This window comes from Bacillus mexicanus, assembly GCF_050445615.1.
Lineage (GTDB): Bacteria > Bacillota > Bacilli > Bacillales > Bacillaceae > Bacillus > Bacillus mexicanus.
Genome location: NZ_JBCEYV010000001.1, coordinates 1,038,089 through 1,153,431, shown reverse-complemented (window position 1 = coordinate 1,153,431; position 115,343 = coordinate 1,038,089). Strand labels below are relative to the sequence as shown.

General features: G+C 43.5%; 117 protein-coding genes, 1 riboswitch and 1 other annotated feature (2 of these 119 running past the window's edge). Of the genes, 114 read left to right on the top strand and 3 right to left on the bottom strand.

Annotated elements, in window-relative coordinates; all coding sequences use genetic code 11:
• The 40 genes from murB to sirC all read left to right on the top strand — a co-directional run.
• Window positions 1-510, top strand: the 3' portion of a protein-coding gene (gene murB, locus AAGG74_RS06080) for a UDP-N-acetylmuramate dehydrogenase (protein WP_429674799.1). 402 nt of this gene lie to the left of the window's left edge; the window shows 510 of its 912 coding nt (coding positions 403-912); the start codon falls outside the window, past its left edge; the stop codon is at window positions 508-510.
• A 130-nt stretch (window positions 511-640) separates the two neighbouring features.
• The gene (locus AAGG74_RS06075) at window positions 641-1,432 is read left to right on the top strand and encodes a cell division protein FtsQ/DivIB (RefSeq protein ID WP_162101505.1); all 792 of its coding nucleotides are present in this window, start codon (window positions 641-643) and stop codon (window positions 1,430-1,432) included.
• Window positions 1,429-2,124: a DUF881 domain-containing protein gene (locus tag AAGG74_RS06070; protein ID WP_162101506.1), complete on the top strand. Its 696-nt coding sequence runs from the start codon at window positions 1,429-1,431 to the stop codon at window positions 2,122-2,124. Before AAGG74_RS06075 ends, AAGG74_RS06070 begins: the two co-directional genes overlap by 4 nt.
• A gap of 22 nt (window positions 2,125-2,146) precedes the next feature.
• A complete protein-coding gene (locus tag AAGG74_RS06065) occupies window positions 2,147-2,854 on the top strand; it encodes a DUF881 domain-containing protein (protein ID WP_429674798.1) in 708 nt (235 codons plus the stop codon).
• Between the two features lie 18 nt (window positions 2,855-2,872).
• A complete protein-coding gene (locus AAGG74_RS06060; RefSeq protein WP_162101508.1) occupies window positions 2,873-3,238 on the top strand; it encodes a small basic family protein in 366 nt (121 codons plus the stop codon).
• Between the two features lie 174 nt (window positions 3,239-3,412).
• Window positions 3,413-4,735, top strand: a complete 1,323-nt coding sequence (ftsA, locus tag AAGG74_RS06055; protein ID WP_429674797.1) for a cell division protein FtsA — start codon at window positions 3,413-3,415, stop codon at window positions 4,733-4,735.
• A gap of 35 nt (window positions 4,736-4,770) precedes the next feature.
• Window positions 4,771-5,919 carry a cell division protein FtsZ gene (ftsZ, locus tag AAGG74_RS06050; RefSeq protein ID WP_162101510.1) on the top strand — a complete coding sequence of 383 codons (1,149 nt, stop codon included), beginning with the start codon at window positions 4,771-4,773 and terminating at the stop codon, window positions 5,917-5,919.
• Between the two features lie 299 nt (window positions 5,920-6,218).
• Window positions 6,219-10,526: a S8 family serine peptidase gene (locus tag AAGG74_RS06045; RefSeq protein WP_429674796.1), complete on the top strand. Its 4,308-nt coding sequence runs from the start codon at window positions 6,219-6,221 to the stop codon at window positions 10,524-10,526.
• Between the two features lie 192 nt (window positions 10,527-10,718).
• Entirely contained in the window at window positions 10,719-11,648 is a 930-nt protein-coding gene (gene spoIIGA / locus AAGG74_RS06040; protein WP_162101792.1) for a sigma-E processing peptidase SpoIIGA, read from the top strand.
• Between the two features lie 62 nt (window positions 11,649-11,710).
• On the top strand, window positions 11,711-12,430 hold the full coding sequence (gene sigE / locus AAGG74_RS06035; RefSeq protein ID WP_024121327.1) for an RNA polymerase sporulation sigma factor SigE: 720 nt from the start codon (window positions 11,711-11,713) through the stop codon (window positions 12,428-12,430).
• A gap of 140 nt (window positions 12,431-12,570) precedes the next feature.
• On the top strand, window positions 12,571-13,353 hold the full coding sequence (gene sigG, locus AAGG74_RS06030; protein ID WP_003221449.1) for an RNA polymerase sporulation sigma factor SigG: 783 nt from the start codon (window positions 12,571-12,573) through the stop codon (window positions 13,351-13,353).
• A 151-nt stretch (window positions 13,354-13,504) separates the two neighbouring features.
• Window positions 13,505-14,299, top strand: a complete 795-nt coding sequence (locus AAGG74_RS06025; protein ID WP_162101512.1) for an ABC transporter ATP-binding protein — start codon at window positions 13,505-13,507, stop codon at window positions 14,297-14,299.
• A gap of 404 nt (window positions 14,300-14,703) precedes the next feature.
• Window positions 14,704-14,949, top strand: a complete 246-nt coding sequence (locus AAGG74_RS06020; RefSeq protein ID WP_015252132.1) for a YlmC/YmxH family sporulation protein — start codon at window positions 14,704-14,706, stop codon at window positions 14,947-14,949.
• Window positions 14,950-15,110: 161 nt separating this feature from the next.
• Window positions 15,111-15,947 carry a peptidoglycan editing factor PgeF gene (pgeF, locus tag AAGG74_RS06015; protein WP_429674795.1) on the top strand — a complete coding sequence of 279 codons (837 nt, stop codon included), beginning with the start codon at window positions 15,111-15,113 and terminating at the stop codon, window positions 15,945-15,947.
• Window positions 15,948-15,952: 5 nt separating this feature from the next.
• On the top strand, window positions 15,953-16,645 hold the full coding sequence (locus tag AAGG74_RS06010; RefSeq protein WP_429674794.1) for a YggS family pyridoxal phosphate-dependent enzyme: 693 nt from the start codon (window positions 15,953-15,955) through the stop codon (window positions 16,643-16,645).
• Window positions 16,642-17,097 carry a cell division protein SepF gene (sepF, locus tag AAGG74_RS06005; RefSeq protein WP_225494075.1) on the top strand — a complete coding sequence of 152 codons (456 nt, stop codon included), beginning with the start codon at window positions 16,642-16,644 and terminating at the stop codon, window positions 17,095-17,097. Before AAGG74_RS06010 ends, sepF begins: the two co-directional genes overlap by 4 nt.
• Window positions 17,098-17,103: 6 nt before the next feature.
• The gene (locus tag AAGG74_RS06000) at window positions 17,104-17,376 is read left to right on the top strand and encodes a YggT family protein (protein ID WP_429674793.1); all 273 of its coding nucleotides are present in this window, start codon (window positions 17,104-17,106) and stop codon (window positions 17,374-17,376) included.
• A 61-nt stretch (window positions 17,377-17,437) separates the two neighbouring features.
• Window positions 17,438-18,211 carry a YlmH family RNA-binding protein gene (locus tag AAGG74_RS05995; protein WP_429674792.1) on the top strand — a complete coding sequence of 258 codons (774 nt, stop codon included), beginning with the start codon at window positions 17,438-17,440 and terminating at the stop codon, window positions 18,209-18,211.
• A 93-nt stretch (window positions 18,212-18,304) separates the two neighbouring features.
• Window positions 18,305-18,799, top strand: coding sequence for a septum site-determining protein DivIVA (divIVA, locus tag AAGG74_RS05990; RefSeq protein ID WP_162101518.1), 495 nt, complete (start codon window positions 18,305-18,307; stop codon window positions 18,797-18,799).
• A gap of 62 nt (window positions 18,800-18,861) precedes the next feature.
• Window positions 18,862-19,088 (top strand) — a binding site (T-box leader).
• 52 nt (window positions 19,089-19,140) lie between these two features.
• Window positions 19,141-21,906: an isoleucine--tRNA ligase gene (gene ileS / locus AAGG74_RS05985; protein WP_429674791.1), complete on the top strand. Its 2,766-nt coding sequence runs from the start codon at window positions 19,141-19,143 to the stop codon at window positions 21,904-21,906.
• A 142-nt stretch (window positions 21,907-22,048) separates the two neighbouring features.
• Window positions 22,049-22,423 (top strand): TraR/DksA family transcriptional regulator, encoded by a 375-nt coding sequence (locus AAGG74_RS05980; protein ID WP_162101520.1) that lies wholly within the window; start codon window positions 22,049-22,051, stop codon window positions 22,421-22,423.
• A 102-nt stretch (window positions 22,424-22,525) separates the two neighbouring features.
• Window positions 22,526-23,005: a signal peptidase II gene (lspA, locus tag AAGG74_RS05975; RefSeq protein ID WP_162101521.1), complete on the top strand. Its 480-nt coding sequence runs from the start codon at window positions 22,526-22,528 to the stop codon at window positions 23,003-23,005.
• Window positions 22,992-23,903: an RluA family pseudouridine synthase gene (locus tag AAGG74_RS05970; protein WP_429674790.1), complete on the top strand. Its 912-nt coding sequence runs from the start codon at window positions 22,992-22,994 to the stop codon at window positions 23,901-23,903. Before lspA ends, AAGG74_RS05970 begins: the two co-directional genes overlap by 14 nt.
• Window positions 23,904-24,086: 183 nt before the next feature.
• A complete protein-coding gene (gene pyrR, locus AAGG74_RS05965) occupies window positions 24,087-24,632 on the top strand; it encodes a bifunctional pyrimidine operon transcriptional regulator/uracil phosphoribosyltransferase (RefSeq protein ID WP_429674789.1) in 546 nt (181 codons plus the stop codon).
• 174 nt (window positions 24,633-24,806) lie between these two features.
• Entirely contained in the window at window positions 24,807-26,114 is a 1,308-nt protein-coding gene (gene pyrP, locus AAGG74_RS05960) for a uracil permease PyrP (RefSeq protein ID WP_429674788.1), read from the top strand.
• A gap of 144 nt (window positions 26,115-26,258) precedes the next feature.
• Window positions 26,259-27,173 (top strand): aspartate carbamoyltransferase catalytic subunit, encoded by a 915-nt coding sequence (locus tag AAGG74_RS05955; RefSeq protein WP_429674787.1) that lies wholly within the window; start codon window positions 26,259-26,261, stop codon window positions 27,171-27,173.
• The gene (locus AAGG74_RS05950; protein ID WP_429674786.1) at window positions 27,157-28,443 is read left to right on the top strand and encodes a dihydroorotase; all 1,287 of its coding nucleotides are present in this window, start codon (window positions 27,157-27,159) and stop codon (window positions 28,441-28,443) included. Before AAGG74_RS05955 ends, AAGG74_RS05950 begins: the two co-directional genes overlap by 17 nt.
• On the top strand, window positions 28,440-29,534 hold the full coding sequence (locus AAGG74_RS05945) for a carbamoyl phosphate synthase small subunit (RefSeq protein ID WP_429674785.1): 1,095 nt from the start codon (window positions 28,440-28,442) through the stop codon (window positions 29,532-29,534). The genes AAGG74_RS05950 and AAGG74_RS05945 overlap by 4 nt, the downstream gene beginning before the upstream one ends.
• Window positions 29,519-32,734: a carbamoyl-phosphate synthase (glutamine-hydrolyzing) large subunit gene (carB, locus tag AAGG74_RS05940; protein WP_429674784.1), complete on the top strand. Its 3,216-nt coding sequence runs from the start codon at window positions 29,519-29,521 to the stop codon at window positions 32,732-32,734. The genes AAGG74_RS05945 and carB overlap by 16 nt, the downstream gene beginning before the upstream one ends.
• Window positions 32,731-33,501: a dihydroorotate oxidase B electron transfer subunit gene (pyrK, locus tag AAGG74_RS05935; protein ID WP_429674783.1), complete on the top strand. Its 771-nt coding sequence runs from the start codon at window positions 32,731-32,733 to the stop codon at window positions 33,499-33,501. The genes carB and pyrK overlap by 4 nt, the downstream gene beginning before the upstream one ends.
• Window positions 33,501-34,436: a dihydroorotate dehydrogenase gene (locus tag AAGG74_RS05930; protein ID WP_429674782.1), complete on the top strand. Its 936-nt coding sequence runs from the start codon at window positions 33,501-33,503 to the stop codon at window positions 34,434-34,436. Before pyrK ends, AAGG74_RS05930 begins: the two co-directional genes overlap by 1 nt.
• Window positions 34,405-35,124: an orotidine-5'-phosphate decarboxylase gene (pyrF, locus tag AAGG74_RS05925; protein ID WP_429674781.1), complete on the top strand. Its 720-nt coding sequence runs from the start codon at window positions 34,405-34,407 to the stop codon at window positions 35,122-35,124. The genes AAGG74_RS05930 and pyrF overlap by 32 nt, the downstream gene beginning before the upstream one ends.
• A complete protein-coding gene (gene pyrE, locus AAGG74_RS05920; RefSeq protein ID WP_429674780.1) occupies window positions 35,121-35,753 on the top strand; it encodes an orotate phosphoribosyltransferase in 633 nt (210 codons plus the stop codon). Before pyrF ends, pyrE begins: the two co-directional genes overlap by 4 nt.
• Window positions 35,754-35,897: 144 nt before the next feature.
• Window positions 35,898-36,003: riboswitch (SAM riboswitch) on the top strand.
• Between the two features lie 163 nt (window positions 36,004-36,166).
• Window positions 36,167-36,868 (top strand): phosphoadenylyl-sulfate reductase, encoded by a 702-nt coding sequence (locus tag AAGG74_RS05915; RefSeq protein ID WP_162101533.1) that lies wholly within the window; start codon window positions 36,167-36,169, stop codon window positions 36,866-36,868.
• Window positions 36,869-36,879: 11 nt separating this feature from the next.
• A complete protein-coding gene (gene cysP / locus AAGG74_RS05910) occupies window positions 36,880-37,944 on the top strand; it encodes a sulfate permease (protein WP_162101534.1) in 1,065 nt (354 codons plus the stop codon).
• A 48-nt stretch (window positions 37,945-37,992) separates the two neighbouring features.
• Window positions 37,993-39,141 carry a sulfate adenylyltransferase gene (sat, locus tag AAGG74_RS05905; RefSeq protein ID WP_225494068.1) on the top strand — a complete coding sequence of 383 codons (1,149 nt, stop codon included), beginning with the start codon at window positions 37,993-37,995 and terminating at the stop codon, window positions 39,139-39,141.
• 12 nt (window positions 39,142-39,153) lie between these two features.
• The gene (cysC, locus tag AAGG74_RS05900; protein ID WP_162101536.1) at window positions 39,154-39,747 is read left to right on the top strand and encodes an adenylyl-sulfate kinase; all 594 of its coding nucleotides are present in this window, start codon (window positions 39,154-39,156) and stop codon (window positions 39,745-39,747) included.
• A gap of 98 nt (window positions 39,748-39,845) precedes the next feature.
• Window positions 39,846-40,619 (top strand): uroporphyrinogen-III C-methyltransferase, encoded by a 774-nt coding sequence (cobA, locus tag AAGG74_RS05895; protein ID WP_429674779.1) that lies wholly within the window; start codon window positions 39,846-39,848, stop codon window positions 40,617-40,619.
• A gap of 1 nt (window position 40,620) precedes the next feature.
• On the top strand, window positions 40,621-41,406 hold the full coding sequence (sirB, locus tag AAGG74_RS05890; RefSeq protein WP_429674778.1) for a sirohydrochlorin chelatase: 786 nt from the start codon (window positions 40,621-40,623) through the stop codon (window positions 41,404-41,406).
• Entirely contained in the window at window positions 41,387-41,875 is a 489-nt protein-coding gene (sirC, locus tag AAGG74_RS05885; RefSeq protein WP_429675241.1) for a precorrin-2 dehydrogenase, read from the top strand. The genes sirB and sirC overlap by 20 nt, the downstream gene beginning before the upstream one ends.
• A 38-nt stretch (window positions 41,876-41,913) precedes the next feature.
• On the opposite strand, the gene rqcH is transcribed toward sirC, so the two are convergent.
• Window positions 41,914-43,626 (bottom strand): tRNA modification protein RqcH, encoded by a 1,713-nt coding sequence (gene rqcH, locus AAGG74_RS05880; protein ID WP_429674777.1) that lies wholly within the window; start codon window positions 43,624-43,626, stop codon window positions 41,914-41,916.
• A gap of 121 nt (window positions 43,627-43,747) precedes the next feature.
• Here rqcH and AAGG74_RS05875 point away from each other — a divergent pair, with 121 nt between their 5' ends.
• From AAGG74_RS05875 to spoVM, 17 genes are all read left to right on the top strand, one after another.
• Window positions 43,748-46,420 carry a calcium-translocating P-type ATPase, SERCA-type gene (locus tag AAGG74_RS05875; RefSeq protein WP_429674776.1) on the top strand — a complete coding sequence of 891 codons (2,673 nt, stop codon included), beginning with the start codon at window positions 43,748-43,750 and terminating at the stop codon, window positions 46,418-46,420.
• A gap of 82 nt (window positions 46,421-46,502) precedes the next feature.
• Complete coding sequence (locus AAGG74_RS05870) at window positions 46,503-47,378, top strand: YicC/YloC family endoribonuclease (protein WP_429674775.1); 876 nt, start codon at window positions 46,503-46,505, stop codon at window positions 47,376-47,378.
• A 76-nt stretch (window positions 47,379-47,454) separates the two neighbouring features.
• On the top strand, window positions 47,455-47,724 hold the full coding sequence (gene remA, locus AAGG74_RS05865; RefSeq protein WP_003154355.1) for an extracellular matrix/biofilm regulator RemA: 270 nt from the start codon (window positions 47,455-47,457) through the stop codon (window positions 47,722-47,724).
• A gap of 7 nt (window positions 47,725-47,731) precedes the next feature.
• Window positions 47,732-48,346, top strand: coding sequence for a guanylate kinase (gene gmk, locus AAGG74_RS05860; protein ID WP_162101543.1), 615 nt, complete (start codon window positions 47,732-47,734; stop codon window positions 48,344-48,346).
• Window positions 48,347-48,349: 3 nt separating this feature from the next.
• Window positions 48,350-48,553, top strand: a complete 204-nt coding sequence (gene rpoZ, locus AAGG74_RS05855) for a DNA-directed RNA polymerase subunit omega (protein ID WP_162101544.1) — start codon at window positions 48,350-48,352, stop codon at window positions 48,551-48,553.
• Window positions 48,554-48,634: 81 nt separating this feature from the next.
• The gene (coaBC, locus tag AAGG74_RS05850) at window positions 48,635-49,855 is read left to right on the top strand and encodes a bifunctional phosphopantothenoylcysteine decarboxylase/phosphopantothenate--cysteine ligase CoaBC (RefSeq protein ID WP_429674774.1); all 1,221 of its coding nucleotides are present in this window, start codon (window positions 48,635-48,637) and stop codon (window positions 49,853-49,855) included.
• The gene (gene priA, locus AAGG74_RS05845; RefSeq protein ID WP_429674773.1) at window positions 49,852-52,269 is read left to right on the top strand and encodes a primosomal protein N'; all 2,418 of its coding nucleotides are present in this window, start codon (window positions 49,852-49,854) and stop codon (window positions 52,267-52,269) included. The genes coaBC and priA overlap by 4 nt, the downstream gene beginning before the upstream one ends.
• Window positions 52,270-52,295: 26 nt before the next feature.
• Window positions 52,296-52,778, top strand: a complete 483-nt coding sequence (gene def, locus AAGG74_RS05840; protein WP_225494064.1) for a peptide deformylase — start codon at window positions 52,296-52,298, stop codon at window positions 52,776-52,778.
• Window positions 52,779-52,782: 4 nt separating this feature from the next.
• Complete coding sequence (gene fmt / locus AAGG74_RS05835) at window positions 52,783-53,736, top strand: methionyl-tRNA formyltransferase (RefSeq protein WP_429674772.1); 954 nt, start codon at window positions 52,783-52,785, stop codon at window positions 53,734-53,736.
• Window positions 53,723-55,066: a 16S rRNA (cytosine(967)-C(5))-methyltransferase RsmB gene (gene rsmB / locus AAGG74_RS05830; protein ID WP_429674771.1), complete on the top strand. Its 1,344-nt coding sequence runs from the start codon at window positions 53,723-53,725 to the stop codon at window positions 55,064-55,066. The genes fmt and rsmB overlap by 14 nt, the downstream gene beginning before the upstream one ends.
• Before the next feature lie 2 nt (window positions 55,067-55,068).
• Window positions 55,069-56,160: a dual-specificity RNA methyltransferase RlmN gene (gene rlmN, locus AAGG74_RS05825; RefSeq protein WP_429674770.1), complete on the top strand. Its 1,092-nt coding sequence runs from the start codon at window positions 55,069-55,071 to the stop codon at window positions 56,158-56,160.
• A gap of 6 nt (window positions 56,161-56,166) precedes the next feature.
• The gene (locus AAGG74_RS05820; RefSeq protein WP_429674769.1) at window positions 56,167-56,931 is read left to right on the top strand and encodes a Stp1/IreP family PP2C-type Ser/Thr phosphatase; all 765 of its coding nucleotides are present in this window, start codon (window positions 56,167-56,169) and stop codon (window positions 56,929-56,931) included.
• Window positions 56,925-58,871: a Stk1 family PASTA domain-containing Ser/Thr kinase gene (gene pknB / locus AAGG74_RS05815; protein WP_162101552.1), complete on the top strand. Its 1,947-nt coding sequence runs from the start codon at window positions 56,925-56,927 to the stop codon at window positions 58,869-58,871. Before AAGG74_RS05820 ends, pknB begins: the two co-directional genes overlap by 7 nt.
• 14 nt (window positions 58,872-58,885) lie before the next feature.
• Complete coding sequence (gene rsgA / locus AAGG74_RS05810; protein ID WP_162101553.1) at window positions 58,886-59,782, top strand: ribosome small subunit-dependent GTPase A; 897 nt, start codon at window positions 58,886-58,888, stop codon at window positions 59,780-59,782.
• A gap of 4 nt (window positions 59,783-59,786) precedes the next feature.
• Window positions 59,787-60,440 carry a ribulose-phosphate 3-epimerase gene (rpe, locus tag AAGG74_RS05805; RefSeq protein ID WP_162101554.1) on the top strand — a complete coding sequence of 218 codons (654 nt, stop codon included), beginning with the start codon at window positions 59,787-59,789 and terminating at the stop codon, window positions 60,438-60,440.
• A 67-nt stretch (window positions 60,441-60,507) separates the two neighbouring features.
• Window positions 60,508-61,152 (top strand): thiamine diphosphokinase, encoded by a 645-nt coding sequence (locus AAGG74_RS05800; RefSeq protein WP_429674768.1) that lies wholly within the window; start codon window positions 60,508-60,510, stop codon window positions 61,150-61,152.
• 68 nt (window positions 61,153-61,220) lie between these two features.
• Window positions 61,221-61,301, top strand: a complete 81-nt coding sequence (gene spoVM / locus AAGG74_RS05795) for a stage V sporulation protein SpoVM (protein ID WP_003221545.1) — start codon at window positions 61,221-61,223, stop codon at window positions 61,299-61,301.
• Between the two features lie 72 nt (window positions 61,302-61,373).
• Here the strand turns inward: spoVM and rpmB are convergent, their stop codons facing one another.
• Window positions 61,374-61,562: a 50S ribosomal protein L28 gene (gene rpmB, locus AAGG74_RS05790; RefSeq protein ID WP_162101556.1), complete on the bottom strand. Its 189-nt coding sequence runs from the start codon at window positions 61,560-61,562 to the stop codon at window positions 61,374-61,376.
• Between the two features lie 279 nt (window positions 61,563-61,841).
• Here rpmB and AAGG74_RS05785 point away from each other — a divergent pair, with 279 nt between their 5' ends.
• The 13 genes from AAGG74_RS05785 (at window position 61,842) to ftsY (ending at window position 76,905) form a co-directional block, all read left to right on the top strand.
• Window positions 61,842-62,204 carry an Asp23/Gls24 family envelope stress response protein gene (locus tag AAGG74_RS05785; RefSeq protein WP_162101557.1) on the top strand — a complete coding sequence of 121 codons (363 nt, stop codon included), beginning with the start codon at window positions 61,842-61,844 and terminating at the stop codon, window positions 62,202-62,204.
• A 15-nt stretch (window positions 62,205-62,219) separates the two neighbouring features.
• On the top strand, window positions 62,220-63,881 hold the full coding sequence (locus AAGG74_RS05780) for a DAK2 domain-containing protein (RefSeq protein ID WP_429674767.1): 1,662 nt from the start codon (window positions 62,220-62,222) through the stop codon (window positions 63,879-63,881).
• 138 nt (window positions 63,882-64,019) lie between these two features.
• Entirely contained in the window at window positions 64,020-64,682 is a 663-nt protein-coding gene (gene sdaAB / locus AAGG74_RS05775; RefSeq protein ID WP_225494059.1) for an L-serine ammonia-lyase, iron-sulfur-dependent subunit beta, read from the top strand.
• Between the two features lie 23 nt (window positions 64,683-64,705).
• A complete protein-coding gene (sdaAA, locus tag AAGG74_RS05770) occupies window positions 64,706-65,608 on the top strand; it encodes an L-serine ammonia-lyase, iron-sulfur-dependent, subunit alpha (RefSeq protein WP_162101560.1) in 903 nt (300 codons plus the stop codon).
• Complete coding sequence (recG, locus tag AAGG74_RS05765) at window positions 65,586-67,634, top strand: ATP-dependent DNA helicase RecG (protein ID WP_162101561.1); 2,049 nt, start codon at window positions 65,586-65,588, stop codon at window positions 67,632-67,634. Before sdaAA ends, recG begins: the two co-directional genes overlap by 23 nt.
• 108 nt (window positions 67,635-67,742) lie before the next feature.
• Window positions 67,743-68,309 carry a transcription factor FapR gene (gene fapR / locus AAGG74_RS05760; RefSeq protein WP_162101562.1) on the top strand — a complete coding sequence of 189 codons (567 nt, stop codon included), beginning with the start codon at window positions 67,743-67,745 and terminating at the stop codon, window positions 68,307-68,309.
• A gap of 13 nt (window positions 68,310-68,322) precedes the next feature.
• Window positions 68,323-69,324 carry a phosphate acyltransferase PlsX gene (gene plsX / locus AAGG74_RS05755; RefSeq protein ID WP_429674766.1) on the top strand — a complete coding sequence of 334 codons (1,002 nt, stop codon included), beginning with the start codon at window positions 68,323-68,325 and terminating at the stop codon, window positions 69,322-69,324.
• 18 nt (window positions 69,325-69,342) lie between these two features.
• Window positions 69,343-70,296, top strand: a complete 954-nt coding sequence (gene fabD, locus AAGG74_RS05750; protein ID WP_429674765.1) for an ACP S-malonyltransferase — start codon at window positions 69,343-69,345, stop codon at window positions 70,294-70,296.
• A complete protein-coding gene (fabG, locus tag AAGG74_RS05745; protein ID WP_429674764.1) occupies window positions 70,289-71,029 on the top strand; it encodes a 3-oxoacyl-[acyl-carrier-protein] reductase in 741 nt (246 codons plus the stop codon). Before fabD ends, fabG begins: the two co-directional genes overlap by 8 nt.
• A gap of 83 nt (window positions 71,030-71,112) precedes the next feature.
• Window positions 71,113-71,346: an acyl carrier protein gene (acpP, locus tag AAGG74_RS05740; protein WP_003154310.1), complete on the top strand. Its 234-nt coding sequence runs from the start codon at window positions 71,113-71,115 to the stop codon at window positions 71,344-71,346.
• A gap of 139 nt (window positions 71,347-71,485) precedes the next feature.
• A complete protein-coding gene (gene rncS / locus AAGG74_RS05735) occupies window positions 71,486-72,250 on the top strand; it encodes a ribonuclease III (RefSeq protein WP_162101566.1) in 765 nt (254 codons plus the stop codon).
• An 85-nt stretch (window positions 72,251-72,335) separates the two neighbouring features.
• Window positions 72,336-75,896: a chromosome segregation protein SMC gene (gene smc / locus AAGG74_RS05730; RefSeq protein ID WP_429674763.1), complete on the top strand. Its 3,561-nt coding sequence runs from the start codon at window positions 72,336-72,338 to the stop codon at window positions 75,894-75,896.
• Window positions 75,897-75,915: 19 nt separating this feature from the next.
• Complete coding sequence (ftsY, locus tag AAGG74_RS05725; RefSeq protein ID WP_162101568.1) at window positions 75,916-76,905, top strand: signal recognition particle-docking protein FtsY; 990 nt, start codon at window positions 75,916-75,918, stop codon at window positions 76,903-76,905.
• Window positions 76,906-76,945: 40 nt separating this feature from the next.
• Here ftsY and AAGG74_RS05720 read toward each other — a convergent pair whose 3' ends face one another.
• Window positions 76,946-77,431 carry an Ig-like domain-containing protein gene (locus AAGG74_RS05720; RefSeq protein WP_162101569.1) on the bottom strand — a complete coding sequence of 162 codons (486 nt, stop codon included), beginning with the start codon at window positions 77,429-77,431 and terminating at the stop codon, window positions 76,946-76,948.
• A gap of 183 nt (window positions 77,432-77,614) precedes the next feature.
• On the opposite strand from AAGG74_RS05720, the gene AAGG74_RS05715 reads away from it, so the two are divergent.
• From AAGG74_RS05715 to flhA, 44 genes are all read left to right on the top strand, one after another.
• Window positions 77,615-77,947 carry a putative DNA-binding protein gene (locus tag AAGG74_RS05715; RefSeq protein ID WP_429674762.1) on the top strand — a complete coding sequence of 111 codons (333 nt, stop codon included), beginning with the start codon at window positions 77,615-77,617 and terminating at the stop codon, window positions 77,945-77,947.
• A 13-nt stretch (window positions 77,948-77,960) separates the two neighbouring features.
• A complete protein-coding gene (ffh, locus tag AAGG74_RS05710) occupies window positions 77,961-79,301 on the top strand; it encodes a signal recognition particle protein (protein WP_429674761.1) in 1,341 nt (446 codons plus the stop codon).
• Window positions 79,302-79,406: 105 nt separating this feature from the next.
• Window positions 79,407-79,679: a 30S ribosomal protein S16 gene (gene rpsP / locus AAGG74_RS05705; protein WP_024716077.1), complete on the top strand. Its 273-nt coding sequence runs from the start codon at window positions 79,407-79,409 to the stop codon at window positions 79,677-79,679.
• On the top strand, window positions 79,679-79,924 hold the full coding sequence (locus AAGG74_RS05700; RefSeq protein WP_225494054.1) for a KH domain-containing protein: 246 nt from the start codon (window positions 79,679-79,681) through the stop codon (window positions 79,922-79,924). The genes rpsP and AAGG74_RS05700 overlap by 1 nt, the downstream gene beginning before the upstream one ends.
• 119 nt (window positions 79,925-80,043) lie before the next feature.
• On the top strand, window positions 80,044-80,430 hold the full coding sequence (locus AAGG74_RS05695) for a YlqD family protein (protein WP_429674760.1): 387 nt from the start codon (window positions 80,044-80,046) through the stop codon (window positions 80,428-80,430).
• A gap of 4 nt (window positions 80,431-80,434) precedes the next feature.
• Window positions 80,435-80,959 carry a ribosome maturation factor RimM gene (rimM, locus tag AAGG74_RS05690; protein WP_162101574.1) on the top strand — a complete coding sequence of 175 codons (525 nt, stop codon included), beginning with the start codon at window positions 80,435-80,437 and terminating at the stop codon, window positions 80,957-80,959.
• The gene (gene trmD, locus AAGG74_RS05685) at window positions 80,956-81,687 is read left to right on the top strand and encodes a tRNA (guanosine(37)-N1)-methyltransferase TrmD (RefSeq protein ID WP_429674759.1); all 732 of its coding nucleotides are present in this window, start codon (window positions 80,956-80,958) and stop codon (window positions 81,685-81,687) included. Before rimM ends, trmD begins: the two co-directional genes overlap by 4 nt.
• A gap of 139 nt (window positions 81,688-81,826) precedes the next feature.
• Window positions 81,827-82,174, top strand: coding sequence for a 50S ribosomal protein L19 (gene rplS, locus AAGG74_RS05680; protein WP_148961839.1), 348 nt, complete (start codon window positions 81,827-81,829; stop codon window positions 82,172-82,174).
• A 141-nt stretch (window positions 82,175-82,315) separates the two neighbouring features.
• Window positions 82,316-83,164 (top strand): ribosome biogenesis GTPase YlqF, encoded by an 849-nt coding sequence (ylqF, locus tag AAGG74_RS05675; RefSeq protein WP_162101576.1) that lies wholly within the window; start codon window positions 82,316-82,318, stop codon window positions 83,162-83,164.
• A 71-nt stretch (window positions 83,165-83,235) separates the two neighbouring features.
• Entirely contained in the window at window positions 83,236-84,003 is a 768-nt protein-coding gene (gene rnhB / locus AAGG74_RS05670; RefSeq protein WP_429674758.1) for a ribonuclease HII, read from the top strand.
• A 29-nt stretch (window positions 84,004-84,032) separates the two neighbouring features.
• A complete protein-coding gene (locus tag AAGG74_RS05665) occupies window positions 84,033-85,763 on the top strand; it encodes a hypothetical protein (RefSeq protein WP_429674757.1) in 1,731 nt (576 codons plus the stop codon).
• Complete coding sequence (locus AAGG74_RS05660; RefSeq protein ID WP_162101579.1) at window positions 85,760-86,041, top strand: FlhB-like flagellar biosynthesis protein; 282 nt, start codon at window positions 85,760-85,762, stop codon at window positions 86,039-86,041. Before AAGG74_RS05665 ends, AAGG74_RS05660 begins: the two co-directional genes overlap by 4 nt.
• 174 nt (window positions 86,042-86,215) lie before the next feature.
• Window positions 86,216-87,373 (top strand): ADP-forming succinate--CoA ligase subunit beta, encoded by a 1,158-nt coding sequence (gene sucC, locus AAGG74_RS05655; protein ID WP_162101580.1) that lies wholly within the window; start codon window positions 86,216-86,218, stop codon window positions 87,371-87,373.
• A gap of 28 nt (window positions 87,374-87,401) precedes the next feature.
• Window positions 87,402-88,304 (top strand): succinate--CoA ligase subunit alpha, encoded by a 903-nt coding sequence (gene sucD / locus AAGG74_RS05650; protein ID WP_162101581.1) that lies wholly within the window; start codon window positions 87,402-87,404, stop codon window positions 88,302-88,304.
• 60 nt (window positions 88,305-88,364) lie between these two features.
• The gene (gene dprA, locus AAGG74_RS05645) at window positions 88,365-89,231 is read left to right on the top strand and encodes a DNA-processing protein DprA (RefSeq protein WP_162101582.1); all 867 of its coding nucleotides are present in this window, start codon (window positions 88,365-88,367) and stop codon (window positions 89,229-89,231) included.
• Window positions 89,232-89,444: 213 nt separating this feature from the next.
• A complete protein-coding gene (gene topA, locus AAGG74_RS05640; protein ID WP_429674756.1) occupies window positions 89,445-91,520 on the top strand; it encodes a type I DNA topoisomerase in 2,076 nt (691 codons plus the stop codon).
• Window positions 91,521-91,595: 75 nt separating this feature from the next.
• Window positions 91,596-92,903 carry an FADH(2)-oxidizing methylenetetrahydrofolate--tRNA-(uracil(54)-C(5))-methyltransferase TrmFO gene (gene trmFO, locus AAGG74_RS05635; RefSeq protein WP_162101584.1) on the top strand — a complete coding sequence of 436 codons (1,308 nt, stop codon included), beginning with the start codon at window positions 91,596-91,598 and terminating at the stop codon, window positions 92,901-92,903.
• Window positions 92,904-92,970: 67 nt separating this feature from the next.
• On the top strand, window positions 92,971-93,885 hold the full coding sequence (xerC, locus tag AAGG74_RS05630; RefSeq protein WP_429674755.1) for a tyrosine recombinase XerC: 915 nt from the start codon (window positions 92,971-92,973) through the stop codon (window positions 93,883-93,885).
• 12 nt (window positions 93,886-93,897) lie between these two features.
• Window positions 93,898-94,443, top strand: coding sequence for an ATP-dependent protease subunit ClpQ (gene clpQ / locus AAGG74_RS05625; protein ID WP_003238555.1), 546 nt, complete (start codon window positions 93,898-93,900; stop codon window positions 94,441-94,443).
• Between the two features lie 16 nt (window positions 94,444-94,459).
• Window positions 94,460-95,863, top strand: a complete 1,404-nt coding sequence (hslU, locus tag AAGG74_RS05620; RefSeq protein ID WP_162101586.1) for an ATP-dependent protease ATPase subunit HslU — start codon at window positions 94,460-94,462, stop codon at window positions 95,861-95,863.
• 39 nt (window positions 95,864-95,902) lie between these two features.
• Window positions 95,903-96,682 (top strand): GTP-sensing pleiotropic transcriptional regulator CodY, encoded by a 780-nt coding sequence (codY, locus tag AAGG74_RS05615; protein WP_162101587.1) that lies wholly within the window; start codon window positions 95,903-95,905, stop codon window positions 96,680-96,682.
• Between the two features lie 381 nt (window positions 96,683-97,063).
• On the top strand, window positions 97,064-97,453 hold the full coding sequence (gene flgB / locus AAGG74_RS05610) for a flagellar basal body rod protein FlgB (protein WP_429674753.1): 390 nt from the start codon (window positions 97,064-97,066) through the stop codon (window positions 97,451-97,453).
• Window positions 97,453-97,905, top strand: coding sequence for a flagellar basal body rod protein FlgC (gene flgC, locus AAGG74_RS05605; protein WP_162101589.1), 453 nt, complete (start codon window positions 97,453-97,455; stop codon window positions 97,903-97,905). Before flgB ends, flgC begins: the two co-directional genes overlap by 1 nt.
• Window positions 97,906-97,919: 14 nt before the next feature.
• On the top strand, window positions 97,920-98,237 hold the full coding sequence (fliE, locus tag AAGG74_RS05600; RefSeq protein WP_429674752.1) for a flagellar hook-basal body complex protein FliE: 318 nt from the start codon (window positions 97,920-97,922) through the stop codon (window positions 98,235-98,237).
• Window positions 98,238-98,282: 45 nt separating this feature from the next.
• Complete coding sequence (gene fliF / locus AAGG74_RS05595; RefSeq protein WP_162101591.1) at window positions 98,283-99,893, top strand: flagellar basal-body MS-ring/collar protein FliF; 1,611 nt, start codon at window positions 98,283-98,285, stop codon at window positions 99,891-99,893.
• Between the two features lie 12 nt (window positions 99,894-99,905).
• Window positions 99,906-100,922 carry a flagellar motor switch protein FliG gene (gene fliG / locus AAGG74_RS05590; protein WP_162101592.1) on the top strand — a complete coding sequence of 339 codons (1,017 nt, stop codon included), beginning with the start codon at window positions 99,906-99,908 and terminating at the stop codon, window positions 100,920-100,922.
• Window positions 100,915-101,667, top strand: coding sequence for a flagellar assembly protein FliH (gene fliH / locus AAGG74_RS05585; protein WP_429674751.1), 753 nt, complete (start codon window positions 100,915-100,917; stop codon window positions 101,665-101,667). The genes fliG and fliH overlap by 8 nt, the downstream gene beginning before the upstream one ends.
• Window positions 101,664-102,980 (top strand): flagellar protein export ATPase FliI, encoded by a 1,317-nt coding sequence (fliI, locus tag AAGG74_RS05580; RefSeq protein WP_225494050.1) that lies wholly within the window; start codon window positions 101,664-101,666, stop codon window positions 102,978-102,980. Before fliH ends, fliI begins: the two co-directional genes overlap by 4 nt.
• A gap of 2 nt (window positions 102,981-102,982) precedes the next feature.
• Window positions 102,983-103,426 (top strand): flagellar export protein FliJ, encoded by a 444-nt coding sequence (gene fliJ, locus AAGG74_RS05575; RefSeq protein WP_162101595.1) that lies wholly within the window; start codon window positions 102,983-102,985, stop codon window positions 103,424-103,426.
• An 11-nt stretch (window positions 103,427-103,437) separates the two neighbouring features.
• Complete coding sequence (locus AAGG74_RS05570; protein WP_429674750.1) at window positions 103,438-104,052, top strand: MotE family protein; 615 nt, start codon at window positions 103,438-103,440, stop codon at window positions 104,050-104,052.
• A 13-nt stretch (window positions 104,053-104,065) separates the two neighbouring features.
• Window positions 104,066-105,514, top strand: a complete 1,449-nt coding sequence (locus AAGG74_RS05565; RefSeq protein ID WP_429674748.1) for a flagellar hook-length control protein FliK — start codon at window positions 104,066-104,068, stop codon at window positions 105,512-105,514.
• Complete coding sequence (flgD, locus tag AAGG74_RS05560; protein WP_162101598.1) at window positions 105,511-105,933, top strand: flagellar hook assembly protein FlgD; 423 nt, start codon at window positions 105,511-105,513, stop codon at window positions 105,931-105,933. Before AAGG74_RS05565 ends, flgD begins: the two co-directional genes overlap by 4 nt.
• A gap of 21 nt (window positions 105,934-105,954) precedes the next feature.
• Window positions 105,955-106,749: a flagellar basal body rod protein FlgG gene (gene flgG, locus AAGG74_RS05555; RefSeq protein WP_162101599.1), complete on the top strand. Its 795-nt coding sequence runs from the start codon at window positions 105,955-105,957 to the stop codon at window positions 106,747-106,749.
• A gap of 39 nt (window positions 106,750-106,788) precedes the next feature.
• Window positions 106,789-107,004 carry a swarming motility protein SwrD gene (gene swrD / locus AAGG74_RS05550; RefSeq protein WP_162101600.1) on the top strand — a complete coding sequence of 72 codons (216 nt, stop codon included), beginning with the start codon at window positions 106,789-106,791 and terminating at the stop codon, window positions 107,002-107,004.
• Complete coding sequence (gene fliL / locus AAGG74_RS05545; protein WP_162101601.1) at window positions 107,001-107,423, top strand: flagellar basal body-associated protein FliL; 423 nt, start codon at window positions 107,001-107,003, stop codon at window positions 107,421-107,423. The genes swrD and fliL overlap by 4 nt, the downstream gene beginning before the upstream one ends.
• 33 nt (window positions 107,424-107,456) lie before the next feature.
• Window positions 107,457-108,455 (top strand): flagellar motor switch protein FliM, encoded by a 999-nt coding sequence (gene fliM, locus AAGG74_RS05540; protein ID WP_162101602.1) that lies wholly within the window; start codon window positions 107,457-107,459, stop codon window positions 108,453-108,455.
• On the top strand, window positions 108,445-109,590 hold the full coding sequence (fliY, locus tag AAGG74_RS05535; RefSeq protein WP_429674747.1) for a flagellar motor switch phosphatase FliY: 1,146 nt from the start codon (window positions 108,445-108,447) through the stop codon (window positions 109,588-109,590). Before fliM ends, fliY begins: the two co-directional genes overlap by 11 nt.
• Window positions 109,591-109,617: 27 nt before the next feature.
• A complete protein-coding gene (gene cheY, locus AAGG74_RS05530; RefSeq protein ID WP_014476812.1) occupies window positions 109,618-109,980 on the top strand; it encodes a chemotaxis protein CheY in 363 nt (120 codons plus the stop codon).
• Window positions 109,981-109,994: 14 nt separating this feature from the next.
• Window positions 109,995-110,654: a flagella biosynthesis regulatory protein FliZ gene (gene fliZ, locus AAGG74_RS05525; RefSeq protein WP_162101604.1), complete on the top strand. Its 660-nt coding sequence runs from the start codon at window positions 109,995-109,997 to the stop codon at window positions 110,652-110,654.
• On the top strand, window positions 110,647-111,312 hold the full coding sequence (fliP, locus tag AAGG74_RS05520) for a flagellar type III secretion system pore protein FliP (RefSeq protein ID WP_162101605.1): 666 nt from the start codon (window positions 110,647-110,649) through the stop codon (window positions 111,310-111,312). The genes fliZ and fliP overlap by 8 nt, the downstream gene beginning before the upstream one ends.
• Before the next feature lie 14 nt (window positions 111,313-111,326).
• Window positions 111,327-111,596 carry a flagellar biosynthesis protein FliQ gene (gene fliQ / locus AAGG74_RS05515; RefSeq protein ID WP_003220888.1) on the top strand — a complete coding sequence of 90 codons (270 nt, stop codon included), beginning with the start codon at window positions 111,327-111,329 and terminating at the stop codon, window positions 111,594-111,596.
• A 7-nt stretch (window positions 111,597-111,603) separates the two neighbouring features.
• The gene (fliR, locus tag AAGG74_RS05510; protein ID WP_162101606.1) at window positions 111,604-112,383 is read left to right on the top strand and encodes a flagellar biosynthetic protein FliR; all 780 of its coding nucleotides are present in this window, start codon (window positions 111,604-111,606) and stop codon (window positions 112,381-112,383) included.
• Window positions 112,383-113,465, top strand: coding sequence for a flagellar biosynthesis protein FlhB (gene flhB / locus AAGG74_RS05505; protein ID WP_429674746.1), 1,083 nt, complete (start codon window positions 112,383-112,385; stop codon window positions 113,463-113,465). Before fliR ends, flhB begins: the two co-directional genes overlap by 1 nt.
• Before the next feature lie 32 nt (window positions 113,466-113,497).
• A protein-coding gene (gene flhA, locus AAGG74_RS05500; RefSeq protein ID WP_162101608.1) for a flagellar biosynthesis protein FlhA crosses the window boundary here: on the top strand, window positions 113,498-115,343 show its 5' portion. The gene runs 188 nt beyond the window's last position; only the first 1,846 of its 2,034 coding nucleotides appear in the window; its start codon is at window positions 113,498-113,500; its stop codon lies off the right edge, out of view.

The window sequence follows — 115,343 nt, the reverse complement described above, 5'->3', positions numbered from 1 at the left end:
TATATGAATGCCGGCGCTCACGGCTCGGATATGAGCCAAATCCTCGTCAAAGCACACATTTTATTTGAAGACGGAACGATTGAGTGGCTGACAAATGAGCAGATGGATTTCAGCTACCGAACTTCTGTCCTGCAAAAGACACGCCCGGGTGTTTGCCTTGAAGCTGTTTTAAAGCTGGAGCAAAAGGACAAAGAATCAATTGTTCAGCAAATGCAAAGCAATAAAGATTACAGAAAAACGACACAGCCGTATTCAAGCCCTTGTGCGGGAAGCATATTCAGAAATCCGCTTCCGAATCATGCCGGAAACCTTGTTGAAAAAGCAGGCTTGAAAGGATATCAAATTGGCGGTGCAAAGATATCTGAGATGCACGGAAACTTTATCGTCAATGCGGGCGGAGCATCTGCAAAAGATGTGCTTGATCTCATTGACCATGTGAAAAAGACAATCCGTGAAAAATACGAGATTGATATGCACACAGAGGTTGAAATCATCGGTGAAAATCGCTGATTCAAGTTCTGACTGAAGCTGTTCATATGATATACTGTAAGCAAACGACAAACGGCATCTATAGTATGCCGTTTGTTTTGGAGTAGACAGACTATTAACAGCTGTTTCATTTGAATGAGGTGAACAGGCAATGAACCCGGGTCATGACCGAGAAAAAATCGTCAACATTGAAGAACGGATTCCTAAAATTAAAGAGCAGCGGAAACAGAAGGCAAACCGCCGTCTCATTTCATTTATTGTGCTCTTTTTTGTGATGGTGCTGATCATCGTATATTTGCAGATGCCAATCAGTAAAGTATCAACTATCACTGTGACAGGGAATGAGAATGTATCCAAAAAGGAAATTATCGACCTTTCGGATATTCGCAGCGGAGAATCTGAGTTTTGGAGTTTGGACAAGAAAAAAACCGGAAAGAAGATTCAGCAAAATAAATTAGTGAAAAAAGCGGAGATCAGCAAAGCGCTTCCAAATAAAATCAACATTTCGATCGAAGAATATAAAGCGATTGCTTATTTAGAAAAAAACGAAGTGTACTATGAAGTGCTTGAAAACGGTACAGTTTTACCAAACGAAGTAACGCCTGATGACGCCGGGCCGATTTTAGTAAATTGGACAAATGCGAAAAAACGGTCCCAAATGGCCAAGCAGCTCGATGCTTTGTCGAATTCTTTAAAACAGTCGATATCAGAAATTTATTATACGCCTGTAAAAATGGATGAAAACCGTATCAAATTGTATATGAACGACGGTTATGTTGTTACTGCGTCTATTAAAACCTTTGCAGACCGAATGAAAACGTATCCTTCTATCATTTCACAGCTTAGCAGCAATAAAAAAGGAATTATTCACTTAGAAGTCGCCACCTATTTTGAAGAGTTTGGAAAAAATAATAAAGCTGCTAAAAAGGAAGATGAAAATTGAAGGGGAAATCTGCAATTCTCCTTTCTTTCATTATGCTTATCGCAGGTTTTTTGATTTCATTTTCTTTTCAAGTGACAAAACAAAACAGCAAGAGCACTGCTGAAACGGAAGAGTGGAAAAAAGAATATGCGCTGAGAGACGAACTTCTGAAACAGGAGAAAGAAAATAAAAACCTTGAAGGAGAATTATCTCAAAAGCAAAACAAAGTCCGGCAGGCAGAAAATAAGCTGAAGAAAGAAAAGACGGAATACTATAACGTTCTTGAAGATACAGAAAAATACAGAATGTATATTGGGGAAGTCGGTGTACAGGGAGAGGGCATTGAGGTGACCTTAGAAGATGCGTCGTACATACCGGAAGGGGAGAATGTGAACAGCTACATCGTTCACGAAAGCCATATTTTCCAAGTGGTAAACGAACTGTATATTTCGGGTGCGGCGGCTGTCGCCGTTAACGGCCAGCGGTTGACACATGATTCCTATATCAAGTGCAACGGTCCTGTTGTAACAGTAGACGGCGTCCAGCATCCTGCCCCGTTTACGATATCAGCGATTGGAGATCCGGATGTCCTGCTGCCTTCGTTAAATTTAGCAGGAGGCCTGATCGATCAGCTGTTAATGGATCACATTGCTGTTACCGCAGAAAAAGAGAAAAACGTACAAATGAAACCGATTCTGAAAACGAAGGAATGAGTGAAAAAGCGGGTGAAACAGATTGAAAATAAAACGTTCCTTCATAAGCATCAGTGTGCTTATGGTCATCTTTGGCCTCATGATATCAGTTCAGTTTAACTCATTAAAGCATCCGCAAGTCCGAGATACAAGAGATATGTGGGAGATTAGAGAAGAACTGACAGCTGAGCAGAAAAAGCAGGGAAAACTGCTGGCTGAAATAAACAAATATGACAAACTGCTGAATAGCTACTCGCAATCGAAAGAAATGACAAAAGAAACCGCGCTCAATAATACCTTGCAAACCTTAAAAAAAACAGCTGGCATGACCGATATAACGGGTAGCGGAATTGTCATCACCATTTCCCCGCTTTTTTCTGAAAGCTTGACAGGAAAGCCGATCGAAAATCCGCCACCGGATTTGCTCAAGAAGCTGATCAATGAACTCAACTCCTTCGGTGCAGAACATATTTCGATTAATGAGCGAAGAGTTGTGAATCATACAGTCATAAGAGATATAAACGGCACAACGAAAATAGACGGATACGGCCTTGACGATGGTCCTTTAACAGTAAAAGTTCTTGCCGAAGATCCGGACATGCTGTACAGCAGAGTGAAGGGATCGGGTCTTGAGGACCTTTTTGCATCTGAGAATTTAGCACTAAAAGCCGGGAAATCTGAAAGCAAACTAACATTAAAAGCATACGACAGACCATTGGACATCCAACATCTGAAACTGCTTAAGGACTGAAAAGGGAGGAGAATTGTCATGTGGCTGCCCGTGCTGGGACTGGTGCTCGGAATAGCGATTGGACTGATGACAAACTTAACGATACCGAGTGAATACTCAAACTATTTATCGCTTGCCGTGCTAGCTGCACTTGATACATTAATTGGCGGAATCAGGGCGCACTTACAAGGTACATATGATGAAATGGTATTTGTTTCCGGTTTCTTTTTTAATATTATATTGGCAATAAGTTTAGCTTTTCTGGGAGTCCATCTTGGTGTAGACTTGTATTTAGCGGGTATTTTCGCATTTGGGGTCAGATTATTTCAGAATATTGCCGTTATCAGAAGAAATCTACTTACAAAATGGACTGTATCTAAAAAAAATAAAAAAAATGTGATATAAAAGAGGATATACATAGGATATAACGAATATTTTCAATAAACATAAAATGTGAAGAGCACATAAATGATATTTCGTTGTTATTTTTTGTTACACACTTGTAAAGCCACATTCATTGTATTGTTGTTCCGCAAATAATAGAATAGAAATGATTGAAATGTGAGGAGGTGCCATAGAATGAACAACAATGAACTTTACGTCAGTCTTGACATCGGTACGTCCAATACAAAAGTGATCGTCGGAGAAATGACAGATGATTCCCTTAATATTATCGGTGTGGGAAATGTTCCGTCTGAAGGTTTGAAAAAAGGCTCAATCGTTGATATAGATGAGACCGTTCATTCTATAAGAAAAGCGTTTGACCAAGCTGAAAGAATGGTAGGTTTTCCGCTTCGAAAAGCGATTGTCGGGGTTAATGGAAATTATATCAATATTCAAGATACAAATGGTGTTGTTGCAGTTTCCAGTGAAAATAAAGAAATTCAGGTTGAAGATGTGCGCCGTGTCATGGAGGCAGCACAGGTTGTTTCAATACCGCACGAACAGCTGATTGTGGACGTCATTCCGAAACAGTTTATCGTTGATGGAAGAGATGAAATCACCGATCCTAAAAAAATGCTGGGTGTGCGACTAGAAGTAGAAGGCACCTTAATCACCGGTTCAAAAACAATTTTACATAACTTACTCCGCTGTGTTGAAAGAGCCGGTATTGAAATAACTGATATTAGTCTTCAGCCGTTGGCAGCCGGTTCTGCTGCATTATCAAAGGACGAGAAAAACCTTGGTGTGGCCCTCATTGATATTGGGGGAGGGTCAACAACCATTGCCGTATTCCAGAACGGTCATCTCACTTCTACCCGTGTCATTCCTCTCGGAGGCGAAAATATCACCAAAGATATCTCCATCGGATTGAGAACGTCAACAGAAGAAGCAGAACGTGTGAAAAAGCAATTTGGACATGCCTACTATGACGAAGCCTCGGAAGATGAAGTATTTGAGGTAACCGTTATTGGCACTAATCAAAAACAAACATTTACACAGCAGGAAGCAGCGAATATCATTGAAGCAAGACTAGAAGAAATCCTTGAAATTGTTTCAGAAGAGATTAGCAGTATGGGAATTACCGATCTGCCGGGAGGCTTTGTGCTGACAGGGGGACAAGCAGCAATGCCGGGTGTCATGTCGCTGGCACAGGATGTTCTGCAAAACAATGTCAGAGTGGCCAGCCCGAATTACATCGGTGTAAGAGATCCTCAATATATGACGGGAGTGGGCTTGATCCAATTTGCCTGCCGAAATGCAAGAATCCAAGGCAGAAAAATAGGCTTTAAGATGCCTGAAGAAGCGATACAGGAAATTGCAGTCTCATCGTCAGAGGAACTAGAGCAGCATCATCACCAAAATGAGGCGCAGAAGCGGCCAAAAGGAAAACAAAAAACACAAGCCGAACATAATAAACAGAGCAAAGTGAAAAAACTATTAAGCATGTTTTGGGAATAGATAGTTAGTCATTCGGCAGATTAGGAGGATTTAGCATGTTGGAGTTCGAAACAAACGTAGACGGCTTAGCATCAATTAAAGTAATCGGAGTAGGAGGCGGCGGAAATAACGCCGTTAACCGAATGATTGAAAATGAAGTGCAAGGAGTAGAGTACATCGCGGTAAATACCGATGCTCAAGCTCTTAACCTGTCAAAAGCAGAAGTGAAAATGCAAATCGGCGCAAAGCTGACTAGAGGATTGGGAGCAGGTGCGAATCCGGAAGTCGGAAAAAAAGCCGCTGAAGAAAGCAAAGAGCAGATTGAAGAAGCGTTAAAAGGCGCTGACATGGTATTTGTGACAGCAGGCATGGGCGGCGGAACAGGAACAGGTGCCGCACCGGTTATTGCACAGATTGCGAAAGATTTAGGCGCATTAACAGTCGGAGTCGTCACAAGACCGTTTACATTTGAAGGACGGAAAAGACAGCTTCAGGCTGCAGGCGGAATCTCAGCAATGAAAGAAGCGGTGGATACACTGATCGTAATCCCGAACGACCGAATCCTTGAAATTGTTGATAAAAACACGCCAATGCTTGAAGCATTCCGTGAAGCGGATAATGTACTCCGCCAAGGTGTTCAAGGTATTTCAGACTTGATTGCTACACCTGGTCTTATCAACCTTGACTTTGCTGATGTGAAAACGATCATGTCAAACAAAGGATCTGCTTTGATGGGGATCGGTATTGCGACTGGTGAAAACCGCGCGGCAGAGGCAGCGAAAAAAGCAATCTCCAGCCCGCTTCTTGAAGCAGCTATTGACGGTGCGCAAGGCGTCCTTATGAATATCACTGGGGGAACAAACCTCAGCTTATATGAAGTTCAGGAAGCAGCAGACATTGTCGCTTCTGCGTCTGACCAAGACGTAAACATGATTTTCGGTTCTGTTATTAATGAAAATCTAAAAGACGAGATTGTGGTGACAGTGATTGCGACTGGTTTCATCGAACAAGAGAAGGACGTGACAAAACCTCAGCGTCCAAGCTTAAACCAAAGCAATAAAACACATAACCAAAGCGTTCCGAAGCGTGAACCAAAACGTGAGGAGCCCCAGCAACAAAACACAGCAAGCCGTCATACTTCACAGCCGGCTGATGATACGCTCGACATCCCGACATTCTTAAGAAACCGCAATAAACGCGGCTAATGTGAAGGACAAAATCGTTTTCGATTTTGTCCTTTTTATTTTCTCCAACACTTTTCCTCTTGTAACGTCTTTTTCCCTATATACTCTTGCGAAGTTTAACAAAAAGGACTATTAGACTCGTTTTAAAACTATGACAATTTACTCGTTTTCTTATATGTGAAAACCGATTGACATGAAACGACAATATTTGTAAAAGAGATTGTCTACAGTTAACGTACATCGATGTTCTGACAAACTTATCATTTTTAAAAGGAGGGACGACACTTTTTTACAAAGTATGTTGAAAAAGGGGGATAAAAATGAGGAAAAAAACGAAAAACAGACTCATCAGTTCTGTTTTAAGTACAGTTGTCATTGGTTCACTGCTGTTTCCAGGTGCAGCCGTGGCAAGCAGCAATAAAGGCGCCTCAACTGCTGTGAAACAGAACCTGCAATCCGCTGGATCCATTCAGAACAAAATCTCGAATTCATTAATGAAAAACTTTAAAAAGAAAGAAAAAACGACCTTTCTGATTAAATTTAAACATCAAGCTGACACAGAAAAAGCGGCAAAAGCTGCTGTTAAAAGAGCCAAATCGAAGAAGCTGACTGCCGCTAAGACCGAATATCAAAAGCGTTCTGCTGTTGTGTCGACGTTAAAAGTCACCGCCGATGAAACCCAGAGAGATGTCTTAACATATTTGAACAGTCAAAAAAATAAAGGGAATGCAGAGCGAATTCACTCTTATTATGTGGTGAACGGAATTGCTGTCCATGCCTCAAAAGAGGTGATGGAAAAAGTAGCGCAGTTTCCCGAAGTGGAAAAGGTGCTTCCAAATGAGAAACGGCAGCTGTTTACATCATCCTCCTCTCCATTTCATATGAAAAAAGAACAAAAAGCTATCAAAGCAACCAACGGTGTGGAATGGAATGTAGATCAAATCGAAGCTCCGAAAGCTTGGGCGCTTGGATATGATGGAACTGGTACAGTTGTCGCGTCCATTGATACTGGTGTGGAATGGAACCACCCGGCATTAAAAGAGAAATATCGCGGATATCATCCGGAAAGCCCTGAGGAGCCTGATCATGAAATGAACTGGTATGATGCCATAGCGGGCGAAGCAAGCCCTTACGATGATCTGGCTCACGGCACCCATGTGACAGGTACGATGGTTGGTTCTGAACCTGATGGAACAAATCAAATCGGGGTAGCGCCAGGCGCTAAATGGATTGCGGTTAAAGCATTCTCAGAAGATGGCGGCAATGATGCTGACATTTTGGAGGCGGGTGAATGGATTTTAGCTCCAAAGGACGCAGAGGGCAACCCTCATCCGGAAATGGCTCCTGATGTTGTCAATAATTCATGGGGCGGGGGTTCAGGACTTGATGAATGGTACAGAGACATGGTCAATGCCTGGCGCGCAGCAGATATTTTTCCTGAGTTTTCAGCGGGGAATACGGATCTCTTTATTCCGGGCGGGCCTGGTTCTATCGCAAATCCGGCAAACTATCCGGAGTCTTTTGCTACTGGTGCGACTGATCATAACAAAAAGCTTGCTGACTTTTCTCTTCAAGGACCATCTCCATATGACGAAATAAAGCCGGAAATTTCTGCACCGGGTGTAAATATCCGGTCTTCTGTTCCCGGCCAAATATATGAGGACGGATGGGACGGCACATCCATGGCAGGTCCGCATGTGTCCGCTGTCGCCGCACTGCTGAAACAGGCGGATGCCTCACTTTCTGTCGATGAGATGGAAGATATTTTAACCAGCACAGCTGAACCGTTGAGGGATTCAACCTTTCCTGATTCTCCGAATAATGGATACGGCCATGGGTTGGTGAATGCTTTTGATGCTGTATCAGCTGTTACAGATGGTTTAGGAAAAGCAGAAGGACAAGTTTCGGTAGAAGGAGAAGATCAAGAGCCGCCTGTCTATCAGCATGAGAAAGTAACAGAATCTTTTGAAGGTGCGAGCCTGCCGCTTACTTTGACAGCTGAAGACAATGTGAGTGTGACATCTGTAAAACTGTCCTATAAGCTGGATGAAGGTGAATGGACAGAAGTACAGGCTAAGCGAATCAGCGGTGATCACCTGAAAGGAACGTATCAGGCAGAGATACCAAGTATAAAAGGAACGACACTGAGCTATAAGTGGAGGATTCAGGATTTTGGCGGCCATGTCGTTGAATCTGACACATACGATGTCCCAGTGAAACCAAGTATTACAGCGGGGTATAAGCAGGACTTTGAAACTGCACCAAGCGGCTGGATTGCAAGCGGAATAAATAATAGCTGGGAATGGGGAATTCCATCGTCAGGTCCAAACCAAGCAGCCTCAGGTGAAAAAGTGTATGGAACAAACCTGGCCGGAAACTATGCCAACTCAGCAAACATGAATCTTTTGATGCCTCCCGTTAAAGTGCCAAATTCAGGAAGTCTGTTTCTTCAATTTAAAAGCTGGCACAATTTAGAAGATGATTTTGATTATGGCTACGTTTTTGTTCTTCCAGAGGGTAAAAAAAATTGGGAGCAGGCTGGTGTCTATAATGGAAAGACACCAAGCTGGACGGACGAAGAAATTGATCTTTCCGCTTATAAAGGTCAAAACATTCAAGTGATGTTTAACCTTCAAGCTGATGAGAGCGATACACAAGAGGGTTGGTACATTGATGATGTTGGGCTTTCTGACAAATCGATCGGAAAAACAGACAAAAAGAATAAGCTCGGAGTCAAAAAGCCATATGAAAAGCAAAAGAAAAAGCCGGTAAATCCCAAAAAAGCTAAGCCGTCTGCAAATACAACGGCAAAACATCAAAGCAAAGATTTACAGCCTCAAGTGCTGCCGCTTAGAGCGCAAGTCAGTGTGGTGGAAACAGGGAAATCAACATATTCAGATCGATCCACAGGGCAGTATACGCTGAAGCATAAAGCGGGAGATTATACGCTTATGGCAGAAGCGTACGGCTATCAATCAAAAACACAAAAAGTTTCTCTGCAAGCAGATCAGACGACACAAGCCGATTTTACGTTAGAAGAAATGAAGAAGGGCACATTAAAAGGCACGGTCAAAAATAAAACGACAGGTGAGCCGGTAAAAGGCGCCTTCGTCTATGTAGTAGAGGATGCTGCGGTTGAACCTGCTGAAACAAACGAAAAAGGCGAATATACGCTTGAGGCCTATGAAGGCTCTTATACGATTAAAATCGCTGCACCAAGCTATTACACTGATGAATTTTCAATTGAATTAAAGGGTGATGTGACAAAAGAAACTGCACTGGAGCCTTTTGTCGGTTATCCAGGTGAGATTGCATATGATGACGGAACGGCGGAAAGTGCCAGTTCCTATTCTGCAGCTGGTAACGGATGGGCAGTCAAAATGACACTGGCTGACGGCAAGGATAAAGGCATGCTTACAGGAGGACTGTTCCGATTCTGGGATGCAGAGTTTCCTGATCCTGGCGGCACAGAGTTTAAGGTCGAAGTATACGATGCTACAGGAAAAGACGGAGCGCCGGGTAAAAAAATTGCCGGCCCATTTAACGCTGAGGCCCTTCGCAATGGCGAGTGGACTAAGGTAGATCTCAGTTCAAAAGGGATTATGGTCGATAAAGACTTTTACCTCGTGTATATCCAGTCAAAACCTGATCCGTATTCACCCGGACTGGCAGTAGATGAAACCGGTCAGAACTCCGGCCGCAACTGGCAGTATATAGGGGGCGAATGGAGCCCGGCTGACAAATCTGATGGCAACTATATGATTCGCGGCTTAGTTGATTATGAAGCTTCTATACCTGAAATTACTTCACCGACGGACAAATCGTACACAAATAAAGAGAACGTTACTGTAAAAGGAAAAGCCTCTCCTGGTATAACCGTACACATTTATAATGGAGAGAAAGAAGCAGGAGAAACGAAAGCCGCTGCGGATGGCACGTTCCAAGCAGGCATCACACTCAGCAAGGGTAAAAATGAGCTGACAGCAACTGCATCAACAGACAATGGAACAACAGATGCCTCCAGTCCTATAACGGTTACGCTTGATCAAGAGAAGCCTGAATTGACGATGGACAATCCAAAGGGCGGCGAGAAAACAAATAAAGAAACGCTGACTGTTAAAGGGACTGTTTCCGATGACAATCTAAAAGAAGTCAAAGTGAATGGCAAAAAAGCAACGATTCAAGATGGTTCATACTCAGCTCGAATTCTTTTGGAGAATGGAAGCAATAAGATTAAAGCGATTGCTACAGACTTAGCAGGCAACAAAACAACGAAACAAGCTGTCATTGATGTCAACTTTGACCAGCCTGTCATATCCGGTTTGATTCCTGGAAAGGACAAAACCTTAAAAGCGGGTGAATCTGTGAAAATCGCTTTCACAAGCGGCAAGGATTTAGATGCGACATTTATTATTCGGATGCCGCTGACAAATGCAAGAGCGAGTGTGCAAAATGCCACCGAACTCCCGCTGAGAGAAATCGCTCCAGGGACATATGAAGGCTATTGGACAGCCACTTCTTCTATTAAAGCAAACGGAGCAAAAGTAGAAGTGATTGTACGAGATGATTATGGGAATGAAACTAGAAAAACAGCGAATGGAAAGCTTTATCTCCATCCTGAAAATTAAGTGTGAAAAAGCTGCCGCGAAAGGCAGCTTTTTTTATATTCTCTCATTCATTTTCTCGACAAATTAAGCAGTTATCCCTGAAAAATTGTATTTTCCTCTCAACATTAATTGACAGACTTTCCCATAGAGCTTGCTTTATACTTGTGAAATAAGAAGGGAAACAACGTGAGGCAAGAAAGGAAGGAGTCAGATGTGAAAATCTATTTAGATGTCATTTGGCTGTTAAACTTTTGTTTTGATGCACTTTTACTTTTGCTCACGGCATTTATGTTAAAACGGCATGTGAAAAAAAGGAGACTGGTAGGCGGAGCGTTCATCGGATCAAGTATTGTCCTTTTGATGTTTACCCCTTTTTCGCCGATCGTTGAACATCCGGCTGGGAAGCTGGCTTTTTCAGTTGTAATTGTGATGGTGTCATTTGGCTTTAAGAGATTCCGTTATTTTTTTCAGAATTTGTTTTCCTTTTATTTTGCCACTTTTTTAATGGGAGGGGGAATGATCGGAGCCCATTCTTTGCTGCAGTCACATTCTGTTATTCAAAACGGTGTCATGATGACCAATCAAACTGGGTTTGGAGACCCGATCAGCTGGTTGTTTATTGTTGCCGGATTTCCAGTACTATGGTTTTTTTCTAAGAGAAGAATTGATGATATTGAAACAAAAAACATTCAATATGAGGAACGAGTCGGCGTACAGGCGGACATAGGCGGCCAAACGCTTCACATCAGAGGTTTGATTGATTCGGGCAATCAGCTGTACGATCCGCTCACAAAAACACCGGTCATGATTATTCATATTGATAAGCTGGAACCGATTTTCGGGGCAGCTGAAACGATGATCATTCGGAGCTCAGATCCATTGGAAGCCATCCGGCAGCTCGATGATTCGTTTCGCTTTTTAGATAAACTAAGGCTGATTCCATACAGAGGAGTAGGCCAGCAAAATCAATTGTTACTATGCGTTAAACCTGATCACGTAACGATTATAACGAAAGAAGAAATGGTTTCTGCGGATAAATGCTTAATCGGCATCAGCATAACAAAGCTATCGGCAGATGGGGAGTTTGACGCCATTATTCATCCGAAAATGCTCTCGGGCAAGGCAGTCAAACACGTTTCATAATGGTCGCAAATGTCCGTTACCTATCATACTCAAATGACGTGACATTTAGAAGGGAGAGGAAGATGAAAAAACTGAAATTACGATTGACACACCTTTGGTATAAGCTGCTGATGAAACTCGGCCTGAAAAGCGATGAAGTTTATTACATAGGAGGGAGTGAAGCCCTGCCGCCGCCATTATCTAAGGATGAAGAGCAGGTTCTGTTAATGAAGCTCCCAAGCGGCGATCAGGCGGCTCGCGCCATTTTGATCGAACGCAATTTGCGGCTGGTCGTCTATATCGCCCGTAAATTTGAAAATACGGGAATTAATATAGAGGATTTAATCAGCATCGGCACGATCGGATTAATTAAAGCAGTGAATACGTTTAATCCGGAAAAGAAAATCAAGCTGGCAACCTACGCTTCCCGTTGTATAGAAAACGAAATCCTGATGTATTTAAGGAGAAATAACAAAATCCGTTCTGAAGTTTCTTTTGATGAGCCGCTTAATATTGATTGGGACGGCAATGAGCTTTTGCTTTCTGATGTGCTTGGCACTGACGATGACATTATCACAAAAGACATAGAAGCTAATGTAGATAAAAAGCTTTTGAAAAAAGCGCTTGAGCAGCTCAATGAAAGAGAAAAGCAAATCATGGAACTGCGGTTCGGGCTTGTTGGTGAAGAAGAAAAGACACAAAAGGATGTAGCAGATATGATGGGGATTTCTCAGTCCTATATTTCGCGTTTGGAGAAAAGAATTATAAAAAGATTGAGAAAAGAGTTCAACAAAATGGTGTGAAATTTTTTATGGTTATAAACCCCTTGATCTTACAGGGATTTCCTAATTTCGGATGTTTTCTCGTCTGAGTGCAGTGCATATTTTTCCCACCCGAGGAGATACTTAACGTTGTACAGCAGCTCCTGTAGGGAGGGAAAAAAGTGTCGAGAAATAAAGTCGAAATCTGCGGGGTGGATACCTCCAAATTACCAGTACTAAAGAATGAAGAGATGAGAAAGCTGTTTCGGCAGCTGCAGGATGAAGGCGATGATTCAGCAAGAGAAAAGCTTGTAAACGGGAACTTGCGTCTTGTCTTAAGTGTCATTCAAAGATTTAATAACAGAGGAGAGTATGTTGATGACTTATTTCAGGTGGGCTGCATCGGACTAATGAAATCCATTGATAATTTTGACCTAAGCCACAATGTGAAGTTTTCAACATACGCTGTACCTATGATTATCGGAGAGATTCGCAGATATTTACGTGATAATAACCCGATCCGTGTCTCAAGATCACTCCGAGATATCGCTTACAAGGCACTTCAGGTAAGAGAGCGGTTAATCAGTGAGACAAGCAAGGAGCCGACTGCAGAAGACATCGCTAAAGTTCTTGAAGTACCGCATGAAGAAATCGTATTTGCGCTTGATGCCATTCAGGATCCGGTCTCTCTATTTGAACCGATCTATAACGACGGAGGAGATCCGATCTATGTAATGGATCAAATCAGTGATGAGCGCAATAAAGATTCACAATGGATTGAAGAGCTGGCTTTAAAAGAGGGCATGAGAAGGCTGAATGATAGGGAAAAAATGATTTTGAGAAAGAGATTCTTCCAAGGGAAAACACAAATGGAAGTCGCTGAAGAAATCGGGATTTCCCAAGCGCAGGTGTCCAGACTTGAAAAAGCGGCCATCAAACAAATGAATAAGAACATTCATCAATAATGAAAAGCCTTTAAAACAATATTGTTTTAAAGGCTTTTCTATTGTTTGTATTGTGGACGGTTTACGTTTTGGAAAAAATAAGGTATCCTAGTCCATGCGAAGTTGTACGAAAATTAAAATAATTGCAAGAGGGATAACGAGGAGGACCATGATGAAATTGCAGCTAGACAATGTCTCATTAAAAAGAAATGGGAAATGGATACTGAAAGACATTCATTGGAAAGTCGAAGAAAAGGAGAATTGGGTGCTTTACGGACTGAACGGCGCCGGGAAAACAGCACTGTTGAATATGCTTTGCTCTTATTATTTTCCAACATCAGGCCAGATGCAAGTGCTTGGCCATGAATTTGGAAAAACGGAGCTGGGGGAGAAGCTCAGACGGAAAATCGGCCTCGTCTCAGCAGCACTTCAGCAAAAATTTTATCCAGCGGATTCAGCCTTTGAGATTGCTTTGAGCGGCGCTTACGCTTCAATTGGCTTATATGACACACCAAGTGCTGAAATCAGGGAAAAAGCGATTGGCTTGTTAGAGGCCTTGGGAGCAATTGAATATGCCGATCGCCGCTATGAAACCCTTTCTCAAGGAGAAAAACAACGAGTTTTGATTGCCAGAGCACTAATGGCCGATCCAGAGCTGCTCATACTTGACGAACCAGTCACAGGTTTGGATTTTATTGCCCGGGAAAAACTGTTAGATACGATTACATACATTGCAAACAAAAAAAATGCGCCATCGATCCTTTATGTGACTCATCATGCGGAAGAAATTTTGCCGGTCTTTGACAAAGCCCTTTTGTTAAAACAGGGAGAGGTCTTTACATCGGGTAAAATAAAGGACATGCTTACTGATCAAATACTTTCTGACTTTTTTGATACGCCAATCCATGTCTTATGGAATCAGGATCGGCCGTTTTTAACAAGGGTAAAGCAGACAACGAATGCTTGAACAATATATACTGATTCACCCTTGAAATGTGTTATGAAACTGATGGACACTGAATCATCCCTTTTGCCAGCGGAGGAAAGCGGTGAAACATTCGAAGGACGTCTATCTTTATTGAGCCGTTTCATATTTTATGAAACGGTCTTTTGATGTGTAAGCACGGAAGCGGATCACATTGAATCTAAATAGTCTTATTGTTAAAAATGAGGGGCTTATTCAGCAAACAAAACACTGATGTCTGATCAACATACAATGTGAACGAGGATTGCAGCTGGGACATTGTACGAAAATTGAGCCCGATTTATCGTGAAAAGCAAAAAACAGTGCCAGTGAAATTTCTTGTAGCTGACAAGGTTTAGCCCGCCCGCTCATATACTTGAAAAAAGGCGGAAAAAGGACGTGATGAAATGATCAGCATTTCAGAATTTCAGGTGAAGGATGTCGTGAATGTCTCAAACGGAAAAAAGCTGGGGAGCATTGGAGATATCGATATCAATGTGACGACTGGAAAAATACAGGCGATCATACTAGGAGGAAATGGGAAAGTTCTCGGATTTTTTGGAAAAGAAGAGGAATTGGTCATTCCGTGGCGAAATATAGTAAAAATCGGAGAAGATGTGATTTTGGTCCGATTAAGTGAACCACATACATAACTTGTTTTTTTAACCGCTGATTGGCAAATGCCGGAAGTCTCATTTCTTCCGGCACATTTCATTTAGAAATATGTAAATAGGCGCTCAACGAATGCAGAAAGTTGTGGTAAAATAAGTGGGAAATTCCGCTTTTTTAATGTTTGTCGAAAGGTTGGATCATCATGAATACATATCACCCATTCAGTCTTACCACACCCTCGACACTCATGATACAAGACTGGATACGAGCGAATCAAAACAACAGAGAAGTCATTGCCGGATTTACAACGAAAAACGGCGGTGTCAGCCAAAAGCCTTTTGAATCGTTAAATACAGGATTGCACGTTCATGACAAAGATGCAGATGTAGTTAAAAATCGTGAATATATAGCCGATATGTTTAATATTGATTTGCAGTCTTGGGTATTTGCTGATCAGACACATGATCATCGCATTCAGAAAGTGACGCAGAGGGATAGGGGAAGAGGCGCCCGGGAGTATCATACAGCTCTAAAAGCAACGGACGGGCTCTATACCAATGAAAACAATGTGTTTTTGGCATTATGCTTTGCTGATTGTGTGCCTCTTTTCTTTTATGATCCGGTTAAATCGCTTGTCGGGATCGCCCATGCCGGGTGGAAAGGCACTGTCAAACAGATTGGCAGGGAAATGGTGAAGCAATGGACTGAGCAGGAAGGGTCAAATCTCTCAGATATTCATGCTGTTATTGGGCCGTCTATCAGCGGGGCATGCTATACAGTAGACGACCGTGTCTTGGATGCTGTCCGGGCGTTGCCGGTTTCAGCAGACCGTGCCGTGAATCAGACGGGACAGGCACAATATCAGCTTGATCTGAAAGAGCTGAACCGCCTTATATTAATAGACAGCGGTTTGGCAAATGAACAGATTTCTGTCAGCGGTTTATGTACGGAAAGTGAGCCGTCTCTTTTCTTTTCTCACCGCCGCGATCAGGGGAAAACTGGACGGATGATGTCCTTTATCGGAATGAAGGAGGCATAAAGATCTTGCGTGTTGTTGATCATTTACGACATATAAACGAACGAATAAACGAAGCATGTAACAGATCGGGCCGCAGCTCCGATGAAGTTACGATTATTGCAGTCACTAAATATGTATCACCTGAAAGAGCACAGGAGGCGGTGGATGCGGGCATTACCTGCCTCGGAGAAAATCGGGATGCGGAATTGCTCCGCAAACAGGAACTGATCAACGGGATTCCGGAATGGCATTTTATCGGCAGTCTACAGTCAAGAAAAGCTAAAGCTGTCGTCAATTCGGTTTCTTATATTCATTCCTTAGACCGGCTCTCATTAGCGAAAGAAATTGAAAAACGGGCGGAAGGTACTGTCCAATGTTTTGTGCAGGTCAATACCTCTCTTGAGCCCTCTAAACACGGCATGAAAAAAGAAGAAGTGATTCCATTTATACAGGAGCTTTCCGGTTTTGAGCACGTCGTTGTGGCCGGGCTGATGACAATGGCTCCGCTGACTGATGACCAAGATCAGATCAGAAGCTGTTTCAGAGCGCTGAGAGAGCTCCGTGACCAGGTCCAGGAGCTGAAACAGCCTAACGCTCCGTGTACTGAACTGTCGATGGGCATGTCAAATGATTTTGAAATTGCAATTGAAGAAGGAGCTACTTATATTAGAATCGGCTCATCGTTAGTCGGAAATGAAACAGGGGGTGTACAGCAATGAGTATGAAAAACAAACTGAAAAACTTTTTCTCGATAGATGATGAAGAATACGAATATGAATATATTGAGACAGATCGGGAACCTCATGAAGAAAATGAGCAAAAAGAAAAGCCTGCTTACAATGCAAACAAACCTGCGGGCAAACAGAATGTAGTAAGCTTGCAAAGTGTTCAAAAATCCTCTAAAGTGGTGTTGAGTGAGCCGCGCGTTTATGCGGAAGCACAGGAAATAGCCGACCATTTGAAGAACCGGCGGGCAGTTGTCGTCAATCTTCAGCGGATACAGCATGACCAGGCTAAGCGGATTGTTGACTTTTTAAGCGGAACCGTTTATGCCATTGGCGGCGATATTCAGCGAATCGGCTCGGACATTTTTCTTTGCACGCCTGACAATGTAGACGTATCAGGCACAATTTCTGAGCTCATATCTGAAGACGAACATCAGAGGTGGTAAAGCGAGATGATCCTTTATCAAGTTTTTTCGGTTTTAGCTTTATTAATCAAAATATACTCATTTGCCTTGATCATATATATTTTTATGTCATGGGTGCCGAGTACAAGGGAAACGGCAGTCGGGCGTTTTTTAGCTTCGATTTGCGAACCATATCTCGAACCGTTCAGAAAAATCATCCCTCCGATCGCAATGCTGGATATTTCACCAATCGTAGCTATCATTGTGCTTCGATTTGCGTCACTTGGCTTGTGGGGGCTTTATCGCATGATTGTATTTTAATTGTGACAGTTTGATAGGGGCTTGGCAGCAGCCAAGCCTCTTTACATAGAAGGGAAAGACGATGAGCGATATTTATCAGCACTTCAGAAAAGACGAGCGGGCCTTTATTGATCAGGCGCTCGAATGGAAAAGTATTGTCCAGGAGCAATATCGGATGAAGCTGACCGACTTCTTAGATCCCCGAGAGCAGGTCATCCTCTCTGCTGTTACGGGGCAAACGGACGTCGGGGTTGCTTTTTCCGGCGGATATGACCGAGCGGAACGAAAACGGGCCATTCTCTATCCGGAGTACATCACGCCGGAAGAATCAGATTTTGAACTGCAGGCGTTTCACGTCCGTTATGCTGAAAAATTTGTCTCGGTAGATCACCGATCTCTGCTTGGCGCATTAATGGGCATAGGTTTAAAACGGCAAAAATTCGGTGACATCGTGTTTTCTGAGACATCAGTGCAATTGATTGTCTCAGCCGATATCGCTGATTTTGTGGCTGCACAGCTGACCCAAGCAGGAAAAGCGGCGGTCAGCTTAGAGAAAATTGACTTGTCAGACCTTAACATTCCAGCAGTTGATGTCGAAATAAGAGATGACACGGTTTCTTCATTAAGGCTTGACGCCGTCTGCGCCTCTGTGAGCAGGCAATCCCGCCAGAAATCACAAACGCTCGTGAAAAACGGGCTCGTCAAAGTGAACTGGAAGGTAGTTGAAGATCCTTCATATTTGGTGGCGGAAGGGGACATGCTGTCTATCAGAGGCTTTGGCCGCTGCAGCTTAACAAAAATCGAAGGAAAAACCAAAAAAGACAAGTGGAGAGTTACGTTTGAACGACAAAAATAGTCGTTTTTTCAGTTTTTTTCTCCATCTGTGCGAAATTTGTTTTATAATGTGAACTAGATAACTGTACTGAAATGTAAAAATGGAGGTGGCATGATGCCATTAACGCCAAATGATATTCACAACAAGACATTTACAAAAAGTTTTCGCGGATATGATGAAGATGAAGTAAATGAATTTCTAGCACAAGTCCGAAAAGATTACGAAATTGTTCTTCGGAAGAAAACAGAGCTTGAAGCGAAAGTCAATGAGCTCGATGAAAGAATCGGTCACTTTGCTAATATTGAAGAAACGCTGAATAAATCGATTTTAGTTGCTCAAGAGGCAGCTGAAGACGTAAAACGCAATTCTCAAAAAGAAGCAAAGCTGATCGTTCGGGAAGCAGAGAAAAACGCTGATCGTATTATCAACGAATCTTTATCAAAATCAAGAAAAATCGCCATGGAAATTGAAGAGCTGAAAAAACAGTCTAAAGTATTCAGAACACGTTTCCAAATGCTAATTGAAGCTCAGCTCGATCTTCTGAAAAATGACGATTGGGATCATTTGCTCGAGTATGAAGTCGATGCAGTCTTTGACGAAAAGGAATAAATTCTCTGAGTATCTTGACATATTCTTAGCTTGTCGAATATAATACGTTCATAAATTCAGATGAAAAGACGGTTGAAAGGGACAGTCATGTTTCCTTCAGGCCTTCATAGCGACCCGGAGATGGTGAGAGTCCGGGATGGCCGGAATCATGTAGATCAGCCCTTAAGTTTCCTTTCTGAACTCACAGTAGGTTAGGACGTTCATCACGTTACGATGCTCGAGTGGAAAAAGCGTATGTTAGCTTTTTCTAAAAGGGTGGTACCGCGAGATAAGCTTTCTCGTCCCTTATGGGATGAGAGGGCTTTTTTTATTTTCTGAAAAAATGCAGTGGAGGAATGAAAATGGATTTTAAAGATACGCTCTTAATGCCGAAAACGGATTTCCCGATGCGTGGAAATTTGCCCAACCGTGAGCCTGACATTCAAAAGAAATGGGAGGAAGAGGATATCTATCGTCTTGTACAGGAACGGACGAAAGACCGCCCGAAATTTGTTCTACATGACGGACCTCCGTATGCAAACGGCGATATCCATATGGGCCATGCACTTAACAAGATACTGAAGGACTTTATTGTCCGCTACAAATCAATGAGCGGCTACAATGCACCGTATGTACCGGGCTGGGATACACACGGATTGCCAATTGAAACAGCTCTTACAAAAAACAAAAAAGTAAACCGCAAAGAAATGTCAGTAGCGGAATTTCGCAAGCTGTGTGAAGAGTACGCTTGGAAACAAATCGAAGGACAGCGTGAGCAGTTTAAACGTCTTGGTGTCCGCGGTGATTGGGAAAATCCGTATGTGACATTAAAACCGGAATACGAAGCGCAGCAAATTCGCGTATTTGGTGAAATGGCAAAACGAGGCTACATTTACAAAGGCCTTAAACCAGTTAACTGGTCACCTTCAAGTGAGTCAGCTTTGGCCGAAGCAGAGATTGAATATCAAGATAAACGTTCAGCATCTATTTATGTTGCTTTCGGTGTGAAAGACGGAAAAGGCGTTCTTGAAAACGGCGAGCGTATTATCATCTGGACAACAACGCCTTGGACAATTCCGGCGAACCTCGGAATTTCAGTGCACCCTGATTTTGAGTACAGCGTGGTGGCAGCAGGTGAAGACCGCTTTGTCGTAGCCAGTGATTTAGTCGAAAATGTGGCCGCTGCCTGCGGATTTGATCAATATGAAGTGACGAGAACGATCAAAGGGAAAGACCTTGAGAACATTATCGCAGAACACCCGCTGTATGGCAGAGACTCTCTCGTTATGCTTGGCGAACACGTCACAACTGATGCCGGAACAGGCTGTGTTCATACAGCGCCGGGACACGGGGAAGATGACTTCATCATCGGCCAGAAATATGGCTTAGATGTGTTATGCCCAGTTGATGCAAAAGGTGTCATGACAAGTGAAGCTCCAGGCTTTGAAGGCATGTTTTATGATGATGCGAACAAAGTAATCACACAGCAGCTTGATGAAAAAGGCGCGCTTGTAAAACTTGAATTCATTACTCACTCTTACCCGCACGATTGGAGAACAAAAAAACCAACCATTTTCAGAGCGACAGCACAATGGTTTGCGTCAATTAAAGACTTCAGATCAGACCTGCTGGATGCCATTAAAGAAACAAAATGGGTTCCTGAATGGGGCGAGCAGCGTTTGCACAATATGGTTCGTGACCGCGGAGACTGGTGTATTTCCAGACAGCGTGCATGGGGCGTGCCGATTCCGGTATTTTATGCTGAGAACGGAGAGCCGATTATTACAGATGAAACCATTGAACACGTTTCTGAATTGTTTAGACAGCACGGATCAAACATTTGGTTTGAAAAAGAAGCGAAAGATCTTCTTCCGGAAGGATTTACACATCCTGGAAGTCCGAACGGCACATTTACGAAAGAACAGGACATCATGGATGTTTGGTTTGATTCAGGATCTTCTCATCAAGCGGTGCTTGAAGAGCGTGATGATCTCGTTCGCCCAGCTGATTTATATCTAGAAGGATCTGACCAATATCGCGGCTGGTTTAATTCATCTCTTTCTACATCAGTGGCCGTAACAGGGAAAGCGCCATATAAAGGCATACTCAGCCATGGATTCGCACTGGATGGAGAAGGACGCAAGATGAGTAAATCAATCGGTAACGTTGTTGTTCCGGCTAAAGTTATGAAACAGCTTGGTGCTGACATCTTGAGATTATGGGTATCCTCAGTTGATTATCAGGCAGATGTTCGCGTGTCTGACGCTATTTTAAAACAGGTGGCTGAAGTATACCGTAAAATCCGCAATACGTTCCGATTCCTTCATGGCAACCTATTCGATTTTGATCCAAAAACGAATGCGGTGGCTGTCGAAGATCTTCGTGAAGTGGATCAATACATGTTGATTAAACTGAACAAATTGATTGATAAAGTGAAAAAAGCGTATGATGAGTACGAATTTGCGGTTGTGTATCACAGCATCCATAATTTCTGTACAATCGAATTGAGCTCATTCTATCTTGATTTCGCAAAAGATGTTGTATACATCGAGCATGCGGATCATCCGGACAGACGCAGCATGCAGACAGTCTTTTATGAAACGCTTCTTGCGTTAGTGAAGCTTACGGCGCCTATTCTTTCTCATACGGCTGATGAATTATGGTCTCATTTAACATTCGTTGAAGAGCAAAGCGTTCAGCTTACAGATATGCCGGAAACAATCACGGTTCCAAACAGCGAAGCGACAGAAGATAAATTTGACCGCTTTATGGTTTTCCGTAATGATGTGCTAAAAGCGTTGGAAACTGCGCGGAATGAAAAAATTATCGGGAAATCAATGGAAGCCAGCCTGAAACTGTATCCAAACAAAGAAAACCAAGAGCTATTAGCTTCCATTAAAGAAAATCTTTCTCAGCTGTTTATTGTTTCTGAACTCGCAATCAATGAAGAAAATGAAGCGCCGGACGATGCGCAAAGCTTTGCGACAGGCAAAATCGCTGTCGAGAAAGCAGAAGGCGAAATGTGTGAGAGATCCCGTGTGATTTCAAAAGATGTCGGTGCAAATCCGAAATATCCTACACTTTCACTGCGAAACGCTGAAATCGTTGAAAAATATTATCAAAAATAACAGAGAAGAGCCCGGCGAATGCCGGGCTTTTTTGTGCCAAGAGTGACATCGTTTAGAACGGCAGGAAAAATCTTATGGGCTTTAGATCATCATTCACAGGCAACACTATAGGTACTACGTTAAGAGCAGGAGTTGTGATGGAATGAATGATCAACTGACCGCAATTTATACGGAACTTCTTCTTACGAAAGAAGAATTACAGTCGAGATTATTTGAGTATTCTTGCTTTCAGGCTTCAACAAGCCCGCAAGCAGCAATCAATCATAAACAAAAAGCAACTCTGATCTATCACATTAAAGAAGAGCTTCAAGACGTTCTCCTCGCATTGTCCAAAATCGAAAACGGCACATTTGGATACTGCGAAGAAACAGGAGCTTCCATTCCGATTTCGAAGCTTGCAGTGCTGCCGACTGCCCGCACTGCAGACGATTTTCTTTACTCTGTCCAATTTGAAAAAAAAACGCTTCCACTGTGGAAATCATCGGATATCGAATATGGTCAGGCGCTGTATGAATAACAGCGTTTGGCCGGTTAATATGCCTGATATTTCTTTACTCCAGTGCTTTTTATTGATAAAATGCATAATGGACTAAAGTAACCGTAAACGGGAGGAACGTTTGTGCTGTATTATGTAATCGCACTTCTTATTATTGCAGCCGATCAATTGACAAAATGGCTTGTCGTTAAAAACATGGAGCTGGGACAAAGCATCCCGATCATTGATCAGGTATTCTATATCACCTCTCATCGCAATACGGGTGCTGCATGGGGGATATTAGCCGGTCAGATGTGGTTTTTCTACCTCATTACTACTGCGGTTATGATTGGCATTGTTTATTACATACAACGTTACACAAAAGGACAAAGGCTTCTTGGCGTTGCCCTCGGACTAATGCTTGGCGGTGCCATCGGCAACTTCATAGATCGGGCTGTCAGACAGGAAGTTGTAGATTTTATCCACGTCATCATTGTTGATTACAATTACCCGATTTTTAACATCGCGGACTCTTCACTATGCGTCGGCGTCATGCTTTTATTTATACAAATGCTGTTGGACAGCGGGAAAAAGAAAAAGGAGCAAGAGCATGAATCAAATTGATATAACCGCTACAGAAGAACAAAAAAGTGAGCGGATTGATAAATTTCTGGCATCGACTGAAAATGATTGGTCAAGAACCCAGGTGCAGCAATGGGTGAAAGACGGGCACGTTATCGTGAACGGAAACCCTGTAAAAGCGAATTATAAAATTCAGCCGGGTGATCAGGTGACTGTCACAATACCTGAACCTGAAGCGCTCGACGTACTGGCAGAACCTATGGATCTGGATGTTTACTATGAAGATCAGGATGTGCTGGTCGTTAATAAACCTCGCGGAATGGTCGTACACCCAGCTCCCGGACATCTTACGGGCACACTTGTAAACGGCCTTATGGCCCATTGTACGGACCTGTCCGGCATTAATGGCGTGATGCGTCCAGGGATCGTTCACAGAATCGATAAGGATACGTCCGGTTTATTGATGGTGGCGAAAAACGATATGGCACATGAGTCACTAGTAAACCAATTGGTCAATAAAACAGTCACGCGGAAATATACGGCGGTTGTCCATGGACTTATTTCTCATGATGATGGCACAATTGACGCGCCGATCGGACGGGATAAAAAAGACCGTCAAAGCATGACTGTGACGCGTGATGGAAAAAATGCTGTCACCCATTTTCATGTGCTGGAGCGTTTTCAGGATTTTTCGTTGGTGGAATGCCAGCTTGAAACAGGAAGGACGCACCAAATTCGTGTTCATATGAAATATATCGGATTCCCATTAGCAGGCGATCCAAAATACGGTCCGAGAAAAACAATCGATTTTAACGGTCAGGCTCTTCACGCCGGAATTTTAGGTTTCGATCATCCCCGCACTGGCGAATATATCGAATTTGAAGCGCCGCTTCCGGAGGATATGGCAGAATTAATCGAAAACCTTAGAAGAAATGGTTGACAGACTATTTCTTTTCTGAAATAATAAACGCAGCTGAATAGATTCTTTAAAACAGTCCAGAGAGGCTGAGAAGGATAACGGATAGACTGGGATGCGTGTATATGCGCGCACCTTGTCCCAAAACCCCTCTATGCTCTGGCAGGAGGGGTTTTTTCTTCTATATAAACAGTGAGGTGTCACACATTGAATCAAAAAGCTGTCATTCTCGACGAACAGGCAATCAGACGGGCGCTGACCAGAATTGCTCACGAAATGATCGAACGCAACAAAGGAATGAATAACTGCATCCTTGTCGGCATCAAGACGAGAGGGATTTACTTGGCAAAGCGTCTTGCGGAACGAATCGAACAGATTGAAGGGAACCCTGTCACAGTCGGTGAGATTGATATTACTCTTTACAGAGACGATCTTACTAAAAAAACGAGCAACGAAGAGCCTCTTGTGAAAGGCGCGGATATTCCGGTAAACATCACAGACCAAAAAGTCATTCTCGTTGACGATGTCCTGTATACAGGCAGAACGGTCAGAGCAGGTATGGATGCGCTTGTTGATGTGGGCAGACCTTCCTCCATTCAGCTGGCTGTGCTAGTTGACAGAGGGCATCGGGAGCTTCCGATTCGAGCGGATTATATCGGAAAAAACATCCCGACATCAAAGGCTGAAAAGGTTATGGTTCAGCTTGATGAAGTAGACGGAAACGATCTCGTCGCTATTTATGAAAATGAATAATAGATCACCTTTTTAAGGGCAATCCAGAGAGGTTGCAAAGAGGTGCACTACAAAGTCCCGAAAGTATTCGGCAGGTCTTTGTATGCCTCTTTGCGTAAAAATGAGCAAAGAGGTTTTTTTATACAGTCATTGAGTCATCCTAAAATGAACGTCAACGATCAGGGGGAAATCAACATGAGTAAGAAAAAAGTGAATTTAGGAATCAGGGATGTCCCGACACCTTTCTCTTGGGTTACATTCAGCTTGCAGCATTTGTTTGCGATGTTTGGTTCAACGATTTTAGTTCCGAAGCTGGTCGGAATGAGTCCTGCGGTAGCCCTGGTGACAAGCGGCATCGGAACACTTGCTTATCTTCTTATTACAAAAGGGCAAATTCCGGCGTATCTCGGTTCATCGTTTGCCTTTATTTCTCCAATCATACTGGTAAAAGCGACCGGTGGTCCGGGCGCGGCAATGGTCGGAGCGTTTCTGGCAGGATTAGTGTATGGACTGATTGCCTTATTGATCAGACAGCTTGGAACAGGATGGCTGATGAAAATTCTTCCGCCTATAGTCGTAGGACCTGTCATTATCGTCATTGGGCTGGGGCTTGCGAGCACCGCGGTAAACATGGCGATGTATGCTGATCCGAATGCGAGTGAATTGGTCTACAGCTTAAAGCATTTCAGTGTCGCAGGCGTTACGCTGGCGATCACGATTATTTGCGCGATTTTCTTACGAGGGTTTCTGAGCTTGATTCCGGTTTTGATCGGAATCATCGGCGGATACTTGTTTGCCCTTACTCAAGGGATTGTCAATTTCCAGCCAGTGCTTGACGCAAAATGGTTTGCAGTGCCTGAGTTTATCATCCCGTTCAAAGATTATTCACCGGCAGTAACACTCGGCATTGCAGCGGCTATGGTTCCTGTCGCGTTTGTGACGATGTCGGAGCATATCGGCCACCAAATGGTGCTGAGCAAAGTTGTTGGACAAGATTTCATTAAAAAACCGGGGTTGCATCGCTCCATTATGGGTGACAGCGTAGCGACAATCCTTGCTTCCTTGATCGGCGGTCCTCCGACAACAACTTACGGAGAAAACATTGGCGTACTGGCCATCACAAGAGTATTCAGCGTTTTTGTTATCGGCGGCGCGGCAGTGATTGCACTTTGCTTTGGTTTTATCGGCAAAATTTCAGCGCTGATCAGCTCAGTGCCGTCAGCGGTTATGGGAGGCGTTTCCTTCCTCTTGTTTGGAATCATCGCTTCGAGCGGTCTGAGAATGCTGATTGATAACAAAATTGATTATGAAAACAACAGAAACCTTATTATCACATCGGTGATCCTAGTGATCGGTGTAGGAGGCGCTTTTATTCAAGTGTCTCAAGGAGGATTCCAAGTGTCAGGCATGGCGCTTGCGGCAATTGTAGGTGTCATCTTAAACCTGATTCTTCCGCAAGCGAAGGAAGAGCAGGCAGACACTTCTGAACAACATCATATCTAAAACCTTTTAATGAAAGTCCAGAGAGGCTTGGAAGGGTTATGAAGAGAAGGAAGCTTTGATGCTGCCCTCTATTAACCACACCCCGAGTCTATCTAAGACCGGGGTTTTTTTCAGCCTAAAAGTTGAAATGAGAGGGGAAAAAATATGAAGCATTTAACGACGATGAGCGAACTCAGTATTGAGGAAATCAAAGATTTGCTTCAAACAGCACAAAACCTCAAAAACGGAAAAACAAACAATCAGCTTTCAGGAACATTTGCAGCAAATCTGTTTTTTGAACCAAGTACGAGAACGCGATTCAGCTTTGAAGTCGCGGAAAAAAAGCTCGGTATGAATGTGTTGAATCTGGATGGAACAAGCACAAGTGTGCAAAAAGGCGAAACCTTATATGACACGATCCGAACGCTCGAATCAATCGGTGTGGATGTGTGTGTGATCAGGCACAATGAGGATGAGTACTATAAAGAGCTTGTCAGCCAGATAAACATTCCCATTTTGAATGCGGGAGATGGATGCGGCCAGCACCCGACACAATCCTTGCTTGATTTAATGACAATTTATGAAGAGTTCCATACCTTCAACGGGCTTACCGTCTCCATTCACGGCGATATCAAGCACAGCAGAGTGGCTAGATCAAACGCGGAAGTCCTGACAAGACTAGGAGCCCACGTCTTGTTTTCTGGTCCTGCGGAATGGCAGGATGAAAAAAATCCATTCGGCACATATGTCTCAATGGATGAAGCGGTTGAATCTTCCGATGTCGTCATGCTGTTGCGCATTCAAAATGAAAGGCATCTGTCAGCTGTCAGTCAGGAAGGTTATTTAAATCAATACGGCTTGACCATAGAGCGGGCTGAGCGTCTGAAACAGCATGCGATTATTATGCACCCGGCTCCGGTAAACAGAGGAGTGGAGATTGATGACAGCTTAGTAGAAAGTGAAAAATCAAGAATCTTCAAACAAATGAAAAATGGTGTATTTATCAGAATGGCAGTGATACAGCGTGCCTTACAAACCAAAGTGAAAAGAGGAGAAGCAGCGTATGTCATATCTCATTAAAAACGGCTGGATACTTAACGAAAACGGTGAAAGAACAGAAGCGGACCTTCGAGTGACAGGAGAAATCATCTCAGAAATCGGCAAGCTTGACGCAGCTGAGGGAGAAACGGTCATTGATGCAAAAGGATTGCTCGTATCACCTGGATTTGTTGATCTCCACGTCCACTTCAGAGAGCCGGGCGGAGAGAAAAAAGAAACCATTAAAACCGGCGCAAAAGCAGCAGCGCGCGGCGGTTACACAACAGTAGCCGCAATGCCGAATACGCGGCCGGTTCCTGATACGAAGGAGCAGATGGAATGGGTGCAAAACCGTATTAACGAAACAGCATGCGTCAGAGTGCTTCCCTATGCATCCATTACGATCAGACAAATCGGTGATGAGATGACAAACTTTGAAACGTTAAAAGAAGCCGGGGCTTTTGCCTTTACAGATGACGGCGTCGGTATACAGACAGCAGGAATGATGTATGAAGCGATGAAACGGGCTGCGGCAATTGATAAAGCGGTTGTTGCGCATTGCGAAGACAACTCCTTAATTTACGGAGGAAGCGTTCATGAAGGGGTGTTCTCCAAAGAGAATGGCCTCAGCGGCATTCCTTCTGTGTGTGAATCGGTTCATATTGCCCGCGATGTGTTACTGGCTGAGGCGGCAAACTGCCATTACCATGTTTGCCATATCAGTACGAAAGAATCTGTCAGAGTCGTACGTGATGCGAAAAAAGCAGGAATCAGAGTGACAGCAGAAGTGACGCCACACCATTTGCTGCTTTGTGAGGAAGATATTCCAGGACTGGACACAAATTATAAAATGAATCCCCCTCTTCGCAGTGCGGAAGACAGAGCAGCTTTAATCGAAGGCCTTTTAGACGGAACCATTGATTTTATCGCAACAGATCATGCGCCGCATACAGAAGAAGAGAAAAACACAGAAATGAAACTGGCGCCATTCGGAATTGTCGGCTTAGAAACGGCGTTTCCGCTCCTATACACACACTTTGTCAAAAATGGCAGCTGGTCGTTAAAGCAGCTGATTGATTATATGACAATTAAACCATGTGAAGCGTTCGCTCTCCCGTACGGAACAATAAAACCGGGGCAAGCTGCTGACATTACATTAATTGATTTAGAAAAAGAAGCAGTTATAAACAAAGAGACATTTTTATCAAAAGGAAAAAATACACCTTTCAACGGCATCAGCTGCACCGGCTGGCCGGTCGCTACAATGGCAGCGGGGAAACTTGCTTATGAAGAAGGGAGACTTATCAAATGAAAAGACGATTAGTACTGGAAAACGGAGCGGTATTCGAGGGAGAAGCCTTCGGAAGCTTAGAGCACAGCATGGGAGAAGTCGTTTTCAACACTGGAATGACAGGCTATCAGGAAATTTTGTCTGATCCTTCTTACTGCGGGCAGATCGTCACATTAACGTATCCGCTTATCGGAAATTACGGCATCAACCGTGATGATTTTGAATCCATTACACCTTTTGTAAAAGGGCTGATCGTCAAAGAATTATGTGAACTTCCTTCCAATTGGCGTTCAGCATACACATTAGACGAGTATTTAAAAATGAAAAATATTCCGGGACTGCAGGGAATAGACACGAGAAAGCTGACAAGAATGATCCGTACGGCGGGCGCGCTAAAAGGAACGTTTGCTTCACCTGATGAAGAGGTTGAAGCAGTGCTGAAAAGATTGAACGAAAAGGAACTGCCGAGAAATCAAGTAGCTCAAGTATCTGCCAAAACAGCATATCCGAGCCCGGGAAGAGGCAAACGCATTGTCTTGGTTGACTTCGGCATGAAGCACGGAATTCTAAGAGAGCTGAACAAACGGAAATGTGACGTTATCGTTGTGCCTTTCAACATTACAGCGGAAGAGGTGCTTCAGCTGAAACCGGACGGAATCATGCTTTCTAACGGACCTGGAGACCCGAAAGATGTGCCTGAAGCGATTGAAATGATTAAAGGTGTTCTTGGAAAAGTGCCATTATTCGGAATATGTCTCGGCCATCAGTTATTCGCGCTGGCGTGCGGAGCGAATACTGAAAAAATGAAATTCGGCCACAGGGGTTCAAACCACCCGGTAAAAGAGCTGGCTACCGGAAAAGTCGCGTTAACATCTCAAAATCACGGCTATACAGTGTCCTCCATCAGCGAAACAGAACTGGAAGTGACGCATATCGCAATTAACGACGATACGATTGAAGGGCTGAAGCATAAAACACTTCCGGCATTTACGGTTCAATATCATCCCGAAGCTTCACCTGGCCCTGAGGATGCCAACCATCTATTTGACAGATTCATCGACATGATTGACACAACAGAGAAAGAAGGGGAAGCGGTATGCCAAAACGCGTAGACATTAACAAAATTTTAGTAATCGGATCTGGGCCGATCATCATCGGCCAAGCTGCAGAATTTGACTATGCGGGAACACAAGCCTGTCTTGCTTTGAAAGAAGAAGGCTATGAAGTCATCCTTGTCAACTCAAACCCGGCCACAATCATGACAGATACAGAAATGGCTGACCGGGTTTACATCGAACCGCTCACTCCTGAATTCCTGACGCGAATCATCAGAAAAGAGCGCCCAGATGCCATTCTTCCTACTCTTGGAGGCCAAACTGGTTTGAATCTTGCGGTTGAGCTTTCTGAAAGAGGCGTGCTGGAAGAGTGCGGCGTCGAAGTGCTTGGCACGAAGCTGTCTGCGATTCAGCAGGCTGAAGACCGCGACTTGTTCAGAACATTAATGAACGAATTGAATGAACCGGTGCCTGAAAGTGAGATCATCCACTCTCTGGAGGAAGCAGAAAACTTCGTCAGTCAAATTGGATTCCCTGTCATTGTCCGCCCGGCATATACATTAGGCGGAACAGGCGGAGGTATCTGCTCGAATGAAACTGAGCTGAAAGAAATTGTTGAAAACGGCTTAAAATTAAGCCCTGTTCATCAATGTCTGCTTGAAAAAAGCATTGCCGGCTATAAAGAAATCGAGTATGAAGTCATGAGAGACAGTCAGGATCACGCCATTGTCGTCTGTAATATGGAGAACATTGATCCAGTCGGAATTCACACTGGAGACAGTATTGTTGTCGCGCCGAGCCAAACGCTCAGCGACCGCGAATATCAGCTCTTAAGGAATGTGTCGTTAAAATTGATCCGCGCGCTTGGAATCGAAGGCGGATGTAACGTACAGCTCGCTTTAGATCCAGACAGCTTCCAATACTACATTATTGAAGTGAATCCGCGTGTCAGCCGTTCATCAGCTCTTGCGTCAAAAGCGACGGGATATCCGATTGCAAAGCTCGCTGCTAAAATCGCAGTCGGCCTTTCGTTAGATGAAATGATGAACCCTGTGACAGGAAAAACATATGCAGCATTTGAACCGGCTCTTGACTATGTCGTCTCCAAAATTCCGCGCTGGCCGTTTGATAAGTTTGAATCAGCAAACAGAAAGCTTGGCACGCAAATGAAAGCGACGGGAGAGGTCATGGCGATCGGCCGCACGCTTGAAGAATCATTGCTGAAGGCTGTGCGTTCACTGGAAGCGGATGTGTATCATCTTGAGCTGAAGGATGCCGCTGACATTTCCGATGAGCTGTTGGAAAAACGAATCAAAAAGGCCGGTGACGAACGCTTATTCTACTTAGCTGAGGCATATAGAAGAGGCTACACCGTAGAAGACCTTCATGAATTTTCCGCGATCGATGTCTTCTTCTTGCATAAGCTGTTCGGAATCGTGCAGTTTGAAAAAGAACTGAAGGCAAAAGCGGGGGATCCGAACGTACTGAGACAGGCAAAAGAATTTGGATTCTCTGATAAGTACATCAGCCGTGAGTGGAAAATGAAAGAATCGGAGCTTTACAGCTTAAGAAAACAAACGGGAATTACACCGGTATTCAAAATGGTAGATACATGTGCGGCCGAATTTGAATCAGAAACGCCATACTTCTACAGCACATATGAAGAAGAAAATGAGTCTGTCGTTACGGATAAGAAAAGTGTGATCGTGCTTGGCTCCGGTCCGATTCGAATCGGTCAGGGTGTTGAGTTCGACTATGCGACTGTTCACTCTGTGTGGGCAATTAAACAGGCAGGCTATGAAGCCATTATTGTCAATAACAATCCGGAAACCGTTTCAACAGATTTCAGTATCTCAGACAAGCTGTACTTTGAACCGCTCACAATTGAAGATGTCATGCACATCATTGACCTCGAACAGCCAATGGGCGTTGTCGTGCAATTCGGCGGGCAAACTGCCATTAATCTTGCGGACGAGCTTTCTGCACGCGGTGTAAACATCCTTGGGACTTCGTTAGAAGATATAGATCGTGCAGAAGACCGGGATAAATTTGAGCAAGCGCTTGGAGACCTTGGTGTACCGCAGCCGCTAGGCAAAACAGCGACATCAGTGGATCAGGCGGTAAGGATCGCGGGTGATATCGGTTATCCGGTTCTGGTGCGCCCTTCCTATGTACTGGGCGGCCGGGCAATGGAGATTGTATATCAAGAAGAAGAACTGCTTCATTATATGACAAATGCAGTCAAAATCAATCCGCAGCACCCTGTGTTAATTGACAGGTATTTAACAGGGAAAGAAATTGAAGTGGACGCAGTATCTGACGGTGAAACAGTTGTCATCCCGGGTATTATGGAGCACATTGAACGTGCCGGTGTTCACTCCGGAGACTCAATCGCTGTTTATCCGCCTCAATCTCTCACAGAGGACATTAAGAAAAAAATCGAACAATACACGATCGCACTTGCTAAAGGGCTGAACATTGTCGGTTTGCTCAATATTCAATTCGTCTTATCACAAGGCGAGGTGTACGTGCTCGAAGTAAATCCGAGATCAAGCAGAACGGTACCGTTCTTAAGCAAAATCACGGGTATCCCAATGGCAAATCTCGCAACAAAAGTCATTCTCGGACAAAAGCTGGCGGCGTTTGGCTATACAGAGGGCCTTCAGCCTGAACAGCAGGGTGTATTTGTAAAAGCGCCGGTCTTCTCCTTCGCCAAGCTGAGAAGAGTGGACATTACGTTAGGGCCTGAAATGAAATCAACTGGTGAGGTCATGGGGAAAGATTCCACTCTAGAAAAGGCGCTCTATAAAGCCCTGATTGCTTCAGGCATTCAAATCCCGAACTACGGTTCCGTGCTTTTAACAGTGGCTGATAAAGACAAAGAAGAAGGACTTGCCATTGCTAAGCGATTCCATGCGATTGGCTATAACATTTTAGCGACGGAAGGAACGGCAGGGCGTTTAAAAGAAGCTTCCATTCCAGCTAAGGTCGTCGGGAAAATCGGACAGGACGGCCCGAATCTGCTTGATGTGATCAGAAACGGAGAAGCACAGTTTGTCATCAATACGCTGACAAAAGGAAAACAGCCGGCAAGAGACGGCTTTCGAATCAGACGTGAATCGGTAGAAAACGGTGTTGCCTGTTTAACATCTTTAGATACGGCAGAAGCGATATTGAGAGTGCTGGAAAGCATGACATTCCGTGCTGACCAAATGCCGGCAGTCAACACAAATCAGGAGGCGGCAGTCACTATATGAAAAAAGCGTATTTGACAGTATGTTCTAACCAGCAAATTGCAGACCGGGTGTATCAAATGGTTCTGAAAGGGGAGCTTGTCCAAGGGTTTACAACCCCGGGACAGTTCCTTCACCTTAAAGTGAGTGAAGCGGTTACGCCTCTTTTGAGAAGGCCGATCAGCATCGCGGATGTCAACTTTGAAAAAAATGAAGTCACCATCATTTACCGAGTAGATGGAGAAGGAACAAGGCTTTTATCGCTGAAGCACCAGGGAGAGCTTGTGGATGTCCTCGGGCCTTTGGGGAATGGCTTTCCTGTCAACGAAATCCAACCCGGAACGACGGCTTTGCTGGTAGGAGGCGGTGTAGGTGTGCCCCCTCTTCAAGAGCTGTCGAAACGCTTGAATGAAAAAGGGGTTAAGGTCATCCACGTTTTAGGATTCCAATCGGCAAAGGATGTTTTTTACGAAGAAGAATGCCGGCAGTATGGAGACACGTATGTGGCGACAGCCGATGGGAGCTACGGGGAAACCGGGTTTGTCACCGATGTGATCAAACAGAAAAATCTGGCGTTTGACATTCTCCTCAGCTGCGGGCCGACACCGATGCTGAGGGCGTTAAAACAAGAATATGCCCATAAAGAAGTTTATCTGTCCATGGAGGAACGAATGGGCTGCGGAATCGGCGCATGCTTCGCGTGTGTGTGCCATACAAACGAAAGTGAGACATCGTACGTCAAAGTATGTCTCGACGGGCCTGTATTTAAAGCTCAGGAGGTGGTGCTGTAATGCTAGAGGTGAAATTGCCGGGACTTGATTTGAAAAATCCGATCATTCCAGCCTCAGGCTGCTTCGGTTTTGGAAAAGAGTTTGCGCGTTTTTATGATTTATCTTGTCTCGGAGCGATCATGATCAAAGCTACGACAAAAGAGCCTCGCTTTGGTAATCCGACACCGAGGGTAGCTGAGACTGGCGCTGGAATGCTCAATGCGATCGGCCTCCAAAATCCCGGGCTGGAAAGTGTTTTGCAAAATGAGCTGCCATGGCTCGAGCGGTTTGATACGCCGATCATTGCCAATGTCGCAGGTTCTCAAGTCGAGGATTATGTCGAAGTCGCGGAGCATATCAGCAAAGCGCCTAATGTCCATGCGCTTGAATTGAACATTTCCTGTCCGAATGTGAAAACAGGCGGAATCGCTTTTGGCACAAACCCTGAAATGGCTGCTGATGTAACGAAAGCGGTTAAAGAGGTATCGGATGTGCCCGTTTATGTGAAGCTTTCCCCGAACGTGGCAAATATTACAGAAATTGCATCAGCGATTGAAGAGGCGGGAGCGGACGGTCTTACAATGATTAACACATTAATCGGCATGAGGCTTGATTTAAAATCAGGCAAGCCGATATTAGCGAATAAAACAGGGGGGCTTTCCGGCCCTGCCGTCAAGCCGGTTGCCATCCGTATGGTGCATGAAGTCAGCCAGGCGGTCAATATCCCGATTATCGGTATGGGAGGCGTGCAGACGGCTGAAGACGCACTGGAGTTTCTTCTCGCGGGAGCAAGCGCAGTCGCTGTGGGAACAGCGAACTTTGTGAACCCTTTTGCATGCCCGGACATCATTGAACAGCTTCCAGCTGTTTTACATCAATACGGCTATCAATCAATTGAAGAATGCATCGGAAGGAGCTGGAATCATGAAAAACAACCTGCCCATCATCGCGCTTGATTTTGCATCAGCCGAAGAAACACTTGCATTCTTAGCGCTTTTTCAGCAAGAACCGTTATTTGTAAAGGTGGGAATGGAGCTTTTTTATCAAGAAGGGCCATCTATCGTGAAACAGCTAAAAGAAAGAAATTGCGAGCTGTTTTTAGATTTAAAGCTTCATGATATCCCGACCACTGTAAATAAAGCGATGAAGCGTCTTGCAAGCCTCGGAGTGGATCTCGTCAATGTCCATGCGGCCGGGGGCAAAAAAATGATGCAGGCAGCTATGGAAGGCTTAGAAGAAGGGACACCGTCAGGAAAAAAACGCCCATCTCTTATCGCGGTAACCCAGCTGACAAGCACATCTGAACAAATAATGAAAAATGAACTGCTGATCGAAAAGCCTCTGATCGACACGGTTGTGCACTATAGCAAACTGGCGGAAGAAAGCGGGCTTGATGGCGTGGTCTGCTCTGTTCATGAAGCAAAAGCCATTTACCAAGCGGTATCACCTTCATTTCTGACTGTCACTCCGGGGATCAGAATGTCAAAGGACACGGCGAATGACCAAATCCGCGTAGCAACACCTGCCGCTGCAAGAGAAAAAGGTTCATCAGCGATTGTGGTAGGACGCTCAATTACAAAAGCGAAAGACCCGGTAAAAGCTTATGAAGCTGTCAGACTCGAATGGGAGGGAATCAAACAATGAAACAAACCATCGCAAAACATCTATTAGACATCCAAGCTGTATTTTTACGCCCAAACGAGCCATTTACGTGGGCAAGCGGTATTTTATCGCCAATCTACTGTGACAACCGTCTGACGCTATCATTCCCTGAGGTCAGAAATGATGTCGCCGCAGGCATCAGCAAGCTTGTCGAAGAGCATTTTCCTGAAGCTGAAATGATTGCGGGAACAGCAACAGCCGGTATTCCTCATGCTGCTCTAGCGGCTGACCGTTTACATTTGCCGATGTGTTATGTGAGAAGCAAACCGAAAGCGCACGGAAAAGGCAATCAGATTGAGGGGGCAGTGCAAAAAGGGCAAAAAACGGTCGTGATTGAAGATTTAATCTCCACAGGGGGAAGCGTACTTGAAGCTGCGGCAGCTTTGCAAGCGGCTGGCTGTGAAGTGCTCGGTGTCGTCTCCATCTTTACGTACGGTCTCCCTAAAGCGCAGGAAGCCTTCACAAAAGCAGAACTGCCATACTACTCTTTGACGGATTATGATACGCTCACAGAGGTCGCGCTCGAAAACGGAAAGATTCAGTCAGACGATCTGGAAAAGCTGAAAACGTGGAAACGAAATCCCGAGTCAAAAGATTGGTTTAAAAAGTAAAAAATAAATTTTGATGATATACAAAGGGTTCAAAACCTTGATGTGATTGAAAACAGGCCTATGGGTCTGTTTTTTTATTAATCCTATCAAAAAAGTCGGGTTGACTTATGTTAGAATTGTGCTAAAATTTACTACAAATCTAAAAACTTATCAAGAGCGGCTGAGGGACTGGACCTATGAAGCCCGGCAACCTGCAATAGTTTGTAAGGTGCTACTTCCAGCAAAATGAATCCATTTTGAAAGATAAGGGCTGTATGCTGTTCCTGTCTTTCTTTCCGCCGGATTGAAAGTTTTTTGTTTTAAGAGGAAGAAAGGCTGTCTGTCATAACAGCAGCCGCACATCACATTACAAATGGGAAAAGACAACCGGCAGAAAGCTACTGTTTGTTTGTCTCCGAAAGGAGGAATGAGAAATGTTAACGTATGATAATTGGGAAGAACCAACGATTACATTTCCCGAAGACGATCCTTATAAAGGAGCGCTGTCAGTTTTAAAATGGGCATACGGCCATTATGGCAATGAGCTTGTTTATGCCTGCAGTTTCGGAATTGAGGGGATCGTTCTCATTGACTTAATTTATAAAGTGAAAAAAGACGCAGAGATTGTGTTCCTTGATACAGGGCTTCATTTTAAAGAAACCTATGAAACGATTGAGCGAGTGAAAGAGCGTTATCCGGGTCTTAATATCATTTTGAAAAAACCAGACCTTACCCTTGAGGAACAAGCCGAAGAACATGGGGACAAATTGTGGGAAAGAGAGCCGAATCAGTGCTGCTATCTTAGAAAGATCGTTCCTTTACGAGAGGCGCTTTCAGGACATCCAGCTTGGCTGTCTGGTCTGCGCCGCGATCAAGGACCGAGCCGCGCCAATACGAACTTCTTAAACAAAGATGAAAAATTCAAATCAGTAAAAGTATGCCCGCTCATCCATTGGACTTGGAAAGACATATGGAGATACACATCCCGGAATGAGCTGGACTACAATCCGCTTCATGACCAAGGATATCCAAGTATTGGCTGTGCGCCTTGTACGGCGCCTGCTTTTACCGCAGAGGATTTACGTTCAGGCAGATGGAATGGTATGGCGAAAACAGAATGCGGACTGCATGAATAAGGAGCTGGAAAATGGAACTAGCCGCTATTTTATTTAGCTTGTTTTTCGCAATGAATATTGGCGCGAGCGGTGCAGCGGCTTCGATGGGAGTCGCTTATGGCTCTGGAGCCGTCAAAAGAAAAACCTACGCTTTAATCCTGTGTGCAGTCGGCGTACTGTCAGGGGCGGTCATTGGCGGAGGCGAGGTCGTCAAAACCATCAGCTCCGGGATTATCCCCGAACAGACGATTACACTGACGATTGTTTGCATCATTATTGGAGCCGCTGCGCTTTCGCTTTTTACGGCTAATCTTCTTGGCATTCCTTTATCGACAAGCGAAGTAACAGTCGGTGCTGTTGTCGGAGTGGGAGTGGCTTACAAAGTATTGTTTGTAAACAAAATTTTGGTCATTGTGTCGTTTTGGATTGTTGTCCCGCTGTTCGCCTTCGCTTTCACTTATTTCGTATCTAAGCTGTTTCGTTATTTTAAAATTGAAATTAAATCTTCTAAAAAGCAAAAAATCCTTGGCATTGTTTTGTTAGGTGCCGGATTTTTCGAAGCATTTTCTGCCGGCATGAACAATGTTGCAAATGCCGTTGGCCCATTAGTTGCGGCCGGTGTGCTTGATGTGGCGAAAGGAACCTTGTACGGGGGAATTTTTGTTGCTCTTGGCGCGCTGTTATTAGGCCGGCGGGTATTAGAGACAAACGGGAAGAAAATTACGAGATTCGCAAAAGGCGAAGGCATTCTCTTATCCGGTACAGGTGCCGGACTGGTGATCATCAGTTCTGTATTTGGGATGCCGGTGCCTTTAGCGCAAGTCACGTCATCATCAATTATCGGAATCGGCATGGCCAAAAACGGCCCGAACGTGTTTCATAAACAAGTCGTTCAAACGATGCTGAAGGTATGGATTGTATCTCCGTTTTTATCCTTATCGATTTCTTATCTTCTTGTATCTTTGTTTTTAAAAGGTGATTATTATTCAATCTTTATTATGGTAAGTGTGCTTTTAGCGGCAGGCGGTGCCATCAGCCTGACAAAGGCCATTCGCAAAGAGAGACGCACTGTCCACGAACAAGGCGGGGGAATCTGACCATTAATCTGAGTTAATCTATAAGTAAACTAGGAGGAAATTGATATTATGAGCTTAGCACCACACGGAGGAACATTAGTAAACAGAGTAGATGAATCATATGATGTGAGCGGTATTCAAAAAGAAATTGAACTTGATTTAATTTCTTTCGCAGATTTGGAATTAATGGGGATCGGCGCATACAGCCCGATCGAAGGCTTCTTTAATGAAAAAGATTACGTATCTGTTGTCGAAAACATGCGTCTTTTTTCAGGTGTTGTCTGGTCCCTTCCAATCACGCTTCCGGTCGATGCGGAGAAAGCAGCGGAACTGTCAATCGGCGAAACGGTTAAGTTAACATATGAAGGAGAAACATACGGGGTTATCCAAGTTGAAGATCTATACGTGCCTGATAAACAAAAAGAAGCGGTCAATGTATACAAAACGGATGAGCAAGAGCACCCGGGTGTTAAAAAGCTGTTCAGCCGCGGCAATACATATGTCGGCGGACCAATCACTTTGATTAAAAAAGCATCAAAGCAGTTTCCTGAGTTTACGTTTGAACCAGCCGAAACAAGACGCCAGTTTGCGGAAAAAGGCTGGGAAACCATTGTCGGTTTCCAAACAAGAAATCCTGTTCACAGAGCGCATGAATACATTCAAAAAACAGCTCTTGAAACAGTAGACGGCTTGTTCTTAAACCCGCTGGTAGGTGAAACGAAATCTGATGACATCCCGGCTGATGTACGGATGGAAAGCTACCAAGTCCTTCTTGATAATTATTATCCGAAAGACCGAGTGTTCCTCGGCGTCTTTTTAGCAGCGATGCGTTATGCAGGGCCGAGAGAAGCGATTTTTCACGCACTGGTTAGAAAGAACTACGGCTGCACGCATTTCATCGTCGGCCGCGATCATGCGGGTGTAGGTGACTATTACGGCACATACGAGGCGCAGGAGCTGTTCGATACATTTAAACCCGAAGAGCTGGGGATTACACCGCTGAAATTCGAGCATAGCTTCTTCTGTGAAAAATGTGGAAATATGGGGACGGCGAAAACGTGCCCTCACGGCAGAGAACATCACGTTATTTTATCAGGCACTAAGGTAAGAGGCATGCTGAGAGATGGTATCCTCCCGCCAGCAGAATTCAGCCGAGCGGAAGTGGTAGAAGTGTTAATCAGAGGAATGAAGAAAAAAGAAGAAGCAGGCGTATCTTAAGGAGGACTGGCAGTGACAAATCGCGATATTGTATGGCATGAAGCGTCTATTACAAAAGAAGAATACCAGCAAAAAAACAAGCACAAAAGTTCCATTCTCTGGCTGACAGGGTTAAGCGGCTCAGGCAAATCAACCATTGCCAATGCTGCTGCGAGAGAATTGTTTGAGCAGGGCTACCAAGTTATTGTGCTGGACGGGGATAATATCCGCCACGGCTTAAATAAGGATCTTGGTTTTTCTGATGAAGACCGTAAAGAAAACATCCGCCGCATCGGAGAGGTGGCAAAGCTTTTTGTTCAGCAGGGAACCATTGTAATTACTGCTTTTATCTCTCCTTTCCGGGAGGACAGAGAGCAGGTTCGCCAGCTTGTGGCAGCAGGCGAATTCAATGAGATATACATTAAATGCGACCTCGATATTTGTGAACAAAGAGATCCGAAAGGGCTCTACAAAAAAGCAAGAAACGGAGAAATTCCTTTCTTTACAGGAATTGATTCTCCTTATGAAGAACCAAAAGCACCGGAGCTCGTTCTTGATTCAGGACAGCAGGATCGTGAAGCATGCAAAAACCAGCTGATCGAGTTTGTTAAACAAAAATTGAGCTGAATGTGATCTGCTGTGTTCTTCTCAGATGCCGGAATGCAAGCGAGAATAACATTACAGCGAATGCTCTGGAAGAACTCGAATAGATCGGGGGAAATACGATGGGGAAAGTATATATTGTAGGAGCGGGTCCCGGTGACCCTGATCTGCTGACAATTAAAGCGCTGAAAGCCATTGAAAAAGCGGATGTCATTTTATATGACAGATTAGTAAATGAAGAGATTTTGCAATATGCTAAAGAGCAAGCCGACCTGATCTACTGCGGGAAGCTTCCAGATTTTCATACGATGAATCAGGAAACCATCAATCGATTTCTTGTGAAGTATGCGCAAAAAGGGAAAACCGTTGTCAGACTGAAAGGCGGAGACCCTTTTGTGTTCGGCAGAGGAGGGGAAGAAGCGGAATGCCTTTATGAAAATGGAGTTTCGTTTGAAATCGTCCCCGGCATTACGTCAGGCATCGCGGCAGCCGCTTATGCCGGAATTCCTGTTACTCATCGGAATGCGGGCTCTAATGTCGCATTTGTAACGGGCCACTATAAAAACGAAGAAGATTTTGAAGAAAAGTGGAAAGCGATCGCTACGGGAATTGATACACTTGTCATTTATATGGGGATCAAAAACGTACAGCAGATTGAAAGGAAACTTCTTGAAAACGGACGGGATGGTTCTACGCCGGCAGCCTTTATTCACTGGGGAACAACGGACAAGCAAAAATCTGTTTTTTGTACAGTTGACACCCTTTCAGAAACGGTGATAAAAGAAGACATTAAAAATCCGAGTTTAATTGTCATTGGAAATGTTGTAAATTATCACTATAAGCTGGAATGGTTTGAATCTGAGCTGAAAAAACAAGATTTAAGCGAGGCGTTGTAAAATGAAACAAGCGATTTTATATGTCGGTCACGGCAGCCGGGTAAAAAAAGCGCAGCAAGAAGCCGCGGCTTTTTTGGAAGGATGCAAGGCGCATATCTCTGCGCCTGTACAGGAAATCAGCTTTTTAGAGCTTCAGGAGCCGTCAATTGAGGAAGGATTTGAAGCGTGTGTGAAGCAAGGCGCGACTCATATCGCAGTGGTGCCTCTGCTTCTTTTAACAGCTGCGCATGCAAAATATGATATTCCCGAAGAAATTGCGCGCGCTGCATCCCGCTATCCTTCAGTCCGCATTTCGTACGGAAATCCGATTGGAATTGATGAAGAAGTAGTCAAAGCCGTCTATCACCGAATGAAAGATATAGGAGTTCCGTATGAAAATGCCAGAGTCGTGCTCATCGGGAGGGGAAGTTCAGATCCCGCTGTAAAAAGAGACGTAAAAGGTATTGCCAGCCTTCTTCAACATATGATTCCGGTCAAGGAAGTCATCCCGTGCTTTTTAACAGCATGCGGTCCAAATTACAAAGAGGTTTTTTCAGAACTCAAAACAGATGACGGCTTGACCACATTCGTCGTTCCATATTTGCTTTTTACGGGTATGTTGATGAAAGAAATCGAACGAGAGGTTCAGAAATTAAAGGCTTATAATCCAAATGTCTATCTCTCTTCCTATATCGGTTTCCACCCTCATGTAAAAAACGCATTTTTGAACCGAGTGAGAGAAACTGCCGAAAATCCTAAGGGGCAATTTGATTTTGACGGAGGTCCATATGCTCCCGCTGCACATTAGCCTGGAAAAGAAAAAGGTTGTCATTGCGGGAGGCGGCAGCATCGCTCTCAGGAGGCTGAAAACAGTGCTTTCTGAGGGGGCTGATATTACGCTTGTCAGTCCGGAGGTTGAACCGGAGATCAAGCAGATGGCAGACAATCACCGCATCAGATTGATCAGCCGCGCGATTGAGAAAGAAGATTACCAAGACGCTTTTTTGATTATTGCCGCGACGGATAATGCGGCAGTGAACAAAGAAATTGCCCACTCCGTTTCGCCTTTTCAGCTTGTCAATTGTGTCAGTGATGCTGAGCTTGGCAACGTGTACATACCGAAAATTGTAAAAAGAGGGCATGTCACAGTGTCTGTTTCGACAAACGGAGCCAGTCCGAAGCACACAAAGCAGCTGGCTGAAAAAGTGAATGAGCAAATTGACGGCGATTTTGTTGCCGAAGTTGACAGCCTTTATCAAATAAGAAGGAAGAAATAAGCCAGAGCGTACAATGCTCTGGCTTTTCTTTATGCGGCTCAGCTTTTTTTCAGCTTAATGACGGTATCAGCATCAGGTGTGACAAAGACGGTATGCTGGCTGTCATAGGTGACAAAGCCGGGCTTCGCGCCGTTCGGTTTTTTGACATGCCTGATTTTTGTATAATCTACAGGCACTGAACTTGATTCTTTCGCTTTTGAAAAATAAGCTGCAATTGTGGCTGCTTCTAGAATTGTTTGCTCATCCGGTTCGCTGCTTCTGATGACAACGTGGGAACCGGGAATATCCTTCGTGTGAAGCCAAATATCGTCTCTCGCGGCCGCTCTTGTTGTTAAGTATTCATTTTGGCGGTTGTTTTTCCCTACTAAAATTGTCAGGCCTGAGGAGGATTCGTATGTTTCTAAAACCGGGTTGTGCGGCTTTTGTTTTTTCTGCCCTTTTTGCTGCTTAGGGCGTAAATATTTGCCTTCGACAAGCTCCTCTCTGATTTCGCTGATATCTCGGGGTGAAGCAGACGAAAGCTGCTGAATCAGCTGGTCAAAGTATTCGATCTCTTCCTGCGCCAGCCTGATCTGCTCCTCGACAACCGCAACCGAATTTTTCGCTTTCTGATACTTCGTGAAGTAAGCCTGCGCATTTTCAGAAGGCGTTTTGTTCGGGTTTAAAGGAATGGTGATTGTCGGACTTTCTTCATCATAATAGTTGATGACCTCAGCCTGTTTATCGCCTTTTTTCAGCATATATAAGTTCGCTGTTAAGAGCTCGCCGTATAACTGGAATTCCTTCGCGTTTTCTGAATACTCCAGTGTTTTCTCTAATTTTTTGATTTTGTTGGCATTTTTCTTTCGTTCATTGACAACAAATCGTTCAAGATCCTGAGCCTGCTGTTTGACGCGGTCTCGTTCAGCTTTTCCGAAGTAAAAACGATCGAGCAGCTCGCTTAGTGAATCAAAACGGCGCGCTTCGCCTTTTAGATGCGTCAGCTCCAGTAGGTAAAAATATTCCTTTCCGTTTACGGTTGTAATGTTGGGAATAAAGCGGTGCTCTTTTACTTCAGCAAAAAGCTCCAGCAATGCTTTTGGCAATGTGACTTTATTGGCAAGACCCGCTCTGTGAACCGCTTCTTTGGCAAAAAGCGGAGACGCGCCTGAAAAGTGCTCGACAATTTGTTTATCCAGCCGGCCTTCTTGAAAATGGAGATGCCGTAAAATATCGTCTTCTGTTGCCGCCAGCGGTGAGATTTTGTTTTGGGCCGGCGGAAGCTTATAATCCTGGCCGGGCAGTACGGTGCGATAGCTGTTCATTGACGGTGATAAATGCTTAAGTCCGTCGATAATTACGTTTTCTGCTCCGTCTGTCAAAATGATATTGCTGTGGCGTCCCATAATTTCTACATAAAGCTTTCGAACGGTTTCATCGCCAATTTCATTTCGGCTTTTAATATGGAAAATCATAATGCGGTCTAAGCCCGCTTGTTCAATTCTTTCAATAAATCCGCCTTCGATATGTTTTCTCAGCAGCATGCAAAACATTGGCGGTTCACTTGGGTTTTCGTAAGCCTGTGTCGTGATATGCACCCGTGAATAGCTCGGATGTGCTGATAATAAAAGTTTTTGGTTTTTTCCATTGGCACGGATGTGAAAAATCACATCATGCTTATATGGCTGATGGACTTTCGTAATTCGTCCGCCCGTTATTTTCTCGTTCAGTTCATGTGTCATTCCGTATGTAAACACACCATCAAACGACATATGCAATACACCCTCTCATTCTTCCTGCATTCGATAATTATAGCATGAAATGGGACGAGTCAGAATAAGCATGCTTATAGAGTGATATCTCTATATGAGAGCAGGGGAGTGGACGAACGGAATGAAGTTTCATGAAATGGGACAAACAGATTTACTAGAGGCAACCAATACGTCCATGAAACAAGGGTTAACAGAAAAAGAGGTGAAAAAACGCCTCGACAAGCATGGGCCAAACGAACTGCAAGAAGGGGAAAAAACATCAGCGCTTCTCTTGTTTTTCGCACAGTTCAAAGATTTTATGGTGCTTGTGCTTTTGGCAGCGACGTTAATCTCAGGATTTCTTGGTGAATATGTAGACGCGGTTGCAATTGTTGCGATTGTGTTTGTGAATGGCATACTCGGCTTCTTTCAAGAAAGGCGTGCTGAGAAATCTCTTCAGGCCTTAAAAGGACTTTCAACTCCGCATGTCATGGCGCTCAGGGAGGGAAGCTGGACAAAGATCCCTTCTAAGGAACTTGTGCCAGGGGATATTGTGAAATTTACGAGCGGTGACAGGATTGGCGCAGACGTTCGAATTGTCGAAGCGAAAAGCCTTGAAATAGAAGAATCGACGCTGACCGGGGAATCAATCCCGGTTGTGAAGCATGCTGATCAATTGAAAAAACCGGATGTGTCGCTCGGCGATATTACCAACATGGCATTTATGGGTACGATTGTGACCCGCGGCAGCGGTGTTGGGGTCGTCGTGGGTACGGGAATGAATACGGCAATGGGGAAAATTGCCGATATGCTTGATTCAGCTGGGACGCTGTCAACCCCGCTGCAAAGAAGGCTGGAGCAGCTAGGGAAGATTTTAATCATAGTTGCCTTGCTTCTAACGGTGCTTGTTGTTGCTGTCGGTGTTATCCAGGGGCATGATCTTTATAGCATGTTTCTAGCGGGTGTGTCGTTAGCAGTCGCCGCGATTCCAGAGGGGCTCCCGGCAATTGTAACAGTGGCGCTGTCGCTTGGCGTGCAGCGGATGATTAAGCAAAAATCAATCGTAAGGAAGCTCCCGGCGGTTGAAACGCTTGGATGTACGTCTATCATTTGTTCAGATAAAACAGGAACAATGACGCAAAACAAAATGACGGTAACTCATGTTTGGTCCGGAGGGAAAACATGGAGAGTGACAGGAACCGGCTATGAAGCGAAAGGAAGCTTCACATTGAAAGAAAAAGAGATTAGTGTGAAGGAGCATATGCCGCTTCAGCAAATGCTGCTGTTCGGAGCGATTTGTAACAATTCCAATATTGAGAAAAGAGACGGCGAATATGTGCTTGACGGAGATCCAACAGAGGGAGCGCTGCTCACCGCGGCAAGAAAAGGCGGTTTTTCAAAGGAGTTTGTTAAAGCAAACTACCGGGTGATTGAGGAATTTCCATTTGACTCTGCACGGAAAATGATGACTGTCATTGTAGAAGGTCCAGACAGAAAGCGGTATATCATTACAAAAGGCGCTCCCGACGTGCTGATGCAGCGTTCTTCCCGTATTTATTATGACGGCTCAGCGGCACTTTTCTCAAATGAGAGAAAAGCAGAAACAGAGGCGGTATTAAGACATCTGGCATCCCAAGCGCTCAGAACGATAGCAGTCGCCTATAAGCCGGTAAAAGCAGGTGAAACACCGTCTATGGAGCAGGCGGAAAAAAACTTGACGATGCTCGGTCTTTCTGGAATCATTGATCCCCCGCGGCCGGAGGTCAGACAAGCGATTAAAGAATGCCGTGAAGCCGGCATTAAGACCGTCATGATTACAGGCGATCATGTGGAGACCGCTAAAGCGATTGCGAAAGATTTGCGCCTCCTTCCGAAAAACGGCAAAATCATGGACGGCAAGATGCTGAATGAACTTTCTCAAGAAGAGCTTTCTCATGCGGTGGAGGATGTGTATGTCTTTGCCCGCGTTTCTCCTGAGCACAAGCTGAAAATCGTAAAAGCTTATCAGGAAAACGGGCATATTGTGGCGATGACTGGAGACGGCGTCAATGACGCCCCGGCTATTAAACAAGCTGACATCGGAGTCGCTATGGGTATTACCGGAACAGATGTTGCCAAAGAAGCATCATCCCTTATCCTCGTGGACGATAATTTTGCCACGGTCAAATCTGCGATAAAAGAGGGCAGAAACATCTATGAAAATATCAGAAAGTTTATCAGATACCTGCTGGCTTCTAACGTCGGAGAAATCCTTGTCATGCTGTTTGCGATGCTGCTCGCCCTCCCTTTGCCGCTCGTGCCGATTCAGATTTTGTGGGTCAACTTGGTGACGGACGGATTGCCGGCAATGGCTCTTGGCATGGATCAGCCGGAAGGAGACGTAATGAAGCGGAAGCCTCGTCATCCGAAAGAAGGGGTGTTTGCCCGCAAGCTTGGATGGAAGGTCATCTCCAGAGGGTTTTTAATTGGAGCTGCTACGATACTAGCGTTTACTATTGTGTATCATCGGAATCCCGAGAACTTGGCTTATGCCCAGACGATCACATTTGCCACATTGGTGCTGGCTCAGCTCATTCATGTTTTTGACTGCCGCAGCGAGACATCTGTTTTTTCCAGAAATCCGTTTCAAAATATGTACTTGATCGGTGCGGTATTGTCATCCATTTTGCTGATGCTTGTTGTGATCTACTATCCGCCGCTTCAGCCGATCTTCCAGACTGTGGCCATCACGCCGGGAGACTGGATGCTCGTCATCGGCATGTCCGCTATCCCTACTTTTTTGCTGGCTGGGTCACTTTTGACAAGAAAAAAATAAATTCATATGATATAATCTTAGGGGTAATAGCATGTCTATTGCCCTTTTATTATGAAAACAGGGAAGAATTGGGTGTTTTAAAATGATACGAAGTATGACAGGCTTCGGCAGTGCAAGCAAAACACAAGACGATCTCTCTGTAAGCGTTGAGCTTAAATCTGTGAATTACAGGTTTAAAGAAGTGAACGCTCGTTTGCCAAGGCCTTTGCTATATTTTGAAGATAAGCTGAAACAGACGGTTCTGCAGCATATCCAGCGCGGAAGAATTGAGCTTTTTGTATCCGTTGATAGCGATATGCTTGTAGAGAAAAGACTTGAAATTGATTGGCCGCTGCTCGATGAGTTTGTCACAGCTGCGGGAGATATGAAGAAACGGTATCAATTGCCTGCAGAGCCTGATGTCATGGATTTCTTCAAGCTTGATCATGTCGTTCAGATTCATGAAGAACAGACGCAAAATGACAAGTTGGAGGCATTGCTCATCGCTGCTGCAGAGGATGCGGTAAAAGGTCTCTGTGAAATGCGTGAAAAAGAGGGACAGCTTTTAGCGAAAGACTGCCTGACGCATATCGATCAGCTTGAAGAGCTGGTGAAAGAAACTGAATTGCTGGCAGCGGATGTCGTATCTCGCTATCGGGAACGGCTATATGCCAGAATAAAAGAATGGACTGAAGATGTATTAGACGAGAGCCGGCTTGTAACAGAATGCGCTATATTTGCAGACCGTTCTGATATTACTGAAGAGATTACCAGGTTAAAGAGCCACTTCGCCCAGTTTCGTGATATATTAGCTGAAGGCGGAGCTGTCGGGCGCAAATTCGACTTTCTCGTTCAGGAGCTGAATCGGGAAGCAAATACAATCGGCTCGAAAGCAAATGATCATCAGATCACAAAGCTTGTCGTCGAAATGAAAAGTTCTATTGAAAAAATAAAAGAACAAGTGCAAAATATAGAATAGTGACTGTGCGTATTGTTTACAGACGGGCTTACTAGGTTAAACTAGAGACGTCTATTTTACAGGGGGAACGTAGAAGATGACGATTAAACTGATTAATATCGGATTTGGCAATATTATCTCCGCTAATCGGATGATTTCGATTGTGAGCCCGGAGTCTGCGCCAATCAAACGGATGATTCAGGATGCAAGAGACCGCGGAATGCTAATTGACGCTACATACGGACGAAGAACCCGTGCAGTTGTCGTCATGGATAGTGATCACATTATCTTATCTGCCGTCCAGCCTGAAACAGTTGCACACAGACTTTCTGTTAAAGAAGAAATTATGGATGAAGGGCAGGGATAATTGCCGCATGAAAGAAAGAGGGTTATTAATCGTTCTCTCAGGTCCCTCAGGAGTTGGTAAAGGAACGGTTCGGCAAGCGATCTTTTCGCAGGAAGACACAAAATTTGAATATTCGATTTCAGTAACCACAAGAAGTCCGCGTGAGGGCGAAGTGAACGGAGTCGATTACTTTTTCAAAACGAGAGAAGAATTCGAGCGAATGATTGCAGACAATAAGCTGCTTGAATGGGCAGAGTATGTCGGCAATTATTACGGTACGCCTGTCGATTATGTTGAACAGACGCTTCAAGATGGAAAAGACGTCTTTTTAGAAATCGAAGTTCAAGGCGCCCTTCAAGTGAGAAATGCTTTCCCTGAAGGCCTGTTTATTTTCCTTGCGCCTCCAAGCCTTTCTGAACTGAAGAACAGAATCGTGACACGAGGAACAGAAACAGATGCTCTGATTGAAAATCGAATGAAAGCCGCAAAAGCTGAGATCGAAATGATGGATGCTTATGATTATGTCGTTGAAAACGATAATGTTGAAAAGGCTTGCGATAAAATCAAAGCAATCGTTCTCGCTGAACATTTGAAGCGCGAGCGGGTTGCACCAAGATATAAGAAAATGCTGGAGGTTGAATAACATATGTTAGATCCGTCAATTGACTCTTTGATGAATAAATTAGATTCTAAATACACACTCGTGACTGTTTCCGCGAGACGTGCCCGTGAAATGCAAATCAGAAAAGACCAAATGATTGAACATACGATTTCACACAAATATGTAGGCAAAGCTTTAGAAGAAATTGATGCAGGCCTGCTTTCGTTTGAAAAGGAAGACCACGAATAGTAGCACAAGTAGCAACCTATATCATGTAGGTTGTTATTTTTTTCCGTGCGGTTTTTATAAAGTGCAGAGGGGGAGAAGTCATTGCTTAACAATCGAAATGTGTTACTTTGTGTGAGCGGAGGCATCGCTGTTTATAAAGCCTGTGCGTTAACGAGCAAGCTGGTTCAGGCGGGAGCAAAGGTCAAAGTCATTATGACTGAATCAGCTTGCCGGTTCGTTTCACCGCTGACATTTCAGGCATTGAGCCGCCATGAAGTATATACGGATACATTTAAAGAACAAAATCCAAGCGTCATTTCACATATTGATGCCGCAGATTGGGCTGACTTGATTATCGTCGCGCCGGCTACGGCTAATGTGATTGGAAAACTGGCAAACGGTATTGCCGATGATATGCTGACGACAACATTATTAGCAGCAACGGCTCCTGTGTGGATCGCACCGGCAATGAACGTTCACATGTATGATCATCCGGCAGTTAAACGAAATATTTCTGTTCTTTATCAGGATGGCTATCGTTTTATCGAGCCGAGCGAGGGTTATTTGGCATGCGGTTACGTAGGAAAAGGCAGACTGGAAGAGCCTGAAAATATCGTGAAGCTAGCCGAAAAACATTTTGCTGAAGAAAAAAACGCTCCCTTAAAAGGAAAACGCGTGATGATTACAGCCGGCCCGACAAGAGAAGCGGTTGATCCAGTCCGGTTTTTCACCAATAGGTCGACAGGTAAGATGGGATATGCATTAGCGGAGGCTGCTGTCCAGCTCGGCGCACAGGTAACCTTAATTTCCGGCCCTGTTTCGCTGAAGCAGCCGAAAGGTCTTGCTCAGTTTATCCCTGTTCAGTCTGCTGCAGATATGCGCGATGCGGTGCTTTCTGTGTATGACTCGAGTGATATTGTCATCAAAACAGCTGCGGTAGCTGATTTCACGCCGAAAACAGTATCTGATCACAAAATGAAAAAACAAGACGGCGGTATGACCCTTGAATTGAAAAGAACGGTTGATATTTTGAAAGAATTGGGTGAGAAAAAACAAGAGCAGCTATTGGTCGGATTTGCGGCTGAAACACAAGATGTTGAACACTATGCCCGTAAAAAGCTCGCTGCTAAAAATCTCGACATCATTGTGGCAAATGATGTGAAAGCAAACGGGGCGGGTTTTGGTGCTGATACGAACATTGTGACACTTTTTTTCAAAGATGGGCGTAAACGTGAGCTTCCGATCATGTCTAAGCTCGATGTTTCCTTTGAAATCCTTCAAGAAATTGCAGCTCTTTCAACACAAACCGGAGAGCGCTCATGAATTTTGCCGAAGTCATCGTGGATGTCAGCACCAAAAATATAGACAGGCCTTTTGATTACAAAATCCCAGACCATCTTAAAGGGATGATCAAAACGGGTATGCGAGTTATTGTCCCGTTTGGCCCCCGTAAAATTCAAGGGTTTGTGACAGCTGTCAAAGATGCATCAGATCTCTCAGGGAAATCTGTCAAGGAAGTAGAGGATTTATTGGATCTTACACCTGTTTTGACAGAGGAGCTTATGGATTTGTCATCATGGCTGTCCGACAAAACGCTGTCTTTTAAAATAACGGCGCTTCAAGCGATGCTCCCAGCCGCACTAAAGGCGAAATATGAAAAAGAGCTGAAAATCGCACAAGGCGTTGATCTTCCGCCGCAAGTGGGACAGCTGTTTTCTGAAACGAAGACGCTGCTGTATTCCGATATACCCGATCATAATACGCTGAAACTGATACAAAAGTATGTTCAAAAAGGCAGCATTGACGTGACATATAAAGTCGCGCAAAAAGCCAATAAAAAAATGATCAGGCACATTCAGGCAAATGCGGGGAAAGAAGAGCTTAGCATGCAAGCTGAGGGATTATCCCGCCAAGCAGCCAAGCAACAGGCCATTCTTCATTTTTTCGTTGCTGAGCCGGAAGGGATGAAGATCCCTGCGGCAGATTTATGCAAAAAAACAAACGCGAGCTCTGCGACCATTAAAACCCTTATTCAAAAAGGGCTGTTGAAGGAAAGTTATGAAGAAGTTTACAGAGATCCTTATCAGGACAAAATGTTCAAAAAAACAGAACCGCTTCCGCTGACAGACGAACAGAGCGCTGCCTTTGAGCCAATCCGCCAGACGCTGGACAATGAAGAGCATAAAGTATTTCTCCTTCACGGCGTGACAGGAAGTGGAAAAACAGAGATTTACTTGCAATCAATTGAAAAAGTACTGGCAAAAGGAAAAGAAGCTATCGTGCTCGTTCCGGAAATCTCGCTGACGCCGCAAATGGTCAACCGTTTCAAGGGCCGCTTCGGCTCTCAGGTAGCAGTCATGCACAGCGGATTATCTACAGGGGAAAAATATGACGAGTGGCGCAAAATCCACCGAAAGGAAGTGCGGCTTGTTGTTGGCGCAAGATCGGCTATTTTTGCGCCGTTTGAAAATCTTGGAATGATAATCATCGATGAAGAGCATGAATCCTCTTATAAACAAGAAGAAATGCCGCGCTACCATGCGAAAGAAGTGGCGATCAAGCGAGCCGAGCATCACAGCTGTCCTGTAATGCTGGGAAGTGCAACGCCGACATTAGAGTCATATGCACGGGCGCAAAAAGGTGTGTACGAACTTCTTACACTCAAGCATCGTGTGAACCACCAGGTGATGCCTGAGGTTTCGCTTGTCGATATGAGAGAGGAGCTCAGAAATGGCAACCGCTCGATGTTTTCAGTTGAATTGATGGAAAAACTTGAAGAAACGATTGCCAAGGGCGAGCAGGCAGTGCTGTTTTTAAATAAAAGAGGCTACTCTTCGTTTGTCATGTGCAGGGATTGCGGATATGTGCCTCAATGCCCGCACTGCGACATTTCCATGACGTACCACCGTTACGGCCAAAGGTTGAAATGCCATTATTGCGGACATGAAGAGCCTGTTCCGCATACTTGTCCCGAATGTGCAAGCGAGCATATACGCTTTTTCGGAACAGGAACGCAAAGAGTGGAAGAAGAACTGACAAAAGTTCTCCCAAATGCGAGAGTGATTCGAATGGATGTTGATACGACTTCAAGAAAAGGCGCTCATGAAAAATTATTGACAGCTTTCGGAGAAGGAAAAGCGGATATTCTTCTCGGAACACAAATGATTGCCAAAGGGCTTGATTTTCCGAATGTCACACTTGTTGGCGTGTTAAGTGCTGATACAACACTCCATATTCCGGATTTCAGAGCGGCCGAAAAAACATTTCAGCTGTTAACGCAAGTCAGCGGGCGGGCAGGAAGACATGAAAAACCCGGCCGTGTCATCATTCAGACATACACACCGTCTCATTACAGCATCCAGCTGACGAAGACGCATGATTATGAAACGTTCTATCAGCATGAAATGACACACAGGAGAGAGCAATCCTATCCGCCCTATTACTATCTGGCTCTTGTGACTGTTTCTCATGAGGAAGTGGCGAAAGCAGCTGTGACGGCTGAAAAAATCGCACACTATTTGAAGACAAACTGCGGAACTGACACGAAAATTCTCGGGCCAAGCGCGTCGCCGATAGCAAGGATCAAAGATAGATATCGCTATCAATGCGTGATAAAATACAAACAGGAAACCCAGTTATCCGCTTTATTGAAGAAGATACTGGAACATTATAAACGAGAAATTGAACAAAAGCATGTAATGATTTCAATTGATATGAATCCTTATATGATGATGTAAGATCTCGCGTCTTGGAGGGTTACAAATTGGCAGTAAAAAGGATCGTCACACATCCTGCGGAGGTTTTGGAAACACCGGCGGAAAGCGTGACTGTTTTTGATAAAAAGCTAAAAAAGCTGCTTGATGATATGTACGATACCATGCTTGAAATGGATGGAGTCGGACTGGCAGCGCCGCAAATCGGCATTTTGAAAAAAATAGCGGTTGTAGATATCGGGGATGACAGCGGCAGAATTGATCTCATTAATCCCGAAATTGTAGAAAAAAGCGGTGAACAAACCGGAATTGAAGGATGCCTGAGCTTTCCTGGCGTCTATGGGGATGTCACACGTGCCGATTATGTCAAAGTGCGTGCGTTTAACCGCCAGGGAAAACCTTTCACTCTAGAAGCGCGAGGCTTTTTAGCGAGAGCTGTGCAGCACGAAATGGACCACTTAGACGGTGTGCTGTTTACAACGAAAATAAGTAAATATTATACAGAAGATGAACTAGCGGATATGGAAGGATGATTTGATGACGAGAATCGTATTTATGGGAACGCCGGATTTTTCAGTTCCTGTTTTAAGGACCCTGATAGAGGATGGTTATGACGTAGTGGGAGTCGTCACACAGCCTGATCGTCCGAAGGGGAGAAAAAAAGTGCTGACACCTCCTCCTGTAAAGGAAGAGGCGTTGCGTCACGACATCCCTGTTTTGCAGCCGGAAAAAGTCAGATTGAAAGAAGAAATTGAGAAAGTGCTGGCATTAAAGCCAGACCTTATCGTAACGGCAGCATTCGGACAAATTTTGCCTAAGGAGCTGCTTGACGGCCCGAAACACGGCTGTATTAATGTTCACGCGTCTCTTTTACCAGAATTGCGCGGGGGGGCTCCGATCCATTATTCTATCCTGCAGGGAAAGAAAAAAACCGGTGTTACCATTATGTATATGGTAGAAAAATTGGATGCCGGCGATATGATCTCAAAAGTGGAAGTGGATATTGAAGAATCCGACAATGTCGGAACACTGCATGATAAATTAAGCGTAGCTGGTGCGAAGCTATTGTCTGAAACGGTCCCGCGCGTCATTGCTGGCAGTATTTCACCAGAAAAGCAGGATGAAGGGAAAGCGACATACGCGCCTAATATCAAAAGGGAGCAGGAGCTGCTTGACTGGTCTAAAACGGGCGAAGAGCTTTATAATCAGGTTCGCGGATTAAATCCTTGGCCTGTTGCCTATACGACTCTTAATGGACAAAATTTGAAAGTGTGGGCAGCGAAAAAAACACCCGCACCAAAACAAGCTGAACCCGGCACAGTCATTGCGGTCGAAAAGGAAGGGGTTATCATTGCCACAGGTAACGATACGGCTCTTTTATTAACCGAACTTCAGCCAGCAGGAAAAAAACGGATGAAAGGCGAGGATTTTGTACGCGGCGCTCATGTTGAAGCTGGTGAAAAGTTAGGAGTAAACAATGAAAAAAAATAGTGTGCGCGATATCGCCCTTGAGGCGCTGATCAAATTAGAACAAAACCAGGCATACAGCAACCTGCTCCTTAAATCGGTGATTAAATCAAATGAACTGAGTGATCAGGACAGAGGGCTGTTGACTGAACTCGTCTATGGGACATTGCAAAATAAGATCGCGCTTGATTATATGCTGAAGCCGTTTATTAATAAGCCTCAAAAAGTGAAACCGTGGGTCATTCAGCTTCTCCGCCTTTCCTTATATCAAATGGAATATTTGGAGAAGATTCCAGACAGGGCAGCCATTCATGAAGCGGTTGAGATTGCTAAAGAGCGCGGACATAAGGGCATTGCCTCATTTGTCAATGGTGTGCTTCGCTCCGTACAGCGCGAAGGCGTTCCTTCCTTTGACGCCATCGAAGAGCCTGTTCGCAGGCTGGCGACAGAGACAAGCCATCCGGAATGGCTCGTGAAAGAGTGGGCTGATGCGTATGGATTTGATGCAGCTGAAAAGATTTGCCGCATTCACCTTATTCCGCCGAAGCAGACACTGCGGATCAATCACATGAAAGCAGACAGAGCGGATTTGCTTGATCGAATGGCTGAAGAAGGAATCGAGGTTGAAAAAGGCGACCTTGCAGAGGATGCGGTGAAGCTCTTAAAGGGTTCTATCGCTGGAACTCGTTTCTTCAAAAACGGTGACGTATCCATCCAAGATGAAAGCTCAATGCTCGTTGCGCGTGCCCTTGATCCCAAGCCTGGTGAAACGGTGCTTGACGCATGTGCTGCTCCTGGCGGAAAGTCGGCTCACATCGGAGAATTGATGGAGAACAAAGGAAGCGTGACATCGCTTGATCTTCACAAACATAAAGTGAAGCTGATCAAAGAAGCCGCAGACAGACTTGGCCTCACGATCATTGATGCGAAAACAATGGATGCGAGAAAAGCAGGGGAAACATTTGAACACGGACAGTTTGATCGGGTATTGGTCGATGCTCCGTGCTCAGGTTTTGGCGTAATCCGAAGAAAGCCGGACATGAAATACACGAAAAAGCCTGATGACAGCGCCCGGCTTGCTGAAATTCAGCAGTCAATCTTGAGGGAAATCGCACCATTAGTAAAAAAAGGTGGCACTCTTGTCTACAGTACGTGTACAATGGACCGGACAGAAAATGACGAAGTTATACATGCGTTTATACAAGAACATCCTGATTTTGAACCCGATTTGTCTCTTGAAAAGCGGCTGCCCGAAAAGGCGAGACCCTTTGTTCGGGATGGAAGGCTGCAAATCCTTCCTCATTATTTCGGAACAGATGGTTTCTTTATTTGCAGCATGAGAAAGAAGGGATAACAATGGCAGAACTAAAAAAAACAAAAGCAAGAAAAGAATTGCGGACGGAGCGTCCCTCTATTTATTCTTTTGAATTAGATGAAATCAAACAATGGCTGACAGACAACGGGGAGAAACCGTTCCGAGCGGCACAGATCTTTGAATGGCTATATGAAAAACGCGTCTCTTCTTTTGAAGACATGACAAACCTGTCAAAGGAATTGCGTGAGAAATTAAGCACTTATTTTGTGCTAACAACCCTAAAAACGGCAGTTAAACAAACCTCTCAAGACGGTACAATGAAGTTCTTGTTCGAGCTTCATGACGGCTATACAATCGAAACTGTATTAATGAGACACGAGTATGGCAATTCTGTATGTGTAACAACACAAGTTGGATGCCGTATTGGCTGTACATTCTGTGCGTCAACGCTCGGAGGCTTGAAACGAAACCTTGAAGCGGGTGAAATTGTCGCTCAAGTGCTCAAAGTTCAAAAAGCTCTTGATGAAACTGATGAGCGCGTCAGCTCTGTCGTGATCATGGGAATCGGTGAGCCGTTTGATAACTTCGATGAAATGCTCGCTTTCTTGAAAATCATTAACCATGACAAGGGCCTTAATATTGGTGCTCGTCATATTACAGTTTCTACAAGCGGAATCATCCCGAAAATTTACGAATTTGCTGATCAGCAAATGCAGATTAACTTTGCGATTTCTCTGCACGCGCCGAATACAGAAATCAGAAGCCGTTTGATGCCGATTAACAGAGCATACAAGCTGCCTGATTTAATGGAGGCCGTTAAATATTATATTAACAAAACGGGACGCCGTATCAGCTTTGAATATGGGCTGTTCGGAGGCGTAAACGACCAGGTCGAGCACGCTGAAGAGCTTGCCGACCTATTAGAAGGGGTCAAATGCCACGTAAACTTGATTCCAGTAAACTATGTACCTGAACGGGACTATGTGCGCACACCGCGTGATCAGATTTTTGCTTTTGAGAAAACGCTGAAATCCCGCGGCGTCAATGTCACAATCCGAAGAGAGCAAGGACATGACATTGACGCAGCCTGCGGTCAGCTTCGCGCGAAGGAGCGTCAAGACGAGACGAGGTGATGAAGGTTGTTAACAGCCTTAAAAACAGATACAGGAAAAATCCGCCAGCATAATGAAGATGATGCGGGGATATTCAAGGGAAAAGATGAATTTGTATTAGCGGTTGTCGCTGATGGCATGGGCGGCCATCTTGCTGGAGATGTTGCAAGCAAGATGGCTGTGAAAGCCATGGAAGAGAAATGGAATGAAGCTGCGGCGATTCCAGTTGCGCCTTCAGAATGTGAAGGCTGGCTTACTGAACAGATTCTTGCAGTAAACAGCAAAATATACGATCATGCTCAAGCTCATGAGGAATGCCAAGGCATGGGGACCACAATTGTGTGTGCGCTTTTTACAGGAAAAACGGTTTCTATTGCTCATATAGGTGACAGCAGATGCTATTTGCTTCAGGACAATGATTTCATTCAAGTGACAGAAGATCATTCGCTTGTAAATGAACTGGTTCGGACCGGAGAAATTTCCAGAGAAGACGCCGAACATCATCCGCGAAAAAATGTGCTGACAAAGGCACTCGGAACAGATCGGTCAGTCAGCATTGACACACGTTCCTTTGACATTGAAGCCGGTGATAAACTGCTGCTATGTTCTGACGGACTGACGAATAAAGTGGAAGGCACTGAATTAAAAGACATCCTGCAAAGCGATTCAGCTCCTCAGGAAAAAGTAAACCTGCTAGTGGACAAAGCCAATCAGAATGGCGGAGAAGACAACATTACAGCAGTTTTGCTTGAGCTTGCTTTACATGCTGAAGTGGGTGAAGATCAGTGCTAATCGGCAAGCGAATCAGCGGACGTTACCAAATTCTCCGCGTCATAGGCGGCGGAGGAATGGCCAACGTGTATTTAGCTGAAGATATCATTCTAGACCGTGAAGTGGCAATCAAAATTTTGCGGTTTGACTATGCAAACGACAATGAGTTTATCAGACGTTTCCGCAGAGAAGCCCAATCCGCATCAAGCCTTGATCACCCGAATATTGTCAGCATTTACGATTTGGGCGAGGAAGATGATATTTATTATATTGTCATGGAATACGTTGAAGGCATGACGCTGAAAGAATACATAACAGCAAACGGGCCGCTTCACCCTAAAGAAGCGCTGAGCATCATGGAGCAAATTGTCTCGGCCATCGCTCATGCCCATCAAAATCAGATTGTTCATAGAGATATTAAGCCGCATAATATTTTGATTGACCACATGGGAAATATCAAAGTGACGGATTTTGGAATTGCGATGGCACTCAGTTCGACTACCATCACCCATACCAACTCTGTGCTGGGTTCAGTTCATTATTTATCGCCTGAACAGGCGCGGGGCGGTTTGGCAACAAAAAAATCGGATATTTATGCGCTTGGAATCGTTCTATTTGAGCTCTTAACCGGCCGTATCCCGTTTGATGGAGAATCAGCAGTCAGTATTGCATTAAAGCATCTTCAGACAGAAACCCCTTCAGCGAGAAGGTGGAATCCGTCGATCCCCCAAAGCGTTGAAAACATCATCCTAAAGGCAACTGCCAAAGATCCTTTTCATCGCTACGAAACCGCTGAAGACATGGAAGCGGATATCCAAACAGCTTTTGATGCCGACAGACTCAATGAAGAAAGATTTACAGTTCAAGAAGATGAAGAAGTGACAAAAGCGATCCCTATCATTAAAGATGAGGAGCTTGCGAAAGCTGCTGGCGAAAAAGAAGCTGAATCGACACCCATCCAAGACGGTAAAAAAAAGAAAAACGGCAGAAGAAAAAAGTGGCCGTGGATTTTGCTCACGATATGCATCATTTTCATTACAGCTGGAATTCTCGCTGTTACCGTTTTCCCATCGCTTTTTATGCCTAAAGATGTAAAAATACCTGATGTCGCTGGAATGGAATACAAGAAGGCGGCAAACATTTTGGAAAAAGCCGGTTTGCAGGTTGATTCCGAGGTATTAGAAATCTCAGATGAGAAAATGAAAGAAGGCCTGATGGTAAAAACGGACCCTAAAGCGGATTCTACAGTCAAAGAAGGCGCAACGGTCACGCTTTATAAGAGCACTGGCAAAGCGAAAACAGAGATCGGTGATGTGACAGGCCAAACGGTTGATCAGGCAAAAAAAGCATTAAAAGATCAGGGATTTACACATGTAACGGTGGATGAAGTGAACGACGAGAAAAGCGCGGGCACTGTCATTGAGCAGAATCCGTCAGCAGGGACTGAAATTGTAGCGAGTGAAGGCCAAGTCAAACTCACAGTCAGTATCGGGCCGGAAGACATTACGCTTAGAGACTTAAAAACGTACAGTAAAGAAGCAGCGTCTGGATATCTGGAAGACAACGGACTGAAGCTGATAGAAAAAGAAACATACGCAGATGACGTTCCAGAAGGACAAGTTGTCAAACAAAAACCAGCAGCAGGAAAGGCAGTAAAGCCGGGAAACGAAGTTGAAGTAACGTTCTCTCTGGGACCTGAGAAAAAACCTGCCAAAACAGTGAAAGAAAAGGTTGACATCCCTTATGAACCGGAAAATGAAGGGGATGAGCTTGAAGTGCAAATCGCAATTGACGATGCGGATCACAGCATCTCTGACACTTACGAGGAATTTAAGATAAAAGAGCCGACCGAACGGACGATTGAACTAAAGATTGAACCTGACCAAAAAGGGTACTATCAAATCATGGTAAACAATAAAGTCGTCAGCTACAAAACGATTGAGTATCCGAAAGATGAATAACAAGGAGGGAAAATATGCCTGAGGGCAAAATTATTAAGGCGCTAAGCGGTTTTTATTATGTACTGGATGAATCAGAGGATTCAGATAAAGTGGTTCAATGCAGAGGAAGAGGCATTTTCAGAAAGAACAAAATTACCCCTCTTGTTGGTGATTATGTTGTATACCAGGCTGAAAATGACAAAGAAGGTTATCTGTTAGAGATTAAAGAAAGGACCAACGAGCTTATCAGGCCGCCAATTTGCAATGTCGATCAAGCGGTCCTTGTTTTCTCAGCGGTTCAGCCCTCTTTCAGCACAGCGTTGCTCGACCGTTTCTTGGTTCTCGTTGAAGCTAATGATATTCAGCCGATCATATGCATTACAAAAATGGATTTGATTGAAGATCAAGATACACAAGATGCCATTCAAGCCTATGCAGAAGACTATCGCAATATAGGTTATGACGTGTATCTCACTTCTTCTAAGGACCAAGACAGTTTAGCGGACATCATCCCCCATTTTCAAGACAAAACTACCGTATTTGCCGGTCAATCGGGGGTTGGAAAATCTTCGCTTCTCAATGCGATCAGTCCGGAACTCGGTTTAAGGACCAACGAGATTTCTGAACATTTAGGTCGCGGGAAACACACCACCCGCCATGTGGAACTGATTCACACGTCCGGAGGTTTGGTTGCGGATACCCCGGGATTCAGCTCGCTTGAATTTACAGACATTGAGGAAGAGGAGCTAGGATACACATTCCCTGACATCAGAGAAAAAAGCGCTTCGTGCAAATTCAGAGGCTGTTTACATCTGAAAGAGCCAAAATGTGCGGTGAAACAAGCTGTTGAAGACGGAGAAATAAAGCCGTATCGGTATGACCATTATGTTGAATTTATGACGGAGATTAAAGACAGAAAGCCGAGGTATTAGCATAATGATAAAGGTTGCACCATCTATTCTTTCCGCTGATTTTGCCGCTTTAGGCAATGAGATTAAAGATGTAGAAAAGGGCGGAGCCGATTATATTCATATTGATGTGATGGACGGCCATTTCGTCCCGAATATCACGATCGGTCCGCTGATTGTAGAAGCTGTCCGGCCGATAACAGATCTGCCGCTTGATGTTCATTTAATGATCGAAGAGCCAGATCGTTATATCCCCGCTTTCGCGAAAGCGGGCGCAGATATTCTGTCGGTACATGCTGAGGCATGTCCGCACCTGCACCGCACCATCCAGCTTATAAAAGAGCAAGGTGTAAAGGCCGGTGTTGTTTTAAACCCGCATACACCTGTACAAGTCATCGAGCATGTTTTCGACGACCTTGATCTTGTTCTTTTAATGACGGTGAACCCGGGATTTGGCGGACAGAAATTTATTCATTCTGTCCTTCCTAAAATTAAAGAGGTTAAGCGAATGGCGGATGAAAGAGGAAAAACAGACCTGTTCATTGAAGTAGACGGCGGTATCAACAAAGAAACCGCTCCGCTAGTTATTGAAGCGGGCGCAAATTTACTCGTTGCCGGTTCAGCCGTTTATGGCCAGCCAGACCGCAAAAAAGCGATTTCTGAAATTAAAGGAAATAAATAGTTAAAAAAGAGAGCTGGGCATACAAAGCCTAAGCTCTTTTTCCTGTATGCAGAGAAAGGAATCAGAGATGAATACAATCAATATCGTTGCGGGAGGCCCTATAGATCTCATTCCCGATCTAACCTGCTTTACGGCTGAGCATACCCTTTGGATTGGTGTTGACAAAGGCACCGTCACGCTTTTGGATGCCGGGATCATTCCTGATGAAGCCTTTGGAGACTTTGACAGCATAACAGAGCAAGAACGCCTCCGCATTCAAAAAGCTGCTCCTACACTCCATGTGTACCAAGCTGAAAAAGATCAAACAGACTTAGATCTCGCGCTTAACTGGGCGTTGCAAAAGCAGCCCGATATGATTCAGGTTTTCGGGATTACAGGCGGCAGAGCCGATCATTTTTTAGGAAACATTCAGCTTTTGTACAAAGGTGTAAAAACAAATATAAAAATTAGGCTGATAGACAAACAAAATCATATTCAACTGTTCTCTCCCGGTGAATATGATATTGAGAAGGATGAAAACAAGCGATATATCTCCTTCATACCGTTTTCCGAAGAAATACATGAGCTGACTCTGACAGGTTTTAAATATCCGCTAAATAAGAGTCATATTATGCTCGGTTCAACACTATGTATTAGTAACGAACTCATTCATTCACGGGGTACTTTTTCGTTTGCAAAAGGCATATTAATAATGATAAGAAGCACGGATTAGCATGTGCTTTCCTTCATTTGCTGAATCAATGAACAGGCGGTTACGGGACGTAATAGGAGGGGACAAAAATGAAATTTTACACCATTAAATTGCCGAAGTTTTTAGGAGGAATTGTCCGGGCGATGCTGGGCTCATTTAGAAAAGATTAATGCCCAGGGGTTCAAAGCCCTCTTTCACCACATAAAAACGCCTGCCACATATCGAGGCAGGCGTTCATTTTGTTATACACGCTCAACTTTACCGGATTTCAAAGCTCGAGCAGATACATATACTTTTTTAGGTTTTCCGTCCACAAGGATACGAACCTTTTGAAGATTCGCGCCCCAAGTGCGCTTAGAAGCGTTCATTGCGTGAGAACGGTTATTCCCAGCTGTTGTTTTTTTACCTGTGATAACGCATTTACGTGCCATTTGTTTCCCTCCTTACTTGCATAAAACATCTACTTTTTAATATTCATATGACCTTAGATGCTTTCGATATGGATACTTTAAATAATTTACCACAGCTAAAAATCGTTTGCAACTATTGTTTCACCATCTTTCAAGAAAATTCACTTGACATCTTGCAGAAACAGCGGCGCTATAGTATATGTTAGAGGTACGGACAGCGATAGCCGGGTCTTTTCTTTTCATAATGGAAACCATATAGTAGAATAGCTGTATCTCTATGCATTCGAAGGAGGAACTAGTGTGTCCATTGAATTAAGAACGAAGTACGGACAGATTGATATATCTAATGAAGTCATTGCGATGGTTGCAGGAGGCGCGGCGATTGACTGCTACGGCATAGTCGGCATGGCTTCTAAAAACCAGCTGAAAGACGGACTGACTGAAATCCTTCGGAAAGAGAATTTCAGCAGAGGTGTCCAAGTTCGCCAAGAAGGGGAACAAATACATATTGATATGTATATCATTGTCAGCTATGGCACGAAAATTTCTGAAGTGGCGCATAATGTCCAAACAAAAGTAAAGTACACAGTAAATCAAACCATCGGATTGGCAGTGGACTCTGTTAATATTTACGTCCAAGGCGTCCGAGTGATGAACCCGTAGTTAGGAGGAGTAGGATTGTCTATCAGAACATTAGACGGCAGAATCTTTGCCGAGATGATTCTTGCGGGAGCGCAGAATCTGTCTCAAAACGCGAGTGCGGTTGATGCGCTAAACGTATTTCCGGTGCCAGACGGCGATACGGGAACAAACATGAACCTGTCAATGACGTCCGGAGCAAGAGAAGTGGAGCAAATGGATACGGATGATATCGGGAAGGTGGGTTCCGCATTATCTAAAGGACTGCTTATGGGAGCTCGCGGAAATTCAGGCGTTATTTTGTCCCAATTGTTCCGCGGATTCAGTAAAAGCATTGAAACGAAAAAAGACATTAATGCTCTGGAGTTTGCTGCTGCACTGCAAGCAGGTGTTGATTTGGCGTATAAAGCTGTCATGAAACCTGTTGAGGGCACGATTTTAACAGTTGCAAAAGACGCTGCGAAAAAAGCGATAACACTGGCGGAAAAAGAGACCGATATCATAACGCTGATGACTGCTGTGACAGAAGAAGCAGAGGCGTCTCTAAACCGGACCCCTGATTTGCTTCCTGTCCTGAAGGAAGTGGGAGTCGTTGACAGCGGCGGCAAAGGCCTGCTCTGTGTATATGAAGGTTTCCTTGCTTCATTAAAAGGTGAAACTGTGTCTCGAAAAGCTGTTCTTCCGTCACTTGACGATATGGTTAGTGCAGAACATCATAAGAGCGCGCAAAGCATGATGAATACCGAAGATATTGAATTTGGTTTTTGTACTGAAGTAATGGTGAGACTCGATCAGACAAAACGAGAATTCGACGAAGGTGCGTTCAGACAAGACCTCAGCGAATTCGGTGATTCTCTGTTAGTTATTGCGGATGAATCGCTGGCGAAGGTTCATATTCATGCAGAAGAGCCGGGAAACGTATTAAACTATGCCCAGCTTTATGGTGAATTAATCAAAATAAAAATAGAAAATATGAGAGAGCAGTATACTTCCATTATCAGCCAAGAAAGCAAACCTGCTGACAACGAAAAACCGCCGGAAAAGCAGCCGTATGGCATCGTAACTGTGGCGATGGGAGAAGGCATTTCTGATCTATTCAAAAGCATCGGCGCTTCTGTTGTGATTGAAGGCGGACAGACCATGAATCCGAGCACAGAGGATATTGTCGAGGCCGTGAAATCTGTAAATGCAGAAACGGTGTTTATTTTACCCAATAACTCGAATATCATCATGGCGGCTAATCAAGCAGCCGACGTAATGGGTGAACAGGTTTTTGTTATTCCGGCCAAAACGGTTCCGCAAGGGATGTCAGCTCTTCTGGCATTTAATCCGGATCAAGAAGCTGAAGTGAATGAAGCCAATATGCTCAGCTCCATTCAGCAAGTGAAAAGCGGACAGGTAACGTACTCAGTCAGAGATACACATATTGACGGCATAGATATTAAAAAAGACGACTTTATGGGCATTCTGAATGGAACGATTATCGGCACTGCTAAAGATCAGCTGTCAGCGGCGAAATTGCTGCTGGCGGAAATGATCGGAGAAGACGACGAAATTGTCACTATCCTATATGGTGAGGATTCGTCTCAGGAAGAAGTTGAGGAGCTTGAAGCGTTTCTCAGTGAAAAGTACGAGGAGATTGAGGTTGAGATCCACAACGGAAAACAGCCGCTGTATTCGTATATCGTTTCTGCAGAATAGAAGGGCAAACCGCCCTTCTATTCTTATGTCTGCTTTTAAGTGCGACAGCGCTGTAACGCGCCCGCTTGCCATTTTATATTTGATCTATTAGTCTAAAGGCAAAGCGCTTATCAGCTCTGGTTCATAAGGAGGAATAGCATGAAATATAGAAGCGTTTTTGATATTATCGGTCCAGTTATGATCGGTCCGTCCAGCTCGCATACAGCGGGAGCGGCGAGAATCGGAAGAGTGGCCAGAAGTTTATTTGGCAGAGAGCCTGAGCGTATCATTGTATCCTTTTACGGTTCTTTTGCGGAAACGTATAAAGGTCACGGTACAGATGTCGCGATTATCGGCGGATTGCTTGATTTTGATACATTCGATGAACGAATTAAAACTGCTATACAAATTGCAGAAGATAAAGGAATTGATATAGAATTTCGGGTTGAAGACGCGGTCCCAGTTCACCCGAACACAGCCAAAATCACTATTTCGGATAATAAGGGAGAGCTCGAGCTGACGGGTATTTCAATTGGCGGAGGTAAGATTGAAATCACTGAATTAAATGGTTTTGAACTCCGGCTCTCAGGAAATCATCCGGCCATATTGGTTGTTCATAATGACAAGTTCGGCACAATTGCCGGCGTTGCCAATGTTCTGGCGAAATTTTCAATCAACGTGGGCCATATGGAAGTAGCCCGGAAGGATATCGGTCAGCTTGCTTTAATGACAATAGAAGTCGATCAAAATATTGACGACCATGTTCTCAACGAGCTGTCAAAACTGCCAAATATTATTCAAGTGACAAAGATTGCTGACTAGCGAAGGGGCAGGAGGAGCCAGTTATGTTTCGTAATGTAAAGGAATTAATTGAGATTACTAAAGAAAAGCAAATAGCCATCTCTGAGGTTATGATTGCGCAAGAGATGGACGTAAGGGAAAAAACAAAAGAAGAGATCTTTCAGCAAATGGATCATAATCTGACTGTTATGGAAGCAGCGGTTCAGAAAGGACTGGAGGGCGTTACGAGCCAAACAGGCTTAACAGGCGGGGATGCCGTTAAATTGCAGGCTTACATCCAATCAGGAAAAAGCTTATCTGGCCCGCTGATATTAGATGCGGTCTCGAAAGCTGTTGCAACAAATGAAGTGAATGCAGCAATGGGAACGATCTGTGCGACGCCGACTGCAGGTTCTGCCGGTGTTGTGCCTGGCACGTTATTTGCTGTAAAAGAAAAGCTGAATCCAACAAGAGAACAAATGATCCGCTTTTTATTTACGGCCGGTGCTTTCGGATTTGTCGTGGCTAATAATGCAAGTATTTCCGGAGCTGCTGGAGGATGTCAGGCAGAGGTCGGATCTGCCTCAGGCATGGCGGCTGCGGCGATTGTTGAAATGGCAGGCGGGACACCACAACAAAGCGCAGAAGCTATGGCCATTACATTGAAAAATATGCTTGGCCTTGTTTGCGACCCTGTTGCAGGACTTGTTGAAGTTCCTTGTGTCAAACGGAATGCGATGGGCGCGTCAAATGCGATGATTGCTGCTGACATGGCGTTGGCAGGCATTACAAGCCGCATTCCATGCGATGAGGTTATCGATGCCATGTATAAAATTGGCCAAACGATGCCTACTGCACTTAGAGAAACAGGACAGGGCGGTTTAGCAGCAACACCGACAGGAAGAGAGTTAGAGAAAAAAATATTCGGAGGAGCGCTAGGTTCACGTGAAACAACATCAGCAAACTAGTATAGCTAACATTAAGGGTATTGGGCCGGAAACAGAAAAAACATTACACGAACTCGGTATTTATGACATTTCTGATCTTCTGAATTATTTCCCTTATCGCTATGACGACTACGAGCTGAGGGATTTAGAAGAAGTAAAGCATGATGAAAGAGTGACAGTCGAAGGGAAGGTTCATTCAGAGCCTTCTCTTACCTATTACGGAAAAAAACGAAACAGGCTGACATTCAGGGTTCTTGTCGGCCGCTATTTAATCACAGCCGTATGTTTCAACAGGCCTTATTTGAAGAAAAAGCTTTCGCTCGGCTCTGTCGTGACGGTCTCTGGTAAATGGGACAAGCACCGCCAAACCATCTCTGTTCAGGAGCTGAAAAACGGCCCGCACCAAGAGGATAAGAGCATTGAACCAGTGTATTCTGTGAAAGAAAATGTTACCGTCAAAATGATGAGGCGATTTATTCAGCAGGCGCTGACCCAATACGCAGATTCGCTTTCAGACCCTCTTCCTGAAAAGCTCAAAACAAGCTATAAGCTGCCGGACTATTATCAGGCGTTAAAAGCAATGCACCAGCCTGAAACAAGAGAAGCGTTAAAGCTTGCCAGACGCCGGTTTGTTTATGAAGAATTTTTGGTGTTTCAGTTGAAAATGCAGGCGTTCCGAAAGGCGGAAAGAGAGCAGACACAAGGGATACGGCAGCGTTTTTCAAATGAAGAACTCATGAGATTTGTCAACAGCCTCCCGTTCCCCCTCACAAACGCCCAGTCGCGCGTGCTTCGAGAGATAACAGCAGACATGTCTTCTCCATACAGAATGAACCGCCTTCTTCAAGGGGACGTTGGATCAGGGAAAACGGCAGTTGCCGCCATCGCACTTTATGCTGCAATCCTGTCCGGCTATCAGGGAGCGCTCATGGTGCCGACGGAAATTCTGGCCGAACAGCATGCTGATTCGCTCGTTTCATTATTTGAAAAGTGGGATGTCAGTGTTGCCCTTTTAACAAGCTCTGTCAAAGGGAAGCGGCGAAAGGAATTGCTTGAGCGGCTTCAGGCGGGAGAGATTGATATTCTTGTAGGAACCCACGCTTTAATTCAGGATGAGGTGGAGTTTAAGGCGCTAAGCCTTGTCATTACAGATGAGCAGCATCGATTTGGAGTTGAACAGCGTAAAAAGCTTCGGAACAAAGGGCAAGATCCCGATGTCCTCTTTATGACAGCTACTCCAATCCCACGGACGTTAGCCATCACGGTATTCGGTGAAATGGATGTATCTGTGATCGATGAAATGCCGGCGGGACGAAAACAAATCGAGACCTATTGGGTAAAGCATGACATGCTGGATCGTATTTTGACGTTCGTCGAAAAAGAATTAAAGCAGGGCAGACAGGCATATATCATCTGTCCGCTGATTGAAGAATCAGACAAGCTTGATGTGCAAAACGCCATTGACGTATACAATATGCTTTCTGATATTTTCCGAGAGAAATGGAATGTCGGCCTAATGCACGGAAAGCTGCACTCCGATGAAAAAGACCAGGTCATGAGAGAATTCAGTGCAAACCACTGTCAAATTCTCGTGTCAACCACTGTTGTTGAGGTCGGCGTAAACGTACCGAATGCAACCATTATGGTGATTTATGACGCCGACCGTTTCGGGCTGTCGCAACTCCATCAGCTGCGCGGCCGTGTCGGACGGGGCGAGCACCAATCTTTCTGCATACTGATGGCCGATCCTAAATCAGAAACAGGAAAAGAACGGATGAGAATCATGTCCGAGACCAATGACGGTTTTGAGCTGTCTGAAAAGGATCTGGAACTGAGAGGCCCAGGAGATTTCTTCGGGAAAAAACAAAGCGGAATGCCTGAATTCAAGGTGGCAGACATGGTTCATGACTACAGGGCGCTTGAAACGGCAAGACAGGATGCTGCGAATCTTGTGGCTTCTGACGCGTTCTGGAAGGAGCCGGAATACGGTGCGCTGAGGGAGCACCTGCTGAAGAGCGGAGTAATGGACGGGGAAAAATTAAGCTAAGCAGCAGAAGTTTTTGGCATTCGGCCAGAAACAATCGTTGCATTCCAAACTATGAAATTATATACTACTATTAGTACCTAGTCTTAATTGTCCGGACGGTGTTTAGATATGAGAAGAAATAAGAGAGAACGCCAGGAATTACTTCAGCAGACGATTCAAGCAACCCCTTTTATTACAGATGAGGAATTAGCGGGTAAATTCGGAGTGAGCATCCAGACGATACGTTTGGACCGCTTAGAGCTTTCCATACCGGAACTGAGAGAAAGAATTAAGAATGTGGCAGAGCAAACGCTTGAAGATGAAGTGAAATCTCTGTCACTTGATGAAGTTATCGGAGAAATTATTGACCTTGAGCTGGATGATCAGGCGATATCCATTTTAGAAATAAAACAGGAGCATGTGTTCAGCCGGAATCAGATTGCGAGAGGACACCATTTATTTGCGCAGGCAAATTCTTTGGCTGTTGCAGTCATTGATGACGAGCTGGCGCTGACTGCAAGTGCAAACATTCGCTTTACAAGACAGGTAAAGCAGGGTGAACGTGTCGTAGCGAAAGCGAAAGTGACGGCGGTCGAAAAAGAAAAAGGAAGAACGGTTGTCGAAGTGAACAGCTATGTCGGCGAAGAAATCGTTTTTTCTGGACATTTTGACATGTACCGTTCAAAACATTCATAAAGGTGGAACATGCATGAGAATAGCTGTAGATGCAATGGGAGGAGACCACGCTCCCAAAGCCGTTATTGACGGAGTTACAAAGGGTATAGAGGCATTTGATGATCTCTATATCACACTTGTCGGTGACAAAACAATGATAGAATCACATTTAACAACAACAACAGACCGCATCTCGGTGCTGCACGCAGATGAAGTGATTGAACCTACGGATGAACCGGTCCGCGCCGTGAGAAGAAAAAAGAATTCTTCTATGGTCCTTATGGCGCAGGAAGTTGCCGAAAACAGAGCTGATGCCTGCATTTCAGCGGGTAATACTGGTGCATTAATGACTGCCGGTCTGTTTATTGTCGGAAGGATTAAAGGAATTGACCGCCCGGCGCTTGCCCCGACACTTCCGACCGTTTCAGGAGACGGTTTTCTTCTCCTTGATGTCGGTGCCAATGTCGATGCCAAGCCGGAGCACCTCGTTCAATACGCCATCATGGGTTCTGTTTATTCTCAGCAAGTTCGCGGTGTCACTTCACCGAGAGTCGGGCTTTTAAATGTCGGAACTGAAGATAAAAAAGGAAACGAACTGACGAAGCAGGCGTTTCAAATGTTAAAAGAAACAGCAAATATTCATTTTATCGGAAATGTTGAAGCGAGAGATCTTTTAGATGATGTAGCGGATGTTGTAGTAACAGACGGCTTTACCGGGAATGTTACACTCAAAACGCTGGAAGGCTCTGCGTTATCTATTTTTAAAATGATGAAAGAAGCTATGATGTCTAATATTACATCAAAGCTTGCAGCCGCTGTGCTGAAGCCAAAGCTGAAAGAAATGAAAATGAAAATGGAATATTCAAATTATGGCGGAGCGAGTCTTTTTGGCTTGAAAGCGCCTGTGATCAAAGCGCACGGTTCTTCAGATTCCAATGCTGTGTTCCATGCGATTCGGCAAGCAAGAGAGATGGTCAGCCAAAATGTGGCTGAACTCATTCAGGAAGAAGTTAAAGAAGAAAAAACAGATGAATAGTCTGGAGGTTTTTACATCATGAGTAAGATTGCATTTTTATTCCCGGGTCAGGGATCACAATTTATCGGCATGGGGAAAGAGCTTTATGAACAGGAGCCTGCTGCGAAACGCCTGTTTGATGAAGCGGATGAAACATTGGAAACAAAACTCAGCTCACTGATTTTTGAAGGTGATGCAAAAGAATTAACACTTACATACAATGCGCAGCCTGCCTTGCTGACAACAAGCATTGCTGTTCTTGAGAAGTTTAAAAAATCTGGCATTACACCTGATTTCACAGCAGGGCACAGCCTTGGTGAGTATTCCGCACTGGTTGCTTCTGGGGCACTGTCTTTCAAAGATGCTGTTTATACCGTTAGAAAACGCGGAGAGTTTATGAATGAAGCGGTACCAGCTGGCGAAGGAGCTATGGCTGCGATTCTCGGCATGGATGCTGAAGCCTTAAGACAAGTAACTGACAAAGTCACGGAAGAAGGCCATCTTGTTCAGCTTGCGAACCTTAACTGCCCCGGACAAATCGTTATTTCAGGAACAGCTAAAGGAGTAGAGCTTGCATCTGAACAGGCAAAAGAGAATGGTGCAAAACGCGCAATCCCTCTTGAAGTAAGCGGCCCGTTCCATTCTGAACTGATGAAGCCTGCTGCTGAAAAGCTGAAGGAAGTACTCGACTCCTGTGACGTAAAAGACGCTGACATTCCGGTCATCTCGAATGTTTCCGCTGATATGATGACTGATAAAGCAGATATTAAAGAGAAGCTGATTGAGCAGCTTTATTCACCGGTTCGTTTTGAGGAAAGCGTGAACAAGCTGATTGCAGAGGGTGTGACGACTTTTATTGAAATCGGTCCCGGAAAAGTGCTTTCAGGCCTTGTGAAAAAAGTGAACAGACGCTTAAAAACAATTGCTGTTTCAGATCCGGAAACGATTGAATTGGCAATTCAAACGCTTAAGGAGGAAAACGAAAATGCTTAATGACAAAACGGCTATTGTCACTGGCGCATCCCGCGGAATCGGCCGCTCGATCGCCCTTGACCTTGCAAAAAGCGGCGCGAACGTTGTCGTGAACTACTCTGGCAATGAAGCGAAAGCAAATGAAGTAGTTGATGAAATCAAATCAATGGGCAGAAAAGCAATTGCTGTCAAAGCGGATGTATCAAATCCAGAAGATGTACAAAACATGATAAAAGAAACGCTAGCTGCTTTTTCTGCGATTGACATTCTAGTTAATAATGCCGGAATTACAAGAGACAATCTCATCATGAGAATGAAAGAGGATGAATGGGATGATGTCATTAACATTAACTTGAAGGGTGTTTTCAACTGCACAAAAGCTGTTACAAGACAAATGATGAAGCAGCGTTCAGGCCGGATTATTAACGTGTCGTCTATCGTCGGCGTCAGCGGAAACCCTGGACAAGCCAACTACGTGGCTGCAAAAGCCGGCGTGATCGGCTTAACAAAATCTTCTGCTAAAGAGCTTGCAAGCCGCAATATTACGGTAAATGCGGTTGCACCTGGATTTATCTCAACTGATATGACAGATAAGCTTACAAAAGACGTTCAAGATGAAATGCTGAAACAAATTCCGCTCGCGCGCTTTGGCGAACCAGGTGACATCAGCAGTGTTGTCACGTTCCTTGCTTCAGAAGGAGCCCGTTATATGACAGGTCAAACGCTTCATATTGACGGCGGAATGGTGATGTAAGTTTTTTCTCGAAAATTTCATCCTAGTTTCTCTAGTTTTTTAAAAACGAATCCACTATAATACTTGAGGGGAGGTGAATTGCTATGGCAGATACATTAGAGCGTGTAACGAAAATCATCGTAGATCGCCTTGGCGTTGATGAAGCAGACGTCAAACTTGAAGCTTCTTTCAAGGAGGACTTAGGTGCTGATTCCCTAGATGTAGTTGAGCTTGTTATGGAACTTGAAGACGAGTTTGATATGGAGATTTCTGACGAAGATGCTGAAAAGATTGCAACAGTCGGCGACGCTGTGAACTACATACAAAACCAGCAATAAGCTGATACTAGAAGTCCCGCCGAAAAGCGGGGCTTTAGCCCTTTATTCGTGCAGTTATTACAGCATGCCGCTTTTACGCGCGCTGTATCCGGTTTAGTCAGAGAAGCGCGGTGAACCTGATGTGCCTATGGAGGTTACTATGTCAAAACACTCACATTATAAAGATAAAAAAAAGTTCTATAAAAAAGTAGAACAGTTTAAAGAGTTTCAAGAACGGATTTCGGTTCACTTTCAAAATGAAAAGCTTTTGTATCAAGCATTTACACATTCATCTTATGTGAATGAGCATCGGAAAAAGCCGTATGAAGATAATGAAAGGCTTGAATTTTTAGGTGACGCTGTTTTGGAACTGACGATCTCCCGATTCTTATTTGCCAAGTATCCGGCAATGAGTGAAGGAGATTTGACGAAGCTGAGAGCCGCGATTGTATGCGAGCCATCTCTCGTTTCATTGGCTCACGAACTGTCATTCGGTGACCTTGTCCTGTTGGGTAAAGGTGAGGAAATGACAGGCGGAAGAAAGCGTCCCGCACTATTGGCGGATGTTTTTGAGGCATTTATCGGAGCTTTGTATCTTGACCAGGGATTAGAGCCGGTCGAAAGCTTCTTAAAAGTCTATGTGTTCCCTAAAATTAACGATGGTGCTTTTTCTCATGTGATGGATTTCAAAAGCCAGCTGCAAGAATACGTGCAGCGGGACGGCAAAGGCTCTTTGGAGTATAAAATCTCCAACGAAAAAGGACCTGCGCACAATCGTGAATTTGAAGCCATCGTATCGCTAAAAGGTGAACCACTCGGAGTCGGAAACGGCCGTTCAAAGAAAGAAGCCGAACAGCACGCTGCTCAGGAAGCCTTAGCTAAATTGCAAAAACACTATACGAGCCAACAAAATCCCCCTGTGTGATAAGGGGGATTTCAGTATGTATGCCGTCTTATTTCACCCATGTTTATGATAGAATTGAAATACTTATTACATAAGGAGGATCGCTATGTTCCTCAAACGTTTAGACGTTATAGGATTTAAATCATTTGCAGAACGGATTTCCGTAGACTTTGTTAAAGGTGTGACAGCGGTTGTCGGCCCAAATGGCAGCGGAAAAAGCAACATTACTGATGCCATTCGCTGGGTACTCGGTGAACAATCGGCGCGATCTCTGCGAGGAGGCAAGATGGAAGACATCATTTTTGCCGGCAGTGATTCGAGAAAACGATTAAATCTAGCTGAAGTTACGCTTACTCTTGATAATGATGATCATTTCTTGCCGATTGACTTCCATGAGGTCAGTGTCACAAGGCGTGTGTACAGATCAGGAGAAAGTGAGTTTTTAATCAACAACCAGTCGTGCCGCTTAAAAGATATTATTGATTTATTTATGGACTCTGGCTTGGGTAAAGAAGCATTTTCTATTATCAGCCAAGGAAAAGTGGAAGAGATCCTGAGCAGCAAAGCGGAGGATCGCCGCAGTATCTTTGAAGAAGCGGCCGGAGTGCTTAAATATAAAACGAGAAAGAAAAAAGCGGAAAATAAACTGTTCGAGACTCAGGACAATTTAAACCGTGTTGAAGATATATTACATGAACTTGAAGGACAGGTAGAGCCTCTTCAAATTCAAGCTTCAATTGCCAAAGACTATTTGGAGAAAAAGAAAGAGCTGGAGCATGTGGAAATTGCGCTGACCGCCTATGATATCGAAGAACTGCATGGCAAATGGTCAACGCTTAAAGAGAAAGTACAACTTGCAAAGGAAGAAGAGCTCGCTGAATCGTCTGCAATTTCTGCGAAAGAAGCAAAGATTGAAGAGACGCGCGACAAAATTCAAGCGCTTGATGAATCAGTAAATGAACTCCAGCAAGTCTTATTGGTGACGAGTGAAGAGCTGGAAAAGCTTGAAGGCCGTAAAGAAGTCCTGAAAGAACGCAAGAAAAATGCTGTGCAGAACCAAGAACAGCTTGAAGAAGCCATTGTTCAGTTTCAGCAAAAAGAAACACTGCTGAAAGAAGAGCTTAAGAAGCAGGAAGCTGTTTTTGAAACGCTTCAGACAGAGGTCAAGCAGTTAAGAGCTCAGGTGAAAGAAAAGCAGCAGACTCTCAGCCTTCACAATGAAAATGTCGAAGAAAAAATCGAACAGCTGAAAAGCGATTACTTTGAACTGTTGAACAGCCAAGCTTCGATGCGCAATGAGCTCCAGCTGCTGGATGACCAAATGTCCCAATCCGCTGTCACATTGCAGAGGCTTGCGGACAATAATGAAAAGCACCTTCAGGACCGGCGTGATATTTCTGCGAAAAAAGCAGCATGTGAAACGGAGTTTGCCCGAATTGAGCAGGAGATTCACAGCCAAGTCGGCGCATATCGTGATATGCAGGCGAAATATGAGCAGAAAAAACGCCAATACGAAAAAAATGAGTCCGCTTTGTATCAGGCATACCAATACGTTCAGCAAGCAAGATCGAAAAAGGATATGCTTGAGACGATGCAGGGGGACTTCTCCGGCTTTTATCAAGGTGTTAAAGAAGTGCTGAAAGCGAAAGAGCGCCTTAGCGGAATCCGCGGAGCGGTCCTTGAGCTGATCTCAACAGAACAGAAGTATGAAACAGCGATTGAAATTGCGCTCGGCGCTTCTGCCCAGCATGTCGTGACCGACGATGAACAGTCTGCCCGCAAAGCGATTCAATATTTAAAACAAAATTCCTTTGGCCGGGCGACATTTCTGCCTCTTTCTGTTATCAGAGACCGCCAGCTCCAAAGCAGGGATGCGGAAACAGCAGCGCAGCACTCATCATTTCTCGGAGTGGCCAGTGAGCTTGTCACTTTTGACCCTGCGTATCGCCGCATCATCCAGAACCTTCTTGGAACTGTACTGATCACAGAAGATTTAAAAGGAGCAAACGAGCTTGCGAAGCTGCTCGGGCATCGGTACCGCATTGTCACCCTTGAGGGAGATGTCGTGAATCCGGGTGGTTCAATGACAGGCGGCGCTGTTAAAAAGAAAAACAACTCGCTGCTTGGAAGAAGCAGGGAGCTTGAAGATGTGACGAAACGGCTCACTGAAATGGAAGAAAAAACAGCAGTGCTGGAACAAGAAGTCAAAACCCTTAAGCAATCCATTCACGATATGGAGAAAAAACTGGCTGACTTGAGAGAGGTCGGGGAAGGCTTACGATTAAAGCAGCAGGATGTAAAAGGCCAGCTGTACGAACTTCAAGTTGCCGAGAAAAATATCAACACCCATTTAGAGCTTTATGATCAAGAAAAATCAGCTCTGTCACAAAGCGATGAAGAAAAGAAGGCGCGCAAACGCAAGCTGGAAGAAGAGCTTTCTGCCATATCAGAAAAGATGAAACTGCTTGAAGAGGATATCGACAGACTGACCAAACAAAAACAAACGCAATCCTCAACAAAAGAGTCTCTCTCTAACGAGCTGACTGAACTAAAGATCACAGCAGCCAAAAAAGAACAGGCGTGTAAGAGTGAAGAAGACAACCTTGCCAGAGTAAAGAAAGAGCTCGCAGAAACAGGGGCTGCGCTACTTGAAGCGAAAGAAGATTTAAGCTTCTTAACGTCAGAGATGTCATCAAGCACAAGCGGTGAAGAAAAGCTGGAAGAGGCCGCAAAACATAAATTGAATGACAAAACGAAAACGATCGAATTGATTGCGTTAAGGCGCGATCAGCGCATCAAGCTTCAGCACGGACTTGATGCGTACGAGCGTGAGCTGAAAGAAATGAAACGACTGTATAAACAAAAAACTACGCTCTTAAAAGATGAAGAAGTCAAACTTGGCCGAATGGAGGTTGAGCTTGATAATTTACTTGAGTACTTGCGGGAGGAATACAGCCTGTCCTTTGAGGGCGCAAAAGAGAAATATCAGCTTGAAACTGATCCTGAAGAAGCCAGAAAACGGGTAAAGCTGATTAAACTCGCAATCGAAGAGCTGGGTGCCGTAAACCTTGGAAGCATCGATGAATTTGAGAGGGTCAACGAACGGTATCAGTTTCTGTCAGAACAAAAAGAAGATTTGACAGAAGCGAAAAATACCTTGTTCCAAGTGATTGAAGAAATGGATGGAGAAATGACGAAACGCTTTAACGACACATTTATCCAAATTCGCTCACACTTTGATCAAGTGTTCCAATCCTTATTCGGAGGAGGACGAGCTGAGCTGAGGCTCACCGATCCTAACGATCTGCTTCATTCAGGTGTCGAGATTATCGCGCAGCCGCCGGGGAAAAAACTGCAAAACTTAAACCTTCTGTCAGGCGGAGAGCGTGCGCTTACGGCTATAGCGCTCTTATTCTCCATCTTAAAGGTTCGTCCTGTGCCGTTTTGTGTCCTTGACGAAGTAGAGGCTGCGCTTGATGAAGCGAATGTGTTCCGCTTTGCGCAGTATTTAAAAAAATACAGCAAAGATACCCAGTTTATCGTGATTACCCACAGAAAAGGGACAATGGAGGAAGCGGATGTGCTATATGGCGTAACCATGCAGGAATCCGGTGTTTCCAAGGTAATCTCAGTTAAGCTGGAAGAAACAAAAGAATTCGTTCAGTAACGAGGAAAGAGGTTAAAAGATGAGTTTTTTTAAAAAATTAAAAGAGAAAATCACAAAACAGACAGATTCCGTATCTGAAAAGTTTAAGGATGGCCTTGAAAAAACAAGAAACTCCTTTCAAAACAAAGTGAATGATCTTGTGTCCCGTTACCGTAAAGTGGATGAGGATTTCTTCGAAGAGCTTGAAGAGGTTCTCATTAGCGCGGATGTCGGTTTTACAACCGTTATGGAATTAATAGATGAGCTGAAAAAAGAAGTGAAACGCAGAAATATTCAAGATCCGATGGAAGTCCAGTCTGTTATTTCTGAGAAACTGGTCGAGATTTATAACAGCGGAGATGAGCAAATTTCCGGGTTGAATATCCAAGATGGGCGTTTAAATGTGATTCTTCTGGTAGGTGTAAACGGAGTCGGCAAAACGACAACGATCGGAAAGCTTGCCCATAAGCTGAAGCAAGAAGGAAAATCTGTCGTGCTCGCTGCCGGCGACACATTTAGAGCGGGAGCCATCGAACAGCTGGAAGTATGGGGAGAGCGTACAGAGGTGCCTGTCATTAAACAGGCGGCCGGTAGCGACCCTGCGGCTGTCATCTATGATGCTGTACATGCTGCGAAAGCTCGAAACGCCGATGTATTAATCTGTGATACGGCAGGGCGCCTCCAAAACAAAGTGAATCTGATGAAAGAGCTGGAAAAAGTGAAGCGGGTCATCGAAAGAGAAGTGCCTGAAGCGCCGCATGAGGTGCTGCTTGCCCTTGATGCCACAACCGGCCAAAATGCAATGGCGCAGGCGAAAGAGTTCTCTAAAGCAACAAATGTTACTGGTATCGCTTTAACAAAGCTTGACGGTACGGCAAAAGGCGGTATCGTCCTCGCGATCCGCAACGAACTTCACATCCCGGTCAAACTGGTCGGGTTAGGTGAAAAAGTTGATGATCTTCAGGAATTTAATGCTGAATCATATGTATACGGCCTCTTTTCAGATTTAGTGGAAAAAGCCGATGAATAAGAAAAAGGCTCTCCCATCTTTGGAGGGCCTTTTTCTTATGTTATCTTCTCACTTGATAGGCGAAATGATAAAGGCTGTTATCAGTGGATACCAGTCTTGAATCTCCTGAATAAACCCTGAATGGGATGATGTCATAATAATGAACGGAAACAGATGTGTAGTACGTATAGTACCCTGCAGCTGGCCCCAGGTACATCGGAACCTCAAACGCTCCATTCGCATCCGTTGTTCCTGAAGCTGTTTGTGTTTTATTTCCGACTTTCGTATCTGCTTCAAATCTTACTGGAGCGTTTGGTACTGGTTGTCCGTTTTGATCGAGTAATGTGCCGCTTATCGTAATATTGTACTTGACTCGCCAAAATTGACCTTGACCGTAATTGATTTTGCCGTAAACCCCTCCATCAGTGCTGATATTTGTAATTGAAGCCTTATAAGGCATTTCGGCAGCATTTGCTTGATGTGACGGGGCTATGAGTGTAAACGCGGCTGCCAAACACAACATAAACAATAAACTGATTTTCTTCATATAAATCCTCCTTTAAAATAAAATTATGATTCATATACAATATCGGAATAAATTGGATTTTATTTAGTTTATTCTGGAAAAAAGAACTTGTTGCTTTGACAAGATAAAAACTTGACAGTCTCAATAAAACCGTGTAAACTAAGTTATCGTAAAGGGATTTGACTTAACAAAGGGGAGAGCTCAATGTCACTCGAAAAGACAACGAGAATGAACTATCTGTTTGATTTTTACCAGTCGTTGTTGACGTCAAAGCAGAAGAGCTATATGTCGCTTTATTATTTGGACGATTTCTCCCTAGGCGAAATAGCCGAAGAATATGAGGTTTCAAGGCAAGCTGTTTATGATAACATCAAACGAACAGAAGCAATGCTTGAACAATATGAAGAAAAGCTGCTCCTTTTGAAAAAGTTTCAGGAGCGTAAAGAGATGTTTAATAAGCTGAAGGAGCTTGCTTCCCGTTCGAAAGAAGTGGAAGAAATTACAGCTCTGATTGAAGCGCTTGAGAAATTAGATTAGGAGGCGGCAAACTATGGCATTTGAAGGATTAGCCGACCGACTGCAGCAGACGATTTCTAAAATTCGCGGAAAAGGGAAAGTCAGCGAACAAGATGTAAAAGAGATGATGCGTGAGGTTCGTCTTGCGCTGCTTGAGGCTGACGTTAACTTTAAAGTAGTCAAGGATTTTGTCAAAAAAGTAAGTGAACGCGCTGTAGGCCAAGACGTCATGAAAAGTCTGACGCCCGGCCAGCAGGTCATTAAAGTGGTAAAAGAGGAACTGACTGAGCTGATGGGCGGCGAAGAGAGCAAAATCGCCGTCGCAAAAAAGCCGCCGACTGTTATTATGATGGTTGGTCTCCAAGGTGCTGGTAAAACGACAACAACCGGTAAGCTGGCGAATCTGCTGCGCAAAAAGCATAATCGCAAACCGATGCTGGTTGCTGCCGATATTTACCGTCCGGCCGCTATTAAGCAGCTGGAAACACTCGGAAAACAGCTTGATATGCCTGTTTTCTCTCTTGGTGATCAGGTCAGCCCTGTAGAAATAGCCAAACAGGCTATTGAAAAAGCCAAGGAAGAACATTATGACTATGTCATTTTGGATACGGCAGGCCGCTTGCATATTGACCATGAGCTGATGGACGAACTGACCAACGTAAAAGAAATCGCAAATCCGGAAGAAATCTTCCTTGTTGTCGATTCAATGACCGGTCAGGACGCTGTGAATGTTGCCAAAAGCTTTAATGAACAGCTCGGTTTAACCGGTGTTGTGTTAACTAAGCTTGATGGAGACACACGCGGCGGTGCTGCGCTTTCTATTCGTGCGGTCACAAACACGCCGATTAAGTTCGCTGGTTTAGGCGAAAAGCTTGATGCATTAGAGGCGTTCCATCCTGAACGTATGGCTTCAAGGATTCTTGGCATGGGCGATGTGCTGACATTGATTGAAAAAGCGCAGGCCAGCGTCGATGAAGACAAAGCCAAAGAGCTGGAACAAAAAATGAGGACGATGAGCTTCACATTGGACGATTTTTTGGAGCAGCTTGGGCAGGTCAGAAACATGGGGCCGCTTGATGAGCTTCTGCAAATGATGCCAGGTGCAGGCAAAATGAAAGGCTTGAAAAACATTCAAGTTGATGAAAAACAGCTGAATCATGTAGAAGCGATCATTAAATCAATGACTGTTCTTGAAAAAGAACAGCCCGATGTTATCAATGCCAGCCGGCGAAAACGGATTGCGAAAGGAAGCGGGACATCCGTGCAGGAAGTCAACCGTCTGCTTAAGCAGTTTGATGAAATGAAAAAAATGATGAAGCAGATGACAAACATGTCAAAAGGTAAGAAAAAAGGGTTTAAGCTACCTTTTATGTAATCGGTTATACATGATAAAACCGTTGTTAAGAAAAAACACTTTACAAACACTTTTATCATTGTTAATATACTATCTTGTTGAAATATTTTCGGAGGTGCTAGTAAAATGGCAGTAAAAATTCGTTTAAAACGTATGGGAGCAAAAAAATCTCCTTTCTATCGTATTGTTGTAGCAGATTCTCGTTCACCACGTGATGGCCGTTTCATTGAAACAGTCGGAACTTACAACCCGGTTGTAAAACCAGCGGAAGTGAAAATCGACGAAGAGCTTGCTCTTAAATGGCTTCAAACTGGAGCGAAACCATCTGATACAGTTCGCAACTTGTTCTCTAGCCAAGGAATCATGGAAAAATTCCACAACGCTAAACAAGGCAAGTAATGACTGATCAACACTTGGAAGATTTGATTGTCGAAATTGTGTCGCCGCTTGTTGATCATCCAGATAACATTCGCGTCATAAGAGAAGAAACCGATCAAAAGATTGCGCTGCGCTTATCTGTCCATAAGTCAGATACCGGTAAAGTTATCGGAAAGCAAGGCCGGACTGCAAAAGCGATTCGAACAGCTGTATTTGCAGCTGGCGCACAGTCTTCTAAGAAAGTTCAACTTGAGATATTTGACTAAAAGGGAGAGGGCCGGCACCTCCCCTTTTTTTACACGCAAAAAAAGGGTAAACTGATAGAAGCTTAGGTAAAATAGAAAAGCCTGAACCAAAAAGTTTTAAAAGCGGGGAGCTTGGTGCGATGCAAATTATTCACCGTGTAGCCGTTATGCAAGTTTTAACCGAACACAGTAAAGAAAAGCTTTTAGCTTCTTTTGCAGAAAAGAAACAAATGCTTGAACAAGAATGCAGCCAGCTCTATTTTCAGCTTAGAAAACATGAGAAAGAACAGCAAAACCCAGATATGATTAAACAATTTAAAAAGGCAATAGAAAAACGAAAAGATCATATAAAAATAATCGATTTTCAAATTGCTCAAGTACATACATTGCCGCTCGGCAGTGAGATGAAAGAAAAGGAAGTCGATGCGCTGCTGACAATTGAAGCCGGAGATAATTGGCATCAGAAGACAGCGGCAAACACCATCGTCATAAAAGACGGAAAAGTAATTGAAATTCGCCAGAGGTGATCATATGACAAAGCGATGGTTTAATGTAGGCAAAATCGTAAATACCCATGGAATCAAAGGCGAAGTACGAGTGATTTCGAAAACAGATTTTGCTGAAGAACGGTACAAACCGGGTAACACGCTGTATTTGTTTATGGACGGACGTAACGAACCGGTTGAAGTAACGGTAAACACCCACAGGCTGCATAAGCAATTTCATTTGTTGCAATTTAAAGAACGGCAAGGCCTGAATGAAGTAGAAGAACTGAAAAATGCAACCATTAAAGTTCCTGAAGAAGATTTAGGAGAGCTGAATGAAGGAGAATTTTACTTCCACGAAATCATTGGGTGCGAAGTATTTACCGGAGACGGCGAACGCATCGGAAAGATCAAAGAAATATTGACGCCTGGAGCTAATGATGTATGGGTCATCTCGCGAAAAGGGAAAAAAGATGCGCTGATTCCTTACATTGAATCAGTAGTCAAACATATCAATGTCAGCGAAAAGAAAATTGAGATTGAACTCATGGAAGGGTTAATAGACGAATGAAAATCGACTTTTTAACGCTGTTTCCCGACATGTTTGAAGGTGTGCTCGGTTCATCGATTCTCCAAAAAGCTCAAGAAAAAGATGCAGTGCAGTTTCAGATCGTAAATTTCCGGGCGTATTCTGATAACAAGCACAATACTGTTGATGATTATCCTTACGGCGGCGGGGCAGGCATGGTTCTTAAGCCGCAGCCTGTTTTTGATGCGGTCGAGGACCTGACATCAAAGGCAGCCGCTCCTCCGCGTATCATCCTCGTATGCCCGCAAGGTGAGCGTTTCACTCAAAAAAAAGCTGAACAATTAGCAAAAGAAGAGTATTTGCTGTTCATTTGCGGCCATTATGAAGGCTATGATGAACGTATTCGTGAGCATCTTGTGACAGATGAAATATCTATTGGCGATTTTGTTCTGACAGGAGGCGAGCTTCCTGCAATGATGATTGCAGACAGTGTCGTCAGATTGCTTCCGGGTGTGCTTGGCAAGGAAGCCTCTCATATTGAGGATTCGTTCAGCACAGGCCTTTTAGAGCACCCGCATTATACAAGGCCGGCAGATTACAAAGGTTTAAAAGTGCCTGAAACACTTCTGTCAGGAAACCATGCGAAAATTAAAGAATGGCGAAATAAAGAATCGATCAGAAGAACCTATATAAGACGTCCGGATCTTTTGAAAGACTACCCGCTTACAGAGCAACAGAGAAAATGGATTTCTGAATGGGAAAAAGAATAGATTTTATTGCAGAAGATATAAAATTGTGATAAGATACTACTTGTGGCTTAAGCGGGCTTATCCGCTGAAAGCTTGAAAACGATGTTCCGCTGTGCCGGGTTTTGTGGCCAAGAGCATCTGTTGGAAGGAGTTGAAAACGATGCAAAAACTAATTGAAGATATCACAAAAGAACAACTTCGCACTGATCTTCCTGCGTTCCGTCCTGGTGACACTTTACGTGTACACGTTAAAGTTGTTGAGGGAAACCGTGAGCGTGTTCAGATCTTTGAAGGTGTTGTGATCAAGCGTCGTGGTGGTGGAATCAGCGAAACATTCACAGTTCGTAAGATTTCTTACGGTGTTGGCGTTGAACGTACTTTCCCTGTACACACACCAAAAATCGCGAAAATCGAAGTTGTACGTTACGGTAAAGTACGCCGTGCTAAACTTTACTACTTGCGTGAACTTCGCGGAAAAGCGGCTCGTATTAAAGAGATCAGACGATAATGATAACGAACGAAAAGAGCTTGTTACCTGTAACAAGCTCTTTTTTTATACAGAATTTGAAAATGCCGGACAGGCATCGTAAAATACATAAGGACAACTAGAATCTAGCGTAATGAAGAGATAAAGGCGGTGTTGTGTCACATGACAATTCAATGGTTCCCGGGCCATATGGCAAAGGCGAGAAGGGAAGTAACCGAAAAATTAAAATTAATTGATATTGTATATGAATTGGTAGATGCCAGAATCCCAATGTCATCAAGAAACCCAATGATTGAAGATATTCTAAAAAATAAGCCGCGAATTATGCTGTTAAACAAAGCAGACAAAGCAGATGCGGCAGTTACACAACAGTGGAAAGAGCACTTTGAGAAAGATGGGATCCGCTCTTTATCCATTAACTCTGTAAACGGGCAAGGCCTAAATCAAATTGTGCCGGCGTCAAAAGAGATTCTCCAAGAAAAATTTGATCGGATGAGGGCAAAAGGTGTGAAGCCGAGAGCGATTCGCGCCTTGATTATCGGCATTCCAAACGTCGGAAAATCCACGCTTATCAACCGGCTGGCAAAGAAAAATATCGCCAAAACGGGAGACAGACCAGGTATTACGACATCTCAGCAGTGGGTGAAGGTCGGGAAAGAATTAGAGCTCTTAGATACACCAGGGATTTTATGGCCAAAATTTGAGGACGAGCTTGTCGGCTTGCGGCTGGCAGTCACCGGGGCGATTAAAGACTCGATTATCAACCTGCAGGACGTGGCCGTGTTTGGTCTTCGTTTTCTCGAAGAATATTATCCTGAACGGCTGAAAGAGCGCTACAGCCTTGATGAGATACCAGAGGACATCGCGGAGCTGTTTGATGCAATTGGCGAAAAGCGCGGCTGTCTCATGAGCGGCGGGCTCATTAACTACGATAAAACGACTGAGGTCATCATTCGCGATATCCGCACTGAAAAGTTCGGCAGGCTGTCATTTGAACAGCCGACTATGTAAAGGCGCGCAGAAATGCGGGTCTTTATTTTTTCCTGACAAGAACCGATACATACAGTAAGGGAGAAGAGAAAGTGAATACATTAACCGTAAAGGACATTAAAGACCGTTTGCAGCAAGTGAGGGATGAACAAGACCCGTTTCTTGCACAGTGCGAAAACGATCCGAGAAAAAGCGTTCAAACGCTTGTAGAGCAATGGCTGAAAAAGCAGGCGAAAGAAAAAGTGCTGAAAGAACAATGGGTGAATATGACTTCCTATGAAAGGATGGCAAGAAACAAAGGGTTTCGCTTAATTGCGGGTGTTGACGAGGTCGGTCGGGGGCCGTTGGCAGGACCAGTTGTCGCAAGCGCCGTCATCCTTCCAGAGGAATGTGAAATACTTGGACTGACAGACTCCAAAAAGCTTTCAGAAAAAAAGCGTGAGGAATATTACGAGCTTATTATGGAAAAAGCGCTGGCAGTCGGGATAGGAATTGTAGAAGCTCCAGTTATTGATGAAATCAATATATATGAAGCTTCGAAGATGGCAATGGTGAAAGCGATACACGATTTGTCAGAAACACCCGATTATTTGCTTGTTGATGCTATGACGCTGCCGCTTGACACACATCAATCGTCAATTATAAAAGGCGATGCCAAAAGCGTGTCCATTGCAGCAGGTGCGTGTATCGCGAAAGTGACGAGAGACCGAATGATGAGCGTTTATGCAGAAACATATCCCATGTATGGGTTTGAAAAAAACAAAGGCTATGGGACAAAAGAACATTTGGAAGCTCTTGCTGCATACGGTCCAACTGAATTGCACCGCAAAACTTTCGCTCCTGTTCAATCGTTAAGATAAAACTATGGACAAGGAGGCACCTTTTTTAAATGAATATACGGAATGATGTGCAAAAGGCACTGCAGCACTTTTTTAGAAACACTGGAGTCCCCCAGGAAACATCGACTATCAGCGAAGCGCTAAACGGGGAGAAGCGTCTTCTTTTAGGAAAAGTGCTTCGTTTATTGGGAGACCAGCATGCGCTAATCCAAGTCGGTAATCAAACGATCCAGGGAAAACTTGAAACCCAGCTTCGCCCTCAGGCATACTATTGGTTTTCCTACGAAAAAAAAACGACAGAACAGACAGGCCGTCTTCAGGTCGTTCAAAGCTTTGAGCAGAATCCAAAAACCATTCAGGATGCTGCTGGTAAGCTTTTAAATGCCATCGCGGTAAAGCCTTCAAATGCCGCTCTCATGATGACAGGAGCGATGCTGAAGACTAAAACACCCGTAACAGAAAATGATATCAAAACAGCGGTACGCTGGATGGAGACGCTCCCTGCGTCAGATGCAAAAAAAGCAATTGAAACGGTTATTTTCGCCTTAAAGCGTGATCTGCCCATTCATTCTGAGGTATTGAGCGGAATTCATGCTGTCAAATCGCCTGTTCCGCTTCATCAGCATGTATCCCAGCTGCTTCAGGCAATCAATCAGAGCCCCCAGCAGGGCCAGGTGATGGCAAAGCTGAAAGAAGCCGTTACGACACTTTTTAATAGTGAAATCGATGTCCATGCAGAACGCCTGATCGAAAGACTTGTCTCGTTAACAAACAATGCCAAAGCACCTTCTGCAAGCACTGCAGCTGGAAATAGAGAGCTTAGCGCACCAGCCGATTCCATCGGGAAGAGCGACTTATCGCTTGCAAACCGTATAGAGGAACAGAAAAGAGTACAAAGAGAGCCTGTTAAAACAGCAGCAGACATTCCAAGCAAAGAAGCCCGACAGCTGCTGATAAAGCTGACTGAATCTGCTGATAAAAACAATCTTCCAATCGTGAAAGAAGCAGCAAATTGGCTGAAAGCGGCTGCTTCACCGGCTGATAGTAAATCACCTGCAGCTTCAGCTGTTTTACAGGCAGCGCAAGTTACAGATCAGGAAGCCGAAGTCTTTTTAAAGGCTGTTCAGCAGACAGCACCTCATTTAGCGGATAAGGCTGATGTTCTTTCTTTTTTGTCCAAAGTGAAAACGGCAATTGGTGCAAGGGACGAGCTTGCGTTCATTAAAGCGTTTGAACAAGGAAGTGAAGCCGCGCCTGATGATATACAATCCATTAAGCTGGCGCTCCATGCTGCAAGAGGATCGAATGAGGTAGCTGAACCTGTCAAACAGGAAGCGGATCAGCTGTTTCATAAATTAAACGGGCAGCTTTTCATGCAGCAGGACCATCCGTCATACAGCCAAATTGTGATGTCATTTCCGCTGTTTTCAAAGTCAGGGGTACAGGACATGACTGTTCTGTTTAAAGGAAAGAAAGAAGCGGATGGAAAGCTTGATCCAACCCATTGCCGGCTTTTGTTTTTGCTGCAGCTGGATACGTTAAAAGAAACCGTTGTTGATTGCTTGATTCAGCAAAAAGCAATGACCATTACAATTGAGACTGATTTCGAGCTTCAGGATGCGATCGACCCGATGGTGCCCGCCCTTAAACAAGCTCTCAAGGAAATGGGATACAGCCTTTCAGGGGTAAACGCCAAAAAAAGAGTTCATACCGAAGAGAAGGCAACAATCGTTCAATATGTAACAAGCATCAGTGATCAGGAAGTGGATGTGAAAATATGAAAAAACAGACGCCGATCAGACAAGCTGTGGCTCTCCATTATGACGAACAAAAAGACAAGGCTCCGAAAGTGGCTGCGACAGGAAAGGGCCATGTAGCCGACAATATTATCAAAGAAGCGAAAAAAGCAGGGGTTCCGATCCAAGAAGATCGGACCCTTGTCGAATTAATGCGCCATTTGACTGTAGATGATCAAATTCCGGAAGCTCTTTATGAGACGGTAGCCGAGATTTTTTCGTTCATTTATCGATTGGATGAGAGCGTAAAAAACAAAAAATAACCATAAATATTCCCCATCCGCCGTTTGAAATTTATGTTTTTAATAAAATAAAAGTTTGAATGTTTAGAAGGATTTAAAGATTTTGTACCGAACTCTAGACAATTCTTCCAGTATTATTATAGAATGAAAGCGCAGTCTATTTTAGTTTTGTTACATAAGTTAGGAGGATGGGAAATGAATATCCATGAGTACCAGGGGAAAGAAGTCCTCAGGAAATATGGGGTGTCTGTTCCTGAAGGTAAAGTGGCTTTTACAGCAGAAGAAGCAGTGGAGAAAGCGAAGAGCTTATCCAGCTCGGTTTATGTCGTAAAGGCTCAAATTCATGCTGGCGGTCGAGGCAAAGCTGGTGGGGTAAAAATAGCAAAATCAGTAGACGAAGTGAAAGCGTATGCCGAAGAACTCTTAGGGAAGACCCTAGTTACTCATCAGACGGGTCCGGACGGCCAAGTAATAAAACGCTTACTTATTGAAGAAGGCTGCGATATTAAAAAAGAATACTACGTGGGGCTAGTGCTTGATCGAGCAACTTCCAGAATCGTTTTGATGGCTTCTGAAGAAGGCGGAACGGAAATTGAAGAAGTGGCGGAGAAAACACCGGAAAAAATCAAAAAAGCTATTATTGATCCGGCTGTCGGTCTGCAAGGCTATCAAGCCAGAGAAATTGCATTCGCTATTAATATCCCAAAGGAGCTTGTGGGAAAAGCTGCTAAGTTTATGCTTGGGCTATATAAAGCGTTTGTTGAGAAAGACTGCTCAATCGCTGAAATCAATCCGCTCGTTGTTACCGGCGACGGACATGTGATGGCGCTTGATGCGAAATTGAATTTCGACAGCAATGCACTATACAGACAAAAGGATATTATGGAATACAGAGATTTGGATGAAGAAGATCCAAAAGAAATCGAAGCGTCTAAATATGACTTAAGCTACATCTCCCTCGATGGAAATATTGGCTGTATGGTCAACGGCGCGGGACTTGCAATGTCCACAATGGATATTATCAAGCATTATGGAGGAGAACCGGCCAACTTCCTTGATGTGGGCGGCGGTGCAACCGCAGAAAAAGTCACGGAAGCATTTAAAATCATTCTTTCTGACCAAAACGTTAAAGGGATTTTTGTCAACATTTTCGGCGGCATCATGAAGTGTGATGTCATTGCAGAAGGGGTTGTGGAAGCGACAAAACAAGTCGGTTTGACATTGCCGCTTGTCGTCCGTCTTGAAGGCACAAACGTGGATATAGGGAAGAAAATCCTTAGTGAATCAGGATTGAATATTACATCTGCGGAATCGATGGCTGACGGCGCGCAGAAAATTGTATCCTTAGTTTAGGAAAGAATGAAAGGCAGGGGACCAGATAATGAGTGTTTTTATTAATAAAGATACAAGAGTTATTGTGCAAGGGATTACAGGTTCTACCGCTTTATTTCATACGAAGCAGATGCTCGAATATGGCACAAATATCGTTGGCGGTGTAACACCTGGAAAAGGCGGAACGGAAGCGGAAGGTGTTCCTGTATTTCATACAGTGGCTGAAGCAGTCCAAACGACAGGTGCAAACGCGTCTGTTATATATGTGCCTGCACCGTTTGCAGCAGATGCGATTATGGAAGCGGTAGATGCGGAGCTTGACCTCGTGATTTGCATCACGGAGCATATTCCGGTTTTAGATATGGTTAAGGTCAAACGCTTCATGGAAGGCAAGAAAACGCGGCTGATAGGGCCGAACTGTCCTGGCGTCATCACACCTGACGAATGTAAAATCGGCATTATGCCTGGATATATCCATAAAAAGGGCCATGTAGGCGTTGTATCGCGTTCAGGAACTTTAACATACGAAGCGGTCCACCAGCTGTCAGAAGCGGGTGTAGGGCAATCTACAGCTGTTGGGATCGGCGGTGATCCTGTAAATGGAACAAGCTTTATTGACGTTTTAAAAGCGTTTAACGAAGATCCTGACACACACGCTGTTATCATGATTGGCGAGATCGGCGGTACTGCTGAAGAAGAAGCGGCAGAGTGGGTAAAAGCCAACATGACAAAACCGGTAGTCGGTTTTATCGGCGGGAAAACAGCACCGCCAGGGAAACGCATGGGGCATGCAGGCGCCATTATTTCCGGCGGAAAAGGTACTGCTGATGAAAAAATCAAAACCCTTAATGCATGCGGAATCGAAGTTGCAGAGACACCTTCTGTAATGGGCGAAACGTTAATCAAGGTGCTAAAAGAGAAGAACTTGTTCGAAACTTGTAAAACGCATTAATAATGAAGGGACAGCCGTCAAGGCTGTTCCTGCTTTTTCTGTCAAAAGGAGGTCAATATATTGGACCAGGCCGCAGCCTGTTTAATAATTTGCAGAATCAATCACTTATTATCCCCATCCCTTCTATTAAAATGGTGGAAAGCTGATCCTTCTATGTCGCTGACATCACCCGTGTTCGAAACTGTTACGCACAGTAAAATAAAAGCAGCTGCATTAAAAAATAAAATAGAAGAACATTACTCAAACCTTCAGCGCGTACTTGCAGCTTACCGCGAGCAAGGTATTAACATCATCCCGATTTCTTCAAAGCAATATCCTTTCTGGCTGAAAAACATTTATGATCCGCCTGCCGTCCTGTTTGCAAAGGGTGACATGACCCTTCTTTCTAAAGGGAGGAAAATTGGCATTGTAGGGACAAGACATCCAACAGCCTATGGGATACAAGTTGTCAATCATCTTACAACAGAGCTTTGCCGTAAAGATTGGGTGATTGTCAGCGGACTGGCGTCAGGGATAGATGGAATGTCTCATGCTGCAAGTATTAAGGCGAAGGGACGAACAATCGGCGTCATTGCAGGGGGATTTCAGCATATTTATCCTCAAGAAAACCTTCAATTAGCAGATCACATGGCTAAACATCATATTCTTCTGTCAGAGCACCCACCTGAAACCAAACCTCAAAAATGGCATTTTCCTATGAGAAATCGTATTATCAGCGGATTAAGTGAAGGGATTGTTGTCGTGCAAGGAAAAGAAAAGAGCGGTTCACTGATTACTGCGTATCAAGCACTGGAACAAGGGAGAGAGGTATTTGCCGTACCCGGTTTAGTATTTGACCCTTACGCCGGAGGCCCTGTAAAACTCATTCAGCAGGGAGCTAAAGCCATATGGTCAGCAGAAGATATTTTCAATGAGCTTCCTGAGTGAAACGTTCAATATACGGAACCCTTTTGAATTTTCGTTTGACAAACGGTATTGTAATATTTAATAATAGTGAGGATTTAAAGTTGCATATTGTTTTCTATTTAAATAATGACGTTCATCATAAAGAATGAAATGTTGAAAGCCAACGAAAGACAGCTGCAAAACCAAAATTGAAATATGTGAAAAGAGAGAGAACACCTCTTGAGGGGGATGAAAATGTCTGATTATCTAGTCATCGTGGAATCGCCCGCTAAGGCGAAAACGATTGAACGTTACTTAGGTAAAAAATATAAAGTGAAAGCATCAATGGGACATGTCCGGGATCTTCCAAAAAGTCAAATGGGAGTTGACATAGAACAGAATTTCGAACCGAAATATATTACCATTCGAGGCAAAGGGCCGGTATTAAAAGAGCTGAAAACGGCTGCGAAAAAAGCCAAAAAAGTGTATCTCGCAGCCGACCCCGACAGAGAAGGGGAAGCGATTGCATGGCACTTGGCACACAGTCTTGACTTAGATCTCAATTCAGACTGCCGTGTGGTCTTTAACGAAATTACAAAAGACGCCATTAAGGAATCGTTTAAGCATCCTCGCATGATTAATATGGATTTAGTAGATGCACAGCAGGCGCGACGGATTTTAGACAGGCTTGTCGGCTATAAAATCAGTCCTATTCTTTGGAAAAAAGTCAAAAAAGGGCTTAGCGCAGGCCGTGTGCAGTCTGTTGCTCTCCGTTTGATTATCGACCGCGAAAAAGAGATTAATGACTTTAAGCCAGAGGAATATTGGACAATTGACGGTATGTTCTTGAAAGGACAGGAAACATTCGAAGCGAGCTTTTTCGGAAAAAACGGCAAAAAACTTCCTTTAAAAAGTGAAGCAGATGTAAAAGACATTCTTTCTCAGCTTAAAGGCAATAAATATACAGTTGAAAAAGTTACGAAAAAGGAACGCAAACGTAATCCAGCCTTGCCTTTCACCACTTCCACCCTACAGCAGGAAGCTGCGCGTAAGCTCAATTTCAGAGCAAAGAAAACAATGATGATTGCTCAGCAATTATATGAAGGAATTGATCTTGGAAGAGAAGGAACAGTCGGTCTCATCACATACATGAGAACGGATTCAACCCGCATTTCAAATACGGCGGTCGATGAAGCAGCTGCATTTATCGATCAGGCATACGGAAAAGAGTTCTTAGGCGGCAAACGAAAGCCTACGAAAAAGAATGAAAATGCTCAGGATGCTCACGAAGCCATCCGCCCAACATCTGTTCTCAGAAAACCAAGTGAATTAAAAGCAGTACTTGGCCGAGATCAAATGAGATTGTATAAATTAATTTGGGAGCGTTTTGTTGCCAGTCAGATGGCATCTGCGGTTCTAGATACAATGAGTGTTGATTTGACAAACAATGGTTTGACATTTCGTGCGAATGGAAGTAAAGTCAAGTTTTCTGGGTTTATGAAGGTGTATGTTGAAGGAAAAGACGATCAATTAGAAGAAAAAGATCGCATGCTGCCTGACTTACAAGAAGGCGACACGGTATTATCAAAAGATATAGAACCGGAGCAGCATTTTACTCAGCCTCCTCCGCGCTACACTGAGGCACGGCTCGTCAAAACTCTTGAAGAACGAGGTATCGGCCGTCCTTCCACATATGCTCCGACGCTTGATACAATTCAGCGGCGCGGCTACGTGGCTTTGGATAATAAACGCTTTGTTCCGACAGAATTAGGCCAGATCGTCCTTGACCTGATCATGGAATTTTTCCCTGAAATCATTAATGTTGAGTTTACAGCGAAGATGGAAAAAGACCTTGACCATGTAGAAGAAGGCAATACAGAATGGGTTAAGATTATTGATAACTTCTACAGCGATTTTGAAAAACGCGTTAAAAAAGCCGAATCGGAAATGAAGGAAGTTGAAATCGAACCAGAATATGCAGGGGAAGATTGTGAATTATGCGATTCTCCAATGGTATATAAAATGGGGAGGTACGGTAAATTCTTAGCTTGCTCTAACTTCCCGGACTGCCGGAACACAAAACCGATTGTGAAACAAATCGGCGTGAAGTGCCCAAGCTGTGGTGAAGGAAATATTGTTGAGCGAAAATCGAAAAAGAAACGCATTTTTTACGGCTGTGACCGTTATCCGGAATGTGAATTCGTTTCCTGGGATAAACCAATTGAACGAAAATGCCCGAAATGCGAAAACATGCTTGTTGAGAAAAAACTCAAAAAAGGCATACAAGTCCAATGTGTGGAATGCGATTATAAGGAAGAACCACAGAAGTAGCGGTGAGCAGGGTCTTGCTCACCTTCTTTGTGTGGTAAAAGAAGGCCTTGAATAATAAACTAGGAGATGTGAATGATGAACCAACAAACAGTGAATGTAATCGGAGCTGGACTCGCAGGAAGTGAAGCAGCATGGCAGCTTGCCAAACGGGGGATTCAAGTCAAACTATATGAAATGCGCCCTGTTAAACAAACCCCTGCACACCATACAGATAAATTTGCTGAGCTAGTGTGCAGCAACTCTTTGCGCTCCAATACGCTTGCTAACGCTGTCGGTGTATTAAAGGAAGAAATGCGCGCGCTTGATTCAGCCATTATCGCGGCGGCTGACGAATGTTCGGTGCCTGCCGGCGGCGCCCTTGCTGTAGATCGTCACGAATTTGCTGCAAGTGTGACAAATCGGGTGAAAAATCATCCGAACGTAACTGTTATGAATGAAGAAGTGACAGAAATTCCTGAAGGTCCTACTATTATCGCAACAGGTCCATTAACATCTGAATCACTGTCTGCACAGCTGAAGGAACTAACTGGAGAGGACTATTTATATTTTTATGATGCAGCGGCGCCAATTGTAGAAAAAGACAGTTTGGATATGGATAAAGTATACTTGAAATCGCGCTATGATAAAGGTGAAGCGGCATATTTGAACTGCCCGATGACAGAAGAAGAATTTGACCGTTTTCATGAAGCATTAACATCAGCAGAAACAGTCCCATTAAAAGAATTCGAAAAAGAGATTTTCTTTGAAGGCTGTATGCCGATTGAAGTCATGGCAAAACGGGGAAAGAAAACAATGCTTTTTGGGCCGATGAAACCAGTTGGTTTAGAACATCCTGTTACAGGCAAACGTCCGCATGCTGTCGTTCAGCTCAGACAGGATGATGCAGCGGGAACACTCTATAATATTGTAGGATTCCAGACTCATTTAAAATGGGGAGATCAAAAGGAAGTTCTTAAATTGATTCCTGGGCTTGAAAATGTAGAAATTGTCAGATACGGCGTGATGCACAGAAATACATTCATTAACTCTCCAAGTCTGTTAGAGCCGACTTATCAATTTAAAAACCGCAATGATCTGTTCTTTGCAGGGCAAATGACGGGAGTAGAAGGATATGTCGAATCAGCTGCCTCAGGTCTGGTAGCAGGGATTAATGCGGCTAAACTTGTTTTAGGAGAAGAGCTTATTACCTTCCCGCAGGAAACAGCTATAGGAAGCATGGCGCACTATATTACAACAACAAACCAGAAGAATTTCCAACCGATGAATGCAAACTTTGGGCTTTTAAAAGAATTGCCTGTTAAAATTAAAAATAAAAAAGAGCGGAATGAACAATACGCAAATCGTGCAATTGAGACAATTCGAACAATTTCGAAAACAATATAGGTATTGATTGCAACCTGAGCGCGATTTGTGATACCATTTAAAAGCCCTTCCTGGGGAGGTATTAGGCATGGAGAATGTTAAGAATTTCGTAAACTTATTCGTAGAATATTTACAAATTGAAAAAAATTATTCACAATATACTATTGTGAATTATGTGGATTCAATTGAAGAATTCGAGACTTTCCTGCGCGTTCAATGTATAAATGGATTTGAAAAAGCTGCATATCAAGATATTAGGATTTTTCTGACACAAGCCTATGAAAAAGGCTTATCGAGAAGAACGATAAGCAAAAAGATATCTGCATTAAGAAGCTTTTATAAGTTTTTGATGCGGGAAAAGCTTGTTGAAGAAAATCCATTTCAGCTTGTTCATCTGCCGAAACAAGAGAAACGAATACCGAAGTTTCTATATCAAAAAGAGCTTGAGGAGCTGTTTGACGTTTCAGATATAAGCCAGCCGACCGGAATGAGGGATCAAGCACTGTTAGAGCTTCTCTATGCCACCGGAATGAGGGTCAGTGAATGCTGTTCCATAACCATTCACGACATTGACTTATTTATGGACACTGTGCTTGTACACGGTAAAGGTAAGAAACAGCGCTATATCCCCTTTGGGTCTTACGCCCGTGAGGCGTTGAAGGTATATATGAATAGTGGAAGACAGCGCTTGCTGATGAAAGCAAAAGAACCTCATGATCTATTATTCGTAAATCAAAGAGGCGGACCGCTTACAGCCCGAGGAGTCAGGCATATTTTAAGCGGGCTTGTTCAAAAAGCGTCCGGCGCTTTACATATTCATCCGCATATGCTTCGACATACGTTTGCCACTCACCTGTTAAACGAAGGAGCAGATTTGAGAAGCGTCCAGGAACTGCTCGGACATTCCAATCTGTCCTCGACACAGATATACACGCACGTTTCGAAGGAAATGTTGAGAAACACATATATGTCTCACCATCCAAGAGCTTTTAAGAAAAATTAAAGGAGGCCCTCTATGTCATCTTTTCATGCGACCACAATATTTGCCGTACAGCATAAGGGACGAAGTGCTATGTCTGGTGACGGGCAAGTGACATTTGGTCAGGCTGTTGTCATGAAACACACTGCAAGAAAAGTAAGAAAGCTGTTTAACGGTAAGGTTCTTGCAGGTTTTGCGGGATCTGTTGCAGACGCTTTCACTTTATTCGAAAAGTTTGAAGCTAAGCTTGAAGAATATAACGGCAACTTAAAACGGGCGGCTGTTGAGCTTGCAAAGGAATGGCGTAGCGATAAAGTGCTTAGAAAGCTTGAAGCCATGCTGATTGTTATGAATCAGGATACGTTGCTTCTCGTATCAGGAACAGGCGAGGTGATCGAACCAGATGACGGTATTCTCGCAATTGGATCAGGGGGCAATTACGCTCTGGCAGCGGGAAGAGCTTTGAAAAAACATGCTGGGGAAAGTATGTCTGCAAGTGAGATTGCTAGAGCTGCGTTAGAAACAGCAGGCGAAATTTGTGTATACACGAACGATCAAATCATACTGGAAGAGCTTGAATAGAAAGGACTTGAGGCGCATGGAAAAACAACCGTTAACACCAAGACAGATTGTAGATCGGTTAGACCAATATATTGTCGGTCAGCAAAACGCGAAAAAAGCTGTCGCCGTGGCATTAAGAAACCGCTATAGAAGAAGCCTTCTGGATGAAAAGCTGAAGGATGAGGTCGTTCCGAAAAACATTTTAATGATGGGACCTACAGGCGTTGGAAAAACGGAAATTGCCAGACGAATTGCCAAGATTTCAGGTGCGCCATTTATCAAAATTGAAGCAACAAAATTCACTGAAGTCGGCTATGTAGGCAGAGATGTTGAATCTATGGTCAGAGACCTTGTGGAAACCTCTGTTCGGCTTATAAAAGAAGAGAAAATGACTGAAGTAAAGGAACAGGCAGAGGAAAATGCAAACAAACGCATTGTTCGACTGTTAGTTCCGGGGAAGAAAAAACAATCAGGCGTTAAAAATCCATTTGAAATGTTTTTTGGCGGCAGCCAGCCGAATGGTGAAGATGAGGCGGAGAGCCAGGAAGAAGCAAACATTGAAGAAAAAAGAAAACGCATGGCGCATCAGCTTGCTTTAGGAGAACTGGAAGACTACTATGTAACAGTAGAAGTCGAAGAGCAGCAGCCATCTATGTTTGACATGCTGCAGGGCTCGGGTATGGAGCAGATGGGTATGAATATGCAGGATGCGCTGAGCGGATTAATGCCAAAGAAAAAGAAACGGCGCAAAATGACCGTCAGGGAAGCCAGAAAAGTCCTGACGAATGAAGAAGCAAGCAAACTCATCGATATGGATGAAGTCAGCCAGGAAGCCGTTCAGAGAGCTGAAGAAAGCGGAATTATTTTTATCGACGAGATTGATAAAATTGCCAAAAACGGAGGCGCATCATCTTCTGCTGATGTATCCAGAGAAGGTGTTCAGCGAGACATTCTCCCAATCGTTGAAGGCTCTACCGTTGTCACGAAATATGGTTCGGTAAAAACTGACCATGTTCTATTTATTGCAGCAGGAGCCTTTCATATGGCCAAACCGTCTGATTTAATTCCTGAACTGCAAGGGCGTTTTCCGATTCGTGTAGAACTGAGCAAACTCACGGTAGACGACTTCGTAAGAATTTTAATAGAGCCGGATAATGCGTTGCTCAAACAATATCAAGCATTGTTGCAGACAGAAGGTATATCTCTTGAATTTTCTGACGAAGCTATTCATAAGATTGCTGAAGTTGCTTATCATGTGAACCAGGATACTGATAATATCGGTGCGAGGCGCCTTCATACAATACTTGAACGTTTATTAGAAGATCTGTCGTTTGAAGCTCCTGACGTAACAATGGAGAAAATAACAATTACACCGCAGTATGTCGAAGAAAAGCTCGGAACGATAGCTAAAAACAAAGATTTAAGTCAATTTATTTTGTGAAAAATTTAATAAGAGGAATGTTTAGGAGGATTATTTATCATGGCTTTATTACAAAAAACAAGAATTATTAACTCCATGTTGCAAGCTGCAGCAGGGAAACCGGTGAACTTTAAGGAGATGGCGGAGACGCTTCGGGATGTCATTGATTCCAATATTTTCGTTGTAAGCCGCAGAGGGAAACTTCTTGGCTATTCTATTAACCAGCAAATTGAAAATAATCGCATGAAAAAGATGCTTGAGGATCGTCAATTCCCTGAAGAATATACGAAAAATTTATTTAACATCCCTGAAACATCTTCTAACTTGGACATTAATAGTGAGTATACTGCTTTCCCTGTTGAGAATAGAGACCTGTTCCAAGCTGGTTTAACAACAATTGTACCGATCATTGGTGGCGGAGAAAGATTAGGAACGCTCATTCTTTCACGTTTACAGGATCAATTTCATGATGATGACTTGATTCTTGCTGAATATGGCGCTACTGTTGTCGGAATGGAGATCCTGAGAGAAAAAGCAGAAGAAATTGAAGAGGAAGCAAGAAGCAAAGCTGTCGTTCAAATGGCTATCAGTTCTCTTTCTTACAGTGAGCTTGAAGCAATTGAACACATTTTTGAAGAGCTTGATGGGAACGAGGGCCTTCTTGTTGCAAGTAAAATCGCTGATCGCGTCGGCATTACCCGTTCTGTCATTGTGAATGCACTCAGAAAGCTGGAAAGCGCGGGTGTTATCGAGTCAAGATCATTAGGAATGAAAGGTACTTATATCAAAGTTCTAAACAGCAAATTCCTAATCGAATTAGAACATTTAAAATCACATTAATCACGCAAAGAACCCCTTTATGAGGGGTTCTTTTTTTATCTCAAATAAAGGAAATGAATAAGCTTTATTTCCTGGGTTGAAAGTCGTTCTTTGTAATAATTTTAATAAACCACACAAATTTCTCGAAAAATCACAAAAAATGACGAAAAGTATATAGAAAAAACGGAAATTGTGTTATATTCAGGCTTATATGCAAACAGAAAATGTAGTTCTAATAATCTAGGACTTTGTACCTAGATGTAAAATAGATAATTGTGAGGACAATTTTTTATGCGAACTTCATAGACTTTATGCCTGTTATTTCTTACAATAAGCATAGAGTTTTACAATTCTCGACAAGGATACTGAGGATGAAAAAAACTGAAATGGAGGTAAGTGGATATGAGCTTATTTTCTGGAACGATACAAAATCTTGATAATGCCTTGAATAGAGCAGATATTAAGCAAAAAGTCATAACTAATAATATTGCCAATATAGATACACCGAACTATAAGGCAAAAAAAGTCTCTTTCCAAAATTCGCTAGAACAAGAGTCCTCTCGTTTCGAAGCGACAAAAACGGACTATCGTCATATTGATTTTTCTGATGGTGATTCGAATTATTCAATTGTGAAAAGTAGAAATACATCGTATCAACAAAATGGAAACAATGTCGACGTGGACAAAGAGATGACAGAATTGGCGCAAAATCAAATCAACTATCAAGCATTAGTTGAAAGAATGAACGGAAAATTTAATTCGTTGAAAACCGTATTAACAGGAGGAAGATGATGACAGCTTTTCATAGCTTAAATGTTTCAGCGTCTGCTTTAACAGCTCAGCGAGTCAGGATGGACGTTGTATCGTCTAACTTGGCGAATGTGGATACAACAAGAGCAAAGCAGGTGAATGGAGAATGGGTGCCTTACAGAAGAAAAATGGTTTCTCTTCAGTCAAAAGGTGAATCGTTCTCTTCTATCCTCAATTCTAAAATGAGCGGAAGCGGAAACGCTGGAAACGGTGTGAAAGTTTCTAAAGTTACTGAGGATGATTCAGAATTTAATCTTGTCTATGATCCGACAGACCCTGATGCAAACGCTGAAGGGTATGTACAAAAGCCTAATGTGGATCCATTGAAAGAAATGGTTGACCTTGTCAGCAGCACAAGATCATACGAGGCGAATGTCACTGCGATGAATGCCACTAAGGGAATGCTGATGAAAGCATTAGAAATCGGAAAGTAAGGTGAATGAATGTGATGAATGCAATGAATGCAATTTCTCCATTTCAAGTGCAAAATATTCAAAATGCAACAAATCAAGTAAACAATAGCCAAAAAACAAATTCTTCAAATCAAACAAGCTTTTCGGAGCTTTTAAAAAACTCTATTAGTTCGTTAAATGAGTCCCAAGTAACTTCTGACAACATGACTAATGCTTTGGCAGCAGGAAAAGATGTAAATCTTGATGAAGTGATGATCGCCGCTCAAAAAGCAAACATCTCTCTCACTGCTGCTACAGAGTTCCGCAATAAAGCTGTGGAAGCATATCAGGAGATTATGAGAATGCAAATGTAGGGGGTCTGACGATTAAGAGAAAGAGTGGAATGACCGGGGGTTAACATGAATCGTACTCTAATGCAAATAAAAAACAAAACAAGTGAGTTTTGGAAAAACAGATCTAAATTACAAAAGATTTTAATGATTAGTGCTTTAGCGGCAATTATTATTATTGGAATTATTGTTAGTGTTTTTGCTTCTAATACAAAAATGGCGCCGCTGTACAAAGATTTGTCTGCAGAAGAAGCAGGGAAAATTAAAGAAGAACTTGATGCGAAGAAAGTGCCAAACGAACTTTCAAACGGCGGTACAGTCATTAGCGTTCCGGAAGATCAGGTTGATTCATTAAAAGTACAAATGGCTGCAGAAGGGCTTCCGAAAACCGGATCAATTGATTATTCGTTTTTTGGACAGAATGCCGGCTTCGGTATGACAGATAATGAGTTTGATATGGTCAAAGTGAAAGCGACACAGACAGAACTGTCAAATTTGATCAATGAGATGGACGGTATCAAAAATTCAAAAGTAATGATTAACCTTCCGAAAGACGCTGTGTTTGTCGGTGAGGATCAATCTGCAGCATCCGCGTCAATCGTTCTGCAGATTCAACCGGGCTATACGCTAGATCAAAGCCAGGTCAACGGATTGTATCATCTAGTATCGAAAAGCGTGCCCAGCCTAAAAGAAGATAACATCGTCATCATGGACCAAAACTCTACATACTACGACAAATCAGACAGTGGTGCAGGGTCCTACGCGGATAGTTATTCTTCCCAGCAAGGAATTAAGTCCCAAGTTGAAAAAGACATTCAAAAACATGTTCAGTCATTGCTTGGAACGATGATGGGGCAAGATAAAGTAGTTGTCTCTGTTACAGCTGATGTTGATTTCACAAAAGAAAATCGCACAGAAGACATTGTCGAGCCTGTTGATAAAGAAAACATGGAAGGCATTGCGGTCAGCGCGGAAAAAGTATCTGAAACATACCAGGGTGACGGTGCAGCCGATGGCGGTACTGCCGGAACTGGTGAGGAAGATGTAACGAACTATAAAGCTGCTGATGATAATAACGGAAGCGGAAATTACGAAAAAAGCAGCAATAAAATCAATTACGAGGTTAACCGCATCCATAAAGAAATCGCTGAAAGTCCTTATAAGGTCAGAGATTTAGGAATTCAAGTCATGGTAGAGCCGCCTGATGCAAAAAATACAGCGTCGCTGTCAACTGAAAGACAGGATGATATACAAAAAATCCTCTCAACTGTAGTCAGAACATCACTGGATAAGGACACAACACAAAACCAGAACCTTTCTGATCAAGATATTAATAATAAAATTGTTGTCTCCGTTCAGCCATTTGACGGGAAAGTCAACTTAGATACAAATACGGAAAAATCCTCAGGTATCCCGCTGTGGGCATATATCGTAGGCGGTGTTTTAATAGCGGCGATCATTATTCTGATCATTATGCTTATCAGAAAGAAAAGAGCGCAAGAGGATGAGTTTGAGGAATACGAGTATGAGAGTCCACAAGAACCAATTAACATGCCTGATATCAATGAAGAGGAAAATGAAACACCGGAAACAGTCAGACGAAAACAGCTTGAAAAAATGGCGAAAGACAAGCCGGAAGATTTTGCAAAACTGCTAAGAAGCTGGCTGGACGAGGATTAGGAGGAATTAGAAATGGCGAGACGTGATCAAGATAAGCTTACAGGAAAACAAAAAGCAGCCATTCTCATGATTTCCCTGGGGTTAGATGTGTCAGCTTCTGTGTATAAGCACTTAACCGATGAAGAAATTGAAAGGCTTACCTTAGAAATATCAGGTGTTCGAAGTGTCGATCATCAAAAAAAGGATGAAATTATAGAAGAATTTCATAATATAGCCATTGCGCAGGATTATATTTCTCAAGGCGGTCTAAGCTATGCGAGACAAGTTCTTGAGAAGGCGCTTGGAGAGAATAAGGCGGAAAACATCCTTAATAGGCTGACTTCTTCTTTACAAGTTAAACCATTTGATTTTGCCAGAAAAGCGGAGCCCGAACAAATCTTGAATTTTATACAGCAAGAGCATCCGCAGACGATGGCGTTAATTTTGTCCTATTTAGATCCTGTGCAATCCGGGCAAATTTTATCTGAGCTGAACCCTGAGGTACAGGCTGAGGTTGCGAGAAGAATCGCTGTTATGGACAGAACGGCACCTGAAATTATAAATGAGGTAGAACGGATTCTGGAACAAAAAATATCTTCGGCATTTACTCAGGACTATACACAAACAGGCGGAATTGAAGCTGTTGTTGAAGTGTTAAACGGAGTTGACAGAGGCACAGAGAAAACGATCTTGGATTCATTGGAAATTCAGGATCCTGATCTTGCTGAAGAAATTAAAAAGCGGATGTTTGTCTTTGAAGATATTGTTACACTTGATAACCGCGCCATTCAGCGAGTCATTCGCGATGTTGAGAACGACGATCTGCTTCTTTCATTAAAAGTTGCCAGCGAGGAAGTTAAAGAAATCGTGTTCAACAATATGTCACAGCGTATGGTTGAAACCTTTAAAGAAGAAATGGAATTTATGGGACCTGTACGTTTGAAAGATGTAGAAGAAGCTCAATCAAGAATTGTAAGCATCGTCAGAAAGCTTGAAGAAGCCGGTGAAATTGTAATAGCAAGAGGCGGAGGGGACGATATTATTGTCTAATATCATTAAACAAGAATCATCTTTTTCTCCACAAAAGGAAAAAAGAAAGCTCTCTGTACAAGAGGTGCGTATCGATCATTCTCACCTTTTGCAGGCTGAAGAGAACCCAGAAGCAATTATGGCCCGAGTGAAAGAGGAAGCTGACCGGATTTCTGAGCAGGCAAACAGCCATATAGAAAATATTCGCCGTCAAATTGAGCAGGAAAAAAATGATTGGTCGGCTGAAAAACAGAAGCTTATTGAAGAAGCAAAAGCCGAGGGCTTTGAACAGGGTATGGCATTAGGAAAGGCTGAGGCGATGCAGCAGTACGCTGAACTCATCAGCCAAGCGAACAGCATAACTGAAATGTCCAGAAAAGCTGTTGAGGATAAGCTTGAAGACGCTAATGGAGAAATTGTTGAGCTTGCCGTTGCACTTGCTAAAAAAATATGGCAACAAACATCTGATGATAAAGAGGCTTTTCTACTGCTAGTGAAACAAGTCATTAACGAAGTAAAGGAATACGACGATATATCAATATATGTAGATCCATATTACTATGAGACAGTCTTTCAGCAAAAAGACGAAATCCAGCATTTGCTTCATAAAGAATGCCGGCTCGGCATATATGCTGATGAAAAAGCTCAAAAAGGAACCTGTTTTATTGAGACACCTTTTGGCAGGGTAGATGCGAGTGTTGACACACAATTGATGCAATTGAAAGATAAACTTCTGACAGCGTTGGAAGCGGGTGCAGCTGAATGAATACACAGAGTCTGATAGATTGTATCGACATGACGGACTCATATAAACGGTACGGTAAAGTCAAACGAGTGATCGGCCTGATGATTGAATCAAAAGGACCTGCGAGCTCAATTGGCGACGTGTGCCTGATTTATGCAAAAGGACATTCTGGCAATGTCATTAAAGCTGAGGTTGTCGGCTTTCAGGAAGAAAACATTTTGCTAATGCCTTATTTAGAAGCTGCAAGCATTGCGCCTGGCAGCATTGTAGAAGCTACTGGTGAATCTCTTCGCGTGAAAGTTGGAGCCGGACTGATCGGACAAGTTGTCGACGCTTTTGGTGAACCGCTTGACGGAACGCTTTTGCCAAAAGGGCTTTCACCTGTATCGACGGAGCAATCACCGCCTAATCCGATGAAACGGCCGCCTATCCGGGAAAAGATGGGTGTCGGTGTCAGATCAATTGACAGTTTATTGACGGTCGGTAAAGGCCAGCGGATTGGTATTTTTGCAGGAAGCGGTGTCGGAAAAAGTACATTAATGGGGATGATTGCCAAACAGACAGAGGCTGACTTAAACGTCATTGCACTTGTCGGGGAGCGCGGGCGAGAGGTTCGTGAGTTTATTGAAAAAGACCTGGGAGAAGAGGGCTTAAAACGATCGATTGTAGTCGTTGCCACCTCAGATCAGCCAGCATTAATGAGATTGAAAGCAGCATATACTGCAACTGCAATTGCTGAGTATTTCCGTGATAAAGGCCAAAATGTCATGTTTATGATGGATTCTGTTACAAGGGTGGCAATGGCGCAGCGTGAGATTGGGCTGGCTGCCGGAGAGCCTCCGACGACAAAAGGCTATACACCTTCCGTGTTCGCTATTTTACCTCGTTTATTAGAGAGAACAGGTGCAAATGAACATGGAACCATTACGGCGTTTTATACTGTGTTGGTAGACGGGGATGACATGAATGAGCCGATCGCTGACACTGTTCGCGGTATTTTAGACGGACATATTGTGTTGGATAGGGCGCTTGCTAATAAAGGCCAGTTTCCCGCAGTTAATATACTAAAAAGTATTAGCAGGGTGATGTCAAACATATCGACAAGACAACATCTGGATGCAGCAAATAAATTCCGTGAATTGTTATCGACGTATCAAAATTCGGAAGACCTCATTAATATCGGAGCTTACAAAAGAGGATCCTCAAGAGAAATTGATGAAGCCATTCAATTTTATCCGCAGCTTATTCAATTTTTAAAACAGGGAACAGATGATTCAGCATCATTGGAAGAAAGCATTGCTGCATTAACTAGTTTGACAGGAAATGAGGAATAAACGTGGTTTATCAATTTAGATTCCAAAAGCTGCTGGAACTAAAAGAAAATGAGAAAGATCAATCCTTATCCGAATATCAGCAATCCGTTTCTGAATTTGAAAATGTTGCTGAAAAATTATATGAAAATATGAGCAAAAAGGAATTGCTTGAACAAAATAAGGAAAAGAGATTGAAAAGCGGCATGAGTGTGCAAGAGATGAGGCATTACCAGCAATTTGTCTCAAATCTGGAAAATACGATTTATCACTATCAAAAGCTTGTTATTATGAAAAGAAATCAAATGAATCAAAAACAAGAAATTTTGACTGAGAAAAATATTGAAGTGAAAAAGTTTGAAAAAATGCGTGAAAAACAGTTTAAAATGTTTGCTCTTGAAGACAAAGCTGCAGAGATGAAAGAAATGGATGACATTTCGATTAAGCAGTTTATGATTCAAGGCCATTAGGAGCGAATGTAATGTCCGGCAAAAAGAAAGAATCAGGTAAGTCCCGTTCGGTTTTGCTTATCATTATCCTACCGCTGGTGTTTCTTTTAATCGCAGGGGGAATTATTCTTTGGGCTGCTGGTGTCAATGTTTTAAAGCCAATACAGGAAACGGCGGCAAAAACGCCGGTTTTAAAAGAATTGGTTCCTGAAACCGAAAATAAAAAAGACACAGCATCAAGTAAGGATAGCAGTAATACGGCAGCTTTGGAAAAGACCATTAAGGATCAAAAAAGTGAAATCAATATATTGAATAAAGATTTAGAAACGAGTAAATCTGAAATTGACAGACTCAATCAAAAAATCCGTTCACTTGAAAAGACAGCAGAGGATCAAAAAAAGTCATCAGAAGATCATACTGAAAATGCATCAGGACCGGATTCTTCCTCTAAAAACGACAAGGTGATCAGCGTATATAAAAGCATGGACAGCGGAAAGGCTGCAAAAATCATTTCCCAATTAAAGGAGCAAGAAGCGCTGAAAATATTGAATGGCTTAAGTAAAAAGCAGCTTGCTGACATATTGGCGAAGATGACTCCTGAGCAAGCAGCAACCTACACAGAAAAAATTGCTGCCAGCCATGAATAAGGGGGGATGAAAGGTGAAGCTGCTTGACTTGGCGGGCCCTATGCTGAAAAACACAGCAGGACCTGCGGCTAAAACCATGAATAGTAGCCAGGGGGTTTTTCAAAATTGGCTTATGTCTGAGACCGGATTGAAGGAACTCTCAGAACAAGGTAAGGAAACTCCTGCTGGTGATCAGCTTTTAACAGATGCGCTTAAAAAAATCAGAGATTGGCTAAACGCAAGTCCTGAAGAGCAAGACAAACAAAAAGCAGACCTTCTGCAAACATTAAGCAAACTAACAGGGAAGCAGTTGGATGAAACGGCTCAGCAAATGCTGCAGAATCTGTTGCAGACAGTAGAATTAAAAATGTCTGACGAAACGGCGCCATTACTTGCGGAATCGGGGAAAATCATTTCAGAAGGCAAATTGGCCTCAGCTGTCAATGATACCGATGGAGAACTGAAGTCTGATACAGAGCAATCAAATCAGGAGAATGTAGAGTCTAAGGATAATAAAGAACTTATCTTTATCCAGATGTTCATTAGTCATCTGTTAGAAGGGAATAAGCTGTCTGATCGCGGGAATGGCAATAAAGCCCATGCCGTTTATCAGAACGGAGATCAATTTCTTTCTTCATTAGAAAAAAAGGGTGTATCTCAACAGCTCATTCAGGATTTAAAACAGCAAATATTCACTAAAGATGAGTCGAGTTCTAAGCTATATTCGATGACAGCATCAGAACTGAAAAGCTTTCAAAGCTTAATGGAACAAATGTCTATGCTGCCTCAAAAAGGGACAAAAGAATGGAATTTAGCTGAAAGTCAATTGAAGGCTTTCTTGTTACCGAAATCATCCGAATCATCACAAGACTTTGGGAAGCGTGTTCTGGCACCGTCCTCACAGAGTTCATTCAGCAAAAATTCATCGGATATTTCTGGAAGCGTTCAATCTGTTGATAGTAAATCAGGACTTCACATGATGTTCTCAGGATACCGGAGCACAGGCGGAGTTCAAACACTTAATCCGCAGCAGATGTCATCTGATTTACCGGCTGCCGAAACAAAAACGGTAGCTGATCAAGTGATCAAAGGGTGGAAACAGATGAAATATACGCCTTTCGGCAGATCGACAGGAAGCTTCACCATTCGGCTGAATCCTGGACATCTAGGATTTGTCACAATCAAGCTGACAAATGAAAATGGGATGTTTCAGAGTAAGATCATTGCATCAAGCCAATCAGCAAAAGAATTGCTTGAACAGCATCTTCCTCAGCTGAAGCAATCATTGCCGAATATGGCAGTCCAAATTGATCGTTTCACGCTCCCGGTCCAAAGCGGAGATCAGCCGATATACGGGCAGCTTGCTGATGAACAGAAACAGCAGCAAGATGGACAGAGACAGCAAAGACAGAAAAAACAATCAAATGATTTCGGTGATCTGCTCGATGAAATATCGGAAGTTGATATGGAGGAAGAAGAATGACTTCTATAAGTTCAGAATATAAACTGCCTGAAAAAACAAGCACTGCGCCGACTGGCAATAGCAGCTTGGGGAAAGATGAATTCTTAAAAATATTAATGACCCAAGTTAAAAGCCAAGATCCGCTCAACCCGGTCGATGATAAAGAATTCATCAGTCAGATGGCGACATTTTCTAGTCTGGAACAAATGATGAATCTGAATACCACAATGACTAAGTTCGTCGAAAATCAGGATCCGTTTACGACGTATCTTGATTGGATGGGAAAAGAAGTTTCTTGGACTGCTGACGGAGGAGCAACAGAAAAAGCAGGCACAGTAAGTTCAGTAAAACAGTCAAAAGGAAAATATTATCTTGTTCTTAATGATGGCACTGAAATCAGCCCGACGAATGTGTTGTCTGTAGCACAGTCTTCTAAATAAAACAATCTGGGGGAATACATTATGTTACGTTCACTTTATTCTGGAATCAGCGGTATGAAAAATTTTCAAACAAAGCTTGACGTTATCGGCAACAACATTGCCAACGTGAATACAGTAGGATTTAAAAAGAGCCGTGTAACCTTTAAAGATATGGTAAGCCAAACGATTGCAGGCGGTTCTGCTGCTGGAGGGGCTATTGGGGGTACAAACTCTAAGCAGATCGGTTTAGGTTCATCATCAGGCACAATTGATACAATCCATTCAACAAGCGCAACACAAAGTACAGGAAGAACACTTGATTTAGCGATTGACGGTGACGGTTACTTTCGAATTGATACAGGCGATGGAACATCCTATACAAGAGCAGGAAACTTCTATTTAGATAATACTGGAACAATGGTAACGGGTGATGGCTACCACGTATTAAATATGAATGGAGACACAATTCAAATCCCTACTGATGCACAAAGCTTCAACATTGGTTCTGATGGGAAGGTGTCAATCGTTGATGCGGGCGGTCAAAAACAAGACGGCGGACAAATCGGGATTGTCACTTTTGCAAACAGTGACGGTTTAGATAAAATCGGAAACAATTTATACCGTGAGTCTCTAAACTCTGGGACTGCCAGTGCAGCAAACCAGCCTGGTGATGGCGGTACAGGTTCTCTTAAAGTAGGATTTCTTGAAATGTCTAACGTTGACTTAACTGACGAATTTACTGAAATGATCGTTGCCCAGCGCGGATTCCAATCAAACTCAAAAATTATTACAACATCTGATGAAATCCTTCAAGAACTGGTTAACCTTAAACGTTAAGGAGGGAGGGGAGGCGAGTAATCGCTTCTCCGCTGTTTTATGATTAAAGTAACCCGCTTAAATGGGCAGCCTTTTATACTGAATGCGCTATTTGTTGAACAGATTGAATGCTTTCCGGATACTACAATCACTTTGTCAAACGGTAAGAAGTTTGTAGTAAAAGAAGATGAAGAAGCTGTTCTGGAGAAGGTCGCATCTTTCTACCGAAAAATACAAATATTTTCAATGGAACAAGGAATAGAGGAACCGGAATGAAGAAAAAATTACTGATTATTTTACTAATTATTCTTATCGTAATTGGTGCTCTCGGGGCGGCGGCTTATTTTGTTTTAGGCGAAAAGTCCGGAAAAAGTGAAGCGAAAAAAAGTGTTGATGAAATCGTTGCATCTACAGTTGCTGTGGAAGAGATTACAACGAATTTAAAGTCTGATAATATTATCCGGCTTGCTATTAAACTTGAAACAGATTCTGATAAATCAAAAGAAGAACTTGAAAAGCGTGATTTTCAAGTGAAGGATACTGTAATAACGCTGCTGGCTAATACGAACGTTAATGAGATTGAAGGAGACAAGGGTAGAGAGGCCTTTAAGAAGGAACTAAAAGATAAAATAAATAGCTACCTCCAAGAAGGAAAAGTAGAAAAAGTGTATTTTACCTCCTTTAATCTGCAATAAACAATCATTTGACAGAATACGGAGGTGAGGAAAATGGCAGGAGAAGTTCTCTCCCAAAATGAAATAGATGCACTGCTTTCTGCAATATCAACAGGTGAAATGGACGCTGAAGAGCTGAAAAAGGAAGAAAAAGAGAAGAAAGTGAAGGTTTATGATTTCAAACGTGCCCTGCGGTTCTCTAAGGATCAGATTCGTAGTTTAACGAGAATTCATGATAATTTTGCTAGACTTCTCACTACTCATTTTTCTGCTCAGCTCCGGACCTATATTCACATATCTGTCAGCTCTGTTGACCAGGTCCCTTATGAGGAATTTATTAGATCCATCCCGAACATGACGATACTGAACCTGTTTGCTGTCCATCCGATGGAAGGCAGAATTATGATGGAGGTTAACCCTGCGATTGCATATACGATGATGGATCGGGTAATGGGCGGTATAGGAATCAGTCATAATAAGGTTGACAATTTGACAGAAATTGAAACAAAAATCATTTCAAATTTATTTGAAAATGCACTGGGAAATTATAAAGAAGCTTGGCAGTCAATTGCTGATATTGAACCGGAAATGACTGAGTTTGAAGTGAATCCGCAATTCGTTCAGATGGTATCTCCTAATGAAACAGTTGTGGTGATATCGCTCAATACTCAAATTGGTGACATCAGTGGTGTCATAAATCTTTGTATCCCGCATATTGTCCTCGAGCCGCTCATACCGAAGCTTTCGGTCCACTATTGGATGCAATCAGATAGAAATGAGCCAAAGCCTGAGGAAACAAAGTCACTTGAAAAACGTATTATGACAGCACAAATACCTGTCGTGGCCGAGCTCGGCACATCTGAACTGACAATAGAAGAGTTTTTAAGTTTAGAAGTCGGAGACTGCATAACTTTGGACAAATCAGTCACAGATCCTCTTACTGTATTGGTCGGAGATAAGCCGAAATTTTTAGGACAAGCCGGCCGGGTGAATCGAAAACAGGCAGTGCAAATTTTAGATCACGACATAAGAGGTGAACAAGATGGAGAATAATAGATTATCTCAAGATGAGATTGACGCGCTTCTTAACGGCACAGGCAGCACACCTGATGAGCCTGAGGCTACGGAAGTACATGACTTGTCGGACATGGAGCGTGACGCGATCGGTGAAATTGGAAATATTTCATTCGGCAGTTCTGCGACAGCACTGTCAACACTTTTAAATCAAAAGGTCGATATTACGACTCCAAGCGTAACTGTCATTCCTAGAAGTAAAATCAGCGATGCGTTTCCTAAACCGTATGTAGCCATTGAAGTGAATTATACGGAGGGCTTTAGCGGCAGCAATCTGCTGGTCGTAGAACAAAATGACGCTGCGATCATTGCTGACTTAATGATCGGGGGAGACGGAAAAGGCGCTGACCCTTCGCTAGGTGAAATTCATTTAAGTGCGGTTCAAGAAGCGATGAACCAAATGATGGGATCAGCTGCTACATCAATGTCTACTGTATTCAGTAAAAAAATAGATATTTCACCGCCTCGGGTTGAATTGCTCGATGTCATTGAAGAAAAGGGAACTGACCGTATTCCTGATGATGAAATGCTGGTGAAAGTTTCTTTCAACATAAAGGTGGGAGAATTAATAGACTCCAGCATTATGCAGCTTTATCCGCTGACATTTGCGAAAGACTTAATTTCAAACCTTATGAATACAGGAAGTGCAGAGGAAGAAGCAGCGCCGCAGCCTGATGTTACATATGAGCAGCCGAAAGAGTCTGTAACGCCAGAGCCGCATCATGAGCAACAGCAACAGCAGCAACAGCAGCAACCGCCAAAAAGACAGGGAACACCAAAGCAATCAGCGCCAGTTCAGGTTTCACCGGTAGAGTTTTCCGCGTTTGATTCAAACGAGTCTTCGCAAGCCCCTAGAAACAACCTGGATATGCTTTTGGATATCCCGCTTTCAATCACTGTTGAGCTTGGAAGAACGAAAAGAAGCGTAAAAGAGATTTTAGAGCTTTCTGCAGGAAGTATCATTGAGCTTGATAAATTAGCTGGTGAGCCGGTAGATATTTTAGTAAATCAGCGTATTGTTGCCAAAGGCGAGGTCGTTGTCATTGAAGAAAACTTCGGTGTAAGAGTTACTGACATTTTAAGCCAGGCAGAGCGCATTAATAATTTAAAATAACGAAATACAAGGAGAGATAGATAGATTATGGCACATAGAATTTTAATTGTAGATGACGCAGCATTTATGCGAATGATGATTAAAGATATTTTGGTGAAAAACGGTTTTGAAGTAGTAGCGGAAGCTGAAAATGGAGCACAAGCAGTAGAAAAATATAAAGAGCATTCTCCTGACCTCGTTACTATGGATATCACGATGCCTGAAATGGACGGTATTACAGCTTTAAAAGAAATTAAACAAATTGATGCACAGGCAAGAATCATTATGTGTTCTGCTATGGGACAGCAATCAATGGTTATCGATGCTATTCAAGCAGGCGCTAAGGATTTCATCGTAAAACCTTTCCAGGCAGACCGTGTGCTTGAAGCAATCAACAAAACATTAAGTTAAAGGGTGTACGACTGTTGAGGAAGAGTCAATATTTCATCGCTTTTATTTGTTTTTTCGTTCTATTCAGTGTACATCCGATGTCTGCCGCCGCGGCAGACTCTAATAATTCAACTGTAAACGAATGGTTCAAAAAGAAAGATGAAAAAACTGCAGATAAATCAGAGCATAAGGAAGAAAAAACAACACAAACTGCTGATGAGACGGAGGGAGCGGCAGCTCCTTCTGTCTCAGCTTTTGATTTTGTGAAGATGATTTTCGCTTTACTGTTTGTTATCGTACTGATTTATGGGCTTGTTAAGCTCATGAACAAAAGAAATCGCCTCCTAAAGCCTTTTCAATACGTTGAAAATATAGGTGGCACATCGGTCGGTCAAAACAAGTCTATCCAATTGATTAAAGTCGGAAAAAGTGTGCTTGTCGTTGGTGTAGGAGAGACGATCCAGCTGCTGAAAGAAATCGAGGATGAAAAAGAGACTGAAATCATTCTAAGCCAGCATGAAGAGGCAATGTCAAACAAAATAGAATGGCAAAAATTTGTGAAACCGCTGAAGGGTTCTGAACAGCAGCCACAGGAAAAATCGCTTTCCTTTTCAAAAGCATTAAAAGAGCAGCTTGAAGAGTTAAAACAAAATCGTTCTGAAGGAAAGAAGAAAGGCCCACGTCATCATGAATGAGTTTATAAATATTTTCAGTTCAAGTGATCCGGAAAACGTAAGTTCAACTGTTAAATTACTATTATTATTAACTGTATTTTCAGTGGCGCCTGGAATATTGATTCTTATGACTTGTTTTACTCGCATCGTCATTGTTCTGTCATTTGTCAGGACTTCACTGGCGACGCAATCTATGCCGCCAAACCAGGTTCTTGTCGGACTTGCGCTATTTTTAACGTTTTTTATTATGGCTCCTACGTTTTCAGAGATTAATAAAGAAGCGCTGACTCCATTAATGGACAACAAAATCAGCTTGGACGAAGCGTATACGAAAGCTGAAGAACCGATTAAAGAATTTATGAGTAAACACACAAGGCAGAAGGATTTGGCGCTGTTTATGAATTATGCGAAAATGGATAAACCTGAATCACTAAAGGATATTCCGCTCACAACAATGGTTCCCGCATTTGCCATATCGGAGCTCAAAACAGCGTTTCAAATCGGTTTTATGATTTTTATCCCATTTTTAATTATAGATATGGTAGTGGCGAGCGTCTTAATGTCAATGGGGATGATGATGCTCCCTCCAGTTATGATTTCTCTGCCCTTTAAAATATTACTTTTTGTTTTAGTAGACGGCTGGTATTTAATTGTGAAATCTTTGCTTCAGAGCTTTTAGGGTAGGTGCTAAATGTGAGTTCAGAATTTGTAATTTCTATGGCAGAAAAAGCCGTATACGTAACGCTGATGATCAGCGGGCCATTATTGGCTATCGCTTTGCTGGTCGGTTTAATCGTCAGTATATTTCAAGCGACAACTCAAATCCAAGAACAGACTTTGGCGTTTATTCCGAAAATCGTGGCAGTTCTACTCGCCCTGATTTTTTTTGGACCATGGATGCTGTCCACCATTCTTTCATTTACAACAGAGCTGTTTTCTAATTTAAACCGTTTTGCAGGGTAATGTAGAGATGAATTCAATTATTGACTTATTTCCTGCTTTTTTATTGGTTTTTATTAGAATCTCTGCTTTTTTTGTAACGGTTCCGTTATTCGGACATCGGAATGTTCCAGCTGTTCATCGTATTGGGTTTGCTTTTTTTCTCGCAGTCATTTGCTTCAGCACCATTGATAAACCTCCCTCTTTGGAGATAGATGGACAATATATGCTTCTAACGTTTAAAGAAGCTTTGGTGGGTCTTTGTCTAGGATTGATTGCTTATATGATGCTGGCTGCAGTGCAGATTGCCGGTTCATTTATTGATTTTCAAATGGGATTTTCAATTGCGAATGTTATTGATCCGCAAACTGGTGCACAAAGCCCGTTAATCGGCCAGTTTATCTATACGATGGCACTTTTGTTTATGCTGAGCGTCAATGCCCACCACTTACTGCTGGACGGTATTTACTACAGCTTTCAGTATATTTCTGTTGATCAGGCATTTCCGAATTTCGGTGACGAGAAGTTTGTTTATTTTATCGCGAAAAGCTTTAATGCGATGTTTATTATCGCTTTTCAAATGTCAGCGCCGGTTGTGGCTAGTTTGTTTCTCGTTGATTTAGCATTAGGTATCGTAGCCCGAAGTGTTCCGCAATTAAATGTATTTGTGGTCGGTCTGCCTTTAAAGATCGCTGTCAGTTTTATCATGCTCATTGTGTGTATGTCCGTTATGTTCGTTGTTGTGCGGAATGTTTTCAGCTTAACGATTGAAACGATGCGGAATCTTTTAGCATTGGTCGGTGTTTCTTAATGAAGCTTAGGATTGACCTGCAGTTTTTTGCAGGTGAGAAGACAGAGAAAGCCACTCCGAAAAAACGGAAGGATACGAGGAAAAAAGGGCAGGTAGCCAAAAGCTCGGATGTCAATACCGCTATTTCTTTATTAGTCATATTTCTTTCGTTTATTGCGATCGGTCCGTATATGAGAGACAGGCTGCTGTCATTTATAGAGACGTTTTATACCGATTTGCTCACAATGAAGCTATCAGAATCTAATGTTCATACACTGTTTATCAGTTTATTAAAGGACATGGGCATAATACTTGCTCCGATTTTGCTTGTCGCTCTTATTGCAGGCGTTGCCAGTAACTATTTGCAGGTCGGGTTCTTGTTTTCTGCTGAAGCAATGCAGCCTAAACTTGAAAAGCTGGATCCGATTAAAGGCTTTAAACGAATATACAGTATGAGGGCAATTGTAGAACTGATCAAATCCATATTAAAAATCACAGTTGTCGGTTTTGCGGCATTCGCTGTACTTTGGCTGCATTATGGAGAAATTCTCCGGCTTCCGCTTTTGACACCCGCAGAGGTGCTTTCTTTTGTTTCAAAACTGACCTTATGGATGGGGCTGAGCGGTGCAGGCGCTTTGTTAATACTTGCGGGTCTTGACTATTTATATCAGAGGTTTGACTATGAGAAAAACATCAAAATGTCAAAGCAGGATATAAAAGATGAGTACAAAAAATCTGAAGGAGATCCGATCATCAGGTCTAAAATCAAACAAAGACAGCGGGAAATGGCGATGAGGCGGATGATGCAGGAAGTTCCAAAAGCAGATGTCATTATCACGAACCCGACCCATTACGCGATTGCCTTGAAATATGATGAAGGAAAAATGGACGCTCCTTATATTGTTGCAAAAGGTGTTGACCATATGGCATTAAAAATCAGGAAAATTGCTAAAGAGCATGATGTCATGATGGTAGAAAACAGGCCGCTTGCCCGTGCGTTATATGATCAGGTGGAAATTGACCAGGCTGTGCCGGAAGAATTTTTTAAAGCTTTGGCAGAAATTTTGGCTTACGTATATAAAACAAAACAAAAAGTATATTGAATTTTTCGATTTAAAAGGAGAGAAAAAACAGCATGTCAACAAGAGATTTATCCGTTTTAATAAGTGTTGTCCTCATTGTGGCGATGCTGGTGATTCCATTTCCTCCATGGCTGTTAAGTATTTTGATCATTATTAATATTTCTCTTGCGTTGATCGTGCTTCTCACCACAATGAATATGCAAGAAGCGCTTCAGTTTTCAATTTTCCCGTCACTGCTTCTGCTTTTAACCCTGTTTCGTTTGGGCTTAAACGTTTCAACGACCCGTTCCATTCTTTCACATGGTGAAGGAGGAAAAGTGGTCGAGACGTTCGGAAATTTCGTTGTCGGCGGAAATGTATTAGTTGGACTTGTTGTATTTATCATCCTGATTATTATTCAGTTTGTCGTCATTACAAAAGGTGCTGAACGTGTTTCTGAGGTTGCGGCAAGGTTTACGCTGGACGCAATGCCAGGGAAGCAGATGAGTATTGATGCTGATTTAAATGCTGGGATGATTACCGAACAGGAAGCGAAGCATCGTCGTGAAAAAGTGGCAAGAGAAGCAGACTTTTATGGAGCAATGGACGGTGCCAGCAAATTTGTAAAAGGTGACGCGATTGCCGGGATCATCATAGTGATGATCAATATTATCTTCGGTATCGTGATCGGAATGCTTCAGCAAGGCATGTCCATTCAAGAGTCAGCTTCAAAATTTACGATGCTGACCGTAGGGGATGGAATTGTTTCGCAAATTCCGGCGCTGTTAATTTCAACAGCTACAGGTATTGTCGTGACAAGAGCAGCCTCTGAAGGAAACTTAGGGCATGACATTACAGGTCAGCTGTTTGCTTATCCAAAACTTTTATATGTCGCAGCATCTACGATTTTGCTTCTTGGTATTTTCACTCCGATTGGCATTTTTCTGACGGGGCCGCTTGCAGGGCTGCTTGCTTTTGGCGCTTATATGCTTTCTAAATCAGGTAAGGAAAAAGAAGAAGTGGATGAGGTTCTCGAGGAAGAGGCCGAGGTCGACGATCTTAAAAGTCCTGAAAGTGTCGTTCAGCTACTGCACATTGATCCGGTAGAATTTGAGTTTGGATATGGTTTAATACCGCTTGCGGATGCAAATCAAGGCGGTGATTTATTAGACCGAATTGTGATGATTCGCCGTCAGCTGGCCCTGGAACTTGGACTGGTTATCCCTGTTGTGCGCATCAGAGACAACATAGCGTTGCAACCTAATGAATACCGTTTGAAAATTAAAGGCAACGAAGTAGCGAAAGGCGAGCTGTTGCTTGATCATTATTTAGCAATGTCGCCTACACCTGAAGACGATCTCATAGAAGGGATTGAAACAGTGGAACCGTCGTTCGGACTGCCGGCCAAATGGATTGGCGAATCGGTAAAGGATGAAGCTGATATGCTCGGTTATACAGTTGTCGATCCTGCTTCAGTCGTTTCGACCCATATTACGGAGAAAATCAAGCAGTATGCCCACGAATTGCTCGGAAGACAGGAGACGAAACAACTGATTGATCACTTGAAGGAGACGTATCCAGTCCTTGTGGAAGAGGTTACGCCGAATCCGCTGTCTGTCGGAGATATTCAAAAGGTGTTGGCTAAGCTTTTAAAAGAAAAAGTGTCAATCCGAAACTTAGTCACGATTTTTGAAACGCTTGCTGACTACGGAAAATTAACAACAGATTCTGATCTTTTGACAGAGTATACAAGACAGGCACTGGCTAAGCAAATAACCGCCCAGTTCGCCAAGGAAAATGAAGTGCTGAAGGTTGTTACTTGCTCGGGCCGTGTAGAAAAGGCAATTGCCGATGGTGTACAGCAAACAGAACACGGGAATTATTTATCGCTTGAACCAGATGTTTCAGAAAGCATTGTAC

Excerpts from the sequence above, each read along its gene's own strand:
- AAGG74_RS06075 (WP_162101505.1), top strand. The coding sequence starts at position 641 with ATGAACCCGGGTCATGACCGAGAAAAAATCGTCAACATTGAAGAACGG.
- AAGG74_RS06060 (WP_162101508.1), top strand. The coding sequence starts at position 2,873 with ATGTGGCTGCCCGTGCTGGGACTGGTGCTCGGAATAGCGATTGGACTG.
- ftsA (WP_429674797.1), top strand. The coding sequence starts at position 3,413 with ATGAACAACAATGAACTTTACGTCAGTCTTGACATCGGTACGTCCAAT.
- ftsZ (WP_162101510.1), top strand. The coding sequence starts at position 4,771 with ATGTTGGAGTTCGAAACAAACGTAGACGGCTTAGCATCAATTAAAGTA.
- AAGG74_RS06045 (WP_429674796.1), top strand. The coding sequence starts at position 6,219 with ATGAGGAAAAAAACGAAAAACAGACTCATCAGTTCTGTTTTAAGTACA.
- sigE (WP_024121327.1), top strand. The coding sequence starts at position 11,711 with ATGAAAAAACTGAAATTACGATTGACACACCTTTGGTATAAGCTGCTG.
- AAGG74_RS06025 (WP_162101512.1), top strand. The coding sequence starts at position 13,505 with ATGAAATTGCAGCTAGACAATGTCTCATTAAAAAGAAATGGGAAATGG.
- AAGG74_RS06020 (WP_015252132.1), top strand. The coding sequence starts at position 14,704 with ATGATCAGCATTTCAGAATTTCAGGTGAAGGATGTCGTGAATGTCTCA.
- pgeF (WP_429674795.1), top strand. The coding sequence starts at position 15,111 with ATGAATACATATCACCCATTCAGTCTTACCACACCCTCGACACTCATG.
- sepF (WP_225494075.1), top strand. The coding sequence starts at position 16,642 with ATGAGTATGAAAAACAAACTGAAAAACTTTTTCTCGATAGATGATGAA.
- AAGG74_RS06000 (WP_429674793.1), top strand. The coding sequence starts at position 17,104 with ATGATCCTTTATCAAGTTTTTTCGGTTTTAGCTTTATTAATCAAAATA.
- AAGG74_RS05995 (WP_429674792.1), top strand. The coding sequence starts at position 17,438 with ATGAGCGATATTTATCAGCACTTCAGAAAAGACGAGCGGGCCTTTATT.
- divIVA (WP_162101518.1), top strand. The coding sequence starts at position 18,305 with ATGCCATTAACGCCAAATGATATTCACAACAAGACATTTACAAAAAGT.
- ileS (WP_429674791.1), top strand. The coding sequence starts at position 19,141 with ATGGATTTTAAAGATACGCTCTTAATGCCGAAAACGGATTTCCCGATG.
- AAGG74_RS05980 (WP_162101520.1), top strand. The coding sequence starts at position 22,049 with ATGAATGATCAACTGACCGCAATTTATACGGAACTTCTTCTTACGAAA.
- AAGG74_RS05970 (WP_429674790.1), top strand. The coding sequence starts at position 22,992 with ATGAATCAAATTGATATAACCGCTACAGAAGAACAAAAAAGTGAGCGG.
- pyrP (WP_429674788.1), top strand. The coding sequence starts at position 24,807 with ATGAGTAAGAAAAAAGTGAATTTAGGAATCAGGGATGTCCCGACACCT.
- AAGG74_RS05955 (WP_429674787.1), top strand. The coding sequence starts at position 26,259 with ATGAAGCATTTAACGACGATGAGCGAACTCAGTATTGAGGAAATCAAA.
- AAGG74_RS05950 (WP_429674786.1), top strand. The coding sequence starts at position 27,157 with ATGTCATATCTCATTAAAAACGGCTGGATACTTAACGAAAACGGTGAA.
- AAGG74_RS05945 (WP_429674785.1), top strand. The coding sequence starts at position 28,440 with ATGAAAAGACGATTAGTACTGGAAAACGGAGCGGTATTCGAGGGAGAA.
- carB (WP_429674784.1), top strand. The coding sequence starts at position 29,519 with ATGCCAAAACGCGTAGACATTAACAAAATTTTAGTAATCGGATCTGGG.
- pyrK (WP_429674783.1), top strand. The coding sequence starts at position 32,731 with ATGAAAAAAGCGTATTTGACAGTATGTTCTAACCAGCAAATTGCAGAC.
- AAGG74_RS05930 (WP_429674782.1), top strand. The coding sequence starts at position 33,501 with ATGCTAGAGGTGAAATTGCCGGGACTTGATTTGAAAAATCCGATCATT.
- pyrF (WP_429674781.1), top strand. The coding sequence starts at position 34,405 with ATGAAAAACAACCTGCCCATCATCGCGCTTGATTTTGCATCAGCCGAA.
- pyrE (WP_429674780.1), top strand. The coding sequence starts at position 35,121 with ATGAAACAAACCATCGCAAAACATCTATTAGACATCCAAGCTGTATTT.
- AAGG74_RS05915 (WP_162101533.1), top strand. The coding sequence starts at position 36,167 with ATGTTAACGTATGATAATTGGGAAGAACCAACGATTACATTTCCCGAA.
- cysP (WP_162101534.1), top strand. The coding sequence starts at position 36,880 with ATGGAACTAGCCGCTATTTTATTTAGCTTGTTTTTCGCAATGAATATT.
- sat (WP_225494068.1), top strand. The coding sequence starts at position 37,993 with ATGAGCTTAGCACCACACGGAGGAACATTAGTAAACAGAGTAGATGAA.
- cobA (WP_429674779.1), top strand. The coding sequence starts at position 39,846 with ATGGGGAAAGTATATATTGTAGGAGCGGGTCCCGGTGACCCTGATCTG.
- sirB (WP_429674778.1), top strand. The coding sequence starts at position 40,621 with ATGAAACAAGCGATTTTATATGTCGGTCACGGCAGCCGGGTAAAAAAA.
- sirC (WP_429675241.1), top strand. The coding sequence starts at position 41,387 with ATGCTCCCGCTGCACATTAGCCTGGAAAAGAAAAAGGTTGTCATTGCG.
- rqcH (WP_429674777.1), bottom strand. The coding sequence starts at position 43,626 with ATGTCGTTTGATGGTGTGTTTACATACGGAATGACACATGAACTGAAC.
- AAGG74_RS05875 (WP_429674776.1), top strand. The coding sequence starts at position 43,748 with ATGAAGTTTCATGAAATGGGACAAACAGATTTACTAGAGGCAACCAAT.
- AAGG74_RS05870 (WP_429674775.1), top strand. The coding sequence starts at position 46,503 with ATGATACGAAGTATGACAGGCTTCGGCAGTGCAAGCAAAACACAAGAC.
- remA (WP_003154355.1), top strand. The coding sequence starts at position 47,455 with ATGACGATTAAACTGATTAATATCGGATTTGGCAATATTATCTCCGCT.
- gmk (WP_162101543.1), top strand. The coding sequence starts at position 47,732 with ATGAAAGAAAGAGGGTTATTAATCGTTCTCTCAGGTCCCTCAGGAGTT.
- rpoZ (WP_162101544.1), top strand. The coding sequence starts at position 48,350 with ATGTTAGATCCGTCAATTGACTCTTTGATGAATAAATTAGATTCTAAA.
- priA (WP_429674773.1), top strand. The coding sequence starts at position 49,852 with ATGAATTTTGCCGAAGTCATCGTGGATGTCAGCACCAAAAATATAGAC.
- fmt (WP_429674772.1), top strand. The coding sequence starts at position 52,783 with ATGACGAGAATCGTATTTATGGGAACGCCGGATTTTTCAGTTCCTGTT.
- rsmB (WP_429674771.1), top strand. The coding sequence starts at position 53,723 with ATGAAAAAAAATAGTGTGCGCGATATCGCCCTTGAGGCGCTGATCAAA.
- rlmN (WP_429674770.1), top strand. The coding sequence starts at position 55,069 with ATGGCAGAACTAAAAAAAACAAAAGCAAGAAAAGAATTGCGGACGGAG.
- rsgA (WP_162101553.1), top strand. The coding sequence starts at position 58,886 with ATGCCTGAGGGCAAAATTATTAAGGCGCTAAGCGGTTTTTATTATGTA.
- rpe (WP_162101554.1), top strand. The coding sequence starts at position 59,787 with ATGATAAAGGTTGCACCATCTATTCTTTCCGCTGATTTTGCCGCTTTA.
- AAGG74_RS05800 (WP_429674768.1), top strand. The coding sequence starts at position 60,508 with ATGAATACAATCAATATCGTTGCGGGAGGCCCTATAGATCTCATTCCC.
- spoVM (WP_003221545.1), top strand. The coding sequence starts at position 61,221 with ATGAAATTTTACACCATTAAATTGCCGAAGTTTTTAGGAGGAATTGTC.
- rpmB (WP_162101556.1), bottom strand. The coding sequence starts at position 61,562 with ATGGCACGTAAATGCGTTATCACAGGTAAAAAAACAACAGCTGGGAAT.
- sdaAB (WP_225494059.1), top strand. The coding sequence starts at position 64,020 with ATGAAATATAGAAGCGTTTTTGATATTATCGGTCCAGTTATGATCGGT.
- sdaAA (WP_162101560.1), top strand. The coding sequence starts at position 64,706 with ATGTTTCGTAATGTAAAGGAATTAATTGAGATTACTAAAGAAAAGCAA.
- fapR (WP_162101562.1), top strand. The coding sequence starts at position 67,743 with ATGAGAAGAAATAAGAGAGAACGCCAGGAATTACTTCAGCAGACGATT.
- plsX (WP_429674766.1), top strand. The coding sequence starts at position 68,323 with ATGAGAATAGCTGTAGATGCAATGGGAGGAGACCACGCTCCCAAAGCC.
- fabD (WP_429674765.1), top strand. The coding sequence starts at position 69,343 with ATGAGTAAGATTGCATTTTTATTCCCGGGTCAGGGATCACAATTTATC.
- fabG (WP_429674764.1), top strand. The coding sequence starts at position 70,289 with ATGCTTAATGACAAAACGGCTATTGTCACTGGCGCATCCCGCGGAATC.
- acpP (WP_003154310.1), top strand. The coding sequence starts at position 71,113 with ATGGCAGATACATTAGAGCGTGTAACGAAAATCATCGTAGATCGCCTT.
- rncS (WP_162101566.1), top strand. The coding sequence starts at position 71,486 with ATGTCAAAACACTCACATTATAAAGATAAAAAAAAGTTCTATAAAAAA.
- smc (WP_429674763.1), top strand. The coding sequence starts at position 72,336 with ATGTTCCTCAAACGTTTAGACGTTATAGGATTTAAATCATTTGCAGAA.
- ftsY (WP_162101568.1), top strand. The coding sequence starts at position 75,916 with ATGAGTTTTTTTAAAAAATTAAAAGAGAAAATCACAAAACAGACAGAT.
- AAGG74_RS05720 (WP_162101569.1), bottom strand. The coding sequence starts at position 77,431 with ATGAAGAAAATCAGTTTATTGTTTATGTTGTGTTTGGCAGCCGCGTTT.
- AAGG74_RS05715 (WP_429674762.1), top strand. The coding sequence starts at position 77,615 with ATGTCACTCGAAAAGACAACGAGAATGAACTATCTGTTTGATTTTTAC.
- ffh (WP_429674761.1), top strand. The coding sequence starts at position 77,961 with ATGGCATTTGAAGGATTAGCCGACCGACTGCAGCAGACGATTTCTAAA.
- rpsP (WP_024716077.1), top strand. The coding sequence starts at position 79,407 with ATGGCAGTAAAAATTCGTTTAAAACGTATGGGAGCAAAAAAATCTCCT.
- AAGG74_RS05700 (WP_225494054.1), top strand. The coding sequence starts at position 79,679 with ATGACTGATCAACACTTGGAAGATTTGATTGTCGAAATTGTGTCGCCG.
- AAGG74_RS05695 (WP_429674760.1), top strand. The coding sequence starts at position 80,044 with ATGCAAATTATTCACCGTGTAGCCGTTATGCAAGTTTTAACCGAACAC.
- rimM (WP_162101574.1), top strand. The coding sequence starts at position 80,435 with ATGACAAAGCGATGGTTTAATGTAGGCAAAATCGTAAATACCCATGGA.
- trmD (WP_429674759.1), top strand. The coding sequence starts at position 80,956 with ATGAAAATCGACTTTTTAACGCTGTTTCCCGACATGTTTGAAGGTGTG.
- rplS (WP_148961839.1), top strand. The coding sequence starts at position 81,827 with ATGCAAAAACTAATTGAAGATATCACAAAAGAACAACTTCGCACTGAT.
- ylqF (WP_162101576.1), top strand. The coding sequence starts at position 82,316 with ATGACAATTCAATGGTTCCCGGGCCATATGGCAAAGGCGAGAAGGGAA.
- AAGG74_RS05665 (WP_429674757.1), top strand. The coding sequence starts at position 84,033 with ATGAATATACGGAATGATGTGCAAAAGGCACTGCAGCACTTTTTTAGA.
- AAGG74_RS05660 (WP_162101579.1), top strand. The coding sequence starts at position 85,760 with ATGAAAAAACAGACGCCGATCAGACAAGCTGTGGCTCTCCATTATGAC.
- sucC (WP_162101580.1), top strand. The coding sequence starts at position 86,216 with ATGAATATCCATGAGTACCAGGGGAAAGAAGTCCTCAGGAAATATGGG.
- sucD (WP_162101581.1), top strand. The coding sequence starts at position 87,402 with ATGAGTGTTTTTATTAATAAAGATACAAGAGTTATTGTGCAAGGGATT.
- topA (WP_429674756.1), top strand. The coding sequence starts at position 89,445 with ATGTCTGATTATCTAGTCATCGTGGAATCGCCCGCTAAGGCGAAAACG.
- trmFO (WP_162101584.1), top strand. The coding sequence starts at position 91,596 with ATGAACCAACAAACAGTGAATGTAATCGGAGCTGGACTCGCAGGAAGT.
- xerC (WP_429674755.1), top strand. The coding sequence starts at position 92,971 with ATGGAGAATGTTAAGAATTTCGTAAACTTATTCGTAGAATATTTACAA.
- clpQ (WP_003238555.1), top strand. The coding sequence starts at position 93,898 with ATGTCATCTTTTCATGCGACCACAATATTTGCCGTACAGCATAAGGGA.
- hslU (WP_162101586.1), top strand. The coding sequence starts at position 94,460 with ATGGAAAAACAACCGTTAACACCAAGACAGATTGTAGATCGGTTAGAC.
- codY (WP_162101587.1), top strand. The coding sequence starts at position 95,903 with ATGGCTTTATTACAAAAAACAAGAATTATTAACTCCATGTTGCAAGCT.
- flgB (WP_429674753.1), top strand. The coding sequence starts at position 97,064 with ATGAGCTTATTTTCTGGAACGATACAAAATCTTGATAATGCCTTGAAT.
- flgC (WP_162101589.1), top strand. The coding sequence starts at position 97,453 with ATGACAGCTTTTCATAGCTTAAATGTTTCAGCGTCTGCTTTAACAGCT.
- fliE (WP_429674752.1), top strand. The coding sequence starts at position 97,920 with ATGAATGCAATGAATGCAATTTCTCCATTTCAAGTGCAAAATATTCAA.
- fliF (WP_162101591.1), top strand. The coding sequence starts at position 98,283 with ATGAATCGTACTCTAATGCAAATAAAAAACAAAACAAGTGAGTTTTGG.
- fliG (WP_162101592.1), top strand. The coding sequence starts at position 99,906 with ATGGCGAGACGTGATCAAGATAAGCTTACAGGAAAACAAAAAGCAGCC.
- fliI (WP_225494050.1), top strand. The coding sequence starts at position 101,664 with ATGAATACACAGAGTCTGATAGATTGTATCGACATGACGGACTCATAT.
- AAGG74_RS05570 (WP_429674750.1), top strand. The coding sequence starts at position 103,438 with ATGTCCGGCAAAAAGAAAGAATCAGGTAAGTCCCGTTCGGTTTTGCTT.
- flgD (WP_162101598.1), top strand. The coding sequence starts at position 105,511 with ATGACTTCTATAAGTTCAGAATATAAACTGCCTGAAAAAACAAGCACT.
- flgG (WP_162101599.1), top strand. The coding sequence starts at position 105,955 with ATGTTACGTTCACTTTATTCTGGAATCAGCGGTATGAAAAATTTTCAA.
- swrD (WP_162101600.1), top strand. The coding sequence starts at position 106,789 with ATGATTAAAGTAACCCGCTTAAATGGGCAGCCTTTTATACTGAATGCG.
- fliL (WP_162101601.1), top strand. The coding sequence starts at position 107,001 with ATGAAGAAAAAATTACTGATTATTTTACTAATTATTCTTATCGTAATT.
- fliM (WP_162101602.1), top strand. The coding sequence starts at position 107,457 with ATGGCAGGAGAAGTTCTCTCCCAAAATGAAATAGATGCACTGCTTTCT.
- fliY (WP_429674747.1), top strand. The coding sequence starts at position 108,445 with ATGGAGAATAATAGATTATCTCAAGATGAGATTGACGCGCTTCTTAAC.
- cheY (WP_014476812.1), top strand. The coding sequence starts at position 109,618 with ATGGCACATAGAATTTTAATTGTAGATGACGCAGCATTTATGCGAATG.
- fliP (WP_162101605.1), top strand. The coding sequence starts at position 110,647 with ATGAATGAGTTTATAAATATTTTCAGTTCAAGTGATCCGGAAAACGTA.
- fliR (WP_162101606.1), top strand. The coding sequence starts at position 111,604 with ATGAATTCAATTATTGACTTATTTCCTGCTTTTTTATTGGTTTTTATT.
- flhB (WP_429674746.1), top strand. The coding sequence starts at position 112,383 with ATGAAGCTTAGGATTGACCTGCAGTTTTTTGCAGGTGAGAAGACAGAG.